Source organism: Sphingomonas sp. FARSPH (genome assembly GCF_003355005.1).
GTDB lineage: Bacteria > Pseudomonadota > Alphaproteobacteria > Sphingomonadales > Sphingomonadaceae > Sphingomonas.
The window spans coordinates 1379729-1490030 of the sequence record NZ_CP029985.1; the positions used below are offsets into that span (position 1 = coordinate 1379729).

General features: G+C 68.7%; 124 protein-coding genes and 3 tRNA genes (2 of these 127 cut by a window edge). 60 read left to right on the forward strand and 67 right to left on the reverse strand.

The features are described 5' to 3' along the window. Positions 1–158, reverse strand: partial view of a hypothetical protein gene (locus DM480_RS06715; protein WP_115378143.1) — the 5' portion only. It extends 148 nt beyond the left edge of the window; the window shows 158 of its 306 coding nt (coding positions 1–158); its start codon is at positions 156–158; its stop codon lies off the left edge, out of view. Between the two features lie 93 nt (positions 159–251). Here DM480_RS06715 and DM480_RS06720 point away from each other — a divergent pair, with 93 nt between their 5' ends. Then, positions 252–3008 (forward strand): ATP-dependent DNA helicase, encoded by a 2757-nt coding sequence (locus DM480_RS06720; RefSeq protein WP_198665915.1) that lies wholly within the window; start codon positions 252–254, stop codon positions 3006–3008. Beyond that, positions 3005–3544, forward strand: a complete 540-nt coding sequence (locus DM480_RS06725) for a SixA phosphatase family protein (protein ID WP_115378144.1) — start codon at positions 3005–3007, stop codon at positions 3542–3544. The genes DM480_RS06720 and DM480_RS06725 overlap by 4 nt, the downstream gene beginning before the upstream one ends. 10 nt (positions 3545–3554) lie before the next feature. Here the strand turns inward: DM480_RS06725 and DM480_RS06730 are convergent, their stop codons facing one another. Both DM480_RS06730 and DM480_RS06735 read right to left on the reverse strand, forming a co-directional pair. Continuing rightward, complete coding sequence (locus tag DM480_RS06730) at positions 3555–4073, reverse strand: YceD family protein (RefSeq protein ID WP_115378145.1); 519 nt, start codon at positions 4071–4073, stop codon at positions 3555–3557. After that, entirely contained in the window at positions 4070–4588 is a 519-nt protein-coding gene (locus tag DM480_RS06735) for a ubiquinol-cytochrome C chaperone family protein (RefSeq protein ID WP_405053256.1), read from the reverse strand. Before DM480_RS06735 ends, DM480_RS06730 begins: the two co-directional genes overlap by 4 nt. 134 nt (positions 4589–4722) lie before the next feature. On the opposite strand from DM480_RS06735, the gene DM480_RS06740 reads away from it, so the two are divergent. The 6 genes from DM480_RS06740 to DM480_RS06765 all read left to right on the forward strand — a co-directional run bounded on the left by DM480_RS06740 (position 4723) and on the right by DM480_RS06765 (position 7776). Further along, positions 4723–5238 (forward strand): outer membrane protein assembly factor BamE, encoded by a 516-nt coding sequence (locus DM480_RS06740; RefSeq protein ID WP_115380952.1) that lies wholly within the window; start codon positions 4723–4725, stop codon positions 5236–5238. Between the two features lie 277 nt (positions 5239–5515). Continuing rightward, positions 5516–6409, forward strand: a complete 894-nt coding sequence (locus DM480_RS06745) for a tetratricopeptide repeat protein (protein WP_115380954.1) — start codon at positions 5516–5518, stop codon at positions 6407–6409. 8 nt (positions 6410–6417) lie between these two features. Next, complete coding sequence (locus tag DM480_RS06750) at positions 6418–7032, forward strand: LON peptidase substrate-binding domain-containing protein (protein ID WP_115380956.1); 615 nt, start codon at positions 6418–6420, stop codon at positions 7030–7032. Further along, a complete protein-coding gene (locus DM480_RS06755) occupies positions 7029–7214 on the forward strand; it encodes a hypothetical protein (protein WP_115378146.1) in 186 nt (61 codons plus the stop codon). Before DM480_RS06750 ends, DM480_RS06755 begins: the two co-directional genes overlap by 4 nt. Beyond that, positions 7211–7381 carry a Trm112 family protein gene (locus tag DM480_RS06760; RefSeq protein WP_115378147.1) on the forward strand — a complete coding sequence of 57 codons (171 nt, stop codon included), beginning with the start codon at positions 7211–7213 and terminating at the stop codon, positions 7379–7381. The genes DM480_RS06755 and DM480_RS06760 overlap by 4 nt, the downstream gene beginning before the upstream one ends. After that, positions 7378–7776 (forward strand): hypothetical protein, encoded by a 399-nt coding sequence (locus tag DM480_RS06765; protein WP_115378148.1) that lies wholly within the window; start codon positions 7378–7380, stop codon positions 7774–7776. The genes DM480_RS06760 and DM480_RS06765 overlap by 4 nt, the downstream gene beginning before the upstream one ends. A gap of 322 nt (positions 7777–8098) precedes the next feature. On the opposite strand, the gene DM480_RS06770 is transcribed toward DM480_RS06765, so the two are convergent. After that, positions 8099–9370, reverse strand: coding sequence for a UbiH/UbiF/VisC/COQ6 family ubiquinone biosynthesis hydroxylase (locus DM480_RS06770; protein ID WP_115378149.1), 1272 nt, complete (start codon positions 9368–9370; stop codon positions 8099–8101). A 129-nt stretch (positions 9371–9499) separates the two neighbouring features. Between DM480_RS06770 and DM480_RS06775 the strand changes: the two genes are divergently transcribed. The 6 genes from DM480_RS06775 to ribA all read left to right on the forward strand — a co-directional run bounded on the left by DM480_RS06775 (position 9500) and on the right by ribA (position 15488). Beyond that, positions 9500–11830, forward strand: a complete 2331-nt coding sequence (locus tag DM480_RS06775; RefSeq protein WP_115378150.1) for a DNA translocase FtsK — start codon at positions 9500–9502, stop codon at positions 11828–11830. A 75-nt stretch (positions 11831–11905) separates the two neighbouring features. Beyond that, the gene (locus DM480_RS06780; protein ID WP_115378151.1) at positions 11906–12154 is read left to right on the forward strand and encodes a hypothetical protein; all 249 of its coding nucleotides are present in this window, start codon (positions 11906–11908) and stop codon (positions 12152–12154) included. Further along, the gene (locus DM480_RS17930; RefSeq protein ID WP_125471485.1) at positions 12135–12578 is read left to right on the forward strand and encodes an aspartyl protease family protein; all 444 of its coding nucleotides are present in this window, start codon (positions 12135–12137) and stop codon (positions 12576–12578) included. The genes DM480_RS06780 and DM480_RS17930 overlap by 20 nt, the downstream gene beginning before the upstream one ends. 68 nt (positions 12579–12646) lie before the next feature. After that, positions 12647–13258, forward strand: coding sequence for a LolA family protein (locus tag DM480_RS06790; RefSeq protein WP_115378153.1), 612 nt, complete (start codon positions 12647–12649; stop codon positions 13256–13258). A 371-nt stretch (positions 13259–13629) separates the two neighbouring features. After that, entirely contained in the window at positions 13630–14412 is a 783-nt protein-coding gene (locus DM480_RS18455) for an exodeoxyribonuclease III (protein ID WP_232834155.1), read from the forward strand. Further along, positions 14409–15488, forward strand: a complete 1080-nt coding sequence (gene ribA, locus DM480_RS06800; RefSeq protein ID WP_232834156.1) for a GTP cyclohydrolase II — start codon at positions 14409–14411, stop codon at positions 15486–15488. The genes DM480_RS18455 and ribA overlap by 4 nt, the downstream gene beginning before the upstream one ends. A 61-nt stretch (positions 15489–15549) precedes the next feature. On the opposite strand, the gene DM480_RS06805 is transcribed toward ribA, so the two are convergent. The 11 genes from DM480_RS06805 to DM480_RS06855 all read right to left on the reverse strand — a co-directional run bounded on the left by DM480_RS06805 (position 15550) and on the right by DM480_RS06855 (position 22515). Further along, complete coding sequence (locus tag DM480_RS06805) at positions 15550–16041, reverse strand: MmcB family DNA repair protein (protein ID WP_115378156.1); 492 nt, start codon at positions 16039–16041, stop codon at positions 15550–15552. A gap of 52 nt (positions 16042–16093) precedes the next feature. Continuing rightward, positions 16094–16798 carry a cell wall hydrolase gene (locus tag DM480_RS06810; protein WP_115378157.1) on the reverse strand — a complete coding sequence of 235 codons (705 nt, stop codon included), beginning with the start codon at positions 16796–16798 and terminating at the stop codon, positions 16094–16096. Positions 16799–16953: 155 nt separating this feature from the next. Then, positions 16954–17280 (reverse strand): DUF1491 family protein, encoded by a 327-nt coding sequence (locus DM480_RS06815; protein WP_115378158.1) that lies wholly within the window; start codon positions 17278–17280, stop codon positions 16954–16956. Between the two features lie 13 nt (positions 17281–17293). Further along, positions 17294–17770, reverse strand: a complete 477-nt coding sequence (locus tag DM480_RS06820; RefSeq protein ID WP_115378159.1) for a PaaI family thioesterase — start codon at positions 17768–17770, stop codon at positions 17294–17296. Next, the gene (locus tag DM480_RS06825) at positions 17757–18221 is read right to left on the reverse strand and encodes a PTS sugar transporter subunit IIA (RefSeq protein ID WP_115378160.1); all 465 of its coding nucleotides are present in this window, start codon (positions 18219–18221) and stop codon (positions 17757–17759) included. The genes DM480_RS06820 and DM480_RS06825 overlap by 14 nt, the downstream gene beginning before the upstream one ends. A 59-nt stretch (positions 18222–18280) precedes the next feature. Continuing rightward, positions 18281–18874: a ribosome hibernation-promoting factor, HPF/YfiA family gene (hpf, locus tag DM480_RS06830; protein WP_115378161.1), complete on the reverse strand. Its 594-nt coding sequence runs from the start codon at positions 18872–18874 to the stop codon at positions 18281–18283. 55 nt (positions 18875–18929) lie between these two features. Further along, positions 18930–19622: a DNA polymerase III subunit epsilon gene (gene dnaQ / locus DM480_RS06835; RefSeq protein ID WP_115380958.1), complete on the reverse strand. Its 693-nt coding sequence runs from the start codon at positions 19620–19622 to the stop codon at positions 18930–18932. Positions 19623–19629: 7 nt separating this feature from the next. Then, entirely contained in the window at positions 19630–20226 is a 597-nt protein-coding gene (gene coaE / locus DM480_RS06840; protein WP_115378162.1) for a dephospho-CoA kinase, read from the reverse strand. Then, positions 20223–21041, reverse strand: a complete 819-nt coding sequence (locus DM480_RS06845) for a shikimate dehydrogenase family protein (RefSeq protein ID WP_115378163.1) — start codon at positions 21039–21041, stop codon at positions 20223–20225. Before DM480_RS06845 ends, coaE begins: the two co-directional genes overlap by 4 nt. After that, complete coding sequence (locus tag DM480_RS06850; protein ID WP_115378164.1) at positions 21038–21628, reverse strand: Maf family protein; 591 nt, start codon at positions 21626–21628, stop codon at positions 21038–21040. Before DM480_RS06850 ends, DM480_RS06845 begins: the two co-directional genes overlap by 4 nt. 71 nt (positions 21629–21699) lie before the next feature. Next, positions 21700–22515: a pyruvate, water dikinase regulatory protein gene (locus DM480_RS06855; RefSeq protein WP_115378165.1), complete on the reverse strand. Its 816-nt coding sequence runs from the start codon at positions 22513–22515 to the stop codon at positions 21700–21702. Positions 22516–23054: 539 nt separating this feature from the next. On the opposite strand from DM480_RS06855, the gene hemE reads away from it, so the two are divergent. The 4 genes from hemE (at position 23055) to DM480_RS06875 (ending at position 27094) form a co-directional block, all read left to right on the forward strand. Then, complete coding sequence (gene hemE, locus DM480_RS06860; RefSeq protein ID WP_232834187.1) at positions 23055–24020, forward strand: uroporphyrinogen decarboxylase; 966 nt, start codon at positions 23055–23057, stop codon at positions 24018–24020. 128 nt (positions 24021–24148) lie between these two features. Continuing rightward, positions 24149–24595, forward strand: coding sequence for a CopD family protein (locus DM480_RS06865; protein ID WP_115378167.1), 447 nt, complete (start codon positions 24149–24151; stop codon positions 24593–24595). A gap of 321 nt (positions 24596–24916) precedes the next feature. Beyond that, on the forward strand, positions 24917–26173 hold the full coding sequence (rho, locus tag DM480_RS06870) for a transcription termination factor Rho (protein WP_115378168.1): 1257 nt from the start codon (positions 24917–24919) through the stop codon (positions 26171–26173). A gap of 231 nt (positions 26174–26404) precedes the next feature. Beyond that, positions 26405–27094: a TerC family protein gene (locus DM480_RS06875; protein ID WP_115380960.1), complete on the forward strand. Its 690-nt coding sequence runs from the start codon at positions 26405–26407 to the stop codon at positions 27092–27094. 35 nt (positions 27095–27129) lie between these two features. On the opposite strand, the gene DM480_RS06880 is transcribed toward DM480_RS06875, so the two are convergent. Next, positions 27130–27831: a dienelactone hydrolase family protein gene (locus tag DM480_RS06880; RefSeq protein ID WP_115378169.1), complete on the reverse strand. Its 702-nt coding sequence runs from the start codon at positions 27829–27831 to the stop codon at positions 27130–27132. 71 nt (positions 27832–27902) lie between these two features. Here DM480_RS06880 and DM480_RS06885 point away from each other — a divergent pair, with 71 nt between their 5' ends. From DM480_RS06885 to DM480_RS06910, 6 genes are read left to right on the forward strand one after another with little or no spacing between them, the layout of a single operon-like run. Then, a complete protein-coding gene (locus DM480_RS06885) occupies positions 27903–28145 on the forward strand; it encodes a DUF6489 family protein (RefSeq protein WP_198665916.1) in 243 nt (80 codons plus the stop codon). Between the two features lie 3 nt (positions 28146–28148). Next, entirely contained in the window at positions 28149–29423 is a 1275-nt protein-coding gene (gene mnmE / locus DM480_RS06890) for a tRNA uridine-5-carboxymethylaminomethyl(34) synthesis GTPase MnmE (RefSeq protein ID WP_115378171.1), read from the forward strand. Positions 29424–29478: 55 nt separating this feature from the next. Continuing rightward, entirely contained in the window at positions 29479–31314 is a 1836-nt protein-coding gene (mnmG, locus tag DM480_RS06895) for a tRNA uridine-5-carboxymethylaminomethyl(34) synthesis enzyme MnmG (protein ID WP_115378172.1), read from the forward strand. After that, complete coding sequence (gene rsmG / locus DM480_RS06900; protein ID WP_115378173.1) at positions 31311–31916, forward strand: 16S rRNA (guanine(527)-N(7))-methyltransferase RsmG; 606 nt, start codon at positions 31311–31313, stop codon at positions 31914–31916. The genes mnmG and rsmG overlap by 4 nt, the downstream gene beginning before the upstream one ends. Beyond that, on the forward strand, positions 31913–32692 hold the full coding sequence (locus DM480_RS06905; protein WP_115378174.1) for a ParA family protein: 780 nt from the start codon (positions 31913–31915) through the stop codon (positions 32690–32692). Before rsmG ends, DM480_RS06905 begins: the two co-directional genes overlap by 4 nt. Further along, the gene (locus tag DM480_RS06910) at positions 32689–33594 is read left to right on the forward strand and encodes a ParB/RepB/Spo0J family partition protein (protein ID WP_115378175.1); all 906 of its coding nucleotides are present in this window, start codon (positions 32689–32691) and stop codon (positions 33592–33594) included. The genes DM480_RS06905 and DM480_RS06910 overlap by 4 nt, the downstream gene beginning before the upstream one ends. A gap of 18 nt (positions 33595–33612) precedes the next feature. On the opposite strand, the gene holA is transcribed toward DM480_RS06910, so the two are convergent. The 4 genes from holA to DM480_RS06930 form a co-directional block, all read right to left on the reverse strand. After that, positions 33613–34632 (reverse strand): DNA polymerase III subunit delta, encoded by a 1020-nt coding sequence (gene holA / locus DM480_RS06915; protein WP_115378176.1) that lies wholly within the window; start codon positions 34630–34632, stop codon positions 33613–33615. A gap of 28 nt (positions 34633–34660) precedes the next feature. Further along, on the reverse strand, positions 34661–35158 hold the full coding sequence (lptE, locus tag DM480_RS06920) for an LPS assembly lipoprotein LptE (RefSeq protein ID WP_115380962.1): 498 nt from the start codon (positions 35156–35158) through the stop codon (positions 34661–34663). Beyond that, the gene (leuS, locus tag DM480_RS06925) at positions 35158–37668 is read right to left on the reverse strand and encodes a leucine--tRNA ligase (protein ID WP_115378177.1); all 2511 of its coding nucleotides are present in this window, start codon (positions 37666–37668) and stop codon (positions 35158–35160) included. Before leuS ends, lptE begins: the two co-directional genes overlap by 1 nt. Positions 37669–37746: 78 nt before the next feature. Then, entirely contained in the window at positions 37747–38184 is a 438-nt protein-coding gene (locus DM480_RS06930) for a DUF3576 domain-containing protein (protein WP_115378178.1), read from the reverse strand. A 204-nt stretch (positions 38185–38388) separates the two neighbouring features. Here DM480_RS06930 and DM480_RS06935 point away from each other — a divergent pair, with 204 nt between their 5' ends. Further along, a complete protein-coding gene (locus tag DM480_RS06935) occupies positions 38389–39114 on the forward strand; it encodes a hypothetical protein (RefSeq protein ID WP_310596141.1) in 726 nt (241 codons plus the stop codon). A gap of 148 nt (positions 39115–39262) precedes the next feature. Here DM480_RS06935 and DM480_RS06940 read toward each other — a convergent pair whose 3' ends face one another. From DM480_RS06940 to mgtE, 5 genes are all read right to left on the reverse strand, one after another. After that, a complete protein-coding gene (locus DM480_RS06940) occupies positions 39263–40783 on the reverse strand; it encodes a lipopolysaccharide biosynthesis protein (RefSeq protein ID WP_115378180.1) in 1521 nt (506 codons plus the stop codon). A gap of 133 nt (positions 40784–40916) precedes the next feature. Further along, positions 40917–43682: a DNA polymerase I gene (gene polA / locus DM480_RS06945; RefSeq protein ID WP_115378181.1), complete on the reverse strand. Its 2766-nt coding sequence runs from the start codon at positions 43680–43682 to the stop codon at positions 40917–40919. A gap of 225 nt (positions 43683–43907) precedes the next feature. Continuing rightward, on the reverse strand, positions 43908–45008 hold the full coding sequence (locus DM480_RS06950; protein WP_198665917.1) for a serine hydrolase: 1101 nt from the start codon (positions 45006–45008) through the stop codon (positions 43908–43910). A gap of 128 nt (positions 45009–45136) precedes the next feature. Then, positions 45137–45541, reverse strand: coding sequence for a DUF1489 family protein (locus DM480_RS06955; protein WP_115378183.1), 405 nt, complete (start codon positions 45539–45541; stop codon positions 45137–45139). Between the two features lie 19 nt (positions 45542–45560). Continuing rightward, on the reverse strand, positions 45561–46967 hold the full coding sequence (gene mgtE, locus DM480_RS06960) for a magnesium transporter (protein WP_115380964.1): 1407 nt from the start codon (positions 46965–46967) through the stop codon (positions 45561–45563). 109 nt (positions 46968–47076) lie between these two features. On the opposite strand from mgtE, the gene DM480_RS06965 reads away from it, so the two are divergent. After that, positions 47077–47538: a peptidylprolyl isomerase gene (locus DM480_RS06965; protein ID WP_115378184.1), complete on the forward strand. Its 462-nt coding sequence runs from the start codon at positions 47077–47079 to the stop codon at positions 47536–47538. Positions 47539–47582: 44 nt separating this feature from the next. On the opposite strand, the gene DM480_RS06970 is transcribed toward DM480_RS06965, so the two are convergent. Then, entirely contained in the window at positions 47583–47750 is a 168-nt protein-coding gene (locus DM480_RS06970; protein ID WP_115378185.1) for a Flp family type IVb pilin, read from the reverse strand. Positions 47751–47809: 59 nt separating this feature from the next. Continuing rightward, entirely contained in the window at positions 47810–48718 is a 909-nt protein-coding gene (locus DM480_RS06975) for a LysR substrate-binding domain-containing protein (protein ID WP_115378186.1), read from the reverse strand. Between the two features lie 295 nt (positions 48719–49013). Here DM480_RS06975 and DM480_RS06980 point away from each other — a divergent pair, with 295 nt between their 5' ends. Next, the gene (locus DM480_RS06980) at positions 49014–51287 is read left to right on the forward strand and encodes a CDC48 family AAA ATPase (RefSeq protein ID WP_115378187.1); all 2274 of its coding nucleotides are present in this window, start codon (positions 49014–49016) and stop codon (positions 51285–51287) included. Positions 51288–51289: 2 nt separating this feature from the next. Here the strand turns inward: DM480_RS06980 and DM480_RS06985 are convergent, their stop codons facing one another. Together DM480_RS06985 and DM480_RS06990 are read right to left on the reverse strand one after the other, a co-directional pair. Next, complete coding sequence (locus DM480_RS06985; RefSeq protein WP_232834188.1) at positions 51290–52519, reverse strand: MFS transporter; 1230 nt, start codon at positions 52517–52519, stop codon at positions 51290–51292. A gap of 50 nt (positions 52520–52569) precedes the next feature. Then, positions 52570–52893, reverse strand: a complete 324-nt coding sequence (locus DM480_RS06990; protein ID WP_115378189.1) for an antibiotic biosynthesis monooxygenase family protein — start codon at positions 52891–52893, stop codon at positions 52570–52572. Positions 52894–53096: 203 nt separating this feature from the next. On the opposite strand from DM480_RS06990, the gene DM480_RS06995 reads away from it, so the two are divergent. Together DM480_RS06995 and DM480_RS07000 are read left to right on the forward strand one after the other, a co-directional pair. Beyond that, positions 53097–53711: a class I SAM-dependent methyltransferase gene (locus tag DM480_RS06995; RefSeq protein ID WP_115378190.1), complete on the forward strand. Its 615-nt coding sequence runs from the start codon at positions 53097–53099 to the stop codon at positions 53709–53711. A 91-nt stretch (positions 53712–53802) separates the two neighbouring features. Further along, entirely contained in the window at positions 53803–54354 is a 552-nt protein-coding gene (locus tag DM480_RS07000; RefSeq protein WP_115378191.1) for a MarR family winged helix-turn-helix transcriptional regulator, read from the forward strand. On the opposite strand, the gene DM480_RS07005 is transcribed toward DM480_RS07000, so the two are convergent. Further along, positions 54285–55466: a phospholipase D-like domain-containing protein gene (locus DM480_RS07005; protein WP_115378192.1), complete on the reverse strand. Its 1182-nt coding sequence runs from the start codon at positions 55464–55466 to the stop codon at positions 54285–54287. The two genes, DM480_RS07000 and DM480_RS07005, sit on opposite strands and share 70 nt — an antisense overlap. Before the next feature lie 44 nt (positions 55467–55510). On the opposite strand from DM480_RS07005, the gene DM480_RS07010 reads away from it, so the two are divergent. Further along, positions 55511–55984 (forward strand): hypothetical protein, encoded by a 474-nt coding sequence (locus DM480_RS07010; protein ID WP_115378193.1) that lies wholly within the window; start codon positions 55511–55513, stop codon positions 55982–55984. 79 nt (positions 55985–56063) lie between these two features. Next, complete coding sequence (gene rpoZ, locus DM480_RS07015; protein ID WP_115378194.1) at positions 56064–56408, forward strand: DNA-directed RNA polymerase subunit omega; 345 nt, start codon at positions 56064–56066, stop codon at positions 56406–56408. 323 nt (positions 56409–56731) lie between these two features. Here the strand turns inward: rpoZ and DM480_RS07020 are convergent, their stop codons facing one another. Together DM480_RS07020 and DM480_RS07025 are read right to left on the reverse strand one after the other, a co-directional pair. Next, positions 56732–57403, reverse strand: coding sequence for an RlmE family RNA methyltransferase (locus DM480_RS07020; protein ID WP_115378195.1), 672 nt, complete (start codon positions 57401–57403; stop codon positions 56732–56734). Between the two features lie 31 nt (positions 57404–57434). Next, entirely contained in the window at positions 57435–58481 is a 1047-nt protein-coding gene (locus DM480_RS07025) for a Ppx/GppA phosphatase family protein (protein ID WP_115378196.1), read from the reverse strand. Between the two features lie 156 nt (positions 58482–58637). Here DM480_RS07025 and DM480_RS07030 point away from each other — a divergent pair. From DM480_RS07030 to DM480_RS07050, 5 genes are all read left to right on the forward strand, one after another. After that, positions 58638–58711, forward strand: a tRNA-Gln gene (locus DM480_RS07030). Between the two features lie 146 nt (positions 58712–58857). After that, positions 58858–59397, forward strand: a complete 540-nt coding sequence (locus tag DM480_RS07035; RefSeq protein WP_115378197.1) for a helix-turn-helix domain-containing protein — start codon at positions 58858–58860, stop codon at positions 59395–59397. A 31-nt stretch (positions 59398–59428) separates the two neighbouring features. Further along, complete coding sequence (locus tag DM480_RS07040) at positions 59429–59797, forward strand: hypothetical protein (protein WP_115378198.1); 369 nt, start codon at positions 59429–59431, stop codon at positions 59795–59797. Between the two features lie 12 nt (positions 59798–59809). Then, positions 59810–60247 carry a hypothetical protein gene (locus DM480_RS07045; RefSeq protein ID WP_115378199.1) on the forward strand — a complete coding sequence of 146 codons (438 nt, stop codon included), beginning with the start codon at positions 59810–59812 and terminating at the stop codon, positions 60245–60247. Positions 60248–60256: 9 nt separating this feature from the next. Then, positions 60257–60697, forward strand: a complete 441-nt coding sequence (locus DM480_RS07050; RefSeq protein ID WP_115378200.1) for a hypothetical protein — start codon at positions 60257–60259, stop codon at positions 60695–60697. A 7-nt stretch (positions 60698–60704) separates the two neighbouring features. Here DM480_RS07050 and DM480_RS07055 read toward each other — a convergent pair whose 3' ends face one another. Continuing rightward, positions 60705–61169, reverse strand: a complete 465-nt coding sequence (locus tag DM480_RS07055) for a hypothetical protein (RefSeq protein ID WP_115378201.1) — start codon at positions 61167–61169, stop codon at positions 60705–60707. A 31-nt stretch (positions 61170–61200) separates the two neighbouring features. Further along, a tRNA-Arg gene (locus tag DM480_RS07060) sits at positions 61201–61277 on the reverse strand. A gap of 71 nt (positions 61278–61348) precedes the next feature. On the opposite strand from DM480_RS07060, the gene DM480_RS07065 reads away from it, so the two are divergent. Continuing rightward, positions 61349–61906 carry an isochorismatase family protein gene (locus DM480_RS07065; RefSeq protein WP_115380966.1) on the forward strand — a complete coding sequence of 186 codons (558 nt, stop codon included), beginning with the start codon at positions 61349–61351 and terminating at the stop codon, positions 61904–61906. 2 nt (positions 61907–61908) lie between these two features. Here the strand turns inward: DM480_RS07065 and DM480_RS07070 are convergent, their stop codons facing one another. After that, entirely contained in the window at positions 61909–62532 is a 624-nt protein-coding gene (locus tag DM480_RS07070; RefSeq protein WP_115378202.1) for a TlpA family protein disulfide reductase, read from the reverse strand. 16 nt (positions 62533–62548) lie between these two features. On the opposite strand from DM480_RS07070, the gene argH reads away from it, so the two are divergent. The 5 genes from argH to DM480_RS07095 are packed head-to-tail and all read left to right on the forward strand — an operon-like array spanning position 62549 to position 67151. Continuing rightward, complete coding sequence (gene argH, locus DM480_RS07075; RefSeq protein WP_115380968.1) at positions 62549–63913, forward strand: argininosuccinate lyase; 1365 nt, start codon at positions 62549–62551, stop codon at positions 63911–63913. Beyond that, on the forward strand, positions 63913–64155 hold the full coding sequence (locus DM480_RS07080) for a hypothetical protein (RefSeq protein WP_115378203.1): 243 nt from the start codon (positions 63913–63915) through the stop codon (positions 64153–64155). Before argH ends, DM480_RS07080 begins: the two co-directional genes overlap by 1 nt. A 19-nt stretch (positions 64156–64174) precedes the next feature. Then, on the forward strand, positions 64175–65449 hold the full coding sequence (gene lysA, locus DM480_RS07085; protein WP_115378204.1) for a diaminopimelate decarboxylase: 1275 nt from the start codon (positions 64175–64177) through the stop codon (positions 65447–65449). After that, positions 65446–66201, forward strand: coding sequence for a precorrin-2 dehydrogenase/sirohydrochlorin ferrochelatase family protein (locus DM480_RS07090; protein ID WP_198665941.1), 756 nt, complete (start codon positions 65446–65448; stop codon positions 66199–66201). Before lysA ends, DM480_RS07090 begins: the two co-directional genes overlap by 4 nt. Further along, positions 66198–67151: a CorA family divalent cation transporter gene (locus DM480_RS07095; protein WP_115378205.1), complete on the forward strand. Its 954-nt coding sequence runs from the start codon at positions 66198–66200 to the stop codon at positions 67149–67151. Before DM480_RS07090 ends, DM480_RS07095 begins: the two co-directional genes overlap by 4 nt. Positions 67152–67158: 7 nt before the next feature. Here DM480_RS07095 and fliS read toward each other — a convergent pair whose 3' ends face one another. The 18 genes from fliS to DM480_RS07185 all read right to left on the reverse strand — a co-directional run bounded on the left by fliS (position 67159) and on the right by DM480_RS07185 (position 84534). Then, positions 67159–67557 carry a flagellar export chaperone FliS gene (fliS, locus tag DM480_RS07100; protein ID WP_115378206.1) on the reverse strand — a complete coding sequence of 133 codons (399 nt, stop codon included), beginning with the start codon at positions 67555–67557 and terminating at the stop codon, positions 67159–67161. After that, on the reverse strand, positions 67557–69062 hold the full coding sequence (gene fliD, locus DM480_RS07105) for a flagellar filament capping protein FliD (RefSeq protein ID WP_115378207.1): 1506 nt from the start codon (positions 69060–69062) through the stop codon (positions 67557–67559). Before fliD ends, fliS begins: the two co-directional genes overlap by 1 nt. Positions 69063–69109: 47 nt before the next feature. After that, the gene (gene flhB / locus DM480_RS07110; RefSeq protein ID WP_115378208.1) at positions 69110–70228 is read right to left on the reverse strand and encodes a flagellar type III secretion system protein FlhB; all 1119 of its coding nucleotides are present in this window, start codon (positions 70226–70228) and stop codon (positions 69110–69112) included. Then, positions 70228–70998 carry a flagellar biosynthetic protein FliR gene (fliR, locus tag DM480_RS07115; RefSeq protein WP_115380972.1) on the reverse strand — a complete coding sequence of 257 codons (771 nt, stop codon included), beginning with the start codon at positions 70996–70998 and terminating at the stop codon, positions 70228–70230. The genes flhB and fliR overlap by 1 nt, the downstream gene beginning before the upstream one ends. Positions 70999–71218: 220 nt before the next feature. Continuing rightward, positions 71219–71488 carry a flagellar biosynthesis protein FliQ gene (gene fliQ, locus DM480_RS07120; RefSeq protein ID WP_115378209.1) on the reverse strand — a complete coding sequence of 90 codons (270 nt, stop codon included), beginning with the start codon at positions 71486–71488 and terminating at the stop codon, positions 71219–71221. A 44-nt stretch (positions 71489–71532) separates the two neighbouring features. Then, on the reverse strand, positions 71533–72411 hold the full coding sequence (fliP, locus tag DM480_RS07125) for a flagellar type III secretion system pore protein FliP (RefSeq protein ID WP_115378210.1): 879 nt from the start codon (positions 72409–72411) through the stop codon (positions 71533–71535). Next, positions 72408–72671: a flagellar biosynthetic protein FliO gene (locus DM480_RS07130; RefSeq protein WP_115378211.1), complete on the reverse strand. Its 264-nt coding sequence runs from the start codon at positions 72669–72671 to the stop codon at positions 72408–72410. The genes fliP and DM480_RS07130 overlap by 4 nt, the downstream gene beginning before the upstream one ends. 11 nt (positions 72672–72682) lie before the next feature. Then, positions 72683–72982: a flagellar motor switch protein FliN gene (gene fliN / locus DM480_RS07135; RefSeq protein WP_115378212.1), complete on the reverse strand. Its 300-nt coding sequence runs from the start codon at positions 72980–72982 to the stop codon at positions 72683–72685. Next, positions 72979–73947: a flagellar motor switch protein FliM gene (locus DM480_RS07140; protein ID WP_115378213.1), complete on the reverse strand. Its 969-nt coding sequence runs from the start codon at positions 73945–73947 to the stop codon at positions 72979–72981. The genes fliN and DM480_RS07140 overlap by 4 nt, the downstream gene beginning before the upstream one ends. A 4-nt stretch (positions 73948–73951) precedes the next feature. Continuing rightward, positions 73952–74587: a flagellar basal body-associated FliL family protein gene (locus DM480_RS07145; protein WP_115378214.1), complete on the reverse strand. Its 636-nt coding sequence runs from the start codon at positions 74585–74587 to the stop codon at positions 73952–73954. Positions 74588–74616: 29 nt separating this feature from the next. Further along, positions 74617–77532, reverse strand: a complete 2916-nt coding sequence (locus tag DM480_RS07150) for a flagellar hook-length control protein FliK (protein ID WP_115378215.1) — start codon at positions 77530–77532, stop codon at positions 74617–74619. Positions 77533–77607: 75 nt separating this feature from the next. Then, the gene (locus DM480_RS07155) at positions 77608–78036 is read right to left on the reverse strand and encodes a hypothetical protein (RefSeq protein WP_115378216.1); all 429 of its coding nucleotides are present in this window, start codon (positions 78034–78036) and stop codon (positions 77608–77610) included. Continuing rightward, positions 78029–79357 carry a FliI/YscN family ATPase gene (locus DM480_RS07160; RefSeq protein ID WP_115378217.1) on the reverse strand — a complete coding sequence of 443 codons (1329 nt, stop codon included), beginning with the start codon at positions 79355–79357 and terminating at the stop codon, positions 78029–78031. Before DM480_RS07160 ends, DM480_RS07155 begins: the two co-directional genes overlap by 8 nt. A 15-nt stretch (positions 79358–79372) precedes the next feature. Then, entirely contained in the window at positions 79373–80131 is a 759-nt protein-coding gene (locus DM480_RS07165; protein WP_115378218.1) for a FliH/SctL family protein, read from the reverse strand. Further along, on the reverse strand, positions 80124–81137 hold the full coding sequence (gene fliG / locus DM480_RS07170) for a flagellar motor switch protein FliG (RefSeq protein WP_115378219.1): 1014 nt from the start codon (positions 81135–81137) through the stop codon (positions 80124–80126). The genes DM480_RS07165 and fliG overlap by 8 nt, the downstream gene beginning before the upstream one ends. Then, positions 81134–82837 (reverse strand): flagellar basal-body MS-ring/collar protein FliF, encoded by a 1704-nt coding sequence (fliF, locus tag DM480_RS07175; RefSeq protein WP_115378220.1) that lies wholly within the window; start codon positions 82835–82837, stop codon positions 81134–81136. Before fliF ends, fliG begins: the two co-directional genes overlap by 4 nt. Positions 82838–82843: 6 nt before the next feature. Then, positions 82844–83215 carry a flagellar hook-basal body complex protein FliE gene (fliE, locus tag DM480_RS07180; RefSeq protein WP_115378221.1) on the reverse strand — a complete coding sequence of 124 codons (372 nt, stop codon included), beginning with the start codon at positions 83213–83215 and terminating at the stop codon, positions 82844–82846. Then, a complete protein-coding gene (locus DM480_RS07185) occupies positions 83212–84534 on the reverse strand; it encodes a sigma-54 interaction domain-containing protein (protein WP_115378222.1) in 1323 nt (440 codons plus the stop codon). The genes fliE and DM480_RS07185 overlap by 4 nt, the downstream gene beginning before the upstream one ends. Before the next feature lie 275 nt (positions 84535–84809). Between DM480_RS07185 and DM480_RS07190 the strand changes: the two genes are divergently transcribed. Continuing rightward, the gene (locus DM480_RS07190; RefSeq protein WP_115378223.1) at positions 84810–85877 is read left to right on the forward strand and encodes a flagellin N-terminal helical domain-containing protein; all 1068 of its coding nucleotides are present in this window, start codon (positions 84810–84812) and stop codon (positions 85875–85877) included. A 117-nt stretch (positions 85878–85994) separates the two neighbouring features. Here DM480_RS07190 and DM480_RS07195 read toward each other — a convergent pair whose 3' ends face one another. Further along, positions 85995–86405, reverse strand: a complete 411-nt coding sequence (locus DM480_RS07195) for a winged helix-turn-helix transcriptional regulator (protein ID WP_115378224.1) — start codon at positions 86403–86405, stop codon at positions 85995–85997. Positions 86406–86512: 107 nt separating this feature from the next. Here DM480_RS07195 and DM480_RS07200 point away from each other — a divergent pair, with 107 nt between their 5' ends. Further along, positions 86513–87121: an NAD(P)-dependent oxidoreductase gene (locus tag DM480_RS07200; protein WP_115378225.1), complete on the forward strand. Its 609-nt coding sequence runs from the start codon at positions 86513–86515 to the stop codon at positions 87119–87121. 37 nt (positions 87122–87158) lie between these two features. Here the strand turns inward: DM480_RS07200 and DM480_RS07205 are convergent, their stop codons facing one another. The 8 genes from DM480_RS07205 to DM480_RS07240 all read right to left on the reverse strand — a co-directional run bounded on the left by DM480_RS07205 (position 87159) and on the right by DM480_RS07240 (position 93350). Continuing rightward, on the reverse strand, positions 87159–87932 hold the full coding sequence (locus tag DM480_RS07205) for a sigma-70 family RNA polymerase sigma factor (RefSeq protein ID WP_115378226.1): 774 nt from the start codon (positions 87930–87932) through the stop codon (positions 87159–87161). Further along, complete coding sequence (gene flhA / locus DM480_RS07210) at positions 87929–90001, reverse strand: flagellar biosynthesis protein FlhA (protein ID WP_115378227.1); 2073 nt, start codon at positions 89999–90001, stop codon at positions 87929–87931. Before flhA ends, DM480_RS07205 begins: the two co-directional genes overlap by 4 nt. A 4-nt stretch (positions 90002–90005) precedes the next feature. Continuing rightward, on the reverse strand, positions 90006–90860 hold the full coding sequence (locus tag DM480_RS07215) for a lytic transglycosylase domain-containing protein (protein ID WP_115378228.1): 855 nt from the start codon (positions 90858–90860) through the stop codon (positions 90006–90008). An 89-nt stretch (positions 90861–90949) separates the two neighbouring features. Next, the gene (locus tag DM480_RS07220; RefSeq protein WP_115378229.1) at positions 90950–91264 is read right to left on the reverse strand and encodes a flagellar protein FlgN; all 315 of its coding nucleotides are present in this window, start codon (positions 91262–91264) and stop codon (positions 90950–90952) included. After that, positions 91251–91571 (reverse strand): flagellar biosynthesis anti-sigma factor FlgM, encoded by a 321-nt coding sequence (gene flgM / locus DM480_RS07225; RefSeq protein WP_115378230.1) that lies wholly within the window; start codon positions 91569–91571, stop codon positions 91251–91253. Before flgM ends, DM480_RS07220 begins: the two co-directional genes overlap by 14 nt. A 104-nt stretch (positions 91572–91675) precedes the next feature. Then, complete coding sequence (locus DM480_RS07230; RefSeq protein ID WP_115378231.1) at positions 91676–92185, reverse strand: flagella basal body P-ring formation protein FlgA; 510 nt, start codon at positions 92183–92185, stop codon at positions 91676–91678. Beyond that, positions 92182–92706 carry a hypothetical protein gene (locus tag DM480_RS07235; RefSeq protein WP_232834157.1) on the reverse strand — a complete coding sequence of 175 codons (525 nt, stop codon included), beginning with the start codon at positions 92704–92706 and terminating at the stop codon, positions 92182–92184. The genes DM480_RS07230 and DM480_RS07235 overlap by 4 nt, the downstream gene beginning before the upstream one ends. After that, positions 92703–93350, reverse strand: a complete 648-nt coding sequence (locus tag DM480_RS07240) for a motility protein A (protein WP_115378232.1) — start codon at positions 93348–93350, stop codon at positions 92703–92705. The genes DM480_RS07235 and DM480_RS07240 overlap by 4 nt, the downstream gene beginning before the upstream one ends. Before the next feature lie 263 nt (positions 93351–93613). Between DM480_RS07240 and flgB the strand changes: the two genes are divergently transcribed. From flgB to DM480_RS07305, 13 genes are all read left to right on the forward strand, one after another. Further along, positions 93614–93961, forward strand: coding sequence for a flagellar basal body rod protein FlgB (gene flgB, locus DM480_RS07245; RefSeq protein ID WP_115378233.1), 348 nt, complete (start codon positions 93614–93616; stop codon positions 93959–93961). 3 nt (positions 93962–93964) lie between these two features. After that, positions 93965–94375: a flagellar basal body rod protein FlgC gene (gene flgC / locus DM480_RS07250; RefSeq protein WP_115378234.1), complete on the forward strand. Its 411-nt coding sequence runs from the start codon at positions 93965–93967 to the stop codon at positions 94373–94375. Positions 94376–94377: 2 nt separating this feature from the next. Next, positions 94378–95085, forward strand: a complete 708-nt coding sequence (locus tag DM480_RS07255; protein ID WP_115378235.1) for a flagellar hook assembly protein FlgD — start codon at positions 94378–94380, stop codon at positions 95083–95085. 60 nt (positions 95086–95145) lie between these two features. Beyond that, entirely contained in the window at positions 95146–96465 is a 1320-nt protein-coding gene (locus tag DM480_RS07260; protein WP_115378236.1) for a flagellar hook protein FlgE, read from the forward strand. A 29-nt stretch (positions 96466–96494) separates the two neighbouring features. After that, complete coding sequence (locus tag DM480_RS07265) at positions 96495–97247, forward strand: flagellar basal body rod protein FlgF (protein ID WP_115378237.1); 753 nt, start codon at positions 96495–96497, stop codon at positions 97245–97247. 12 nt (positions 97248–97259) lie between these two features. Then, entirely contained in the window at positions 97260–98048 is a 789-nt protein-coding gene (gene flgG / locus DM480_RS07270) for a flagellar basal-body rod protein FlgG (protein ID WP_115378238.1), read from the forward strand. A gap of 14 nt (positions 98049–98062) precedes the next feature. Beyond that, positions 98063–98794 carry a flagellar basal body L-ring protein FlgH gene (locus tag DM480_RS07275; protein WP_115378239.1) on the forward strand — a complete coding sequence of 244 codons (732 nt, stop codon included), beginning with the start codon at positions 98063–98065 and terminating at the stop codon, positions 98792–98794. A 58-nt stretch (positions 98795–98852) separates the two neighbouring features. After that, complete coding sequence (locus DM480_RS07280) at positions 98853–99953, forward strand: flagellar basal body P-ring protein FlgI (RefSeq protein WP_115378240.1); 1101 nt, start codon at positions 98853–98855, stop codon at positions 99951–99953. Beyond that, positions 99950–100324: a rod-binding protein gene (locus DM480_RS07285; protein ID WP_232834158.1), complete on the forward strand. Its 375-nt coding sequence runs from the start codon at positions 99950–99952 to the stop codon at positions 100322–100324. Before DM480_RS07280 ends, DM480_RS07285 begins: the two co-directional genes overlap by 4 nt. Then, the gene (flgK, locus tag DM480_RS07290; RefSeq protein WP_115378241.1) at positions 100321–101661 is read left to right on the forward strand and encodes a flagellar hook-associated protein FlgK; all 1341 of its coding nucleotides are present in this window, start codon (positions 100321–100323) and stop codon (positions 101659–101661) included. Before DM480_RS07285 ends, flgK begins: the two co-directional genes overlap by 4 nt. Positions 101662–101669: 8 nt before the next feature. Then, the gene (locus DM480_RS07295) at positions 101670–102566 is read left to right on the forward strand and encodes a flagellin N-terminal helical domain-containing protein (RefSeq protein WP_115378242.1); all 897 of its coding nucleotides are present in this window, start codon (positions 101670–101672) and stop codon (positions 102564–102566) included. Positions 102567–102764: 198 nt separating this feature from the next. Next, on the forward strand, positions 102765–103628 hold the full coding sequence (gene motA, locus DM480_RS07300; RefSeq protein WP_115378243.1) for a flagellar motor stator protein MotA: 864 nt from the start codon (positions 102765–102767) through the stop codon (positions 103626–103628). 74 nt (positions 103629–103702) lie between these two features. Next, on the forward strand, positions 103703–104608 hold the full coding sequence (locus DM480_RS07305) for a flagellar motor protein MotB (RefSeq protein WP_115378244.1): 906 nt from the start codon (positions 103703–103705) through the stop codon (positions 104606–104608). A 123-nt stretch (positions 104609–104731) separates the two neighbouring features. Here the strand turns inward: DM480_RS07305 and DM480_RS07310 are convergent, their stop codons facing one another. The 5 genes from DM480_RS07310 to DM480_RS07325 form a co-directional block, all read right to left on the reverse strand. Beyond that, positions 104732–105214 carry a MucR family transcriptional regulator gene (locus tag DM480_RS07310; protein WP_115378245.1) on the reverse strand — a complete coding sequence of 161 codons (483 nt, stop codon included), beginning with the start codon at positions 105212–105214 and terminating at the stop codon, positions 104732–104734. A 143-nt stretch (positions 105215–105357) separates the two neighbouring features. Then, positions 105358–105672 carry a hypothetical protein gene (locus DM480_RS07315; protein ID WP_232834159.1) on the reverse strand — a complete coding sequence of 105 codons (315 nt, stop codon included), beginning with the start codon at positions 105670–105672 and terminating at the stop codon, positions 105358–105360. Between the two features lie 77 nt (positions 105673–105749). Then, on the reverse strand, positions 105750–106184 hold the full coding sequence (locus DM480_RS18460) for a hypothetical protein (protein WP_232834160.1): 435 nt from the start codon (positions 106182–106184) through the stop codon (positions 105750–105752). A gap of 48 nt (positions 106185–106232) precedes the next feature. After that, positions 106233–106499, reverse strand: coding sequence for a hypothetical protein (locus tag DM480_RS18465; RefSeq protein WP_232834161.1), 267 nt, complete (start codon positions 106497–106499; stop codon positions 106233–106235). A gap of 523 nt (positions 106500–107022) precedes the next feature. Beyond that, positions 107023–107109, reverse strand: a tRNA-Leu gene (locus tag DM480_RS07325). Positions 107110–107216: 107 nt separating this feature from the next. On the opposite strand from DM480_RS07325, the gene DM480_RS07330 reads away from it, so the two are divergent. The 3 genes from DM480_RS07330 to DM480_RS07340 form a co-directional block, all read left to right on the forward strand. Further along, the gene (locus DM480_RS07330; RefSeq protein WP_115378247.1) at positions 107217–108152 is read left to right on the forward strand and encodes a complex I NDUFA9 subunit family protein; all 936 of its coding nucleotides are present in this window, start codon (positions 107217–107219) and stop codon (positions 108150–108152) included. Between the two features lie 28 nt (positions 108153–108180). Further along, positions 108181–108978 carry an undecaprenyl-diphosphate phosphatase gene (locus DM480_RS07335; RefSeq protein ID WP_115378248.1) on the forward strand — a complete coding sequence of 266 codons (798 nt, stop codon included), beginning with the start codon at positions 108181–108183 and terminating at the stop codon, positions 108976–108978. Between the two features lie 152 nt (positions 108979–109130). After that, positions 109131–110302, forward strand: the 5' portion of a protein-coding gene (locus DM480_RS07340; RefSeq protein ID WP_115378249.1) for an NAD(P)-dependent oxidoreductase. 259 nt of this gene lie beyond the right edge of the window; 1172 of the gene's 1431 nt are visible here — the first part of the coding sequence; its start codon is at positions 109131–109133; its stop codon lies beyond the right edge, outside the window.

Below are 110302 nucleotides of genomic sequence, written 5' to 3' on the forward strand. Positions count from 1 at the left end.
CCGGTCGTGCCGCCCGAATAGCTGCAGCGGCGGACGTGGTGATAGCCGCGCTCGTAATGGCGATAATGATGACGCGCCTGGGCGGCGCTGGTCGGCAGCGCGAAGCTGGCCGGCAGGGTGAGCGATACCGCGCTGAGCGCGAACAAGATCTTACGCATAAAGGTCCTCCTCCGACCGATGGTGCGTGCCGAACGAGCGACGAGCCGCACGGTTTCATGACGGCCCGGTTGCCATTCTGTTCCCGCTGTCTCATGGCCGGCGGCGTGATCCCCTACCCCGCCCTCCATGCCAGCCACGGCGGCATCTGGCTCGCGACCGCGGACGGCACGCGCGCGCTGTCGCGGGGCGAGGCGATCGGCATCGCCGCCGACACGCCGGTGATCCTGCTCAACGCGCCGCTGGTCGGGCAGCGGCTCGGCTATGCGGAGCTGTCGGGGCTCGACCTGCTCGAACTGTTCGCGTTCCTGCATCCTGCGCGCTTCGCGGTGCCGACGCCCAGGGGCCTGGCGCGCGCGGTCAACCTGTCGCCGCCCGATACGGACGAGGCGGTCGCCGCTTTCCTGCGCGAGGCGGCAGCGGCGCTGCTCGCGGTGCCCGCCGGCGACTGGCCCGAGCGCGAGGGCGCGTGGACCGCGGTGCAGGCGCTGACCCGGCTGCGCTGGCCATGGGCGCCCGCGATCGGACCGCTGATCGCCAGACCGCAGGAGCACGAACGCTGGCTGTTCGGCACATTGCCCGAATGGGACGATGGCCCGCCCCGCCCCGCACCGCGCACGATCACCGTGCCGACCGGCGATGCCGAGGCGCGGCTGGTCGCGCTGACCGGCGACGGCGCGGAGGAGCGGCCTGGCCAGCGCGCGTTCGCCGCCGCGGCCAGCGCCGCCTTCGCCCCGCGCGCGATGCGCGATGCGCCCAATCTGGTGCTGGCGGAGGCGGGAACGGGGATCGGCAAGACCTTTGGCTATCTCGCGCCGGCGTCGCTATGGGCGGAGCGGGCGGGCGGTGCGGTGTGGTTGTCGACCTATACCAAGGCGCTACAACGCCAGCTGGCGCAGGAGACGGTGCGGCTGTTTCCCGACGCCGCGACGCACAAGGCGAAGGTGGTGACGCGGAAAGGTCGCGAGAATTACCTGTGCCTGCTCAACCTGGAGGATGCGTTGCAGGGCGGCTTCGCGGGGCGTGCCGCGGTGCTCGCGCAGCTGGTGGCGCGCTGGGCGGCGTATAGCGCGGACGGCGACATGGTCGGCGGCGACCTGCCCGGCTGGCTGCCGACCCTGTTCCGCCGCAACGGGCCCGCGGCGCTGACCGACCGGCGCGGCGAGTGCGTCTATGCCGGCTGCCCGCATTACCGCAAATGCTTCATCGAACATGCCGCACGCGCCTCCGCCGACGCGGACCTCGTCATCGCCAACCATGCGCTGGTGATGGTCAATGCGGCGCGCGGGCGCGAAACCGCGACGCGGCCGACGCGCTACGTCTTCGACGAGGGGCATCACCTGTTCGACGCGGCCGATTCGATGTTCGCCGCCGCGCTGACCGGACAGGAGACGATCGAACTGCGCCGCTGGATCCTCGGCCCGGAAAGCGGCGGGCGCGGACGGCGGCGGGGCTTGCAGGCGCGCCTGTCCGACGTCGCGAGCTACGACGAGCAAGGCGGCCTCGCGATCCAGGACGCGGTCGATGCGGCGCGGCACCTCGCCAGCGACGGCTGGCTGGGACGGATCGCGGAGAGCGCGCCGTTCGGGCCGATCGAGCACCTGCTCGCCGCGGTGCGCGGGCTGACCTATGCGCGCGCCGAACAGCCGGGGGATGCGGGATACGGCCTGGAGACCGAGATCGCCGAGCCGACGCCCGAACTGATCGAGGCCGCCGCCCCCGCCGCCGCGGCGCTCGACGCGCTGGTGCGGCCGCTCGTCACGCTCGGCCGGCGGCTGGAGGCGGTGCTGGCGGAGGCGCCCGACTGGATGGATGCGCCGGCGCGCGCACGGATCGAGGGCGCGATCGCGTCGATCGGCTGGCGCGCGGAAACGGTGGCGGGCTGGCTGGCATTGCTCGCGCGGGTCGGCGGGCCGGTCGATCCCGATTTCGTCGACTGGCTGGCGGTCGACCGGATCGAGGGGCGCGAATATGACATGGGGCTGCACCGCCACTGGCTCGACCCGACGCGCCCGTTCGCGAAGGTGGTGCTGGAGCCCGCACACGGCGCGCTGGTCACCTCCGCGACGCTGAAGGGCGGCGGGGGGACGGGCGACGACGATTGGGCGACGGCGGAGGCGCGCGTCGGTGCGCCGCACCTTGCCCGCGCGCCCGCCCGGTTCGAGGCGGCAAGCCCGTTCGACTATCCCAACCAGGCGGAGGTGCTGATCGTCACCGACATCAAGCGTGGCGACCTGCCCGCACTCGCCAATGCCTATGCGCGGCTGATCGTCGCGGCGGGGGGTGGCACGCTCGGCCTGTTCACCGCGATCCGGCGGCTGCGCGGCGTACACGGGCGGATCGCCGACCGGCTGGCGCGCGAGGGGCTGCCGCTCCACGCGCAGCACGTCGATCCGATCGACACGGGGACGCTGGTCGACATCTTCCGCGACGATCCCGCCGCCTCGCTGCTCGGCACCGATGCCTTGCGAGACGGGGTGGACGTGCCGGGCCGCTCGCTGCGCCTTGTCGTGATGGAGGGCGTGCCCTGGCCTAAGCCCAGCGTGCTGCACGCGGCGCGGCGGCTGGCGGGCGGCGGCAGCGCGTATGACGACCGGATCGTGCGCGCGCGACTGGCGCAGGCGTTCGGGCGGCTGATCCGGCGCGCGGACGATCGCGGCGCGTTCGTGATGCTGTCGGCCGCCTGCCCGTCGCGCCTCCTCACCGCCTTTCCGCCCGGCGTCGCGATCGCGCGCGTGACGCTGGACGAGGCGGTGGCGCGCGTCGCTTCGCGGCTTTCCTTGACCTCGATCATGGGGCATGAGGCCGCGCACCAGGATGGACCGCTGGGGCTGACGGGAGACGCGCGATGAAGACGCTGACGCTGCTGCGCCACGCCAAGTCGGGCTGGGACGATCCCGTCGCGCGCGATTTCGACCGGCCGCTCAACGCCAAGGGGCGCCGCGCGGCAGAGGTCGTAGGCCGCCACATGCGCGACGACGGCTATGCGTTCGACCATGTCGTCGCCTCGCCCGCGGTGCGCGTCGGCGAGACGCTGGACGCGATCCAGGCGGGCTATGGCCGCCTGCTCGCGCCCGACTGGGACCGGCGCATCTACCTCGCCTCGGCGGCGACGCTGCTCGACGTCGTCCATGGGCTGGACGAGGCGGCGGAGCGCGTGCTGCTCGTCGGCCACAATCCGGGGCTGGAGGATCTGGTGCTGATGCTGGTGCCCGCAGGAACGGATGCGCTGCGCGGCGCGGTGGAGGCGAAATATCCGACCGCGACGATCGCCGAGATGACGTTCGCGGTCGATCGCTGGGCCGATGTCGCGGGAGGAAGCGCGACGCTGACCCGCTTCGTCCGCCCGCGCGATCTCGACCCGACGTTGGGCCCCGACGAGCGCTGACGCGCCCGCGTTACTCCTTCTCCAGCTGCGCCTTCAGCCCGGCGAGCGCCCCGAACGGGCCCGCTTCTTCCTCGCTGATCACGCCCGCCGCGCGCAGCGCGGCCTCCGCACCGGGACTGCGCGGGAAGGGATCGAGCGCGAGCGCCATCGTCTCCGCCGCCGCTTCGCCCAGGTCGACCGCGCCGCCGTCATATTCCAACGTGTCGAGATCGCCCGCGTCGAGTTCGACCTCCTCCCCCTCGCCGAGCGCGGTGACGAACAGCAGCGCGACGGGTTCGTCGATCCGCGCCAGGATCGGATCACCGGTGACCGAGCAGGCCTGCGTCACCGCGGCGCGGACGCGGCCGCGCGCGGCGATACCCGTCGCCTCGCGCCGGATCGTGAACTCGCCCTCCAGCGTATCGATCGCGATCAGCCCGAACCGCGCCGCCAGCGCCGCGCGCTCCGCCTCCGTCGCAGCAATCGCGACGTCGCGGTCGCGCTCGCCGATCGTGTCGATCCGTTCGGGGCGGCTGAATTCGGGGGTCACGGCAGGTCTCCGGCGGACAAGGATGCCAGCGGCGTCGCGGCGAGGCGCGCGCGCAGATCGGTGAGCGCGGCTGCCACATGCGCGAGCCGCACCTCACCCGGCGTCTCGCCGCGATAGAGGTTGCGCACCAGCGCGGGGGCAAGGTCGCCCGCCGCAAAGGCGTCGCGATACGCGCCCAGCCGTCCGCCGAGCAGGCTCATCATCTTGCCCATCTGCTTGCCGACGACAAGGTCGCCGATTCCGATCTGGCGCAATTGCGCGTCCATGTCGTCGACGAACCGTTCGGTCAGCTGCACCGACAGCCGCGTCGCGACGTCCGCCGCCTCGGTTTCATCCTCCAGCCGCAGCAGCACGACCGCGAGCACGCTGGCGATCATGTCGAATCGCCCGTCGAGCGTGTCGGGCACGCCGCCGTCCAGATACCAATGCGCGGCGCGGCCGCGCGTCACCACGGCGTTGTAGAGCGGCAGCGCCGCATCGCGATTTTCACCGAACAGCCGTCCCCACAACCCCACGCCACCATCCTCTTGCCCAGCGCGCCGATCGAAGCGCGCGCTTGATGCCTCTTCGTTCCTCGCATATCGAGGCGATCGGCGGGCGATGCAATCGGCCTTGCCGCTGCCGGCCGTTGCCGCCGCTGGAGAATGTGATGAGCGTATCCTTTGCCCGTTCGTGCCTGGTCGCGGGCCTCGGGCTGACCCTGATGGGTGGCCTGCTGACGGGCGCGTGCACGCCGCTGCGCTCGCACCAGGGCTATATCATCGACGTCGATCTGGTGAATGCGATCCAGCCGGGCGTCGACAATCGCCAGTCGGTCGCCGCGACGCTCGGCCAGCCGACGATCGCCAGCCAGTTCCCGCCGAAAGACTGGTATTATGTTGCGCGCGACAGCCGCAACCTCAATTTCCAGACGCCCAAGGCGCGCGACCAGATCGCGCTGAAGATCAGCTTCGATGCCGCCGGTACGGTCACGTCGATCACGCGCACCGGCGTCGACGAGGTCGCGAGCATCAGCCCCTATGGCAAGACGACGCCGACGCTGGGCAAGAAGCGCGGCTTCTTCGAGGATCTGTTCGGCAATATCGGCACCGTCGGCGCGGCGGGTGCGGGTGGTCCCGGCGGCCCCGGTGGCGGTGGCGGCGGCACGGGTCGCACCGGCCCCTGATCGCCACATCACGGCGAGGGCACGCGTTGGCCGCGCCGCGTGCTACGCATCGGCGCGGCCGTGCCGCGCTTGGAAACGGCACTGATCCCGAAAGGGGAGGGATCAGGTGCTGCAAACGCAGCATGGCCGAAATGGTTCTGACCGGCGTTGCGATGCTCTGGCGACCCGGCGATGCCGTACCGCGGCTCGCCGCGTGGCCGCGAGGTTTGACCTTCGCGCCTCCCCGCCCCACATGGGCGGCGACCACGAACAGGAGCGCACCTTGGCCACCCTAGGCATGTCCCCCGCCGAGAAGACCGCCGTGGAGGAATTCCGCCGCGACGCCGTCGAACCGTCGATGACCAAGCTCGTCATCCTCGATTTCTGGGCGGAATGGTGCGGGCCGTGCAAGGCGCTGGCACCCGTATTGGAAAAGGTCGCCGCTGCTTATGCCGACAAGGGCGTCGTGCTGGCCAAGATCGACACCGACAAGAACCAGTTCATCGCCAGCCAATTCCAGATCCGCTCGATCCCGACCGTCTATGCGATGTTCCAGGGCCAGTTGGTCGCCGACCTGACCAGCGCGCGCACCGAATCGCAGCTGCGCGTCATGCTCGACCAGCTGCTGAAGCAACTACCGATCCAGTCGGAGGCCGCCGATGCCGCCGCGGAGATCGAACCGCTGATCGCGATGGGCGAAGAGGTGCTGGCAGGCGGCGACGCGGAGCGCGCGCTGTCGATCTTCGATCAGCTGGCCGAGATGGCACCCGATCATCCCGCCGTCCTGTCGGGCCGCATCCGCGCACTCGTCGCGGCGGGGCAGATCGACGCGGCGCAGGCGGCGATCGACGCGCTGCCCGCCGATATCAAGGACGCCGGGGTCGACCGCGCCAAGGCGGCGCTCGCGCTCGCCCAGTCCGCGCCGGCATTCGACGATTACGCCGGGCTGCAGGCGGAGGTCGCCGCCAACCCCGACGACCACGAACGCCGTTTCGCTTTGGCCAATGCGCAGATGGCGGCGGGGGATCGCGACGGGGCCGCGGACAATCTGCTCCACATCGTCGCCGCGGATCGGGAGTGGAACGACGGCGCCGCGCGCCAGCAGTTGCTCAAGCTGTTCGAGGTGGTGGGCATGATGGACCCGTGGGTGTCGACGCAGCGCCGCCGCCTGTCGGCGATCCTGTTCGGCTGATCCGCGCCATGGCGACCCCCACCCGCCTGTCGATCTTTCCGCTGCCCGGCGCGTTGCTGTTCCCGGGCATGCATTTGCCGCTGCACATCTTCGAGCCGCGCTACCGCGCTTTGGTGTCGGACGCGATGGCGCGCGACCGGCGGATCGGGATGATCCAGCCCAACGGTGGCGGCGACGTGCCCGGCCTCTATGCGCTCGGCTGCGTCGGGCGGATCGCCGAGGTCGAGGCGCTGGACGACGGCCGCTACAATCTGGTGCTGGAAGGCGTCGCGCTGTTCCGCACGTTGCGCGAGCTCGACGTGACGACGCCGTTCCGGCAGGTCGAAGCGGAGCTGCTGCCGCGGGCGCATGACGATGCGCTGTCGTTCGCGCGCCGTGCGTCGCTGGAGAGCGAATCGCGCCGCTTCGCCGATCTGCAAGGATATGCCGTCGATTGGGACGGCGTCGCGCGGCTCGACGACGAAAGCCTCGTCAACGGCATCGCGCAGATTGCGCCGTTCGACGCGGCGGCGAAACAGGCGCTGCTCGAGGCGCCCGACCTGGAACAGCGCGCCGAGCTGATCATCCAGTTGATGCAATTCTTCGGCCGCCACGACGGCGAGGACGGGGTGACGCTGCAATGAGCGGTGCGCGAAAAGGCCGTCGGCATGGCGCGGCGATGATGGTGTGGATGTTCTTCGCCAATCTTTTCGATCCGAAAGCCGCCGTCGCGACAGAGGCGATCGATACGCAGCGTCGCAGCGGCGGCGTCGCGGATCGCACCGTTCGCGCCGCCGCCGCACCGCCCGTCGGAGACGACCGATGATCGACCCCTGGCTGCTCGAACGGCTCGTCTGTCCGGTGACGCGCCAACCCCTGCGCTATGACGAGACGCGGCAGGAACTGGTGTCGGAGGCCGCAGGCCTTGCCTATCCGATCCGCGATGGCGTGCCGGTGATGCTACCAGAGGAAGCCCGCCGGATCGCGCCGTGAGCGATCCGCTCGACGTCAGCGGCGCGTGGGACGGCATCTTCAGCTATCCGCGCGGCCTGCCGCCCAACGGCTTCGCCTGCGAATTGCGCGAGCATGGCGGGCGGATCGACGGCGAGACGCATGAGCGCGCCGAGGTCGGTGCGGATCGCGGCACGACGATCTTCGCGCTGATCGAGGGCATGCGACAGGGCCATGCGGTGCGCTTCACCAAGCGCTACGACGATCCGCGCCGGGCGGCGCATCCGGTGCTCTACGACGGAACGCTCTCCGCCGACGGCGATGAAATCGCCGGCCGGTGGGAGATCGCGGGGCAATGGAGCGGCGGGTTCATCATGGTCCGCCAGCAACGCCGCGGCGCGGCGGCGGAACGGAAGATCGCCGAGACGGTGCGGTAGGGCGAGAACCCCATCGACATGCACGGTGCTCCTGAACACGCAGGAGCCCAGGGTCGATTGCGATGTCCCCGATGGCTCTGGGTTCCTGCTTGCGCAGGAACCCCGCCGGATCGGGTTGGCCGGAAAGCCTGTCAGCCCAGGCTCGTATGACGCTGCCCCCCAATCCGTCATGCCGGACTCGTTCCGGCATCCACGCCGCCCCGCACCTAACCGCTGATCGCTTGCGGAACCTTGGATGCCGGAACACCAGCGAAGGCCGGGCAGGAAGAGGCAGGTTCGGGTCGGACGATGAAGCGGCCGCCCGCCCGCTTGCCATGGCGCGTCAGATCTTCAGCCCCTGCAACAGCTTCGGCAGATCGCCCGATTCGCCGCGCGCTTCCGCCATGAATCGCTCCTTGAGCGGCGGCAGGCGGTCGACCGCGCTGATGCCGAAGCGGCGGATCGCGCTCGCCGCCTTGCCGGGAATACCGAACAGGCGGGTCAGGCCATCGGTCGCGGCGGCGACCATGAATGTGTCGAGCCCGCGCCACCTTTGATAGCGATCGAGCAGCGCCGCATCGCCGAGGTCGAGGCCCAGGCGCTTGCCCTCGACCAGCACCTCCGCCAGCGTCGCGACGTCGCGCAAACCGAGGTTAAGCCCCTGCCCCGCGATCGGATGGATGCCGTGGCCGGCGTCGCCGACCAGCACCAGCCGTTCCGCGGTGATCCGCGCGGCATGGTGAAAGCCGAGCGGGTAACTGGCGCGCGGGCTGGCATCGGACAAGGTGCCGAGGAACCCGCCCATCGCCTTTTCCGCCTCGGCGAGGAAGGCGCGGTCGGACAGCTTGACCAGCCCCGCGCCGTCCCGCGCCTTCACCGACCAGACGATCGCCGACCGGTGGCCGATCGCGTCGTCGGGCAGCGGCAGCAGCGCGAACGGACCGGCGGGGTAGAAAATCTCGTAGGCGATATTCTCGTGATCGTGCTGATGGTGGAACGCGCCGACGATCGCGGCGTGATCATATTGCCAGCGCGCGACGGTGATGCCCGCCGCCGCCCGCGTCGGCGACTGGCGCCCCTCCGCCGCGACGAGCAGGGGCGCGGTGACGATGCTGCCGTCGGACAGCGTGGCGGTGACGCCCGCTGCGTCGCGCCGCACGTCGGTGGCGCGCGTCTGCATCCGAAGGTCGACGCCCGCCGCCCCTCGCGCCGCCTCGAACAGGGTACGGCGCAACAGCTTGTTTTCGTACATCGTGCCCAGCGCATCGTCGCCGGCATCGGGCACGAAATCGAGCTTGCCGGGGGCAAGGCCATCGCTGACGCGGATCTGGCGGATCGCGCACCCCTGCCCGGCCAGCGTCGCGCCGACGCCGATCGCATCGAGCATCCGCCCGCTCGCGCTGGCGATGGCGGAGGCGCGCCCGTCGAACCCCGGCGCCAGCATCACCGCCGGATCGGCGGGATCGACGACGATGCTGGTCAGCCCATGCGCATCGAGCGCCAGCGCCAGCGTCGCGCCGACCAGGCCGCCGCCCAGGATGATGACGTCCGCCCGCGCATCCGCGGGCCGGGCACCGGATGCGAGCGCATCGGGCGACTGTGTGGGCCTATCCATGCCGATCCTCCTACGCGCCCAAACGACGGGTGCCAACGTTCGGGTCCCCCTGCCGCTGCTTGACGGCGCGGGTCCATGGGCCGAAGGATCGGCGGGGCATTTTCGGGCATTTCGATAAGGATTTGGGCAATGGCGAGCCGTGCGCAGCCAGGCTTGTTGCGTGAGACGGTGAAGGCGGGCGCGGTACGCGGCGGCGCGTTGGTGTCGTCGCTGGCGCTGTTCCTGGTCACCGTGCTGATGGTGCTCGCGTTGGCGAGCTACCGGGCGAGCGATGCGGCGCTCAACACCGCGTCGGGGGGCGCCGTGCAGAATCTCGCCGGCCCGCCGGGGGCGTGGTTCGCCGACGTCGCGCTGACGCTGCTCGGTCCCGCCGTCGCGCTGCTGCTCCCCGTGCTGCCGATGATGGCGATGCGCCTGTGGCGCGGCCATCCGCTCGGCCGCTGGGTGCGGATGCTGCGCGGCGCGACGATCGGCGTCGCGCTGATGGCGAGCGCGCTCGCCTTCGTCTCCGATGCGGCGGTGCTCGCGCTGCCGGCGGGCTGGGGCGGGGTGATCGGCCTGTCGCTGTCGCACCTCGTCGAATGGGGGTTGTCGTTCATCGGCCAGCCGGGCGCGGAACGCTGGGCGGCGCGCGGCATCGGCCTGCTGATCGGGGTCGCGGGCATCATCGTCTGGGCGAAGAGCCTGGAGATCGAGCTGGGCGACCGCCGCTTCCGCCTGCGCCGCCGCGCGCGCGACGATGCCGATGCGGGCGACGACGACCTGCCGTTCGACGCCTATGGCGACGACGAGGACGAAGAGGAGGCGCCACTCGACCTCAAGCGCAAGGCGATCGAGCCGCGCGCGCTCGCCACGCCCGATCCGCGCCCCGCGCCGGTGATCGCCGACCGCAATCTCGCCCCCTCCGCCGCGATCGCCAAGCCGAAGCAGGCGCAGCTCGCGCTCGACCATCATTACACTTTGCCCGGCCTCGACCTGCTCACCCCCGCGCCGCCCGCGCCCAAGGCGGCGATCGACAAGGCGTCGCTGGAGCGCAACGCGCGATTGCTCGAGAACGTGCTCGACGATTTCAAGGTGCAGGGCGCGATCACCGAGGTGCGCCCCGGCCCCGTCGTGACGATGTACGAACTGGAGCCCGCGCCGGGCATCAAGGCGAGCCGCGTCATCGCGCTCGCCGACGATATCGCACGCAACATGTCGGCGATCTCCGCGCGCGTCGCGGTGATCCCGGGGCGCAACGTGATCGGCATCGAACTGCCCAACCAGAAGCGCGAGATGGTCTCGCTCCATGAGCTGGTCGGAAGCCAGACGTTCGAGGATCAGGCGGCGCAGCTGCCCATCATTCTCGGCAAGAACATCGCGGGCGATCCCGTCATCGCCGATCTCGCGCCGATGCCGCATCTGCTCGTCGCGGGCACCACCGGCTCGGGCAAGTCGGTCGGCCTCAACTGCATGATCATGTCGCTGCTCTACCGGCTTACGCCGGAGCAATGCCGGATGATCATGATCGATCCCAAGATGCTGGAACTCAGCGTCTACGACGACATCCCGCATCTGCTCTCCCCCGTCGTCACCGATCCCGCCAAGGCGGTGCGTGCGCTCAAATGGGCGGTCGAGACGATGGAGGACCGCTATCGCCAGATGTCGTCGGTCGGCGTGCGCAGCCTGGCGGGCTTCAACGACAAGGTGCGCGCCGCCAAGGCCAAGGGCCAGCGGCTCGGCCGCCGTGTGCAGACCGGCTACCACCCCGACACCGGCCAGCCCGTCTATGAAGAGGAGCAGCTCGATTACGAGCCGCTGCCGCAGATCGTCGTCATCGTCGACGAGCTCGCCGATCTGATGATGACTGCGGGCAAGGAGGTGGAATTCCTGATCCAGCGCCTCGCGCAAAAGGCGCGCGCGGCGGGCATCCACCTCATCATGGCGACGCAGCGGCCGAGCGTCGACGTCATCACCGGCGTCATCAAGGCGAACCTGCCGACGCGGATCAGCTTCCATGTCACCAGCAAGATCGATTCGCGCACCATCCTGGGCGAACAGGGTGCCGAACAGCTGCTGGGGCGCGGCGACATGCTCTACATGCCGGGCGGCAAGGGGATCGTGCGCGTCCACGGCCCCTTCGTCAGCGACGACGAGGTGCGCGGCGTCGCCGACCATTGGCGGGGGCAGGGCCAGCCCGATTACATCAGTTCGGTCACCGAGGAGCCCGAGGAGAGCTACACGCTGGAAGGCGCGCCGATCGGCGAGGATTCGGCGGAGGACCAGCAATATCGTCAGGCAATCCAGCTGGTGTGCGAATCGCAGAAGGCGTCGACCAGCTGGCTGCAGCGGCAACTCAGGATCGGCTACAATTCCGCCGCACGCCTGATCGAGCGAATGGAAAAGGACGGCATCGTCGGGCGCCCCGACCACGTCGGCCGCCGCGAAGTGCTGCGCGATGCCGAGGGGCATGCGATCTGATTCGACTCACCGTGCCAACGAGTCGGCTTGTCGCGTGATTCTTTCGCTTTATCGTGATTGCGATACGCTGCCGCCATGGTCGACCCGTTGAAGCACGAGATCGCGCGCAACTTCGACGTCTTTCAACGGCGTCTGGGCGAGTATCTCGACCAGCATTACGGCGAGTACGCGCTACTCCGCGATGGTCAGGTCGTTGCCTTCTTTCCGTCTGCGGGAGAAGCCGACGGTGCGGGTTGGGCGCAGTTCGCTGACGGCCTATATTCGATTCAGCAGATCACGCCCGAACCGATCGAACTCGGGCTTTATGCGAACGCACTCCGTTAAGTGGCGCCACAACCACCAGCGCCTGCTCCTCCCAGTCGCCATCTTTCCCGGCCTCAACAGTAATAACCCGTTCGAATCGCTACGGTATGAGGGCCTTATCGACACGGGCGCCACGGGGACGGGCATCAGGGCGGATGTCGCCGCACAGCTGGCTTTGCGCCAGAAAGGACAGCGGCGTGTCGCCACCGCCAACGGCCTGATCTATGCAGCGGAATATATCATCCGGATCGGGTTCATGCCTGGCGACCTTACCGATCCTGCAACGTCTGCCGACGCGCAGCATCCCTATGTTCTCGAAGGTCAATTGATCGCCTTCGAACTGCACGCGGGTTTTTCCTACCCGGTCTTGATCGGCATGGATGTCATTGCGGCGGGAGATCTGACCGTTTCGCGCGATGGTCGTGCCGAATTCGTCTTGCCGTAGCCGCTGGACCCTCCGCCCCCGTCGCCGGTTAAGCGGCTATTCAATCCCCCGCTGCCAACAGGACCCGCATGATCCGACACGCTTTCGCCTTGACCGCCGCGCTTGCTGCCCCCGTCGCCCTGTCTGCGCAATCGACGGGCGATCTCGCGACGGTGCAACGTCATCTCCAGACGCTGACGACGATGACCGCCGACTTCACGCAGACCGACCGCAACGGCAAGGTGCTGACCGGCACGTTCACGCTGAAGCGGCCGGGCAAGCTGCGCTTCCAATATGAAAAGGGCGTGCCGATCCTGATCGTCGCGGAGGGCGGCGCGCTGACCTTCATCGATTATTCGGTACGGCAGGTGCAGCGTTGGCCGATCAAGAATTCGCCGCTCGGCGTATTGCTTGACCCCAATCGCGACATCGGCAAGTTCGCCAAGGTCGTGCCGACGGGGAATCCGCAGGTCGTGTCGATCGAAGCGAGCGATGCGAATCACCCCGAATACGGCCGGATCACGCTGATCTTCCAACGCGACGGCGCCGCGCCCGCGGGGCTGATGCTGCAGGGGTGGGTCGCGCTCGACAGCCAGAACAACCGCACGACGATCCGCCTGTCGAACCAGAAGTTCGGCGTGCCGGTAAGCGACGGAACGTTCCGCTGGAACGACCCGCGGCGTACGTCGACGCGAAACTGAACGAAAATATCTGGCCCATTCATCCAAGCGACAGGTTTGCGGTCCTAAACACGACCTCGCGGATGTGGGGCGTCCGGGATTTTTCCCCCTGTTGCCCGGATCGATAGACCACTTCCCGCCTGCGTGACCAACACCAGGTCGGCCCTCGCTCCATGCCCCCGGAGCGGGGGCCTTTGCTGTTGGCGGCGTGCGCCGTGCCGGCGCAGGACTCGCCAAAAGCACGGCCGGCGGGCTCCGCCCGTCCGACGTCACGGGCTTTGCCCGTGACGTACGAGCGAAAGGCGCTACCCCGGCTTATTGTCCATGGTGACCATCGGAGCGATGGTCCCACCACCTTGCCCCCCCTCCCCCCGGCGCCTAGATGCGCAGGCGTGAAGATCGCCTCGTGGAACATCAATTCGGTCCGCTTTCGCGCGCCCATCGTCGAGCAATTCCTGACCGAGGCCGCGCCCGATGTGCTGTGCCTGCAGGAGACGAAGGTCGTCGACGACGACTTCCCGCACGATCTGTTCGACCAGCTGGGCTATGTCCACCGCGTCATCCACGGCCAGCGCATGCATCACGGCGTCGCGATCGTCAGCCGCCTGCCGATCACCGAGGACGACCGGCTCGACTGGCAGGCGAATCGCGAGGCGCGGCACGTCGGCATCCGCCTGCCGAACGGCGTCAGGCTGGAGAATGTCTACGTCCCCGCCGGCGGCGACGAGCCCGACCGCGACGTGAACCCGAAGTTCGGCCAGAAGCTCGATTTCGTCGCGCGGATGACCGAATGGTCGCGCAGCCTCGCCTGCCCGACGATCCTGACCGGCGATTTCAACATCGCGCCGCTGCCATCGGACGTGTGGAGCCACAAGGCGCTGCTCAAGGTCGTCAGCCACACGCCGATCGAGGTCGCGGCGCTGGATGGCCTGATGGCATCGAACGACTGGGTCGACCTCGGCCGGCATTTCCATCCGGCGCCGGCGCGGCTGCATACATGGTGGAGCTATCGCTCGCCCGACTGGACGAAGAACGATCGCGGCCGCCGGCTCGACCATATGTGGGCGACCGCCGACGTTGCGCGCGCGGCGACCGCGCACATCGTGTTCGAGGATTGCCGCAGCTGGCTGAAACCGTCGGATCATGTGCCGATCATGACCGAGTTCGCCTTTTGAGCGAGGCCGCCCCGCCCCCCGTCCGGCCCTCCGCGCGCCCACGTGCCGCCGCGCGCGCGATCGACGCGCTGCGCCGCGGCTGGCCGATCGCGATCGACGGGCTGACGTTGCTGGCGATCGAGACGGCGGACGCGGCGCGGCTGGCGGAGTTCGATCCGGCGGGGGCCGCGGGCGTGTTGATCTCGTCCGGCCGCGCCGAGACGTTGAAGCTCGCGAACCAGCTGGCGGCCGCCGATCCCGATCTGCCGGTGCTGGTCGAACGTGCGCCGTGGCTCGACTTCACCGCCGCCACCGCGCTTGCCGATCCCAGCCTCGATCTCGCGACGCCGCTCAAGGGGCCGTGGCGGACGCTGCCGGTCGCGGCGCCCGATGCCGCCGCCGCGGCGCTGCGCCTCGCCCGCATCGCCGGGCTGCTGCCGGCATTCTTCGTCGACGGCCGCGATCCGGAGGTGACGATCACCCCCTCCGACATCGACGCGCACGAAGATGCGCAGCGCCTGACGCTGGCGACGCGCGCGCGCCTGCCCGTCGCCGGGGCGGAGGATGCCGAAATCGTCGCCTTCCGCTCGCCGGAAAGTGCGGACGATCACGTCGCGCTGCTGATCGGCCAGCCCAATGGCCAGGCGCCGCTGATCCGGCTGCACAGCGAATGTCTGACGGGCGATGCGCTCGGCAGCCTGAAATGCGATTGCGGGCCACAGCTCGATGCCGCGATCCGCGCGATCAAGGCGAGCGGCTGGGGCATTCTGCTGTATCTGCGCCAGGAAGGGCGCGGCATCGGCCTCGTCAACAAATTGCGTGCCTATGCGTTGCAGGACCAGGGATTCGACACGGTCGATGCCAACACGCGGCTGGGCTTTGCGGTCGACGCGCGCGATTTCGGCGTCGCGGCGCAGATGCTGAAGCTGCTTGGCCAGGATCGCGTGCGGCTGTTGACCAACAATCCAGCCAAGGTCGCGGGACTGGCGGCGGCGGGGATCGCCGTCGCGGAGCGCGTGCCGCATGCGCTGCCCGCCAATCCGCATAACGCGCGGTATCTGGCGACGAAGCGCGACCGCACGGGGCACCAGTTATAGGCCGAGACGGGCGCAGGGTCGAACCGCGTTCGTACGCGCCCCATCTTCCGTCCGTATCGCGTCAGCCCGCCATCGCCTCCGGATCGACCAGCCCGGTCAGCCGGCGCGCGGCGCGCCGGGCGAAGGCGAGCGTGCAGCGCTTGCGCACATGCGCCGGCAGCGGCACGGTATGCGCCTCGCGCACGATCGCCGCATCGTAGCGATCGGCGACGATCACCCCGGTCCGTTCCGGCAGAAAGGCCACGCCGTCGAGCGGCGTCAGGTCGAATCCCGCCGGCACCGCCCAGAAATAGCGGTCGCAATGCGCCAGATAATCGGGCCATTTGCCGTCGCCGAGCAGATCGGCGCGCGACACCTTGATCTCGACGATCACCAACTGCCCGCGCGCGTCGAGCGCCATCAGGTCGGCACGGCGGCCCCCGTCCAGCGGAACTTCGGAAATCGTGGTGATGTCGTGGCGGAGCAGCATGCGCGTCACGCCGCGCGCGATGTCCGCCGCGCACAGAGCGGGATCGCCGCCGTCCAAACACGAAGCCGGGGCCATGTCGAACATGAGCCCGGCTTAGAACATTTGACGAACGGGGCAAGCCCCGTCGGCGTCATAATCAGCGATAGAAGACGTGGTTGCCGATCATCGCGATCTTGGTGAGGCGGCCACCGGGGCGACGATTCGGCGTGTTGAAGTACAGCGCCTGCGCGGCGGGGCTGTCCCAGGCCGCGTCCATCGCGACCTTGGCGACGGCGATCGCGGTGCGGTAGCTGGCGCGCGCCTCGTCGATCGAGGGGATCTGGCCGCCACGTACGAAGGCGAACTGGCCGCGCTGCTTGACGACGGCGCAGACGTCCGACGGGAAGCGGCCCGACTTGGTGCGGTTGATGATGACGTTGGCGACGGCGAGCTGGCCGGCGAGCGGTTCGCCCTTCGCCTCGAAATAGATCGCACCGGCGAGGCAGCGCTCGGCGTCGGTGACGTCGCCATTGTCCTGCGCGGCGACCGCATCGGCCAGCGTGTCGAACTCGTCGTCGGCGGAATCGTCGGTTGCCGCAGCGCCGTTCGCCGTGGTTTGGGTCGGCAGTTGCTGGACGAAGAAGGTGGCGGGCTTCGCCGGTTCGGCCTGCGACGCGGGAGCGGCGGCCTGAACGGGAACGATCGCGGGGACCAGGGTGTTGGTATCGGACGGAGTCGTCTGGGGCGCCGAGACGACCCTGCGATCAAGGTCGGTGGCGCGGCCGGGGGTGCTGTTGCTGAGCAGCCCGACCAGAGAGAAAGTCATCGCCGCGAAGGTGGCGGCGCGCTGAAGAACGGTCATCAACACTATCAATATGCGGTTGGTTCACGGACCCGACCCCCCGAAGGACGTCGCCCGGGCTTCCCCCCGACTGCGTAACCGGCCCGGATCGCACCCGGACGCAGCACAACGCGCTTAAAACGTTGCGCGCCCGTGCGTCACGGGACTGTCATTCGTCAATCGTTCAGGATCGTTTCAGCGGCGAACCGTTCCGCGTCCGCGATGTCCAGTTCGATCACCCACAGATCGGGGTCGGACGTGCGCCGCCGTCGCCAATAGTCGTCGACAGGGCCGGATGGGGTCGAATCGCGCAGCACCGCTGACCCATCCAGGTCGTAGCCATGCTCGATCACGCGCGTCGAACCATCGCGCGCCTCGATCACGATCAGCACGCCGCCGCCCTGCGCGTCGCCGCGCCCGCGCACCACCGCCATCCCGCCCGCATCGTTGACACGGCGCAGCAGCGCGCCGACCGCGAGGTGCGTCGGCAGCCGCCCGCTCATGCCGCTCTTTCCTTCATGACGGGCGATAGCCCGGCAGGCCCGACAGCGGGATCTGCGATCGCATGAACGTGCCCGTGCCGCGCGCCGCTTCCTCGCCATCGGCATCGATCAGCCGCGCGTCGGCGACATACACCCGGCGCTTGCCGCTGATCCAGCGCCCCTCCGCCACCACCGGCCCGGCGCGCAGCGGGCGTGTCAGCAGCAGGTTGAACGCGGTGGTGAGCAGGAAACGATCGGTGACGAGGCTGTTCGCCGCATAGAAAGCGGCATCGTCGAGCATCTTGAAATAGCTGGTACCGTGGACCGCGCCCGCCGCGTGGAAGTGCCGCTCGTCGAGCGTGAAGCGGATACGCGCGGCGCCGGGGGCGATGATCTCCAGCGTCGAATCGAACAGGCGGTTGATCGGCGCGGCGGCATAGAGCGATTCGAGGCTGCGGAAATGCGCCTCCTCCGCCCCACCCGTCGCGTCCGCACCGTCAGGCGGCGTCATGCGCCAGCTCGGCGGTGAACAGCGCGTAGAGCGCGTCGGGCGACCCCGCGCCGCGCAACTTGCTCAGAAACGTGCGGTCGCGCAGCCGCCGCGACACGCGCGCGAGCGCCTTCAGATGCTCCGCGCCTGCATCCTCGGGCGAGAGCAGCAGGAAGATCAGGTCGACTGGCAGATCGTCGACCGCGTCGAACTCGATCGGTTGCGCCAGGCGCATGAACACGCCGGTGACCGCGTCGAGCCCGGGCAATCGCGCGTGCGGGATGGCGACGCCGCCGCCGAAGCCGGTCGACCCCAGCTTCTCCCGCGCGGCGAGCCGCTCGGCGACCGACCGCGGATCGATCCCCAACGCCTCGGCCGCGGCGGCGAGCTGCGCGAACAGCGTTTTCTTGTTGGCGACCGCCACGTCCGTGTAGACGGCGTCGGGCCGCAGCAGATCACTGAAATCGCTCATGCGCACACTCGTCGAAGGCCCCGCCGGGCCCTTAACGAGTCCGGCGGGAGCGGGAAAGGTCAGCTGCCGGCCTGCACCCGCTGGGGCTCTACCCAGCCGATCGTGCCGTCGCCGCGACGATAGACCATGTTGTACGCGCCCGTGCCGGCGTTGCGGAACAGCAGGGCGGCGGTGTTGCGCAGGTCGAGCATCATCACCGCATCGGACACGCTGGCATCGGGGATGTCGACGCGCGTTTCCGCAACGATCAGCGGCGCATCACCCGCTTCGTCCTCCGCCGGCTCCTGGAACAGCGTATAGCCGGCGTTGTTGTCGTAACCGCTGTCTTCCTGCAGCTGGACCACCTCGCTCGCATTGCGATCCTTCAGGCGGCGCGAATAGCGGCGCAGCTGCTTGTCGATCTTCTCGGCCGCGCCGTCGAAGGCGAGGTGGGCGTCCTGCGCCTCGTGACGTCCTTTCAGCACCAGGCCGCGTGTCACGTGCATGACGATGTCGCACTTGAACCCGACATCGTGCGGCCCCTTGCCGAACGTCACTTCGGCCGACAGCGCGCGGGCGAAATATTTCGTGGCGATACCCTGAAGCCGGTCGCTCACATGATCCTTGAGCGCGTCGCCGGTGGCGACCTGGTGACCAGAAATCCGGATATCCATCGTGTTCTCCATGCTGTTGGGGCCGGCCTGTTGGCCTTCGCCCGGGGGTGATTCTTCAAGCGGGCGATCCGACCTCCCACAGCGGATTGTCCAGCGTAGCAACAAAGGCTGCGTGCACGGCAAGTTCCGCCGGCGGTGCGGCGAAGTGCCGCGGCGGCCGGACGATGCTGGGCCGGCGCGCGCCCGTCGTGGCGTCGTTATCGGCGATCACCTCGCTGACGAGGCCGAGCCCGATCTGCCGCCCGCCCATCAGCTCGACATAGACCTGCGCCAGCAATTGCGCGTCGAGCAGCGCGCCGTGCAGCACGCGATGCGACCGGTCGACGCCGAATCGCGAGCACAAAGCATCGAGCGTATGCTTCGCACCCGGATGCCGTTGCCGCGCGATCGCCAATGTGTCGATCATTCGGCTGGTGCACACCGGGTCACGGCCGCAGCGACTGAGCTCGCCGTTGATGAAGCTGAAATCGAAGCCGGCGTTGTGCGCGACGAGCGGCGCATCGCCGATGAAGTCGAGCAGTTCGTGCACCATCGCGCCGAACAGCGGCTTGTCGGCCAGGAAGGCGTCCGAAATGCCGTGCACCGCCTGCGCCTCCGCGGGCATGCTGCGTTCGGGATGGTAATAAGCGTGGAAGGTGCGGCCCGTCTCGACGCGGTTGACCAGCTCGACGCAGCCGATCTCGACGAGGCGGTCGCCCCCGGCGAAGCTGAGGCCGGTGGTTTCGGTGTCGAACACGATCTCGCGCATCGGGACGTTATCCGCCCGCGCGCGCCCGCATGCAAGCGAGGACATCGCGCACCGCGCCGCGCGTCGCATCCAGGCCACCGCCGGTCGGGATGACGAAGTCGGCCCGCGCGCGTTTTTGCGCATCGGGCATCTGCCGCGCGAGGATCGCGTCGAACTTCGCCGCGCTCATCCCCGCGCGCGCGAGCACGCGGGCGCGCTGGACGTCGGCGGGGGCGGAGACGACCGCGACCGCATCCACGCCCGCATCGCCGCCCGTCTCGAACAGCAGCGGCACGTCGAGCACGACGACGGGCGCGTCGGCATGGGCGGCGAGGAAATCGGTCCGCTCGGCCGCGACCGCGGGGTGCACGATCCCCTCCAGCCGTTTCATCGCGGCGTCATCGCCCAGCACCGCACGGCCCAGCGCGGCGCGATCGACGCCATCGGGGCCGGTCGTCCCGGGAAACGCCGCCTCGATCGCCGCGACCACGCCGCCGCCCGGTCCCTGCAGCCGGTGGACCGCCGCATCCGCGTCGAACACCGGCACGCCCTCGTCTGCGAACATCTCCGCGACGGTCGACTTGCCCATGCCGATCGACCCGGTCAGGCCGAGCAGCAGCGTCATGCCGTCAACAGCGCGCGCAGATCCTCGTCGCGGTCGCGCGGCGGCGCGGCGCCGAAGAACAATTCGAACGCCAGCGCTGCCTGGCCGATCAGCATCTCCAGCCCGTCGACCGTCTCCAGCCCGCGATCGTTCGCCTGCACGAGGAGGTCCGTCTCCAGCGGCGAGTAGATGATGTCGTAGACGATCGCATCCGCGCCAAGCGGCGTGAGGTCGATGGCGAGCGGGGGCTGTCCCGCCATGCCGAGCGTGCTGGCATTGACCAGAAGGCTGGTGTCGGGCGCGACCGGGTGGGTGAGGGGGCGCGCCTGCCCCTTCAGCCCGAAGCTCGCGAGCAGCGCCCCGGCCTTCAGCGTGTTGCGGTTCATCACCGTCACCGGCCCGACGCCCATCCGCGCGAGCGCGAACAGCACCGCGCGCGCCGCACCGCCCGCACCGATCACCGTCACCGGTTTCCCCGCCAGGTCGAACCCGGCGAGCGGCGCGTAGAAGCCGCCCGCATCGGTGTTGGTGCCGACCACGCCGCCATCCTCGACGCGGATCACCGTATTGATCGCACCGATCCCGCCGCGCACGTCCCCGCGATCCTCGACATGGTCGAGCGCGGCGATCTTGTGCGGCATCGTGACGTTGCACCCGCGCCACGCCGGATCGGCGCGGCGCTCCGTGAAGAAGGCGGGCAGTTCGTCCGCCGTCACCAAGGTCTTGCGATAGTCCGCCTCGAGGCCCAGCGCGTCGAGCCAGAAGCCGTGGATCACGGGCGATTTGGACTGGGCGATCGGATCGCCGATCACCTCGGCATAGGGCGTGGCGGTCATGACGGCATCACCTTGCGAACCCGCAGATAGTCGAGCACGGCGAGCAACGGCAGGCCGAGCACGGTGAACTGGCTGCCCTCGATCCGCGCGAACAATTGCGCGCCCGGCCCCTCGATCCGATAACAGCCGACGCAGCCGCTGATCGCGGGCCATTCCTGGCCCAGATACTGGTCGATGAACGCGGGCGAGAGCGGCCGGACGTGCATCTTCGCCGCCTCGACATGCCGCCACACCGGGCGACCGCCCTCGGCGATCACCGCCGCGCTCCACAGATGATGCACGCTGCCGCTCATCCGCGCGAGATGATCGGCGGCCTCGTCCCGGCTGGTGGGCTTGTCGAGCAGGCTGCCGTCGGCGAGCGCGACGACGCTGTCGCTGCCCAGCACCAGCCGCTCGGGCGCGCGCATGGACACTTTGATCGCCTTCAGCTCGGCGAGCGCATCGGCAAGGTCGCGCGCCTTGAGGCCAGCGAGGCTCGCCTTGGCGGCGTCTTCGTCGACGCCTGCGGCGGTCGCCTCGAACGGCACCCCCGCCGCGGTCAGCATCGCGCGCCGCGAGGCGCTCTGGGAAGCGAGGAGAAGGGTCATGGGACGGGTTTAGGCGGGACAGACCCGATTTCGAAGCCCCTTCCTTTCCCTCCCGAAAGCGAGAGGGGAGCCTATCCGCCCACCTTGCGCTCGTTCGCCAGCGCGATGATCGCCGCCGCCGTCTCCTCGATCGACCGGCGCGTTACGTCGATCACCGGCCAGCCATTGTCGGCGAACATCCGCCGCGCATAGGCGATCTCGCGCGTCACCGCCTGTTCCTCGACATAGGGCGTGTCGGGCTGCTGGTTGAGCGAGAGCAGGCGGTTGCGGCGGATCTGGATCAGCCGGTCGGCGCTGGTCGTCAGCCCGACGACGAGCGGCCGGGTGAGCGCGAACAGGCTCCTGGGCGGGGGGCTTTCGACGACGATCGGAATGTTCGCGGTCTTCCATCCGCGATTGGCGAGGTAGATCGACGTCGGCGTCTTCGACGATCGCGACACGCCCGCGAGCACGATATCGGCCTCTTCCCAATCCTCGTGCGCGATGCCGTCGTCGTGCGCTATCGTCCACTGGATCGCATCGACGCGCGCGAAATAGGCCGCATCGAGCGCATGCTGGCGGCCCGGCCGCGCCTTCGCCTGCTGGCCGAGCAGCCCGGACAGCGCATCGTTGACCGGGTCGAGCGGCGCGACCGCAGGCAGGCCGAGCGCGAGGCAGCGCTGTTCCAGGTTGCGCCGCGTCGCCGGATTGACGAGCGTGAAGATGACGAGGCCGGGATTTTGCGCGATTTCCTGCAGGATGCGCTCCAGATGCGCCTCGGTCCGCACCATCGGCCAGAAATGCCGCACCGTCTCGACGTCGTCATATTGCGCGAGCGCAGCCTTGGCGATGTTCTCCAGCGTCTCGCCCGTCGAATCCGACAGCAGGTGGAGGTGGAGGCGCATCATTGTGCGTGCTGCCGCGACGATCACATCCGAACACCTTCGTCCGTCATTCCCGCGAAGGCGGGAATCCAGACACGCTGACCATCGGGCAAGCGCCGCACCCGCCGCGTGTCTGGATCCCCGCCTTCGCGGGGATGACGTCGGATGACAAAATTGGCGCGCCGATCCGCCCCCCGGCACCGATCTGTGGACAACATGGGGACAATCGATAGGGCAACTCGCCGACCCGGCCAAGCGACCCCGCCGCGGTGGAAAAGCCGCATTTCATCCACATCCGCATCCACAGGGCGCAAAGTTATCCACAGCCTGTGGAAGCCGGGCATGCGTCTCACCGAATCGACGCGGAATCGGCGATCCTTGCCGGTCAAGCTGTGGGTGATTACGGGACAAAGCGCTTTATCCCGTTACCCACGTGCCAACCACTTCATCATCCTCTTTCAAGAATCTTCTTATTTAGGAAGAAGGCCCTGTCTGAACCTGTGAACAAGCCGCTACTCGCGACGCTGAAGGGCGTGCGGCAGCCCGTCCCCCCGATCTGGCTGATGCGGCAGGCGGGCCGGTATCTGCCCGAATATCGCGCGCTCAGGGCAGAGAAGGGCGGTTTCCTTGCGCTCGCCACCGATCCGGTCGCGGCGGCGGAGGTGACGGTGCAGCCGATCCGCCGCTTCGGCTTCGACGGCGCGATCCTGTTCTCGGACATCCTGATGGTCCCTTGGGCACTGGGCCAGGACCTTACCTTCGGGCCGGGCGAGGGACCGCGGCTCAGCCCGCCGCTGGTCGACGCCGCGCTCGGGGCGCTGGCGCGCGTGCCCGAACGGCTGGAGCCCGTCTATGCGACCGTTGCGCGCGTCGCGGCGATGCTGCCCGCCGAGACGACCTTCCTGGGCTTTGCCGGCTCTCCCTGGACCGTCGCGACCTACATGGTGGCGGGGCAGGGGTCGAAGGACCAGAGCGAGACGCGCGCCTTCGCCTATCGCGACCCCGCCGGCTTCGGCGCGATCATCGACGCGATCGTCGCCACCACGATCGACTATCTCGCGCGCCAGATCGAAAACGGCGTCGCGGCGGTGCAACTGTTCGACAGCTGGGCGGGGTCGCTGTCGCCCGACCAGTTCGAACGCTGGGTGATCGCACCCAATGCGGGAATCGTCGCGGGGCTGCGCGCGCGTTGCCCCGATGCGTGCATCATCGGCTTTCCCAAGGGAATCGGCGGCAAGCTGCCCGCCTATGCGCGGGAGACCGGGGTCGACGCGATCGGGCTGGACGAGACGGTCGATCCGGCCTGGGCGGACGCAATGCTGCCCCCTGGCATGCCGGTGCAGGGCAATCTCGATCCGCTCGCATTGCTGGCCGGGGGCGCGGCGCTCGACGCGGGGATCGACCGCGTGCTCGCCGCCTTTCCGGACCGGTCGCACGTCTTCAACCTCGGCCATGGCATCGGCCAGCACACGCCGATCGCGCATGTCGAGCGGCTGGTCGCGCGGGTGAGGGGCGGGGCGTCGGCCTGAATCGTCGCCTGGTTCGTCATGCCGGACTTGTTCCTGCATCCACCCGTCCGCATACACCGCGGCCACACGATGCACAGCAACGTGGATGCCGGAACCAGTCCGGCATGACGAGGTAAGGACACCGATCGATGGACTGGCTGCAGACGCACTACCTCTGGCTCGTCGCCGCGCACGTCATCCTCGTCATCTTTTGGATGGCCGGCCTGTTCATGCTGCCGCGCTACCTCGTCTATCACCAGGAGGCGATCGTCGCCGGCCGCGGCGACGAGGCGGCGTTATGGGTGGAGCGCGAGGGCAAGATCCGCCGCATCATCCTGACCCCGGCGATGATCGGCGTGTGGCTGCTCGGTCTGACGCTGGCGACGATCAGCCAGCAATGGGGCGCGGGGTGGCTGCACGCCAAGCTGCTGCTCGTGCTGCTGCTGTCGGGCTATCACGGCTGGGCAGTCGGCTATGCGAAGCGGCTGGCGCGGGGCGAGATGCGGCTGAGCGGCAGGACCCTGCGCCTGGTCAACGAAGTGCCCGCCTCGCTCGGCATTGCCATCGTCGTGCTCGCATTCGTCAAACCGTTTTGACCACGGTTGTGCTGTCCTACATCGCGGCAGGCTGCTATAAGAACAGGCGGATGATCTTTCGCATTGTGGGTATTTAAGTACAAGAACGTGTAACGAGATTACGCGTTCAGGTGTCAATTCTGTCAAGACTCGCGGTGTCGGGTGCCGAGGGCGCGACGTTCCCGGCTTGACGCGCTGCGCCTCCGCGCTTACCTCACACTCCAGCGCGGAGCGGCGTCCTGCCGGTCCTTCGCGCTTTCTCCCTCAAGCTTCGGCATGTTTTCGCGGTTCTTCGCCTCGCCAAGCTTTATCCCCCTGCCTACGCATCCGGAAAAACTTTCCATGCATCTCAAAGATTTGAAGAAAAAGACGCCCGCCGAACTGGTCAGCATGGCCGAGGAATTGGGGGTCGAGAGCGCCTCGACCTTGCGCAAGCAGGATCTGCTGTTCGCGATCCTGAAGGTGCAGGCGGAAAATGGCGACCAGATCATGGGCCTCGGCACGATCGAGGTCCTGCCCGACGGCTTCGGCTTCCTGCGCAGCCCGGAGGCGAACTACCTCGCCGGTCCCGACGACATCTATGTCTCGCCCAACCAGGTCCGCAAATGGGGCTTGCGCACCGGTGACACCGTCGAGGGCGAAATCCGCGCGCCCAAGGATGGCGAGCGTTATTTCGCGATCACGCGGCTGACGTCGGTCAATTTCGACGATCCCGATGCGGTCCGCCATCGCGTCAACTTCGACAATCTGACGCCGCTGTATCCGGAATCGAAGCTCACGCTCGATCCCGCCGATCCGACGCAGAAGGACAAGTCGGCGCGCGTCATCGACATCGTCAGCCCGCAGGGCAAGGGCCAGCGTACTTTGATCGTCGCGCCGCCCCGCGTCGGCAAGACGGTGATGCTGCAGAACATCGCCAAGGCGATCACCGACAACCATCCCGAGGTGTTCCTGCTCGTTCTGCTCATCGATGAGCGGCCCGAGGAAGTCACCGACATGCAGCGCAGCGTGAAGGGTGAGGTCGTCTCCTCGACCTTCGACGAGCCCGCGCAGCGCCACGTCGCGGTCGCCGAAATGGTGATCGAAAAGGCCAAGCGCCTCGTCGAGCACAAGAAGGACGTCGTGATCCTGCTCGATTCGATCACGCGTCTCGGCCGCGCCTACAACACCGTCGTGCCGTCGTCGGGCAAGGTGCTGACCGGCGGTGTCGACGCCAATGCGTTGCAGCGCCCCAAGCGCTTCTTCGGCGCGGCGCGCAACATCGAGGAGGGCGGTTCGCTGTCGATCATCGCCACCGCGCTGATCGACACCGGCAGCCGCATGGACGAGGTGATCTTCGAAGAGTTCAAGGGCACCGGTAACTCCGAAATCGTCCTCGACCGCAAGGTCGCCGACAAGCGCGTCTTCCCGGCGCTCGACGTCGGCAAGTCGGGCACCCGCAAGGAAGAGCTGCTGGTCGACAAGGACAAGCTCAGCAAGCAGTGGGTGCTGCGCCGCATCCTGATGCAGATGGGCACGATCGACGCGATGGAGTTCCTGCTCGACAAGATGAAGAATTCGAAGACCAACGAAGACTTTTTCGACAGCATGAATCAATAGCCGAAAGCGGCCTGCCGCATGCTGCGGCAGGATTCGCACCGGCTCGGCCGGCGGGCGTGCCAAGGCACGGCCCGTCCGACGACGCGGGCTTCGCCCGCGTCCGCGCGCGCCCTGGCGAGGTAGCAACAAAACGTCACACATCCCGCAACGCGCGTCAGCCATGGCTTTCGCGCGTTGCTGCGTTAAGCACATCGATATCAAACGGGGAGTAACGACGTGTCCGTCATCGCCATGCTGAGCGCCGCTACGGCCGGTCCGGGGTCCCCGGCCGAGATCTGGCAGCATATCGTCAACGACTTTTCGAACATCACCTCGCCGGCGGCGCTCTCCGCGTTTCTCCAGGTGCTGATGATCGACGTCGTGCTGGCGGGCGACAATGCGATCGTCGTCGGCGCGCTTGCCGCGGGGCTGCCCGCGGATCAGCGCAAGAAGGTCATCCTGATCGGCATTATCGCCGCGCTGGTGCTACGTATCGCCTTTGCGCTGGTGGTCAGCTGGCTGCTCGGGCTGATCGGCCTGATCTTCGCCGGCGGTATCCTGTTGTTGTGGGTGGCGTGGAAGATGTGGCGCGAAATCCGCCATGACAGCGGGGCGCAGGAGATCGACGGGGAAGGGGCCGCCGTACGTCCGGCCAAGACGTTCATCGGTGCGGCCTGGGCAGTCGCGATCGCCGATGTGTCGATGAGCCTCGACAACGTGCTCGCGGTGGCGGGCGCCGCGCGCGAACATCCCGGAATACTGATCATCGGTCTGTTGCTGTCGGTCGCGCTGATGGGCGTCGCTGCCAATTTGATCGCCCGCTACATCGAGCGCTATCGCTGGATCGCCTATGTCGGCCTGCTCGTCATCCTCTACGTCGCGGGCAAGATGATCTACGAGGGCGTCGTCGACCCGAACGTCGGGCTCGCTACGTTGTTTTGATCGGGGAGGGGGGCCGCGGAGCCCCCCTTTTTCGTTCAGCCGAGATGCTCCGCAAAGAAGGCTGCGGTACGTTCGTCCGCGATCTTTGCCGACGCATCCGAGCGGCGCTGACCGAATTCGGTCGCAAAGCCGTGGTCCTCGCCGGGGTAGTCGTACAGCGTCACCTTGGGATGATCGTCGAGCCCGTCGTGCATGCGCTTCTGCGCATCCTTGTCGACGAAATGATCCTCCTCCGGTACGTGCAGCAGCACGGGATTGGCGATGGCATGCGCCTCGCGCAGCAGGCCGTCGATGCCCACGCCGTAATAGCCGACCGACGCGTCGATATCGGTTCGTGCCGCGGTCATGAACGCCAGACGACCGCCCAGACAATATCCGACCGCGCCGACCTTGCCGCCTTCGGGCAGCATGGCGCGTGCAGCGCGGATCGTCGCCTCGATATCGCGGACGCCGGCATCCTGATCGAACTTGCCCATGAGGTCGAGCGCCTGCTGCATCTCGTTCGGAACGTCGGGGTCGAGTTCGACGCCAGGTGCGAACCGCCAGAACAGCTCCGGCGCGATCGCCAGATAGCCAGCCTCGGCCAGCGTATCGGCTTTGCGACGGATGCCGGCGTTGATACCGAAGATTTCCTGGATGACGATGATCGCGGCCTTCGGCGCGCCTTCGGGTTCGGCGACATAGGCGGTGAACTTGTCGTCGTTATCGAGCGTGTCGATCGTGATGGTCTTGGTCATGGAGGTCCTCTCGCAAGCCGGGTTCGGCTGGGCTATGTCAAACGCCACAGCGCGGCAACGGGATGCATATCATGAAGGTGACGGTGGACGTGGATCTGACTCCGGAAGAGGCGCGCCGCGCGATGGGACTCCCCGATCTGACCCCCGTTCACGATCGCTATATCGCCTCGTTGCTCGAAACGATGAACGGCCAGATGCGTCCCGAACTGCTCGAGAACATGATGAAGAGCTGGGCGCCGATGGGGGAGGCGGGCATGTCGATGTGGCGGCAGCTGTTCGACCAGATCGGGAGCGGCACGAAGAAGGGCGGTTGATCGATGACGATCTTCGCGCTGTCGAGCGGCGCGGCGCCGGCGGGCATCGGCGTTATCCGCATCAGCGGCCCGGCAGCGTTCACGGCGGTCATGCGGCTGGCGGGGTCGCTACCACCGCCACGCGAAGCCCGGGTGCGCGCACTGCGTGACGAGGACGGCGCGCTGATCGACCGCGCACTCGTGCTGCTCTTCCCCGGTCTTGCCAGCGCGACGGGGGAGGATCTTGCAGAATTGCATTGCCACGGCGGCCGCGCGGTGATCGCCGCCCTGTTGCAGGCGCTCGGCCGGCAACCCGGTCTGCGACCAGCAGAGGCCGGCGAGTTCACGCGCCGCGCATTGGGAAATGGGCGGATCGATCTGGCCGAGGCGCGGGGCCTTGCCGATCTGCTGTCGGCAGATACCGAGCGACAGCGTGTCGCGGCGCTCGCCGCGGCCGAGGGTGTCATCAGCCGGATGGTGCATGGCTGGGTCGATCGCTTGTCGATGCTCGCGGCGCAAGTCGAAGCGCAGCTCGATTTCGCCGACGAGGACGATGTCGCGGCCCATGGTGCGGCGCTTGCCGACGTTCGGAAAGCGATGGTCGCGCTTGCCGCGGAGTGGACTGCTATTCTTGCGGAACCGCCCGTCGAACGGGTGCGCGACGGGCTGAGCGTCGTGCTGGCGGGGCCGCCCAACAGCGGCAAGTCGACGCTCATCAATATGCTGAGCCAGCGCGATGTCGCGATCGTCAGCCCGATTGCGGGAACGACGCGCGACCGGATCGAAGCGGCGGTCGTGCGCGATGGCCTGTCGTACATCCTGACCGATACCGCCGGGCTTACCGATAGCGACGATGCGATCGAGCGTATCGGGGTCGGCCTGGCGGGGGAAGCGATCGCCCGCGCCGATATCCTGTTGTGGCTGGGCGAGGGGGAGCCACCGCGCGCCGATGCGATCCGCATTCACCCTCGCGCGGACGCGCCGGGTCGGCAACCGCCAGCCGCAGATCGGGAGATCGCGGTGGCACAATCCGATGCCGCGAGCGTCGCCGCTCTGTGGAGATTGATCGCCGCACGCGCCGAGACGCTGGTGCCGCGTAGCGATATGCTCGCGTTGCGGGCGGACGAACGGCGTGCCGTGCAGGTCGCACGCGATGCGATAGCCGATCCTGCGGAGGATGCCTTGCTGGTGGCGGAGGATTTACGCATCGCGACGCGTGCTTTGGGGACGATCCTGGGGATCGATGCGACCGAGGCGATGCTCGATACGTTGTTCGGACGCTTCTGCATCGGTAAGTGATGTTCCACGTGGAACAGTTTTGACGATCCGCGCCGACTGACCTAGGCCGACGATCATGTTCGATGTGATCGTGGTCGGCGGTGGGCATGCCGGGACCGAGGCCGCCGCTGCTGCCGCGCGCCGCGGCGCAACCACCGCCCTTGTCAGTTTCGATGCCGCGATGATCGGGACGATGTCGTGCAACCCCGCAATCGGGGGGCTGGGCAAGGGGCATATCGTCCGCGAGGTCGACGCCTTCGACGGGTTGATCGGCCGCGCGGCGGATGCCGCCGCGATCCATTATCGCATGCTCAATCGCAGCAAGGGTGCCGCGGTGCAGGGCCCGCGGGTCCAAGCGGACCGTCGTCTGTATGCGCAGGCGATCCAGACGATGCTGGCCGCTTTGCCGACGCTCACCATCATCGCGGGCGAAGTGGACGCGCTGTCGATCGATCACGGCCGCGCGACCGGCGTGATCCTGGCGGACGGCAACAGCGTCGCAGGGCGCACCGTCGTGCTCGCCACGGGTACGTTCCTCGGCGCGCGGATGTTTCGTGGTGATGAGCGTGAGGAGGGCGGCCGGATCGGTGAGCGGCCGGCGAAGCGGCTCGCGGCCCAGCTCCGCGCGCTGTCGCTGCCGTTGTCGCGGCTGAAGACGGGTACACCACCGCGGCTGGATGGCAGGACGATCGACTGGGCACGGCTGGAGGAGCAGACGTCGGACGCGGAGCCATGGACTATGTCGCCGATGACGCGCACGCGGCTTAACCCGCAAATCGCCTGCGCGGTGACGCGGACGCAGGGTGTGACACACGACGCGATCCGCGCCGGTCTTGATCGCTCACCGTTGTTCGGTGGCGCGATCGAGGGGCAGGGGCCACGATACTGTCCTTCGATCGAAGACAAGATTCATCGGTTCGGCGACCGGGACGGGCATCAGGTCTTTCTGGAGCCGGAAGGGCTGGCCGACCCGACCGTCTATCCCAACGGCCTGTCGACCTCGCTGCCCGTCGATGTCCAGCAGGCGATGATCGCGTCGATCCCGGGGTTGGAGCGCGCGCGGATCATGACGCCCGGCTATGCGGTGGAATACGACTATCTCGATCCCCGCAGCCTCGACACCCGGCTCGCGCTCACGGCGATCCCGGGCGTCTACTGCGCCGGGCAGATCAACGGCACGACCGGCTATGAGGAGGCGGCGGGGCAGGGGTTGGTCGCGGGTCTGAATGCGGCGGCGGAAGCCTGCGACCTGGCGCCCTGCATACTCGACCGGGCGAGCAGCTATATCGGCGTCATGGTCGACGATCTGGTGCTGCAGGGCGTGACTGAGCCGTACCGCATGCTGACGGCACGCGCCGAATACCGGCTGTCCCTCCGTGCCGACAATGCCGAGACACGGCTGGGCGCGCACGCGACGGCGCTCGGATGCCTGGGAGCGGCGCGCGCTCGCCATTATGCGGAACGTGACGCCGCACGCGACAGGGTGCGGCAGACGTTGTCGCCGATGATGACCGCCTCTGCATTGAGCGCGATCGGCGTACCCGTGGCGCAGGACGGCAGCCGTCGCAGCCGGTACGACTGGCTGCGATTGCCCGGCGTAACCTTGGATGCGATTGCGCCCGATGTCGTGGATCGGGCGCCACAGACCGTGATCGACGAGATCGTCGAGGATGCGCGCTACGCACCCTATCTGGAGCGGCAGGCGGAGGAAATCGCCCGCTTGCGGCGCGACGAGCATATCGTGCTGTCGCCATCGCTCGACTATGCGGGGATAGCCGGCTTGTCGAACGAGATGGTCGATCGGCTCACGATGGCGCGCCCGGCCACGCTGGGCGCGGCAGCGCGGGTGCGCGGCGTCACGCCGGCCGCACTCTCCGCCATCTATCTCCATGCGCAAAGGACGCCGGCGTGACCGAAGACGACGCCCGGAGTTGGATCGCGACGCGCTTCGGCGAGGCCAAGACGGCATGTGTCGCGGCGTTCCTCGATATGGTCCGCATCGAGAATGGCGAACAGAATCTCATAGCGCCGTCGACGGTCGAGTCGATCTGGGTTCGCCACGCCCTCGATTCGGCGCAGTTGATCGATATGGCCGGAAAAGACGATGGACGCTGGCTGGACATCGGCACCGGCGGCGGCTTTCCCGGGATCGTCGTCGCGATCCTGTTCGATGGCATGGTAACGATGGTCGAGCCACGCAAGCGGCGTGTCGCGTTCCTTCAGGACTGCATCGCACGGCTCGACCTCGCGAGGGCGCAGGTCATGCCGGCGAAGGTCGAGCAGTTCGAAGGCCAGTTCGACATCATCAGCGCGCGCGCCGTCGCGTCGGTCGAAAAGCTTTTGCAAGCGGCTGCGCGATGCGCCACAGCACGTACGTGCTGGGTCCTACCGCGCGGAAGGATCGAGCCGGAGCAGCTTGAGTCGCTGCGTCGCAATCGGCAGTGGATGTTTCACGTGAAACAAAGCCTGACCGATGCGGGGTCGTCCATCCTGGTCGGAGAGCCAAAGTCGTGACGGTCATCGCGGTTGCAAATCAAAAGGGCGGGGTGGGCAAGACCACCAGCGCGATCAACCTCGGCACCGCGCTCGCGGCGACGGGTAAACGCGTGTTGCTGATCGACCTCGACCCGCAAGGCAACGCCTCGACGGGCCTCGGCGTCGGCCAGTCACAACGCACGCGGTCCAGCTATCACATTTTGATCGGCGAGGCGGAGGTCGGCGAGGCCGTCGTGGCGACGCGCGTTCCGCGGCTCGACCTGGTGCCCGCGACCGTCGATCTGTCGGGTGCCGAGATCGAGCTGGTCGAGTTCGAGGCGCGGACGCACCGGCTCGACCATGCGTTGCGCCGGGCAGTGGGCGCGTGGGACATCGTGCTGATCGATTGCCCCCCGTCGCTTGGTCTGCTGACCATCAACGCGATGGTCGCGGCGGACAAATTGCTCGTGCCGCTGCAATGCGAATTCTTCGCGCTCGAAGGATTGTCGCAGCTCCTGACCACGGTCGAGCGTATCCGGGAGCGCTTCAATCCGGGCCTTGCGATCCTCGGCGTGGCGTTGACGATGTATGATCGTCGCAATCGCCTGACCGATCAGGTTGCGGCCGACGTGCGCGCAGTATTGGGTCGCGTCGTGTTCGAGACGGTGATTCCGCGCAACGTGCGCCTGTCCGAAGCGCCGAGCCACGGGCTGCCTGCGCTGATCTACGACCATCGCTGTTCGGGTTCGCAGGCCTATATCGATCTGGCGCGTGAGCTGATCGCGCGCCTGCCGCAACAGGCGGCTGCGGCATGAGCGATTCGGGAAAGCGCCAGCGGCCGGCCGGGCTGGGCAGGGGTCTCTCCGCGCTGCTCGGTGAGATGGCGAGCGAGGCACCAGTATCGCGCGACGGCAAGGCACCGGTGCCATCGGGCGTACGCATGCTGCCGGTCAGCGCGCTGTCGCCGCATCCCGATCAGCCGCGTCGGCATTTCGACGAAGCCGCGCTCGACGAACTCGCCGCCTCGATCTCCGCGCGTGGGCTGATCCAGCCGATCGTCGTCCGGCCGCATGGCCACGATTATCAGATCGTTGCGGGCGAGCGCCGGTGGCGCGCCGCGCAGCGCGCGCGTCTCCACGAAGTCCCCGTCGTCGTGCGCGAATTCGACGATGCGCAGACGCTCGAGATCGCGCTGATCGAGAATATCCAGCGCCAGGATCTCAACGCGATCGAGGAAGCGCAGGCGTATCAGCGGCTTGCCGGCGAATATGGCCATACGCAGGAAGCGCTGGCGAAAATCGTTCACAAGTCGCGCAGTCATGTCGCTAACCTGTTGCGATTGCTGGAACTTCCCGATCCGGTACAGGTCCGCGTCACGGACGGTTCGCTGTCGATGGGCCATGCGCGCGCGTTGCTTGGCGCGCGTGACGTCGAGGGACTGGCGGAGCAGGTCGTCGCGCGCGGCCTCTCGGTGCGCGAGACGGAAAAGCTCGCGAAGGGCGCGAAACCCGAACGCCCGGGTGGCCGCCCGTCGACCCGCGCACCCGCGCCCGAACCGGATGCCGATATCGCCGCGCTCGAGCGGCAATTGTCCGATCTGCTCGGCCTTTCCGTGCGCGTCACGCATGGCGACAAGGGCGGTACGCTGACGATCGGCTATTCGACGCTCGATCAGCTCGACATGGTCTGCCAGCGACTGACCGGCGATACGATCTGAACGCGTAGCGACCGGCCGTCAGCCGCGCCGCTCGACCCCGCGGGCGAGTTCGGTGACCGCATGGTCGGCCAATACGCTGCCCGCATTGCCGCTCGCCATCACCGCGCGTTCGGCCTCGCGCACGCGGGATAAGGCGACGGTCAGCATCGCGGGCGTCCACCGGCGTACGGCCTGCGCGGTCGCGGCCTCCTCGCGAAAGAAGACGCGATGGCGCTTGAATACGCTGTCCTGCGTCGCGCCGGCGTCGATCTCCGCCTTCATCTCCGCCAGCGTCATCAGCCGACGCGCGAGCAGGCGCAGCCACGGGATAGGGCTGGTCCCCGCCTCGCTGAGCCGCATCAATTCGGTGCCGAGGACGGCGGTACGCCCCGAAACGACCGCCTCGATCGCCGCACCCATCTCCGCCTCGCCCACATCTGCGCCGATCGCATCGAGCGCGCGTTCGTCCACATCATGCGGCCGGTCGGGTGCGGCGTCGAGGAACAGCGCGAGCTTGTCGATTTCCTTCGCTAGTACGGCTCGGTCGCCCGCGCAGGCGGCGGCAAGGCGGTGCGTCACCGCACCCTGCGGCCGCAACCCCGCCTCTCGTGCAAGCGTGCCCGCCAGCTTTTCGAGGTCGGCGGCGCTCGGCTCGTAACAGGCGAAGGCCATCGCACGCGGGCTGTCGATCGCCAGCTTGACGATCTTCGCCGTCGATTTGACGGTGGGTGCGAGCACGACGACGGGATTGCCGGCGTGATCGGCCGCCAGCAGGGTCGACAGCGCCTCCAGGCTTTCCTCGCCGGCAGGCGATACGCGGATATGGCGCCGCTCGCCGAACAGCGACAGCGACGCCGCCTCGTCGGCGAGGCGCGCAGGATCGTTCTTCAACGCCGCGCCATCCAGATCGATACGTTCCGCGCCCGGACCCATCGCCTGCGCGAGCCGCCCGGCGAGCTCGGCTGCGGCCGAGCCATCGGGGCCGTGCAGCAGGAACAGCCGCATGTCGGGGGAGGGGCGCTCCATCGCAGCGCGGATATCGCGCGCATTCGCCTTCATGGCTGCGATATCCGACGCGAACGCCGCATCAGCGTGTCGGCTGGCGGCGTCGGGCGTACAAAGCGAGCTTGGCGACGATCTGGTCGGCGACGATGCCGGAGAGGTTCTCGAGTGCGGTGTTTTCCGCCGCGATCGTCGCATATTCGGACGAGACGATGACGTCGATGCCCGCGTCCGACCCCGCGGTCGCATCGAGCAGGACGGCGCCGTCGGCAAGGTCGACGAGCTGATAGCGCGCGCGCAGCGTGCGGCGCTCGCGCGTCACGCTGTCGTCGCGCCGCACGCCGAGCCCGGCGATCTGGTCGTCCAGCTTGACGTCGAGCCGATAGCGGGGCGTCCCCGACGCCGCGAGCCGGTCGCGCAACGCATTGCCCATCAGCCAGCCCGCCTTGCCCTCGATCGGCGCGACCTCGACGCCGGACAGGGTGGTGGCGACACCGCCCCCGGCACCGCCGCCATAGAGCGGGTGCAGGCCACAACCGGCCAGCGGGGCGATCAGCAGGGCGGTAGCGATCAGGCGCTTCATCATGCGACGATATTCACCAGGCGGCCGGGGACGACGATCACCTTCTTGGGGGCCTTGCCCTCGAGGATGCGGACGATCTTGTCGGACGCGAGCGCGGCGGTCTCCACCGCTTCGCGCGGCATGTCCTTGGGCAGCGTCAGCGTGTCGCGCAGCTTGCCGTTGACCTGTACCGCGATCGTCATCTCGTCGTCGATCAGCAGCGCGGCATCGACCTCCGGCCAGGACGCATCGGCGATCAGGCCGTCGAAGCCCGCCTCCACGCCCTTTTTCGCCCAGGCTTCCTCGGCGATATGCGGCACCATCGGCGCGACGAGCAGCATCAGCTGATGAATCGCATTGCTGCGCGACGGGGAGGGGGGCGCCTTTTCGATCGCGCTCGTCAGTTCGTACAGCTTGGCCACCGCTTTGTTGAAGGCGAGCGCCTCGATATCGGCGCCGACGCCCTGGATCGTCTGGTGCAGCTTGCGGTCGAGCGCGGGATCGCCGCCCTCGCCGGGTTCGGCCGGATCGCCGTCGAACAGTCGCCACAGCCGCTGGACGAAGCGCCACGATCCCTCGATGCCCGCTTCCGACCACGGCAAGTCGCGTTCGGGCGGCGAATCGGACAGCATGAACCAGCGCGTCGCGTCGGCACCGTATCGATCGACGATCGGTTCGGGATCGACGGTATTCTTCTTCGATTTCGACATCTTCTCGACGCGGCCGACCTCGATCGGCTGGCCGGTCGCGATCTCGATGCCGCCGTCGACGTCGGCGGGTGACAGCCAGCGCCCGTCCGACGACCTGTAGGTCTCGTGCGTCACCATGCCCTGCGTGAACAGGCCGGTGAACGGCTCGGCGATGTCGAGCATGCCGATGTGGCGCAGCGCGCGCGTCCAGAAGCGCGCGTAGAGCAGGTGGAGGATCGCATGCTCCACCCCGCCGATATACTGGCCGACCGGCAGCCAGCTTTCCGCCACCGCGCGATCGAACGGCTTGTCATCGGGCTGGCTGGCGAAGCGGATGAAATACCAGCTCGAATCGGCGAACGTGTCGAGCGTGTCGGTTTCCCGACGCGCCGCGCGCCCGCACGACGGGCAGGCGACGTGCTTCCACGTCGGATGCCGGTCCAGCGGATTGCCCGGCACGTCGAACGTCACGTCTTCGGGCAGGAGCACGGGCAATTGGTCCTTGGGCACCGGCACCGCACCGCAGTCATCGCAATGGATGATCGGGATCGGCGTGCCCCAGTAACGCTGGCGGCTGACGCCCCAGTCGCGCAGGCGGTAGACGGTCGATCCGCGGCCCCAGCCGTCGCCCTCTGCACGGCGGATCACCTCGCGCTTGGCGTTCTCGACATCCATGCCGTCGAGGAAGCGCGAATTCACGAGGCTGCCCGGGCCGGTATAGGCTTCGTCGCCCGTGAAGACCGGATCGGTGGTATCGCCGTCGGAGACGACGCGGCGCACCGGCAGATCGTATTTGCGCGCGAAGTCGAGATCGCGCTGGTCGTGCGCGGGCACGCCGAATACCGCGCCCGTGCCATAGTCCATCAACACGAAGTTGGCGATGTAGACGGGCAGCTGCCAATCGGGATCGAGCGGATGCGCGGCGGTCAGGCCGGTGTCGAAGCCGAGCTTTTCCTGCGTCTCCAGCTCCGCGGCGGTCGTGCCGCCCTGCTTGCAGCGTTCGATGAAGGCTGCGACCTCGGGCCGGTCGGCCAGCCCTTGCGCGATCGGATGATCCGCCGCGACCGCGACGAAGCTCGCGCCGAAAATGGTGTCGGGGCGGGTGGAGAAGACCTCGACCGACTCGCCGTTCGACAGGGCGAACCGGAACTGCAGGCCCTGGCTCCTGCCGATCCAGTTTTCCTGCATCAGCCTGACCTTGTCGGGCCAGTCCTTGAGGTCGCCCAACCCTGCGATCAGCTCTTCGGCGAAGTCGGTGATCTTGAGAAACCACTGGCTGAGCTTGCGCTTCTCGACCAGAGCGCCGGACCGCCAGCCGCGCCCGTCGATCACCTGCTCGTTGGCGAGCACGGTCATGTCGACCGGGTCCCAATTGACCGCCGATTCCTTGCGATAGACGAGGCCATGCGCGAACATGTCCAGGAACAGCGCCTGTTCGTGCCCGTAATAATCGGGCTCGCAGGTCGCCAGTTCGCGCGTCCAGTCGAGCGCGAAGCCCAGCCGCTTCAGCTGCGCCTTCATCGTCGCGATATTGGCGCGCGTCCAGGTGCCGGGATGCACGCCCTTTTCCATCGCGGCGTTTTCGGCGGGCATGCCGAACGCGTCCCAGCCCATCGGGTGGAGCACCTCATAGCCGCGCATCCGCCGATAGCGCGCCAGCACGTCGCCCATCGTGTAGTTGCGCACATGTCCCATATGGATGCGCCCCGACGGATAGGGGAACATCTCCAGCACGTAGCTTTGCGGCTTGCCGCTATTGTCCTTCGCCGCGAACGTGCGGCGTTCGTCCCAGATCGCCTGCCAGGCGGCGTCCGCCTTCAGTGCATTGAAGCGTGATGCCACGTTGGGCTTAACTCCGTCCGTATGGTCTGCGCCCCGTCCCGCGCGGCGTTCGCCGCGGGACGGGGCGCATCCGTAAAATCAACCGGCGATCGACGCACGGCGCAGGTCGCGCGCCTTGGTCAGGATGATGTCCTCCAGCTTTTGCGTCGTCGCGGCGGTGACCGGCGCGGACACCCACTGGCCGCCGCGGTTCACCTCGCGCAGCGCGGCGACGCGGACCGCATCGGCACGCAGATCCTGGTCGAGAATCGTCACGGTCACCTTCATCCGTTCGGTCGGCACCTGCGGGTTGACGTACCAGTCGGTGACGATCACACCGCCGTTGGAATCGGTCTGCACCAGCGGCATGAACGACAAGGTGTCGAGCGCCGCGCGCCACAGATAGGAATTGACGCCGATCGTCGTCACCTTCGAGGCGGCGAGGTCGGCCGGCGCGGTGCCGTTGCGGCCGCCGCACGCGGCGAGCGGCAGCGCGACGACGGCGACCATGAGGGCGGTGCGCAACGGGCGGATCATGGGCGGTTGGTCCTTGGTCGAGAAATCGTCCTCATCCCTACAGGGACGCCCTTTTTCCCGCAAGGAGCCGCGCCGGGGCCGCCGACCTGTGTGCAGGATGCAACAGTCGGACAAAATCCGGCGCGGATGATGCACAGGAGCGTGTTGGCGTGCGGCCGAATCGTGGTAGGCGCGTTGCTGCGGGATTCTGATGGGGTTCGACTCGTGAACGCGAAGCGTGCGATGGCTGCAGTGATGGCGGGGGCGCTGGTCGCCACCGGTATCGCCGTCGCGCCGGCCTTCGGTGCCGCGGAACGCGCCCAGACCGTCCGCCGCATCCCGGCTTCGCCCTTGCGCTTTTCCGGTGCGTTCACGCCTGCCGCCGCCGACCCGCGGCTTGCCGCGATGATGGCACGCACCGGTCTCGACGACACCGCCTTCCGGTTCACCCCGGCCGAAGCGACGCAGGACAAGCGCGCGGTGACCGTCGCGGTGCGCGCGCGGACCAATCGTGCGGCGCTCGCGGCGAACGACATCGTCCGCACCGGCCCGGCAAAGCCCACTGCGCTGGGTATTCAGCCGATCGCCTACACGCTGGGCGCGTCGGTCGCGTGGAAGCGGTTCGCCTTGTCGGGCGACGTGTCGCACGTCGATCTCGGCCTCCAGCCGGGCAGCCGCGAGACTGCCGACGTCGCGCTCACCTACAAGGCCGGGCGCGCGAGCAGCCGTCTGACCGCCACGACGGATCGCCCGCTCGCCGACAGCAACAAGCTGGTCGAGGAAGCGCCGAGCTATTCGCTGGACCTGTCGAGTTCCTATTCGCTGACCCGCCACATCGATCTGACCGCGGGCATGCGCTATCGGTCCGATCGCGAACGGCTCGCGCGGCTGGGCGACGACGATCGTCGCGACAGCCAGTCGGTCTACGTCGGCACCGCCTTCCGCTTCTGATCGCCGGAACGCGGCGTCGACGCGGCGACCGATCAAGGATCGACGTGTCCTATCCGAGAAACTGCACCGGCTCCCCGCATCGATGTCGCGCCGTTGCGGCGCAACACGGATCCGATCACGGCCGCCCGGTCCGCAGTAGAAAGCCGGGTTAGGCGACCGGCGCGCCGACGTTGGGCAGCGTCGCACTCTCCGCCCGCGGCATCTTGCCGAACAGCGCGCGATCCGCAGGCGCAAAGGCGAAGCGCCACAATATGAACAGATAGGTCGCGGCGATCGCCGGTTCGCCGAACAGCAGTTCCGCCCATTCCAGTCGGTGTGGCAGCATCGTGAAGGCGACGCCGACGACGATCGCCGCGCCGGCCGCTGAGGCGAGCGGCCAGCGCCACGGCGACACGGGGGCGGACAATATCCGGCCGAGCAGCCGCGCCTTGATGATCGAGGTCATCCCGACGCTGAGCATCAGCGCCAGCGCGGGGCCCGCCGCCTGCCACGTCTGCGGCCAGCCGAGCGCGCGGGCCGCCAGGATCAGGCCGATGCTGAGTGCGATCTGCACGCCGAGCATCAGGACCGAGATCATCAGATTGCGGTGCCGCGCGGTGTAGACGAGCGCCGATTCGCACACCGCCCCCGTAGAGGCGAGCACCTCCGCGACGAGGAGGAAGCCGAGCGCGTAACTGCCCGTGACGAATTGCGGGCCGACGACGCCCATCACCGCCTCGCCAGGAATCGATCCCATCAGCGCAAGCCCCCCCTGCGCCGCCATGATCCAGAAGGCGACCTGGCGCACCTGGTTGGCGATGGCGGTGCGATCGCCGATCGCGAGGCTTTGCGTGATGACCGGACCCAGGATGGGGTCGAAACTGGTCTTCAGCTTCTGCGGCAGCGAGGCGACCTGCTGCGCCATATAATAGATGCCGACCACCTTGGGTTCGAACGTCATGCCCAGGATGAAACGGTCGACGTTGCGGCTGCCCCATTCCAGCGCGTCCGCGCCGGCGAGCGGCGCATTCGCGCGCGCAAGCGCGAACAGCGCCCCCGGATGCGGCGACCAGTCGCGCGGCAGGCCGTAACTACGCAGGAACGGCACCATGCTCGCGATCAGCGCGGCGGTCATCGACGCGACATAGGAGAGGACGAGCCCGTCCTTGATCGTGAAGAAGGAAAAGGCCCAGGCGGCGATCGAGATCGTCCACGGCTCCACCACCGCGCGCGCGGTCACCGCCGCCTTGACGTCGTGGCGATAGGCGAGCGCGGCAAGGCTGACGTCGGACCACGCGACGGCGACGATGATGCAGGGCAGGAACCGGTCGAGCCCCGTCACCTGCGTGTTCGCATACATCACTTCGGGAAAGGCGATCAGTATGCCGCTCGCGGTGATGGAGGCGATGAACGCGACCGCCAGCGCATCCCAGACGACGCAGACGTGCGGCCGGTCGTCCGCGGACGACAGCGCCTGCGCAAGACCGCGTTTCAGGCCCAGCGTCGCAACCAGCGCTGCCAGCTCCACCACCACCACCGCCAGCGCGAACCGCCCGACTAGGTCCGCGCCGTACAGGCGTCCGGCGATGAACAGGAACGGGATTCGCGCCGCCAGCCGCAGGACGAAGCCCGCGATATTGGTGCGCCCCCCTTTGGCGAGCGCGTCGATGTCTTGGGACTCGGCGGGCATCAACGGCTGGCCGTACGGCCACCCTCACCCTTCCGGCGCGGCGCGCCTCCCTCCCTCTCCCGATGGTAGAAGGAAGGGGCCCGCTCGCCGCAGGCGAGTGGGGAGGGTGAGGGTGGGTACGGAACGGCCCGGATCAATGCGCCGCTCCCCAGCTTGGCCCCACGCCGATCTCGATGCCCAGCGGCACGGTCAGCTGCACCGCCGGCGCCGCCGCGTTCGCCATCACCTGTTCGATCACCGGCCGCGCCGCCGCGACATCGCCCTCGGGCAGTTCGAAGACGAGTTCGTCGTGGACCTGCAGCAGCATGCGCACGTCGTGCAGCCCTGCGGCGGCGAGGGCGGGTTCCATCCGCACCATCGCGCGCTTGATGATGTCGGCGCTCGTTCCCTGGATCGGCGCGTTGATCGCGGCGCGTTCGGCGCCCTGGCGCTCGTGCTGCACCTTGCTGCGGATGCGCGGGAAATGCGTCTTGCGGCCGAACAAAGTCTCGGTGAAGCCGCGCTCGCGCACCTGCGTCAGCGTTTCGGCGATGTAGCGGTTGATGCCCGGGAACCGCTCGAAATAGCGGTCGATCATCGCCTGCGCTTCGTCGGCACCGATATCCAGCCGCCCTGCGAGGCCCCAGCGGCTGATGCCGTAGAGGATCGCGAAGTTGATCGTCTTGGCACTGGCGCGCGTGTCGCGCGTCACCTCGCCGAACAATTCCTGCGCGGTCAGGCTGTGGATGTCGTCGCCGCGCGCGAACGCCTCGCGCAGCTGCGGCACGTCCGCCATGTGCGCGGCAAGGCGCAGCTCGATCTGCGAATAGTCGGCGGCGAGGATGACGTTGCCCGGTTCCGCCACGAAGGCGTCGCGGATCTGGCGGCCGACCTCGGTGCGGATGGGGATGTTTTGCAGATTGGGATCGGTCGACGACAATCGCCCGGTCTGCGCGCCGGTCAGCGAGTAACTGGTATGGACGCGGCCCGTCGCAGGGTTGATCTGCTCCTGCAACGTATCGGTATAGGTGTTCTTGAGCTTGGTGAGCTGGCGCCATTCGAGCACCTTGGTCGCGATCTCCGCGCCCGGCGAATCCCGGTCGGCCGCCAGCCGTTCCAGTTCGTTGACGTCGGTCGAATAGACGCCGCTCTTGCCCTTGCGGCCGCCCTTCAGGCCCATGCGCTCGAACAGCACGTCACCCAGCTGCTTGGGACTGCCGATCGTGAACGGCCCGCCGGCAAGGTCGTGGACGACGCCTTCCAGGCTGGCGATCTGCGTGGCGAAGTCGCCCGACAGCTGCGCCAGCTTCTCGCGATCGACCTTGACGCCGCGTGCCTCCATCCGGGCGATCACCGCGACCAGCGGCCGGTCGACCATCTGGTAGACGCGCGTGCCGCTCTCCACCGGCAGGCGTGCGGCGAACCGTCGCCACAATCGCAGCGTCACGTCGGCATCCTCGGCGGCGTATTTCGTCGCCGCCTTCAGATCGACCTCGTGGAAGCCTAGCGCTTTCTTGCCGGTGCCGACGACGTCCTTGTACGCGATGCAGCTGTGCGACAGGTGCGTCGCGGCGAGTTCGTCCATGCCGTGCCCGTGCAGTCCGGCATCGAGATCGAAGCTCATCACGATCGTGTCGTCATAGGGCGCGACCCGGACGCCCAGCCGCCCGAGCACGATCATGTCGTACTTCAGGTTGTGGCCGATCTTGAGGACGCTCGGATCCTCCAGCAGCGGCTTCAGCTTCGCCAGCGCGGCCTCCATGCCAAGCTGCGGCGGCTTTTCGGCGAACATGTCGGTGCCGCCATGCGCCAGCGGCACGTAACAGGCGAGATTGGGCGCCAGCGCCATCGACACGCCGACCAGCTCGGCGAGCATCGGATCCTTCGCGGTCGTCTCGGTATCGATCGCGACCCAGCCCTGGTGCCGCGCGACGGTGATCCAGCGATCCAGCGCACCCTCGTCGACGACCGTCTCGTAGCCGTCGTGATCGCATGCTGGCTCGTCGTCGTCGAACGCGACGTCGGTCGGCGATTCGGCAACGGGCGCATCGGCCACCTCGCCCAGACGCGAGAGCAAAGAGCGGAAACCGTGATGGTCGAGGAAGGCACGCAAAGGCGCGTCGGGAATGCCGTCCGCCAGCGACAGTTCCTCCAGCGGCTGCGGCAGCGGCACGTCGCAGGCAAGCTCGACCAGCTTGCGGCTGAGCCTCGCCGCGCCCGCATGCTCGATCAGATTGTCGCGCAGCTTCCCCTTCTTCATGCCTTCCGCCGCGGCGAGCACGCCCTCGACATCGCCATGCTCCAGGATCAGCTTGGCCGCGGTTTTCGGCCCGACGCCCGGCACGCCCGGCACGTTGTCGACGCTGTCACCCATCAGCGCGAGCACGTCGCCCAGCTTCTCCGGCCCGACGCCGAACTTCTCGACGACCGCGTCCGGCCCCAGTCGGCGGTTGTTCATCGTGTCGAGCATGTCGACCGACGGATCGGTCATCAGCTGCATCAGGTCCTTGTCGGAACTGACGATCGTCACCTGCCATCCCTGCGCCAGCGCCGCCTTGGTGTAGCTGGCGATCAGGTCGTCCGCCTCCCACCCCTGTTCCTCGATGCACGGCAGCGAGAAGGCGCGCGTCGCGTCGCGGATCATCGGGAATTGCGGGACCAGGTCCTCGGGCGGCGGCGGGCGGTGCGCCTTGTACTGGCCGTAGAGTTCGTTGCGGAACGTCTGGCTCGACTTGTCGAGGATGACCGCCATGTGCGTCGGCCCGTCCGCCTTGTGGAGGTCGTCGGCGAGCTTCCACAGCATCGTCGTATAGCCATAGACCGCGCCCACCGGCTCGCCATGCTTGTTGGTGAGCGGCGGCAGCCGGTGGTAGGCGCGGAAGATATAGCCCGAGCCGTCGACGAGATAGAGATGGGGCATCGCCCCTGCCGCTTAGCCGACTAGCGGGGTCGGACCAACCCGTTCCGGCAGGCTGCGGCACGGATATGGCAGGAGTGTGGCCTTCCCGTCACCTATCCTCCCCGGCACGGGGAGGGGGACCAGCGAAGCTGGTGGAGGGGGCTCACCTCGGACGCTGCGCTGCGTGGCGATCCCCCTCCGTCAGCGCTGGCGCGCTGCCACCTCCCCGCGAGCGGGGAGGATACGTCACCCCCGCGATCCTTCGGCATAGTCGGCGACCGCCGCCGCGACGCCGGCGATCAGTTCCTGCCGCTCGCGGATCGGACGGCGGCTGTCGCCGATCATCACCGCGATCGCGTAGCGGCGGCCATCGGGCGCGGTCAGCAGGCCGACGTCGTTGAAGCCCGCGTTGCGGCTGCCCAAATCCTGCCCCGTCCCGGTCTTGTGCGCGATCTTCCATCCCGCAGGCAGCGCCGAACGCAGCCGGGCGCGACCGGTGATCGAGGCGCCCATCGTATCGAGCAGGATGCGCGTCGACGTCTCGGTGAACAATTCCCCGCGCGCCAGCCGGGCGAGCGCATCGGCGATCGCGAGCGGCGCGGCGCCATCGGGGGGATCGTTGACATAGGCGTCGAGCGCGGCGGCGCGTACGGCGGGCGACAGGCGCGAACGCGCCGCCTCGAACCCGCCGCCCGTCGCCATCGTCGCCTGGTTCCAGGTGAGCCCCGCGGTTTGCGCCTGCAACAGGCGCTCGCCCGGGCCGAAGCGGATGTCGCCCAGCTGCTTGCGCTCGATCATGGCGCGTACCGCGGCGGGCCCGCCGACATAGGTCAGCAGCCGATCGTTGGCGGTATTGTCGCTCATCGTCAGTGCGCGGCGCAGCAATTCGCCGACCGTGGTGTGATAGCCATCGCCCTTCACCAGCATCGCGATCGGCTGATGGAAGAGCGTCAGATCCTCGCGCCGCACGACGATCGGATCGTCGAGCCGCGCCTTGCCCTGGTCGCGCAGGTCGAGCAGCGTCATCGCCACCCACAATTTGCTGACCGATTGTTGCGGCATGCGCGTGCGGGCGCCGGGGGACGCGACCGTCCAGCCTTCGTCCACCGCGCGGATCGCGATGCCGAACTTGCCATCGAAGCCGGCCGCGAGGCGATCGATCCGCTCGACCAGCTGCGCGGGCGCGACGCGGCGCGCGGGCGGCGCGACCGCGGGGATCGGGATCGACACCTCGACCGGCGGCGAGACGACGGGCGCGCGCGCGCTGCCGGCGGGGCGCTGGGTCGAACCGCAGGCGGCGGCGAGCATGAGACAGAGAAGGGGGGCCGAGCGGCCGAACGCGGACATACGGATGGTGAAGGGCCTCGTCGCGAGTGCGGTTCCGACCCTTATCTGCGGATCGCCGCGGGGAAACCGGGGGCGGCGGTCGCTGCGACGAGCCGCCGCTCTGTCGCGCCGAATCGCGCGCCGGTGGTTCAGATCAGCGCGAGTTCCGCCAGCCGGCCGACCAGCGCGGGGGGCAAAGCGGCAAGGCCCGTCGCATCGCCACCGAGATCGGCGGGCGCATCGCCCGGCTCGAGATAGCGCCAGCCCTGATGCGCGCGCTTGGGCCGCGCCTGGACGAGGATGAGCGCGGGATCGATATGGATCGCGACGCGCCCGCCTTCCGCCTCGCCGAAATGCAGGATCGGCGACCGTGCGACGAGCTGATGCTTGACGATCCAGAACAGCGACCCTTGCCCCGCCACCTCCTCGTGCCGCTTGGGCAGGTAGCGCGTGGTCAGGAACACCGGGCCATCGGCGGCGCGCGCGGTCAGGCGGTCGGCGAGCTGGTCGACGCTGGTCGCGCCGAACGCCACTTTGGTGAGGTGAAGCGCCATGGTCGGCAGCCCATGTGGGTCAACTGCCCAACCCCCACAAGGTCGCAAGGCCGAGGAAGGAGAAGAAGCCCATGACGTCAGTCGCCGTGGTCACGAACACCGCGGAGGACACGGCGGGATCGACGTTCGCCTTGTCGAGCGCGACGGGAACGACGACGCCGACGATCCCGGCGACGAGGCTGTTGATCATCATCGCGAGCGCGAAGACGAGCGACAGTTGCGCGTTGCCGAGGATGACGTAGCTGCCGAGCGCACCGACCAGGCCGAGCGCGACGCCGTTGCACAAGGCGATGCGGAATTCGCGCACCAGCATGCGCAGCGTGTTGGAACTGGTCAGCTGGTTGGTGGCGAGCGCGCGCACCACCACCGCCAGCGTCTGCGTCCCGGCATTGCCGCCGAGCGCAGAGACGATCGGCATCAGCGCGGCGAGCAGCGCGAAGCGGCCGATCTCGCCCTGGAACAGCCCGACGACGGACGCGGAGAGGATCGTCGCGCCGAGATTGACGACCAGCCAGGCGACGCGGCTCCTCACGGTCAGCCGGATCGGCTCGTTGATGTCGCCTTCGCCCGCGCCCGACAGGCGCAGCGCGTCCTCGCCCGCCTCCTGCTGGATGATGTGGACGATGTCGTCGACGGTGATCATGCCGACCAGCCGCTCGTCGTCGTCCACCACCGCGGCCGAGATCAAAGCATATTTCTGGAAGCGGAGCGCGACCTCTTCCTGATCCATATCGACCGGGATCAGCGTCTGTTCGCGCTTCATCACGTCCGACATGGCGATGCCGCGCGGCGTGCGCAGGATCCACGACAATTGGCAGGTGCCGACGGGGTGATGGCCGGCATCGACGACGAAGATTTCCCAGAAATCGGTCGTCAGTTCCTCGTGGCTGCGCAGGAAATCGATGACGTCGCCGACGGTCCAATGCTCGGGCACCGCGATCAGCTCGCGCTGCATCAGGCGGCCGGCGGACTCCTCGGGGTAGGACAAAGCCTCCTCGATCGCGGCGCGATCGTCGGGGTCGAGCGCGCGCAGCACGGCGCGCTGCTCGTCCTCGTCCATATCCTCGATGATCGCGACCGCGTCGTCGGTGTCGAGCGCCGCGGCGATGTCCGCGACCTGATGCGGCTCGAGCGCATCGATCAGCGTCTCGCGGACGTAATCGTTCATCTCGGCGAAGACGTCGCCGTTCAGCTGGTCGGCGACCGCGCGCGCGAGGGGGCCGCGATCCTCCTCCGGCACGATCTCGAAAAGGTCGGCGAGGTCGGCGGGGTGGAGCGGCTCGACGAGCTCGCGCGCTTCCTCGTCGTTATGCTCGCGCACCGCCTCGAGCACCGCATCGACGAATTCGGGACGCAGCCGGTCGTCCTCGTCGAGTTCGGTCTCGCCGTCCTCGTCGATCACCTCGGGAAGTTCGTGCTCGCTCATCGCCGCCTCCCTTCCGGTTCGCGCGCGGCCGGCCTTACCCGCACGTTTCGCCATTTGCCAGCGGGACGAAGCGACACTACCTGCCCGCCAGCAACAAGAGGAGCCGATCATGGCCGACACCGATTATCAGACGCTGACGCTCACCCTCGAAGGGGGCGACGTCACGATCCGCCTACGTCCCGATCTCGCGCCGAACCACGTTGCGCGCATCGCCGAGCTCGCCAACGAGGGCTTCTACGACGGTGTGCCCTTCCACCGCGTCATCCCCGGCTTCATGGCGCAGGGCGGCGACGGCGGGAACCACAATGGCACGGGCGGGTCGACCAAGCCCAACCTGAAGCAGGAATTCAACAAGGAGCCGCACGTGCGCGGCGTCTGCTCGATGGCGCGGACGATGGACCCGAACTCGGCGAACAGCCAGTTCTTCATCTGCTTCGACGATGCGCGCTTCCTCGACGGCCAGTACACCGTCTGGGGCGAAGTGACCGACGGCATGGACCTCATCGACGCGCTGCCGAAGGGCGAGCCGCCCGCGAACCCCGGCAAGATCGTCACGGCGCGCGCCGCCTGACGGCCGGCGGCGGACCGGCATCGCATCCGGTCCGCCGCATCCGGTCAGCTGACCTTCATGTTCGACGACACGTTGCTGAACGTCATCTGCAACTTGCCGCCCAGGCCCTTCATCGCGGCGATCGCGGCGACCGCGATCAACGCCGCGATCAGCCCGTATTCGATCGCGGTCGCGCCGCGGCGATCGCGCCGCAGCCGGTGGAATGGCGTCATCGTTTTTCTCCCGTTTTTTTGACGCGCGCCATTGGCACGGGGACTGGTTGACGGGCGGTTTACGCCGCCGCGCGATCGCCTTTGCTGTCCTCGCCCAAAGTGCGGATCAGCCAGTCGTGGAACAGTTTCACCGGGCGCTGCTGCAACGCGCGCGGGCGGCACACGAACCAGTGGCTGTACGGGCTGTCGACCTCGATATCGAACAGCCTGACGAGACGCGGGTCTTTCGCATTTTCGAAATGGCTCGCGTGCATGAAGGCGACGCCCAGCCCCTGCGCCGCCGCCTCCAGCATCAGCACGCCCGAATCGAAATAATCGGTGGCGAGCGGTTCGACGTCACCAAGGCCGATGGCGTCGCGCCAGGCGGAAATCGTGTCGGGCATCTCGCGATGGATCAACGCGGTCAGCCGCGACAATTGCTCGGGCCGCGTGACCGGATCGGGGCCGTCCAGCAGCGTCCGCGCGCCGATGACATAGACGGAGTTGCGGTCGAGCCGCTTGGCATAGAGCGACGGGTCGACCTCGCGCGCCAGCGCGACGACCGCATCGAGCCCTTCGCCCAGCCGCACGACGCCGTGGCCCGCGGTGTCGATGTCGAGATGCAGTTCGGGATGCTCGTGGCGCAGCTTGCCGAGGTGCGGGAACAGCCGCTGCGATGCGAACAGCGGCAGCACGCCGAGACGCACGCGCAGCACCTCCACCGTCCCGGTCAGCGATTCGACCGCGTCCGACAGCGAATCGAGCAACGGCGCGAGTTGCGCGAGCAGCCGTTCGCCATCGACGTTGAGGATCATCGCCTGGTGCCGCCGCTCGAACAGCGGGCGGTCGACGAACCGTTCGAGCGACTGGACGCGGCGGCTGAGCGCCGGTGCCGAGAGCGCGAGTTCGGCGGCGGCGGCCTTCACCGATCCCAATCGTGCGACCTGCACGAACGCCTCGATCGCGCCAAGCGGCGGCAGCCTGCGCATGATCCCTTAACCCTCTTGCCAGGTCGGTGGAACGACCGATCGCACCATCAAGTCAACGACGGTTGCAACTTCTGCAATCATAACCTGCGCTCTTCGCACTTGCAACATGATCCACATCGAAGCAAACGGATCGGGCCTTTCAGGCATCCTCTCCTAAAAACTTTCACGGGCCGCTCCTTCATGGACGCGGCCCTTTTTTTGTCCTCACGCGGTCGGCGCCGGGCTCGCATCGCAGGAACCGGCTTCCTACCTCGCGCGCTTCGAATTGCATTTTGAACGGCAAGAAGGACAGATCATGGCCGATGGCGACGCCCCGCAGCGCAAGATCCAGGTCGCGAATGCGCGCCCGGAGGATTCGGGCCGGGGTCTCGCGCACCTGCCGCGCAGCCTGATGGCGGCACTGGGCGTCGGCGAGGGCGACGTCATCGAGATCGTCGGCAAGCAATCGACGCCCGCACGTGCGGTCGGCCCCTATCCCGAGGACGAGGGCATCGACGTTCTGCGCATCGATGGGCTGCAGCGCGCCAACGCCGGCGTCGGTGCGGGGGATTTCGTCGAGGTGCGCCGCGTCGAATCGAAGCCCGCGACGCGCGTCGTCTTCGCACCGGCACAGCAGAATCTGCGACTTCAGGGGTCGGTACAGGCGCTGAAGCGCACCTTCTTCGGCCGCCCGCTCGCGCAGGGCGACATCGTCGCCACCGCCGGCCAGCAACGCGTCACCAACATGCCGCCGGGCGTGCAGCAATTCATGAACGCGCCCGCCTATGCGCTGCAGGAAATCCGCCTCGCGGTCGTCTCGGCCAGCCCGAAGGGCGTCGTGCATATCGACGAGAATACCGAGGTGGAGTTGCGCCCCGAATATGAAGAGCCGCAGCAAGCGCGTCGTGCCGACGTCACCTATGACGACATCGGCGGCATGGCGACCACGATCGACCAGCTGCGCGAGATGGTCGAACTGCCGCTGCGCTACCCCGAACTGTTCGAAAGGCTCGGCGTCGAGCCGCCCAAGGGTCTGCTGCTTTACGGCCCGCCGGGCACCGGCAAGACCCGCCTCGCCCGCGCGGTCGCGAACGAAAGCGACGCGCAATTCTTCCTGATCAACGGGCCGGAGATCATGGGTTCCGCCTATGGCGAATCGGAAGGGCGGCTGCGCGAGATTTTCGAGGAAGCGGCGAAGAGCGCGCCGTCGATCGTCTTCATCGACGAGATCGACTCGATCGCGCCCAAGCGCGGCAACGTGCAGGGCGAGGCGGAAAAGCGCGTCGTCGCGCAGTTGCTGACGCTGATGGACGGGCTGGAGGCGCGAGCCAATCTGGTCGTGATCGCCGCGACCAATCGGCCGGAGGCGATCGACGAGGCGCTGCGCCGGCCCGGCCGGTTCGATCGCGAGATCGTCGTCGGCGTGCCCGACGAACGTGGCCGGCGCGAAATTCTGGGCATCCACACCCGCGGCATGCCGTTGGCGGAGGGCGTCGACCTCGCCGAACTGTCGCGCACGACCTACGGTTTCGTCGGTGCCGACCTCGCCGCGCTGACGCGCGAGGCGGCGATCGAAGCGGTGCGCCGAATCATGCCCAGGCTGAACCTCGAGGAGCGGACGATCCCCGCCGAGGTGCTCGACACGCTGTCGGTGACGCGCGACGACTTCCTCGAGGCGCTGAAGCGCGTCCAGCCGAGCGCGATGCGTGAAGTGATGGTCGAGGCGCCGCGCGTCCGCTGGGAGGATGTCGGCGGCCTCGACAAGGCGCAGGAGCGGCTGAAGGAGGGCGTCGAACTGCCGCTCAGAAACCCCGACGCGTTCCGGCGGCTCGGCATCCGTCCCGCCAAGGGCTTCCTGCTTTACGGCCCGCCGGGCACGGGCAAGACGTTGCTGGCGAAGGCGGTCGCGCGCGAGGCGGAGGCGAACTTCATCGCCACCAAGTCGAGCGATCTGCTGAGCAAATGGTATGGCGAGAGCGAACAGCAGATCAGCCGGCTGTTCGCGCGCGCGCGCCAGGTCGCGCCGACCGTGATCTTTATCGACGAGCTCGACAGCCTCGTCCCCGCGCGCGGCGGCGGGCTGGGCGAGCCGCAGGTGACCGAGCGCGTCGTCAACACGATCCTCGCCGAGATGGACGGGCTGGAGGAACTGCAGTCCGTCGTCGTGATCGGGGCCACCAATCGGCCCAATCTCGTCGATCCTGCGCTGCTGCGGCCCGGCCGCTTCGACGAGCTGATCTACGTCGGCGTGCCCGACATGGAAGGCCGGCGACGGATTCTTGCGATCCAGACCGGCAAGATGCCGCTCGCGGCTGACGTAGACCTCGACGTGATCGCGGCGCGGACGGATCGGTTCACCGGTGCGGACCTCGAGGATGTCGTGCGCCGCGCCGGCCTGATCGCGCTGCGCCGCTCGGTGAGTGCACAGGAAGTCTATATGAGCGACTTCGAGGACGCACTGGGCGAGGCGCGGGCCAGCGTCACGCCGGAGATGGAGAAGGATTACGAACAGATCGCCGCGCGGCTGAAGCAGGACGCGGCGGCGATCCAGCCGATCGGCTTCGCGATGCCTGCGCGCAAGGCGCCATAGCGTCAGCGTAGCGCGCGCATGCCGTAGGCGGCGAGCAGGACCAGCGCACCCGCGACGACCAGATACGGCGCCGGGTGCGCCAGTTCGTAGAGGCCGATGCCGATCGAGGGGCCCAGCACGAAACTGGCGCCGTTGACGCTCGTCACCTTGCCCGCGACCGCGCCTTGCGCGGCGGGGCCGACCGCGAGGCTCGCGCCGGCGGTGAAGCCCGGCCGGGTGAAGCCGAAGCCGAGATTGGCGAGCGCATAAGCGGTGGCGATGCCGTAGAGCGAGGTGGCGATGCCGGTCAGCGCGCATCCTGCCGCGGCGAGCATTGCGCCGATCAGCACCAGCCGCCGCGGGCTGAGCCCGAGCAGCGGGATGACGCCCCATTGCACCAGCAACGCCGCGCCCGCGCCCATCATCAGCACGATCCCCGTCGGCGCCAGCGCGGCGGCGGGCGCGAGGTGCAGGCGGTCGATGACGAGAAAGCCGATCACCTGGCTCGCCACCGCCTGCGCATGGCCGGCGACGAGGCCCGCGATCATCCAGCCGCGCACGCGCGGGTCTGCGAAGCGTACCGTCTCGGCATGCGGCTGCGTCGCCGCGGCGACGCTCGCGCCCGTCGGCGCACCGCCGATCGAGGGATAGGCGGACGATACGCCGTGCCCGGGATGCGCGCCGAGCCGGTCGTCGGGCAGGATCGCGCGGACCGCCAGCGCGACCGCGATGCCGAAGCCCGCAAAGACGAAGGCGGGGCCCGCCAGCCCGATCTCCACCCCGCCGACCCGGCCGAGCAGCAGATAGGGCGCGATCGCCGGTCCCAGGATCGTACCGAGCCCGAAGGCGGAGGCGAGCAGGGTCAGCGCCCGCGTCCGCTCCTCGCGCCCCGTCTCGCCCGCGACCAGCGCCTGCACCGCCGGCGGCGCGGCCGATCCGCAACTGCCGTAGATCAGCCGGCCGGCGATGAAGAGTCCGAACGCCGCCGTGCCGCCGATCCAGCCGTTGATGCCGGCCGCAAGGAAGCTGCCGCACAGCAACAGCGATATCGCGAAGCCGGCGAGCCCGGTAAGGATCATCGCGCGCCGTCCGTGCCGATCCGATCGCGCCGCCCAGAACGGCGCGGCGATCACCCATAGCAGCGCCGATACCGAAAAGGCCGCCGCCACCGCCTGGTCCGCGACGCCAAGCGCGCGCCCCAGCGCGGGCAGCACCGATTGCAAGGCGGTATTGCCCGCCGCGATCGTCAGCATCACGACGAACAGCAGCGCAAAACGGCGGTCGGCTGCGCTGACGGCGCGGCTCACGCGCGCCGCCAGCGGTAATCGCGCGTCACCGCGGCGACGGTGACGGTGTAATCCTCATACCAAAGCTCGCGCCCGAGCGCGCGGATCGCCGCATGATCGGGATGGTGGCGCCACGCGATCGCCGCCGCCTCGTCCGCCCAATAGCTGACGGTGATGCCATATCCATCGGGTCCGCGCACGCTGTCCACGCCGCGATAGCCGGGCTGTCGCGCGGCGAGCGCGTCCATCCGCGCCGCCGCCGCGTCATAGCCGTCCGCATCCGCGTCCGTCCGCCGCGACGTGAAGATCACCGCCACCTGCCCGCGCCGCTCGCCGTCCATCCATCCCCCGGCGTGTCCGCATCCGATCGCGCGACACGCGCCGGCACGTGTCGCGCAGCCCTTGCCGCCCCGCAACCCCGCATGCCACCGGGCGAAACACGCCCGGTCGAGCAACCGTTGGTCTTGCAAGCTGTTTCACATTCGTGGCACGGGGATTGCCGTTGCGCGTCCTTTTCGGGACAACCACGAGACCAAGGAAGACGATGCCCAGTTCGACCACCGCCGCCCGGCGTTCGCGTTCCCGCCCGGCTGGCGTTCCCAGCCCCGTGGCGATGTTCTTCCAGGGTTTCCTGAAACATCCGGTGATGGTCGGCTCGATCATCCCGTCGTCGGACAAACTGATCCGCAAGATGCTGAAGCCGGTCGACTGGTCGGCGTGCAAGGTGTTCGTCGAATATGGGCCCGGCGTCGGCACCTTCTGCCGCCCGATCCTGGAGCGGATGGCGCCCGATGCGATCCTGATCGCGATCGACACCAATCCGGATTTCATCAACTACCTGAACCACGTCATCACCGATTCCCGGTTCGTCGCGGTGCACGGTTCGGCGGCGGACGTCGAACAGATCGTCCGCGATCAGGGGCGCGAGCAGGCGGATTTCGTCCTGTCGGGCCTGCCTTTTTCCACGCTGCCCGCGGGCGTCGGCCCGGCGATCGCCGCCGCGACGCAGCGCGTCATCCGCCCGGGCGGCGCGTTCCTCGTCTATCAGTTCTCGCCGAAGGTGAAGGATTTCCTCACCCCGCACTTCCGCAACATCGACCACGACATGGAATGGTGGAACGTGCCCCCCGCGCAGCTGTACTGGGCGTGGAAGGATTGATCCTTCCGCGCAGACTAAACGAAATTTTAGGGCAGCGCGCCCGTCTCACCCGCTTCACCACTATCATGGGTTAAGTTAGGCTGGCGTCACGATGGATGGACGCCGCCTTTCTCCCGCCCTGTTCCTGCACGAAGCGGCGATCCGCCGCGGCATGGAACTGATGATGTTCGCCCAGTCCCGCTTCGTGCGGACCGCGGACGAGAAGCTCGCCGAGCTGGGGCTGGGCCGGGCGCACCACCGCGCGCTCTATTTCATCGGCCGCAAGCCCGACATCACCGTCGGCGACCTGCTCGACCTGCTCGGCATCACCAAACAGTCGCTGAGCCGCGTGATGCGCGACCTGCTCGATCGCGCGCTGGTCGCGGTTCGCCATGGCGAGAACGACCGACGCAACCGGCTGCTGCGCCTGACCGATGAGGGGCGGGCGCTGGAGGCGGCGCTGTACGAAGAGCAATGCGCGCGCATGGCCGATGCCTACGCCTATGCGGGGCAGGAGGCGGTGAGCGGCTATTGGTCGGTGCTGGAGGCGCTGATCCCCGACGATGCGCGCGGCGCCATTGTCGCGCTGACGTGTCAGGCGTCCTCCACCCCGAAGTTCAGTCCGCGCGACACGCCGGGGTCGACGACCGCGATCAGCAGGTAGGCGACGAACTGGCGCAGCCGCTGGATCCAGCCGGTTTGCGCCTCGTACCGCTCGGCGGTGACGCGGTCCGACCGTGCGATCTCGCCCTCGACATAGCCGCGGACATGGTCGGCAAACGCCGCATCCTCGATCCGCAACATCAGTTCGAGGTTGATGAACAGGCTGCGCATGTCGAAGTTCGCCGATCCGACGTAGACCGCGTCGTCGATGACGTAGAGCTTGGTATGCAGCTTCGTCGGCTGGTATTCGTAGATTTCGACATGTTTGCGCAGCAGGCCGGCGTAGGTGAAGCGCGCCGCCGCGATCGTTGCCCCATTGTCGGATTTGGCGGCGGTGACGACGCGCACCCGCGCGCGTCGTCGCCCCGCCTTGTCGAGCCGTCGCAGCATCGTCGGCGACGGCGTGAAATAGGCGGCGATCACGTCGATGCGCCGGCCATGCCGCATGTCGTGGCGCACCGCGCGCGCCCAGGGCGACAGCCGCCGCGTCGGGCCGCCGATCAGCCAGCGCATCGACCCCTCTGGCTCGCTCCAGCGCGCCAGCGCACGATTGAGGTGGCGCAGTTTGCCTTTCGGCTGACACACCCAGTCCAGCAGCGCGTCGAAATAGCCCGCCAGCCGCGCCGCCGCCGGTCCTTCGACCAGCAGGCCAAGGTCGCGCCACGCCGCATCGGCGGGTGTGCCGAAATAATCGTCCTCGACGTTGAAGCCGCCGATGATGATCGATGCCGCCGCTTCGGCATCCGCGAGCGCCAGCTTCTGGTGATTGCGCAGCAGATAGCGTCGGCCGAAGCGCGGCGAGAAACGGCACACGGTGACGCCCGCTTCGGTCAGCGGTGCGAAGAAGGCGGGATTGCCCTCGCTGCCGAAACCATCGACGATCAGCGCGACCTTCACGCCCCGCGCCGCGGCCGCGATCAGGGCGGCGTTGACGCGCCGCCCGGTCTGGTCGTCGGCATAGATATAATAGAGGATGCGCAGCGAACGGGTCGCCCCGTCGATCAACGCCAGCAACGCATCGAGCCGCCGCGGCCCGGTGTCGAGCAAGGTCAGCTGGTTGCCGGCGACCGTGAAGGCGGGCTGTCCGGCGGGAGCGTCGGGCGGATCGGCCATGGTGCGAACGACGGCTCCAGGATTGGACAGGGAAAGGATCAACGATGCTGATCGCCTTGATGTTGCAGGCGGCGCAACCCCCGGCCGCCGCGTTCGACCATCCGTGGCTGCGCATCGGGCGCAGCCCCGCGCTGACGGGGGTCAGCGAGGAGATCACCGTCGCACGAATGTGGGACGGCGAAGGACCCGCGCGGCGCAGCGTCGACTGGGCGCGGCTGATCCGCCACGATCGTCGGGGCGGACGCCGGACGACGACGACCTTCTATGCGCAGGCGCTCACCTGTCCCGCGTTGGGGGCGCTGCCGACCGCCGTCGCCGCATTTCCGATGCCACATGCGATATCGCCCGATACGCCGACCGACATCGTGCTCGACGGCGTCGGCTATACGGCGACCCTCGACGCGGGCTATGGCGAACGGCCATCGACGATGACGGTCGAATCGAACGTCGACACGCCGCTCGCGGACTGGGTCGAGGCGCGTTTCGCCTCGCTACAGCCATGCTGGACGCCGGCCTGACCTGCCGTCTTTGACTTTGCGGGCCCGGCTTGGTAGAGGGCGCGCTTTCCATCATCGGTATTTGCGAAGGAAAGCGTCCATGGCGCGCGTCACTGTCGAGGATTGCGTCGACAAGGTTCCCAACCGCTTCGATCTCGTGCTGTTCGCGGCGCAGCGCGCGCGCCAGATTTCGGGCGGCGCCGAACTGACGCTCGATCGCGACCGCGACAAGAATCCGGTCGTCGCGCTGCGCGAGATTGCCGAGGAGACGGTGCGTCCCGATCATCTCGAGGAATCGGTGGTCGGCAGCCTGCAGCGCGTCCAGATCGACGACGACGACGAGGTTGATGCGGTCGGCTCGCTCAGCGCCTCGGCCGAGGCACTACGCCTCACCGCCGCCGCCCCGCCGCGCAACCAGAATCTGGGCGCGGATTACGAGGGGTGAGCATGAGGCCGCGGATCAGCGCCAGCTGATCCGCGCTTAACCGAATGCCGGCCAGCGGGCTGCAAGCCGGACTGACGACGCGGCTTTGCCGCGTCGTTTGCGTTTTGGGGTGTCGGCGATCACCCGATCGTCATCCCGGGGCAGGCCGGGACCCATGGGCTGCGGCGCGGCGCCAATTGTGCCATGTCGCTCCCGGCCAGGCGCTGCAGCCGATCCCACCCGAAAAGGCCGAAGCGCTCCGTCCCGCCGCGGCAAAGCCGCGTCGTCGGTCGTCCGCTGCGCGACGCCGGCCGGGGCCGCCGTTTGGCGCGGAACAGCTTTTACTATTCCGCGCGGCGGCCCTTGAAGCCTTGGGCGACGACGAACCACTCCACCGATCCCTTGCGGCTCGACGGCGGCTTGGCGTGCTTCACGCTCGCGAACGATCGCTTCATCTCCGCGACCAGCGCCGAATCGGCGCCGCCGGCGAACACCTTGGCGACGAACGTGCCGCCCGGTGCCAGCACGTCCTGCGCAAAGGCGAAAGCGGTTTCGACCAGTCCCATCGTGCGCAGCGCATCGGTCTGCGGATGGCCGACGGTGTTCGCTGCCATGTCCGACAGGACGAGGTCGGGCGCGCCGCCCAGCGCCTCCATCAATTTGCCCGGCGCGGCGTCGTCCATGAAATCCATCTGGAAGATCGTGACCCCCTCGATCGGATCGACGGGCAGCAGGTCGATGCCGACCACCTCCGCCTTGGGCAGGCGGCGCTTGATGACCTGGCTCCACCCGCCCGGCGCGATGCCCAGATCGACGACGCGCTTCGAATGACGGATGATGCCGAACCGTTCGTCGAGCTCGATCAGCTTGTACGCCGCGCGGCTGCGATAGCCTTCCGCCTTGGCGCGGCGGACATAAGGATCGTTGAGCTGGCGTTCCAGCCAGCGCGTCGATTGCGCGGTGCGGCCGCGCGCGGTCTTGACGCGGGTGCGCAGGCCGCCGCCGTCACGGCTCATCGTGCGCTGTCCCTAGTCGGGCGGATATCGGTCATGGCCGTGGGCTCCCCATCAGGCGGCGCAGGATTCCCTCGCGGATACCGCGATCGGCGATGCCGAGCCGCTCGGCGGGCCAGAGGTCGAGAATGGTTTCGAGGATGGCGCAGCCCGCGACGACCAGATCGGCGCGTTCGGTGCCGATGCACGCAAGCTGCGCACGCTCGGCGATCGCCATGCGCGACAGATCGGCGCTGATCCGGCGCATCGCGTCGGCTGGCACGATCAGGCCGTCGACCTGCGCGCGGTCGTAATGGCTGAGGCCCAGATGCACGCTGCCCAGCGTCGTCACCGTGCCGCTGGTGCCGAGCAGCCGCGGCCGCCGCACCGTTTTGGGCAGCCGTGCCGCGAAACCGGCGAAACTCTCCGCCACCGTCGCGCGCATCCGCGCATAGGCGGCGAGCCGGTCCTCCTGGGCGGCGGCCGTACCGCCCGCGCTTTCGGTCAGCGATACGACGCCCCAGGGCGCGGAATGCCAGTCGAGCACGCGCGGCATCGCGCCGCGCGGCGTGTCGATCAGCACCAGCTCGGTCGATCCGCCGCCGATGTCGAAGACGAGCGCGGGGTCGTCGCCCGGCTCGATCAATGCGTGGCAGCCGAGCACGGCGAGCCGCGCCTCTTCCTCGGCAGAGATGATGTCGAGGTGGATACCCGTCTCTTGATACGCGCGCGCGATGAAATCGGGGCCGTTGGCGGCGCGGCGGCACGCCTCGGTCGCCACGGATCGCGCCAGCGTCACGTTGCGGCGCTTGAGCTTGTCCGAACACACGCGCAGCGCCGCGATCGTCCGTTCGATCGCCGCGTCCGACAGCCGGCCGGTGGCGGACAGCCCCTCGCCCAGCCGCACGATGCGCGAAAAGGCATCGATGACCGCAAAGCCGTCGCCCTGTGGCCGCGCGATCAGCAGGCGGCAGTTGTTGGTGCCGAGGTCGAGCGCGGCGAAGGCCTGCGCATCGGACCAGCGACCGCGTTGCGGCCGCATCGGCGCCGGACGGGCAGGTTTGACCTGCCGGTACGGCTCTCGGGCGGATGTATCCCCCATGGCCGTGGTTCTTCTTTCGTTTCTGTTCTGCCGTCGCGGGTCGTGACCCGTTCGGTGCTTGCTCCCTAGGTAGCGCGCACGGCGCCGTGCGACAAGCCGAGTAACCGAGATTGACGTTGACAGCCCTGCACCCCCGGCCTAGAGGCGCCCTCCTGTTGCCCCGTCGTCTAAAGGTAAGACTACGGACTCTGACTCCGTCAATTGAGGTTCGAATCCTCACGGGGCATCCAGCGTTCTTCCCGAAAAATCAGCATCTCGACGCGGTTGCGTGGACGCGTCCGCGGGTCGAATCGGGATCGCGGCCGATCTTTTTCACCTGCACCGCCGCGACACTGAAGACCTGGGGCGCAGGATCGCTTAAGGCCGTGTCCGGCCCATGATCGACCCGTCGCCCCTTCCCCGCGAATCGATGCTTGCCCGGCTGTCGCAGCGGCAGGTCGATTGTCTGCGGCGGGTCGCGGAGCTGAAGAAGACCGAGCAGATCGCCGACGAGCTCGGCATCTCGCCCAGCACCGTCAACACCCATATCGAACGCGCGATGACCATCCTCGGCGCGCGCAGTCGCCGCGAGGCGGCGCGGTTCGTCGTCGCCGTGGATTCCGGCCCGCCGGCCCCGCCGCCCCCGCTGCCTATGTCGGAAGCCCGTGCGGCCGCGGACATATCGGCTCCCGAGAAACACCCTACCGAATTTTCGCGACTGTCCGAACCGGCGGCGGACCTGCCACCAGCGTCATCGGCGGTACCGGAGCTGCCGAGGCGCAACCGCCTCGATCCGCTCCAACGGATGGGCGTGGCGCTCCTTTCGCTCATCCTCCTGTGCCTGGCGATCGCCGGGCTCGGGGCCGCCATCGAACAGCTGAGCGCGTGGCGATCAAGCCTCGCGTCGACAGGGACCAACCACCCGGGCCGCGTCTGAAAACGGTCGGCCCGCCACGAAAGGGCAGACCATGAGCCAGGACGTCGCCGTTGCCGCGCACAAGGTGCGTGACGAATTCATCCCCGCCGAACAGGCCGCCGATATCGCCGCCGCGCGTACCGCCCGGCTGCTCGCCACGGTGCTCGAACAGCGCGCCGCCGCCGGCGTCGCCATGGGCATGGGCGCCCCGATGATCCGCAAGATCGCCAAGTCGCTCGCCGCGCAGATCGAGGCGCGCGAGGAATTCGTGATGGCGCACAAGCTCGCCGCCGCCTTGCCGGGCGAAATGGGCCTCGACCCGATGATGTTCGGCGATGCGTCCGAATGCCCGCCCGACGAGCAGCGTCCGTCCGGCTTCGGCGGTGCGCACGAGAACGTCGTCGCGATCCGCGCGGCCTGAGGCATCGCGGGCATGAACGTCGTCGCCTTCACGCTGCTGCTGCTGGCCACGGCCGCACTGGCGGGATGGCGCGGCGGGCAGCCCGAGAAGATCGTCGCGGGAATCTTCGTCGCCGCCTATCTCGCGACCTTCGCGAGCTATACGGCGGCGCCCGCGCGGTTCGCCCGGATCGAGCCCTTCGTCGCCGCGATCGACATCGCCGTTCTCGCCGGCGTAACCCTGGTCCTGCTGCGCGCGGACCGGTTCTGGCCGATCGCGGCGTTCGCCGCACAGGGGGTCGCGGTGTTGACCCACCTCATCAAACTGATCGACCCGGGTATCGTGCGCAAGGCCTATGCCATCGCGCTCGCCGCCCCGGGATGGCTGGCGGTGCTGATCCTGCTCGCCGGCGTGGTGCGTCATGCGCGCCGCGCCGCGACGTTCGGCCGTCAGCGCGACTGGAGCTGGTAGATAATGGATATGGACCAACCGCGCCGCTGGGCGGTCGAGGTCGTGCCGGGGGCGGATCGCGACAGGCTGTGTCCGCTGCCGCGCCACGACGTCGTCCCGAGCCGGTCGATCCCGCCCACGGCGCTTGCGATCGCGCAGGCGATCCGCCGGGTGCGCACGAGCGCGCGGTGCGGCGCGGCGGAGCATCGCGATCTGTTCGCCGATCCCGCTTGGGACATGCTGCTCGATCTCTATGTCGCCGAAGCGACCGGCCGGCGGGTCAGCGTATCGGATGCCTGCATCGCCGCCGCGGTGCCGCAGGCGACCGCCTTGCGCTGGCTCAACATGCTCGATCAGCGCGGGCTGGTCATACGGACCGCGGATCAGACCGATCGTCGCCGCTGGTGGATGACGCTGAGCGATGCGGGCGTCGCGCTCGTCGAGCGGATGTTGCCGCCGACGATGACCTGATCGCCGTTCAGCCGTCGCTGTGCCCGGTCGCGTCGGCGAGGATCGCGGCGACCGCCGCCACGTCCAGGCCGAACGCCGCCGCGAGCCCGCCGATCGATGCGCCGCGGCGGGCGAGTTCGCGGATGCGGCCTTCGTCGACCAAGGTCGTGTAGCCGCGCGTGTCGCGCTGTTCGCGCACGATGTCCTTGCGGCCCGATCCGCGGCTTCGGCGCGCCGCGGCGGCGTGCGGATCGACCGCGGCGAGCTGCTCCGCCGCCGCATGCCGGTCGCCCCGCGCGGTTTCGCGGGCCTGCGCGCCTGCGGCCCGTTCCGCCGCCCGTGCCGCCAGCCGCCCGGCGAGCGCGGCATCGCGCGATGCGCTGCGTTCGTCGCGCAGCCGCGCGCGTTCCGCGGCGCGATCGGCCGGCGCGCGGTTGCTTCTGACGCGAAATCCCGGCGCCGCATCGCCGCCGCCCCAGCTCTTGTCGGCCACGAGACGATGATCCCGTTCGGTTTTTGGTGTTTGGCGCGCCCGGAACGATTCGAACGTCCGACCCTCAGATTCGTAGTCTGATGCTCTATCCAGCTGAGCTACGGGCGCTTGGGAGCGGCGCAGCTATGCGATCCTGACGGCGGACGCAACCCCTGCGCGCATCGGTGGTTGTGGCCGACATGCCGACGCTCGATCCCCGTACCACCGCGCTCATCCTCATCGACCTGCAGGCGGGGATCGTCCCCGGCGACAAGGGGCCGCGGTCGAGCGCGGACGTCGTGGCGACCGCCACCGCGCTCGCCGACCGCTTCCGCGGCGCGGGCGCGCCCGTCGTGCTGGTCCATGTCGATTTCGGGCCCGGCGACATGCCCAGCCTGAACGTCGACGCGCCGCGCCTGCCGAAGGACGGCACGCCGCCGGGCTTCGCCGATTTCGTCGATGGCGTGCGCCAGCCCGGCGACATCGTCGTGCTGAAGCACCATTGGGGTGCGTTCACCGGCACCGATCTAGACCTGCAGCTGCGCCGCCGCGGCGTGAAGACGCTGGTCGTCGCCGGCATTGCGACCAATTTCGGCGTCGAATCGACCGTGCGCAGCGCGTGGGAGCTGTCCTACGATGTCGTCGTCATCGAGGATGCCTGCACCTCGCGTTCCGCCGAGCTGCACGATTTCGCGATCCGCCACATCCTGCCGCAGATTGCGCGCGTCGTCGCCAGCGATTCGATCGCCTTGGCCTGAGGCTATTTCGCCTCGGCGATCAGCTTGGCCGCCGCCGCGCCCGTCCAGTCGTTGCCCCCGCGCCAGCGCCACACCTCCCTGCCCGTCGAATCGAACAGGATCGTCATCGGCAGGTTGGCGCCATAGCCGAGTGACAGCGCCATTTTGGCGTCGATATACGGCGTCAGCGCGCCGCCGCCGTGGTCCTTGAGGAAGGCGGGGACCTTCTCCGTCCCCTGCATATCCTGACTGATCGCCGCGACGCGCACCGCGCCCGATGCCGAAAGCCGGCCCAGCGTCGGCAGCTCCGCGACGCACGGCCCGCACCAGGTCGCCCACAAATTGACCAGCACCGGCTTGCCGCGGAAGGCGGCGAGGCTGGTCGGCTTGCCGTCCGGCCCGGTGAAGGCGGCGGTCGGCGCGGCCTCGCCCGCGTGGCTGCGATCGAGCCCGATCGCCGCGGCGGCCGGCTGGCCCGTGGCGGGCGCGGCTTCGTCGGGGGAGGGGGCCGCGACGTTCGCCGTGCCCGCCGCGTCCGCTTTGCCCGCCTCGCCTTGTGCGTTCCCCGCGCTTTGCCTATCGCAACCCGCGATGGCGAGCGCCAGGAGACCAACCATCGCGACGCGCGCAAAAGGTGACGGGGACATGAGCGGTTCCAATTCGATGTGGGGCGGACGGTTCGCCGAAGGCCCGGCCGCGGTGATGCGCGAGATTAACGCATCGATCCCGTTCGACAAGCGCATGTGGCGCCAGGATATCGCCGGATCGAAGGCGCATGTCGCGATGCTCGCCGCGCAGGGCATCGTCGCCGCCGAGGATGCCGCCGCGATCGACGCCGGGCTCGACCGCGTTGCTGCGGATTATGCCGCGAACGGCGTCACCGAGGATCTCGTCCTCGAGGATATCCACATGCAGACGGAGGCGCGGCTGGCCGAGGCGATCGGCCCGGTCGCCGGCCGCCTGCACACCGCGCGCAGCCGCAACGACCAGGTCGCGACCGATTTCCGCCTGTGGGTGCGCGATGCGATCGACCAGACGCTGGTGGCGCTCGACGGCTTCCGCACCGCGTTGCTGGCCCGCGCGGAACAGCATGCCGGCGACGTGATGCCCGGCTTCACGCACCTGCAATCGGCGCAGCCGGTGACGCTGGGCCATCACCTGATGGCCTATGTCGAGATGGCGAGGCGCGACGTATCGCGCTTCCGCGACGCACGCGTCCGGATGAACCTCTGCCCGCTCGGCAGCGCGGCGCTTGCCGGCACCGGCTTCCCGGTCGACCGCCACGCCACCGCCGCGGCGCTCGGTTTCGACGGGCCGACGCGCAACAGCCTGGATGCGGTCAGCGACCGCGACTTCGCGCTCGATTACCTGACCGCCGCCGTCCAATGCTCGCTCCACCTGTCGCGCCTCGCCGAGGAATTCGTGCTGTGGGCGTCGCAGCCGTTCGGCTTCGTCGCGCTTTCCGACCAATGGTCGACGGGCAGCTCGATCATGCCGCAGAAGCGCAACCCCGACGCCGCCGAACTGGTGCGCGGCCATGCCGGGCGCATCATGGGCTGCATGACCAGCCTGATGGTGACGATGAAGGGCCTGCCGCTCGCCTATTCCAAGGACATGCAGGACGACAAGCCGCCGGTGTTCGAGTGCCACGACCTGCTCGGCCTGTCGATCGCGGCGATGACGGGGATGGTCGAAAGCGCGACCTTCCGCACCGACCGGATGCGCGGCCTTGCCGAAAGCGGTTTTGCCACCGCAACCGATTTCGCCGACTGGCTGGTGCGCGCGGCGGGGCTGCCGTTCCGCGAGGCGCATCACGTCACCGGCCGCGCGGTGAAGCGCGCCGAGGAGCTGGGCGTCCGGCTCGACCAGCTGCCCTTTGCCGAATTCCAGGCGATCGACGCGCGCGTCGACGAAAGCTTATACGACGTGCTGTCGGTCGACGCCTCCGTCGCCAGCCGCACCAGCTTCGGCGGGACCGCGCCCGTCAATGTGCGCGCCGCGATCGCCGCTGCGCGGGAGACGATGTGATGCAGCGCCGCACGATCCTCGCCTGCGCCGCCGCGCTCGCGCTTGGCGGCTGCGGCGCGGTCGCCGATCTGGAGCCGCCCGAGGGCCGGCCGCTCCCCGTCGCGCCGCGCGGCGCGACCGCGACGCCGACCCCCAAACAATTGCTGACGCCGACGCCGCAGCAGCGCCCGCAGCGCAGCGACGAATTGCTGAAACAGTCGGATGAGCGCCGGTCGGACGAATTCGACCTGCCCCCGACCTGACCGATCTGCCGGGAGTATCATGGACCATTTCGCCTATCGTGACGGCATCCTGCATTGCGAGGACGTGCCGCTGACGCGGATCGCGGCAGAGGTGGGTACGCCCGTCTACGTCTATTCCACCGCGACCTTCCGCCGCCACGCCCGCGCGTTCCGCGACGGGCTGGCGGCGCTGCCGAACGTCCACCTCGCCTATGCGATCAAGGCCAACCCCAATCTCGCGGTGCTGCGCGTGCTGGCGGACGAGGGCTATGGCGCGGACGTCGTCTCGGGCGGCGAGATGGCGCGCGCGCTGGCGGCGGGCATCCCGGCCGCGGACATCGTCTTTTCCGGCGTCGGCAAGACGCGCGCCGAATTGCAGAAGGGGCTGGACGAGGGCATCGGCCAGTTCAACCTAGAGCTGGAGGAGGAGGGCGTCGTCCTCGCCCGCCTCGCCGCCGCGGCGGGCAAGCGCGCGCCCGCGACGTTGCGCGTCAATCCGGATGTCGACGCGGGCACGCATGCGAAGATTTCGACCGGCCGGCGCGAGAACAAGTTCGGCGTGTCGATCGATCAGGCGCCCGCGATGTTCGCGCGCCTCGCCGCGCTCGACGGCCTCGACCTGAAGGGCGTCGCCTGCCACATCGGCAGCCAGCTGTCCGACCTGTCGCGGCTCGAGGAAGCCTATGCGCGGATCGGTGCGCTCGTCGCGACGCTGCGCGCCGCCGGGCACACGATCAGCCGTGTCGATCTGGGCGGCGGGCTGGGCGTGCCGTACAAGGCCGATGACGTGCTGCCGAGCCCGGCGGACTATGGCGCGATGGTCGCGCGCGCGACCGCGGGCTGGGACGTCGAGCTGATGTTCGAACCCGGCCGCGTCATCGCGGGCAATGCCGGCGTGCTGCTCACCGAGGTGATCTGGGTCAAGCCCGGCGTCGAACACCCCTATGTCATCGTCGACGCCGCGATGAACGATCTGGCACGCGTCGCGCTTTACGACGCATGGCACGATTTCGCCGCGGTGCGGCCGACCGGCGCGCGGATGACCGCCAATATCGCCGGGCCGGTGTGCGAGACGGGCGACACGTTCGCGCTCGCGCGCGACATCGATGCGGTCGCGGGCGGCGACCTTGCCGTATTGCGCACCGCGGGCGCCTATGGCGCGACGATGGCGTCGACGTACAACAGCCGGCCTCTCGTGCCCGAGGTGCTGGTCGACGGCGATCGCTATGCCGTCGTCGCCGACCGCATTGCCGCGGAGACGATCCTGGCGGCGGAACGCGTGCCGGAATGGCTGCAACCCAGGGCCGCCGGATGAGCCTGCACAGCCTGCCGCTGTTCGTGCGGCTGGCGGGCCGTCCGGTGATGCTGATCGGCGAAGGCGACGCCGCCGACGCGAAGCGGCGACTGCTCGAACGCGCCGGCGCGACGATCGTCGGCGAGGACGCGTCGGCGGCGCTGGCGATCGTCGCGCATCCCGACCCCGACGCCATCGTCGCCCGGCTGAAGACGCGTGGGCTTCTGGTCAACGCGGTCGACCGGCCCGACCTGTGCGATTTCACGCTGCCCGCGATCGTCGATCGCGATCCGGTGATCGTCGCGATCGGCACGGGCGGCGTCTCCGCCGGGCTCGCCGCGGCGCTCCGCCAGCGGCTGGAGGCGTTGCTGCCCGCGCGTCTCGGGGCGCTGGCGCGTGAACTGTTCGCGTCGCGCGCGGAACTGCGTGAACGCTGGCCCGATGGCGGCGAGCGGCGACGGATGCTCGCCGCCGGGATGGCCGCGGGCGGCCTGCTCGATCCGCTCGGCAATGGCCGTGACGGCGATGTCTGGACCTATATCGTGACGGCGGGCGCGCCGGTGCAGGGCATCACGCAGACGATCCGGTTGCGCAGCGACGACCCCGACGACCTGACGCTGCGCGAGGCGCGCGCGCTGGCCGGGGCCGATCGCGTGATCCACGATGCGGACGTGCCCGCCGCGATTCTCGATCGCGCGCGCGCGGACGCCGAAAGGCTGCCCGCGCCGGCGGACGCGGGTGAAGGACTGACGGTGAGGATCATGCGCGCATGAGCGGTTTCGGCTATCGCATCCAGAACGGCCGGGCGGAGGAGATTTCGTTCAAGGACGCGCTGTGCACCGGCGCCGACCTCGTCTGGATGCACCTGTCGACGACCGCGGAGCATGCGCAATTGTGGCTGCGCGAGCGCGCGAAGCTGCCCGACTATGTCGTCGATGCGCTGACCGCGCAGGAAACGCGGCCGCGCTGCGAAGCGTTCGACGATGGCGCCTTCCTCAATCTGCGCGGCCGGTCGAGCGAGGAGCTCGACACCACGGACCTGCTCGCCTCTGTGCGCATCTGGGCGGTAAAGGGCCATGTCTATTCGGTGACGCGCAAGCCTCTCGTCGCCGTCGCATCGGTGCGAACACAGGTGGAATCGGGCAAGATCGCCGATCCGGGCGACCTGATCGCCGCCTTCGCCACCGCGATCACCGCCGATCTCGACCCCGAAGTCGCCGACCTCGGCGACCGGCTCGATTCGTGCGAGGCGGATCTCGATGCCGCGCGCGTCTTCGAACTGCGCCGCACCGTGACGCAGGTGCGCGTCGCCGCGATCGGCTATCGCCGCTTCCTCAGTCCGCAGCGGACCGCGCTGGACACGCTGGCGGCGCTACCCGGCGACTGGCTGCACCAGGACGATCGCCGCCACCTTGCCGCCGCCGCCGATCGCGCCGCGCGCATGGCCGAGGAGTTGGAGGCGATCCGCGAACGCGCCGCGCTGACGCACGAGGCGCTGACCGATCTGCGCAGCGAACAGATCGATCACCGATCGCTGATCATCTCGATCGTCGCGATGATCTTCCTGCCGCTGACCTTCATCACCGGATTGTACGGCATGAACGTCGACAACCTGCCCTATCAGCACGAACCCTGGGCATTCGATGCGATTACCGCGGTTTGTGCGCTGATCGCGGTGGGAGTTACGATTTACTTCGTCCACCGCCACTGGTTCCAACGATAGCGGCGGGTCAGGCGGCGCGCGCCACCCGCCATGCTTCGGCGATCTCGCTCAGGCTGTCCGCGGCGGCGCGGAACGGGGCGGGATCGGTGCCGATCGACGCATCGACCACCGTCTTGCGAACGCCCCCGTAGAACCGCGCCAGCGTGACGGACACCTCCCCGCCTTTTTCATAGTCCAGCCCCGCCTCGAGTGCGAACAGGATCGCGGTGGCGCGTGTCACGCGTTCGCTCTTGACCGTCAGGCGCCCGTTTTCCACCGCCCATGCGGCGGCGCGCAGCGCGGCGATAAGTTCTTCGTACAGCAACTGGACGAGCCCCGGGCCCTGCGCCTCCGCGGTGCGACCGACGACGTCGATCTGGCGATAGGTGGCATAGGGGTTGCCGGCGAGAGCGGTCGCGTAGGCCATCAGTTGCTCTTGTTCCACGCCTTGATCTGGTTATCCATGAACGTCTGCGTCGCCTTGTAGGCGGATACGCGCGCGTTCATGCTGGCGAACTGCTGGGTCAGCCGCTGCGTCATCGCGTCGGATTGGCGCGACAGATCGGCCTGCTGATCGGCCAGGTCCTTTTGCGCATTGGTGTAGGTGTTGGTCGACGCGCCGAGCCCCGTCGTCGTGCTCGCGGCCGCGAACGACATCTGCTGGATCGTCGAAGACAGGCCGATGGCATTGGCGGTGGTCGGCGCGAAGATGGCGGCGATGGCGTCGGGATAATTCGACATCGCCTGCTGCAAAACACTGGAATTGACCGTAAGCGTCCCGTCGCGGTTCGTTGCGAGGCCGATCTGCGCGAGTGTCGCGGGCACGCCGCTGCCCGCGTTCGGGACGAGCGAGCGGGTGGTGAGCTGCTGGAGCGCGGTCAGCATCGTCCGCGCGGCCGGATCGCCTTTCAGCTTGCCGTCGACGGGGTCGAGGTCGGTCTGCAGCTGGCCGTAGATTTCGTTGTAATAACTGACGAAGTTGTTGACCGCATCGGTCAGCGCCGCGGTCGGACGCTGGATGCCCAGCGTCGTCGTGCCCGTACCGGCGAGGTCGAGCTTCACGCCGCTGACGAGATCGCTGATCGAATTGGTGGAGCGCTGCACGGTGATGCCGTCGACGGTCAGCGAGGCGTTGGCGGCGGTGCCGGTCAGCGCCGTCGGCGCGCCGGTGCCGACGTTGAACTGCGCAAGCTTGCCCGAAGGATCGGACGAGGCAGCGAGCGTGAACGCCTGCGCCGCGCCGGTCGCGCCCTTCAACGACAGATAGGCCTTGCCGTCCGCATCGGTCACGACCGCAGCGCTGACACCCGCGTTCGCGCCGTTGATCGCCGCGGCGACGCCGTCCAGGCTGGCGTTGGTGACGGTGATCGATACCGCCGGGCTGCTGCCCGCGGTGAAGCCGGTCATCTGCGTCCCATCGGCCGAATAGGTGGCGGTGCCCAGCGTCAGCGTGAACGTGCCCGATCCGATCGTGGCGGTCCGGTCCGCGATCGCGGTCGTCGTACGCGCGCCCTGCGCCGTCGCCAGCGCGTTCACCGTGATCTTCGACGACAGCGCACCGACGCTCGCACCCGGCAGGGCGCTGGCGTTGAGCACGCCCGTCACCGAACTCGTCGGCTGCGTCTGCAGCGTACCGCCGGTGGCAAGCGAGGTCATCACCGACGACAATGTCGTCATCGTACTCTTGAGGTCGGAGACGGCGGAAATCTGCGCGGTCAGCGCGTCGTTCTTGGCGCTGAGCGCCGCGGTTTTCGTCGCGAACTGCGCCTGAACCAGCGCCGGCACCAGCGTCGCGGTATCGATCCCCGACCCCGCGTCGAGCGATGTCAGCAGCGACTGCGCCGCGTTCGCCACCACGCTCTGCGACGTTTGGGCCGGCGTCGGGGTGGGCGTCGGAGTCGCCGTGCTGGTGGTGCTGGTCGTGGTGGTCATCGCGAACTCCGGCTTCCCCCTGATAAACGGTCGAAGACGCCGCCTTTTTAACGGATTTTGACGCCGTTCTCGTCGAAGCGCGCGCTTTCGGGCACGTCGATCGGCGGCTGGCTGCCGCCGGCCGCGGCGTTGAGGTTGAAGACGAAGGCGAGCACCGTCGCGATCGCGGTGTAGAGGTCGTCGCGCACCTCCTGCCCCTCCTTGGCGGTGTAATAGACCGCGCGGGCGAGCATCGGATATTCGAGCACGGGGACCTGCGCCTCCGCCGCCACCTCGCGGATCGCGAGCGCGGTGACGCCGCGCCCCTTGGCGACGACGACGGGCACCTGGTCCTTGCCGCGGTCGTAACGCAGCGCGACCGCGAAATGCGTCGGGTTGGTCAGCACGACATGCGCCTCGCTCACCGCCTTGCGCACGCTGCGCGTCGCCATCTGGCGCTGCATCGCGCGCATATGGCCCTTCGCCTCCGGATTGCCCTCGCTCTCCTTGTGCTCGTCCTTGATCTCCTGCTTCGTCATGCGCAGCTTGCGCAGGAGCTGCAGGATCTGCAGCGGCACGTCGAACAGCGCGATGGCGACGAGGCCCATCGCCATCGCGATCATGATCCCGGTGAACGTGCCGCCCAGTTCATCGAGCGCGGTGCCCAGATCGGACGACGACAGGCCCAACGTCGCCCGGCTCGACTTCCACAGCATGTAGCCGCCGATCGTGCCGAGCAGGATCACCTTGAGCAGGGATTTGCCCAGCTCGATCCACCCGTTCATCCCGAAGATGCGCTTCAGGCCGGACGCCGGATTGATGCGATTGGCCTGCGGCGCCAGCTTCTTGCCGTGGAAGCTCAGCGAGCCGAGCCCGGCCGAACTCGCCACCGTCGCAAGGACGGAGACGACCGCGAGCGAGGCGAGTGAGGGCAGCAGCTTCCACCCGGCCTCCGCCAGCGGGCGCCAGGGCGAGAAATCCTCGACGTCGCCGCGGTCGAAGCGGAAGCTCGCCGCCATCACCGCCTTGCACGCATTGATGAGCTGCGGACCGAAGAACAGCAGCCAGCCGACGCCCGCCAGCACGACGAGCGCGGTGGCGAGATCCTTCGAATGAACGGCATCGCCATCCTCCGCCGCCTTCTGCTTGCGGCGCTGGGTTGGGGCTTCTGTCTTTTCCTCCGACATCAGCCCTCCACCAGCCCTTGCGTGGCGGCGAGCGCCTCGCGGATGATGACGAGCATATAGTCGCCCATCGCGGGGAAGGCGACGGCGAGCGCGATCACCCCGACCGCGAGGCTGGCGGGCAGGCCGACCGAGAAGAGGTTGAGCGCGGGCGCGGCGCGGCTGACCATGCCGACGATGATGTTGAGGCAGAGCAGCAGGAAGCCGACGGGCAGCGCGAGCAGCATGCCCGCGAGGAACGCGTAGCTGCCGAACAGCGCGACCTGTTTCAGCCGGTCGGGCGCGAGCCAGGTGCCCGGCGGCATCGTCTCGTAGCTTTTCACCAGCAGCTCGACGAGGACGAGATGGCCGTCGACCGACAGGAACAGCAAGGTCAGCATGATGCTGAAGAACTGGCCGAGCGCGGGCGTGCTGCGGCCGTTCTGGGGATCGATGGTATTGGCGAAGCCCAGGCCCATCGACCCGCCGATGATTTCGGCAGCGATCATCGGCGCGGAAAAGGCGATCTGGAGCACGAAGCCGATCGCGAGCCCGACCAGCGCCTCCGCCGCGACGGCAAGGACGGTCGCGACCGCGAAAATCTGTGCCGGGGGGGCGACCGGGTGGACCGCGAGCACGAAGATGCCGATCGCGCCGGACAGAGAGACGCGCACGGGCAGCGGGATCGACACCGCGCCGAACACGGGCGCGACGACGAACGCCGCGCCGATGCGGATCATGACGAAGACGAGCGCCCAGAGTTTGGGCTCGATGGAAAGACCGAAGCCTAGCATGTCGCAGCCTGCGAGAGCGCGCATGCTGCGCGCCACGCAGGCAAGCCCGGCCGACGGGTCGGCAGCGCCGAACCCGATCGACGCGGCTTTGCCGCGGCGCCGCCAACGTCAACGTGCATGTCCCGCCGCGGCAAAGCCGCGTCGTCGGTCGTCGGCGATGCCGACGCCGGCCGGGCTTGTCCGCGTGCCGCGCGAAGCGCGCGGTCTCGCGGCCTGCGCCTCACTTCACCAGATCCGGGATGCGTTCGAACATCGCCACGGTGAAATCGCTGAGCAGCCCCATGATGAGGCTGCCGAAGATCAGGATCGACACCGCGACGACGAGCAATTTGGGGACGAAGGTCAGCGTCTGTTCGTTGATCGACGTCGCCGCCTGCACCATGCCCAGGATCAGCCCGGCGAGCAGCGCGGGGATCAGGATCGGCGCGCTGGCGAGCGCCAGCACCCACATCGTCTGGTTGGCGAGGGTCAGGAAATAATCGGCGTCCATGGTGCGTCCTGGTGTTCCGTGCCGGCCCGCGGGCCGGCGCCCCCTCAAGTGGCGAAACTGTTGGCGAGGCTGCCCATCGTCAGCGCCCAGCCGTCGACGAGGACGAACAGGAGCAGCTTGAACGGCAGCGAGATGATCGTCGGCGACAGCATCGCCATGCCCAGCGCCATCAGCACGGTGGCGACGACGAGGTCGATGACGATGAAGGGCAGGAAGACGAGGAAGCCGATCTGGAACGCGGTCTTCAGCTCGCTGGTGACGAAGGCGGGCAGCAGCACCGAGAAGGGGATGTCCTTCGGGTTCGCATAGGGGCCGCTCTTCGCCATCTGCGCGAACAGCGTCACGTCCTTGATCCGCGTCTGCTTCACCATGAAATCGTGCAGCGGCGCGCCGGCGCGCTCGATCATCTGCGTGCCCGCGAGCTGGCCGGCGGCATAGGGCTGGATCGCCTGCGTGTTCATCTGGCTGATCGTCGGCGCCATCACGAACAGCGACAGGAAGAGGGCAAGGCCGATCAGCACCTGGTTCGGCGGTGTCTGCTGCAGCCCGAGCGCCTGGCGCAGCACCGCGAGCACGATGACGATCCGCGTGAAGCTCGTCATCATCAGGAGGATGCCCGGCAGGATCGTCAGCAGGCCCATGATGATGAGGACCTGAAGCGATAGCGACAGCGGCGCCGACTGGCTGTTGCCGCCGCCCGCACCGCTGCTGAGCTGACCGAGCGCGCGGTCGACCGCGTCGCCGACGCCGGGCGCGGGCGCCGCAGGCGTGGCTTGCGCGAAGGCGGGCGCGGCGATCAGGATCGCGAGGAGCAAGGCCAGCGCGACCCACAGCCACTTGGCGCCGGTGGCGGCACGGCGCGGCGCGACGCGCTGCTGGAAGAGGGCCGGCCCGGTGCCGCGGCGGGTGACGGTGACACTCACGCGACCGGGCCTTCGGCCTTGTCGACCAGCGCGACGCCGCCGCGGCCGACCGAGACGAGCAGGCGCTTGCCCTCGAAATCGAGCACTGCGAGCCGCAGGCCCGGCGAGATCATCATCGTCTCGCGCACCGCGATGAGGCGCGTCGACGGCTTGCCCGGCATCCGCGATTCGAGACGGCGCCAGAGGTAGAGGCAACCGATCATCAGGCCGCAGACCAGCGGCAGCAGGATGACGAGCTTCAGGATATAGGACCAGAGCATCGGCGGGGCCTTCAGCGCGCGGCGGCGGTTTTGTCGGGCGAGACGAGTTCGGTCATGCGCACGCCGAAGCGGTCGCCGACCGTCACCACCTCGCCGCGGCCGATCAGCGTGCCGTTGACGAAGACGTCGAGCAGCTCGTTCGCCTGGCGATCGAGTTCGATGACGCTCGATTCGCCGAGCGCGAGTAGCTCGCGCAGCGTCAGCTGCGTCGAGCCGATCTCGACCGTCAGCTTGACGTCGACATCCTGCAACAGGCGGAAATTGGCCGCCACCGACTGGTCGACGGGGAAACCGCCGGTCATGTCGTTCATCGTTCCTGTCCTTGATCGAGATCGGGTTCGCCGCCGGCGGGCATGCCGTCGAGGTGCGCGATATGGGTGAGGCGGACGGCGGCATGGCCGTTGGCGGTGCCGACGGTGCCGCGGCCGAGCAGATCGGCGCCGACCATCACCGGCACTTCGGGGCCGAAGCTGATCGGAATGACGTCGCCTTCCTTGAGGGTCATCAGCCGCGACAGCGGCACGACCGGTTCGGCGAGCACCGAGCGGATCGGGAAGCGCACGCCCATCGCCGCGCGCGTCAGCTGCGTGCGCCACGCGGGGTCGGCCTCTGCCTTGGCGAGCACCTTGCCGGTCAGCGTCGGCGCATGTGGCTTCAGCGCGGTGACGGGGTAGAGGATGTCGATGAACACCGGCTTCGCCTCGCCCACCGCCAGGCCGAAGCGCGTGACGATCATCGCGTCCTCGGCATCGACGGACAGCATCGCGGGCGACATTTCGACGCGGCCCGGCGTGAAGTCGATCCGCGCGAGCGGTTCCCAGGCGGCGCGCAACGGCGCGACGAGCAGGTCGCCGAGGCGGCCGACCATCGCTTCCGCGGCGGGCGAGAATTCGGCCGGCGTGACGAGCGGCGCGGCGCCCGTGCCGCCGAAGAACAGGTCGAGCAGTTCGAGCACGAACACGCCGTCGAGCACGCACAGGCCGATGCCGCCCGGCGGCACCATCGCGAGCGGCAGCCACGCGGTCAGCCCGTCGGGCCGCTCCGCGCGATAATCGGCGAACCGCTGCACGACGAGCGGTTCGGCCCAGGTGCGCGCCTCGCGACGCAGCATCGGTTCGAACAGGCCGCGCAGCGAGCGGGCAAAGCGCGCCGACAGATGCTGCAGCGTGTGCAGGTCGCCGAACGGATTGAGCTTCGCCATGCCGAGCACCGCCGCATGCGCGGCGGGAGCGCGGTCCCGCGTGCGTCGATCGGAGGTTGCGTCGGCGTTAACCATGCCGTCACTGAACAACGAAACTGGTAAAGTAAACGTTACTGACCCCGCCGAATCCCTCCTTTTGCTGCAGAACCGCATTGATCGCCTTGGCCAGGCGCCCCTGCAGCTGCTGCTTGCCGTCGCTGGTGAAGATCTGGTCCTCCGGCGTATCGCCGAGCGCGAGCAGCACCGCGGAGCGGACCGCGATGTCGTTGGTCTTCAGATTCTCGATGACCGTATCGTCATAGGGGGTTGAGATGGCGAGCCCGACCTGGACGATATGTACCGAATCCTTGAGGTTCGAGGTGAACGACGGGTCCATCGTGTAGTAATTGGACGCATAGCGGTCGCCCGCGCCGCCGCTCGGCACGTGCGCCCCGCCGCCGGCGCTGCTGCCGCCGCTCTCGCCGCCGCCATGACCACCTTCGCCGCCTTCACCGCCCGCCTTGGGGCGCTTCTGTTCGGACTTGGGGACCAGCTTGGGACCGTGATCCTCTTCCTTCGCAGCGCCGTGGCCGCCGATCAGGCCGCTGCTGCCGGCATAGACGCCCGCGCCGATGCCGCCGCCGAGGAGGACGAGCACGCCCAGCCCCATCACGATGATCTTCATCTTGCCGCCCTTCTTCTTCTGCGGCGCTGCGTCGTCGGGTTTGTCGCTCATCGTGGATCAATCCTTGAAGACAATGGGTGTCAGGCGAGGCGACCGGCCGCGGCGGCCTGTGCCTCATCGGGGGTGGGTGCGCGCGGCGCGGCGCGATTGGGCAGCGTGCCGCTCTGCGGCTGGCGCGGCGGCTGGCGCTGGTGCTGCCCCTCGCCGGCCTGGGCCGAGGCGTTGCGCGGCTGGTCCGACGCGGCGCGCGATTCGGCCTGGCGCGCGGGGTCGGACTGGTTGTGCGGCTGGTCGGACGGGTCGCGGGACGGATCGTTCGACGCGCCCGAACCGGCGGTCACCGCCGTGTCGCCCAGCCGGATGCCGCGATCCTCCGCTGCCTGCGCGAGACGCGGCTGCGCCTCCTGCAACAGGCTGCGCGTCGCGGCCTGGTCGGCGGTGAAGTGGACGTGGAGCGTATCGCCGTCGCGGCGCAGCGCGATATCGATCGTGCCGAGCGCGTCGGGGACGAGGCGGATGCGCGTGCTGTTCGCATCGGCGGCATCGCGCAGCGTCTCGATATGGTCGATCATCGCGCCGGGCCAGCGATCCTGCCGCATGTCGAGGATGGGCCGGCCGGCGTCCGTCGCGAGCGCGGGCGTCGCGGTCTGCACCAAGGTCGCGGCGGCCGGCATGGCGGCGTCGGGCGCGGGCGCCTCCTCGCGGATCTGCGCGGCATGGATCGCCGCACCGAACACCTGCGCGGCGGGTGCGGTCAGGCCGGCCGCGGGCAGCGGCGCGGGCTGCGCGACCGGCGCCAGTGCGACCGCCTGAACCCGGGTGCCGGCGATCTCGCGTACGAACGCGGCGCGGCGCGGTTCCGGTGCGGGGACTGCGCTCTGCGTCGGGCCGTCCACGGGCACTGCCGCAGTACCGGCGAGTGCCTGGGGCGCGGCGGTGGCCTGCGTCGTCGGGGCGGCCGGGGCGGTCGGCGTGACGGCGGCGGGCGTGAGGACGGGTATATCGGCGCTCTGCGTCGGTGCAGGGGTCGCGCGCGGGGGCGTGGGAATGGTAGCCGTGGGGATATCCGCGGCTGCTGCGGGGGCGATGTCGCGCGTCGCAATGGGGGCCCGTGACGGCATGGCGTCTTGTGGTATTGCAACTGCGCTATCGACGGCGTGCGTCGTCGGTGCCGCGGCGGGGATCGGGCTGGTGCCGCGGCGTATGGGTGCGGCGCGGCCGTCGCGCGAGCCGGCGACCGCCTGGGGCTGTGCGGCGTGGACGATCATCGGCATCGCGGCATCACGCGATGCCGACGCGATGGTCGCGGGCGCTGCGGCCGTTACGGGGATTGTAGCCGGATCGGTCCGTTGCACGGGTACGTTCCGCGGCGTCTCGGTATGAGGCGTGGCGGGAGTTGGGGGTGCGACGGGCGTCGTCACCGGTGCGTCGAGGGCGGCAGGCGGCATGGCCACGGCCATCGCGGGCGCCGCGATGCTATCGGCGCGCAACGATGCCATCGCCGGCACCGCATCGGTTTCCGGCGCGTCGGGGCGGCGGGCGGTGGGGGCGGCTGGAGCCGAAGCGGTCCGGGGAGCGGGGGTGCCGGTGGCCTCCATCGGGGCGATCGCCGCCGCCGGGGGCATCGCGCGATCCCGGATGCGGTTCGGAGCGGCAGGCGCCGCCGCGGATGCCGTCGTCGGCGGGGCAGCCGGGACGTCCGCTCCGGGCAGCGGCGTCGGGGGCACGATCTCCGCCATCTGCGACGGCGCGGCAGCGGCGGGCGCCTGCGCTGGCTCTTGCGGCTCTCCTTCGGCAACAGCTGCCTCGGCGGGATGGGAAACCGTGGCGGCAGCCGCACGCTGGCGAACGGCCGCGCCAGTCGCACGTGCGCCGGCGTCGTGATGGGGACGCGGCGACGCATCGGGCGCCTGTCGGTCGCTGGCCACGACCATGGTATTCGCACCCGGCGGGGCGGCATCGACCGGCGGGCGCGGCGCAGCCGTCGTCGGCGTCGGGACCGGCGTCAGGACTGACAGCGGCGCGGCATTGTCTTGCGCGGCGGGCTCGTCCTGCCGCGCGGGGTCGCCCTCCGGCGCTGCCGGCAGCCTGTCGTCGGGCGTGCGCGTCGCATCGCCGATGACCCCGGCACGGCGCGGGGCACCGGGCTGCGCAGACGTGCGACGGGGGACGTCCAGCGTCTTGCGCGCGGTCTTTGCGGGCGGCGTTTCGCCCCGGGGCGTTGCGACGGCGACGGGCGTATCGGGCTTCGCCGGATCGTCTGCGGCAACCGGCGCCGGCGCCGGCGTCGGCAGCGCAACGGCGATCGCGCTCGCGGATACGGAGGCACGGACGATTGTCGCCACCGGCGCGGGGCGGATGGGCCGTGGATCCGCGGTCACGACGACGGGCACCGGCGTGGTGGTCGGCAGGGGGGACGGATCGATCGCGACGGGCGTGGCGGTTTCGGCATCGGACGTGCCGGACGGCGCATCCCCGGCCGTCGTCGCCGGTGCCTGCACGATCGCGTCGGTGGGCGACGGCACTGCCGGCGCGGGCGCGGGCGGTCCTGCATCGGCCGCGCGGATCGGCACGGTTGCGATCGGGACGGCAGGGGCCGGCATCATCGCCGCGGGCGCGGCTCCCTTTGCCGGCGCGATGGCGAGCGGCGCCACGGCCGCAGGGCCCGGCACGACCGACACCGACGCCGCGGCGGGCATGACCGCCATCGGCGCGGGGACTGCGATATTCACGGCCGGCAACCAGGCGAGGGCGGGATCGACCGCGGCGGCAATTGCCGCCTGCCCCGGCAAGAGGTTGCCGGTCGTGCCGGCCGCGACGGGCGTCACGTTCGCGACGGGCGCGACCGGCGCGGCCGGATCGACCACCATCGCATCGACGCCGCCGCCGCCGATCGCGAGCATCGACAGGCCGAATGCCGCGCCGTCGCCCGCGCCTGCGCCCGCCGCGGCATGGCCGGGGGTCGTCGTTCGCAGGGCGGCGGTGGGCTGGATCATCGTCACACTCTTCATCGGGGCCGGCAGGCACCGGGCCCGCCTGTCGTTCCGACGCAAAGCAAGAGGCGTGCCGTTTTAGGCGGCGTCGTCCCCGGCGGGCGTGCGACGCCCCGTCGGCGGTGCCTCTTCCAGTGCGCGCATCGCCTTCGCCAAGCCGGCGATCCGCGCGCGTTCGAGCAGCTTTTCGACCGCGGTCTGGTCGCGCTTGGCGGATCGCGTCGCCTCCGCGGCGTGCAGGGTATGTTGCTCGGCCATCTCGACGCGCGCCTGCGCCGCGGTCGCCGACTGGTGCAGCCGTTCGCGGAAATGCGCCTGTGCCAGCATCGCGGCGCCGCCGGTCTGGCTGGTCACCGGCGCGACCGCATCGGCCAGCGCCTGGATGCGTCCCGCCAGATGCCGCTCGTTGGCGTGCTTTTCGTGCGCGCGCATCTCGTCGGCGCGCACCAGACCCAGTTGCAGCGTGCGCACCCGGTGGATGCGTTGCAGCTTCTTCGCGTCAGCCACCGAAGACGCCGGTCAGTTCGGCGATGGCGTCGTCCAGCGACACCGTCTCGTCCGCGGCCTGCTTGATATATTCCATCACCACCGGGTGGCAGGCGATGGCGGCGTCGATCGCCGGGTCCGCGCCCGCACGATACGCGCCCATCAGCACCAGGTCGCGATTCTCCTCGTAGGTCGCCAGGTGCCGGCGCAGGACGCGCGCGGCGCGCAGATGATCGGCGCCGGTGATGTCGGTCATCACGCGGCTGACGGAGGGGCCGATGTCGATCGCGGGATAGACGCCGCGCTCCGCGAGGTGGCGGTTGAGCACGATATGCCCGTCGAGGATCGAGCGGGCGGAGTCGACGACCGGGTCGTTGCCGTCGTCGCCGTCGGCGAGCACGGTGTAGATCGCGGTAATCGATCCGCCGGTGGTCACGTCGGTGCCCGCGCGCTCGATCAGATTGGGCAGCATCGCAATGGCGGAGGGCGGATAGCCGCGCGCGGAGGCGGGCTCGCCCAGCGCCAGCCCGATCTCGCGCCCGGCGTGCGCGACGCGGGTCAGGCTGTCCATGATGAGCAGCACCTTCTTGCCCTCGGCGCGAAAGGCTTCGGCAATGGCGGTGGCGCGCAAGGCGCCGCGGATGCGCAGCACGGGGGAATGGTTGGCTGGCACCGCGACCACGACGGAGCGCGCGCGGGCAGCGCCGGCGACCTTCGTCTCGAGGAAATCGGCGACCTCGCGGGAGCGTTCGCCGATCAGCCCGATGACGATGACGTCGGCCTTCGCCGCCTTCACCATCATGCCGAGCAGCACCGATTTGCCGACGCCCGAGCCCGCCATGATGCCGACGCGCTGACCCTGGCCGATCGTCAGCAGGCCGTTGATCGCGCGCACGCCGACGTCGAGCGGCTGGAGCACGCGGCCGCGGTCGAGCGGCGATTGCAGCTTGCCGGCGAGCGGCCATTTGGCGGCACCGCGGATCGGGCCGAGGCCGTCGATCGGGCGACCCGCGCCATCGACGACGCGGCCGAGCAGGGCCTCGCCCACCTCCGCCTCGCCCGGGGGGCCGATCGGGCGCACCGGCGCCTTGGGCAGCAGCGGCGCGGGGCCGCCGAGGTTCATCAGCAACGTGCGACTGCCGCGAAAGCCGATCACCTCGGCTTCGACCTTGCTGTCGCCATGGCCGCCGATCTCGCAGACGGTGCCGACCGGCAACGACAGGCCGACCGCCTCCATCAACAACCCGTCGTAGGAGGCGAGGCGGCCCGACACCTTGGGCGCGGGGCGGAAATCGGCGATGCCGAGCTGGTCGAGATAATCGGCCGTGAAGCGGTTGAGCATGGCGGCGGACGATTCTCAGAGGGCGGCAGGAGGAACGGGCACGCGGTCGATCGCCTGCGCCAGCTGTTCGAGCCACAATTCGGGGCCGTCCTCGACCAGGGTCGACGCGCTTTCGAGCACGAAGGCGCCGCGCGCGACCGCGGCGTCGCCGATCGCGAAGATCGATTTGGGCAGACTGCCCTCGACCAGCGGCAGGTCGGCGGGGTTGAGGCGCAGCATCGCCGATTCGCTGGCGTCGGCGAGCAGGTCGGCCGCCGCCTCGATCCGTCCCGCGAGCACGTCCGCGGCAATGCCCGTCTCGCCGACCAGGCGCGTCACCAGCAGCATCACCGTCTGGCGCAGCTGGCGCGCGATGCGCTCGCGGTCCAGCTGGTGCCCGTTGGCGAGCGCGGCGGCGAGTTCGACGAGCAACGCCTTGTCACGGTCGCCGCTCTCGCGCGTCGCGGCTGCTGCCGCCGCGAGCCCGTCGGCATAGCCGGCGGCATGCGCGGTCTCGATCGGGTCGATGAACGGCGTCGGCGCCGCCTCTGCGTCGAGCGGGTCCCAGCCTTCGGTGGGCCTGGTGCCGCCGTCGGCGGGGCTGAAATGCTTCGGCGTGACGGGGGCGTCGGCGCCCATCTCGCGCGCGATGCGATCCCACAGGTCGCGCGGCGTGAAGCCGGGGGCGGGAGACAGCGCGGCGGCGAGCAGATGCGGCTGCGCATCGTGTTTGGCGGCGAAGCCGGCGACGAAGCCCACGGGCGGCGTCGCGCGCGCGGCGAAGGCGTCAGACATAATCGTCGTCGCCCCCGCCCATCATGATCGTGCCGTCCTTCGCGAGGTTGCGCGCGACCGCGATCATCACCTTTTGCGCGTCGAGCACCTCGGCGAGCTTCATCGGCCCGCGCGCTTCCATCTCGTCGCGGATGCCGTCGGCGGCGCGCGCCGACATGCAGCCGAGGAAACGCTCGCGCGCGGCCTCGTCGACGCCCTTGAGCGCGCGCGACAGAATATCGCCGTCGACGTTGCGGATGAGCGTGCCGAGATTCTTGTCGTCCATGTCGAGCAGATTGTCGAAGACGAACATCGCCTCCTCGATCGCCTTGGCCACTTCCTTGTCGATCTTGAACAGCTTGGGCATGACGCGCTGCTCGGTCGCCTTGCGCGCGCCCTGCAGGATCTTCGCCGCCTCGCGCGTGCCACCCAGCGTCAGCCCGGCGGCGGTCGCGCCGCTGCGCCGGTTGGCGAGCAGCGTCTTCAGCGTCTCGATCGCATCGGGATTGATCGGGCCCAGCTTGGCGATGCGGTGCAGGATGTCGGGCTGCGACCCTTCGGGCAGCAGTTCGAGCACCTTGCCGCCGACCGTCGGGTCGAGATTGGCGATCACCACCGCGGCGATCTGCGGATGCTCCTTCTCGATCATCGAGGCGATCTCGGGCGCGTCAAGCCAGTTCAGGATTTCGAGGCCGCAGGCGGCGTCGGCGGGCGTGATGCGCGCCAGGATGCTGCCCGCCTTCTCGTCGCCGAGCGCGCGGGTCATCAGCGCCTCGACCTTCGAGCGCGGGTCGAACGATACGCCGGTACGCTCGCGCGCCTTGCCGGTGAAATCGTCGAGCACCGCCTCCATCTCCTCCTCGGAAACGTCGGCGACGTTGAGCATGGCGACGCCCAGCTCGCGCACCTCCTCGGGGTCGAGCTTCTGGAGCATCGCAGCGGCTTCTTCCTCGTCGACCAGCATCATCAGCACCGCGGCGCGTTCGACGCCGGAGAAACTGCGCGGGGCGGTGGCAAGCTCGCTCACTTGGCGTCACCCTTCATCATGTCGCGCAGCGCCAGCGCGGCGCGCGCGGGATTGTCGCGGGTGAAGCCGCGCACCGCGCCGATCCGGTCGTCGATGCTGACGCTGTCCTCGAGCTGTTCGAGGCCGACGGGATGGTGGACGGTGATGCCCTCCGCGGCGAGGGCCGCCGCGGTGCTGCCATCGGCGGCGCCGATCGGCAGCGCACCCGCCGTCTTCGCATCCTCGCGCTTCTTCATCAGACCCTTGGCGAGCGGACGCACGCCGAGCAGCAGGACGAGCAGCGCGATCAGGATCGCGGTCAGGTTGCGCGCCAGCACCGGCAGCCAGGCGTTGTCGTACCATTTGAGTGCGGCGACGTCGGTCGGATCGGCGAACTTGCGGCTGATGACGGTCACCTGGTCGGCGCGCGCCTGGTCATATCCGACCGCGCTCTTCACCAGGTCGGTGATCTGGCCGATCTCCATCGCGGTGCGCTTGCCCGTCGCGGGATCGCGCAGCAGCACGGCGACCGACAGGCGCTTGACCGTGCCGGGCGCGTTGCGCGTCACCGACACTTCCTTGCCCAGGTCATAGGCGCGCTGGAAGCTGTCGGTCTGCTTGTTGGGGTTGGGGGCGGGGCCACCCGCGACCGGCGCCGGATCGGGCGTCGCCGGCTGGCCGCTCGCGCCGTTCGCGGGCTGCGGCGTCGACAGCTGGCTGGCGGGCGGCGGCGTGTTGCTGAGCGCCCCCGGGATGCCGCCCGGCGTCGCCGGCGCGGCCGCCTGGTTGCCCGTCCAGTTGCCCGTCTCGGCGCGCAGCGCGCCGGTCTTGTCGTAGCTTTCGCGCGTCGCCTGCGTCTCGTCCAGGTTGATGTCGGCCTGTACCTCGGTGGTGAAATTGCCCGCGCCGACCAGCGGGGTCAGCAGCTGCGTCAGCTGCTGGCGCACCTTGTCCTCGGTCTGGCGCTGCACCGCGAGGCGCTTGTCGCTGTCGCTGCCCGCACCCGCGCCGCCGGGCTTGGAGAGGAGCGTGCCCATCTGGTCGACGACGGAGACGCTTTCGGGCTTCATGCCCGGCACCGACGAGGCGACGAGGTTGATGATCGACTGGACCTGCGCGTCGCTCAGCGAACGGCCGCCCTGCAGTTTCAGGATGACAGAGGCGGACGGGCTGGCATTGTCGCGCACGAACACCGATTGCTCGGGCGTCGCGAGATGGACACGCGCCTCGGCGACCGCGTCGATCTCCTCGATCGACCGCGCGATCTCCGTCTCGCGCGCCTGGCGCAGGCGTTCGCCCTCGACGGCGCGGCTGACGCCCATCGGCAACTGGTCGAGGATGGCGTAGCCACCGGGCGCCGCCTTGGGCAGGCCCTGACCCGCCAGCAGCATGCGCGCCTTGCTGTATTTGTCCTCGTCGACGGTCAGCGCGCCGGTGCCATCGTCGATATGGCTGGAGATGCCCGCCTGGGTCAGCGCGCTGGTCACGGCCTGCTTGTCGGCATCGGTGAGGTTGGTGAACAGCGTTTTCTGCGTCGGCGTGGAGAAGGTCATCCACGCGAGCGCGGCGGCGGCGATCAGGCCGACCAGCATCGCCATCGGCAGGCTGCGCCGCACCGCGGGCTGCGCGAGCACGCCCTTGATCTGGAGGAAGGGGTTGGCGAACTTTTCCGGCAGGTTGGCCGAAGGCGTCGCGGGCGTGGTGGTGAGGGCAGTGCTCATCGCGCGTTACACCGGCATGCTCATGATGTCCTTATAGGCGGACAACAGTTTATTGCGGACTTGCAGCGTGGCCTCGAAGCCGACGGACGCCTGCTGGCGGGCGAGCATCACCTTGGCGATGTCGACGGTCTCGCCGCGTTCGTAGCTTTCGGAGAGCGCGCTGGCCTTGTTCTGGCCGTCGTTGACGCTCTTCAATGCATCCTGCAGCGTGTCGGCGAAGCTCGTCGGCTTGGCCGCGCCGCCGGTCGCCTGCGCGCCGTCGACGGGGCCGCCCGAACCGGCGCGGGCCAGCGCCTGGTTGCGTTCGAGGATCTGCGCGCGCAGCGCCATGACGCGGTCGACGCCCATCGCGCCGCCGATGCCGGAGACGCCGCTCATGCCGACACCGCCATGCTAGCGGGGCGGGCGAGGTCTTCGCCCTGCTCGCGTGCCTTGGCGAGGCGGTAGCGCAGCGTGCGTTCGGAAATGCCCAGGCGGCGCGCGGTCTCGATCCGGCTGCCGCCGCACGCGGCCAGCGTCTCGCGGATCGCCTGGAATTCGCTCATCTGCACGACGTTGCCCAGGGTGGCGGGCTCGGTCGGGACGGCGGCGAGCGGCGCGGCCGGCATGCGCAGCGGCACGACCTGCGCCGCATGCGTCTGGTGGAAGGTGAAGCTGATCGGCCGGTCGAACACGATATGGCTCGCCTCGATCGTGTCGCCCGCCGCGAACAGCAACGCGCGCTGGATGACGTTTTCGAGCTCGCGGACGTTGCCCGGCCATTCGTGACGCATCAGCGTCTCGATCGCCTCCGCGGTCGGCCACGGCACGACCTGGCGGTTGCCGGCGTGGCGCAGGATCATCGTCGCGGCGAGCGCGGGAATGTCCTGCGGCCGCTCGGCGAGCGGCTTGGTCGCGAGCGGGAAGACCGACAGGCGGTAGTAGAGATCGGCGCGGAACCGGCCCGCGGCGACTTCGCCCTGCAGGTCGCGGTTGGCGCAGGCGATGACGCGCACGTCGACCGCCTGCGGCTGGCTCGCGCCGATCGGCACGACCTCGCGTTCCTGTAGCACGCGCAGCAATTTGGCCTGCAGCTGGATCGGCATCTCGGCGATCTCGTCGAGCAGGATGGTGCCGCCGTCGGCGGCGCGGAAGAAGCCCTCGCCGCCCGACGAGGCGCCGGTGAACGCGCCCTTCTGATGCCCGAACAGCAGCGCCTCGAGCATCGTCTCGGGCAATGCGGCGCAGTTGATCGCGACGAACGGGCCGTTCCTGCGGGGGGAATTGTTGTGGATCGCGCGCGCCAGCACTTCCTTGCCGGTGCCGGTCGGCCCGTTGATGAGGACGGTGATGTCCGCCTGCGCGACGCGTTCGGCGAGCGCGAGCAGCGCCAGGCTCTCGGGATCGGCGGCGGTCGGCGTCTCGGGCCCCGCCAGCAGCGCGCGGACGAAGCCGTTGCCGACCGCGGTGTCGTTGGGGCCGAAGGCGATGCGCGCCGGATTGCCGTCGACCGACGGCACGACATGGCGGCCGTCCTCGCCCAGCACGACGGTGCGCGCCGCGGCGGGCGGCACTTCGCCGTCCGCGATCAGGAACATGTCGGCCGCGCCCGGCCGGGCCGAATCGGCGGTGCCGATCGCGAAACCCTGTGCCCGCAGACTCGATACGAGTGCGTAACGGCGAGCGGAAACGGCGGCGGAAGGAAAAATCGAACGCATGCTTATCCCCCAAGGATGCAGCGTTCTTGCGGCAAGGTTGGTAAACACGCCGTTAAAGCGGCAGCCGGCCCGGCAAAATATTTCCGGGCGCGCGCGTGCCTTTGCGCGGGGTCTTATATCCACGCTCCGCACGGTTTTGCCGGATTGCCGGCGGCCGCCCCGATCGCGGCATTTTTTTCCGCTTAAGCCCGGATTTGCGCGGTCGTTATCCCCTGTGACGGCTCGGCCCTCCGCTCAGGGGGCGGCGGGAAGGCCGTAGCACAAGGAGACATCACATGACTGTCATCGGTACCAACATCGCGTCGCTGCGGGCGACCAATGCCAATGCGGCCGCGAACATGTCGCTGCAGACCTCGATGGAGCGTCTGTCGACCGGCAAGCGCATCAACTCGGCCAAGGACGATGCCGCCGGCCTCGCCATCTCGACCAACATGAATGCTCAGATCAAGGGCATGAACCAGGCGGTCCGCAACGCCAACGACGGCATCAGCATGGCGCAGACCGCTGAAGGCGCGCTGGGCGAAGTCAGCAACATGCTGCAGCGCGTCCGCGAGCTGGGCGTGCAGTCGGCTTCGGGCACCTACAGTGCCTCGGACCGCACCAACCTGCAGGCCGAAGTCACGCAGCTGACGCAGCAGATCAAGGACACGCTGACCAACACCAAGTTCAACGGTAACGCGGTGTTCGATACGTCGGCGGCCAGCACGACGCCGACGGCGACCGGCGGCCTCGCCGGCGGCACCACCACCAATATCCAGACCGGCGCCGACGCCAACCTGACGGTTGCGATCAAGATCAACAACACCAGCACGGCGAACCTCGTCACGTCGGCTACCGGTACGCTGGCGACCAACACCGCCGCCGGCACCAAGACCATGACGATGGACGACTACATTGCCGGCGCGACCGTCAACGGCACGGCGATCACCGCCGACCAGGTCGGCCAGACGCTGAACCAGACGGCGACGGACAAGCAGTTCAAGGCGGATGCCGTCCAGGGGACCAACGGTTTCCTCGCCAAGGCGACCGACCTGTCGGCCCAGCTCGACGTGACCAGCGCGACCAGCTCGACGGCGACGATCAACTTCGTCGACAAGTTCCAGTCGACGGTCAGCACGGTCCGCGCCAACCTGGGCGCCGCGCAGAACCGCCTGCAGTCGGTCGTCAACAACCTGACCACCAACGCGACCAACCTGACGGACGCAAAGAGCCGCATCGAAGACGCGGACTTCTCGACCGAGACGACCGCGCTCGCCAAGGCGCAGATCCTCAGCCAGGCGTCGACCGCGATGCTGGCGCAGGCCAACCAGTCGCAGCAGGGCGTGCTCAAGCTGCTCCAGTAATCCGGCGCGGCGCCGGCACCGCCCCCCAAGGGTTTCGGCGCCGACGGACCCGCTCTTCCCCCAAGGAGAGCCGGACACGAAACCCCGGTGGCATCCGCCACCGGGGTTTTCCCGCATTCAGGGCACTGCCGTCGCCGCGTCGCCGAACGCCGCGCGCGCTGCCAGGATCGCGCCCAGATTCGCCTCTGCCCAGCGGATCACCGGCATCATCTCGCCGACGAGGCCCCGGCCCAGCGGGGTCAGGGCATAATCGACCGCGACCGGTGACGTCGCATGCACGGTGCGCACCACCAGCCCGTCGCGTTCCAACCCCTTGAGCACCTGCGCCAGCACTTTTTGCGAGATGCCGCCGATCGCGCGGCGCAACGCGTTGAACCGGCATGCCCCGTCGGCGAGGTGGAGCAGGATCAGCATCGCCCATTTGTCGCCGATCCGGTCGAGCACCTGGCGCGTCGGGCAGGCGGGATCGCGCGCGTCGCCCGCGGGCGGCCGATCCGGTTGCGGGTCGCGTGGCGGCAAGGATGCCATGGCCGGTTTCCTTCGCGTCATCTGGTGGCGGCGCGGTGCCTTCTAGGCGGAGCGCGTCGCGGTCGCTACCTGGTATCGATCGGAAACCATCAGGGACAGGCACCATCATGCAGATCGCCGTCGTCGGCGCCACCGGGCGCGCCGGATCGTCCATCACCCGCGAACTCGCGCGTCGCGGTCATCGCGTCACCGCGCTCGCCCGCACGCCGGATGTGCTGGCCGGGATCGACGGCGTCACGCCCGTCGCGGCCGATGCGACCGACCCGCACGCGCTCGCCGCGCACCTTGCCGGGCACGATGCGGCGATCAGCGCGCTGATGTTCGTGACGATGCCGGCGGCCGTGTTGATCGACGCGGTGCGTGCCTCGGGCGTGCGGCGCTATCTCGTCGTCGGCGGGGCGGGCAGTCTGGAGGTCGCGCCGGGGGCGCGGCTGATCGACCAGCCGGGGTTTCCGGCCGAATATCGCGCGGAGGCGGAGGCCGGCGCGGCGTTCCTCGATACGCTGCGCGGTGTCGACGATCTCGACTGGACCTATCTGTCGCCCTCGGCGCTGTTCTTCGAAGGGCCGCGGACGGGCCACTTCCGTCTTGGTGGCGACCGGCTGTTGGTCGGCGACGCCGGCAGCAGCATCAGCTTTGCCGATTATGCGATCGCGATGGCCGACGAGGTCGAAACGCCCGCGCACGTCAGGCAGCGCTTTACCGTCGGCTATTGAAGGAAGCGGCGCGGCAGCGCGCAGCCGGGGCGGGCGCTCACACCTTACGGGCGAGCGCCTTCTTCAGCCTGGCGTGCGCCGCCGCCTTGATCTGGCAGACGCGCGCCGATCCGACGCCCAGCACCTGCCCGATCTCCTCGAGGTTCAGCTCCTCGACGTAATAGAGCTGGATGACCAGAGCCTCGCGTTCGGGCAGCGCGCCGATCGCGGCGATCAGCGTCTCGCGCAGGTCGCTTTCGGCCAGCTGCGCGAAGGCGTCGGGCGTGTCGTCCGCGAACCAGGGCATATCGTCCTGATAGACGTCGTCGATCGATTCGAAACGGAGCGTATCCGCGGTCGCATAGTCGGTGCGCAGCCGCTCGATAGTGACCCCCAGGTGCTGCGCGATCGCCGCCTCGCCCGGCGCATGGCCGCTGCCCTGCGCCAGCGCGGCCACCGCCTCCTGATATTGCCGCCGCCGCCGCATCGCGCCGCGCGTCGCGGTCGCCTGGCGCCGCAATTCGTCGATCATCGCGCCGCGCAGCCGCGTCTGCAGGTAGGCGCGGAACTGGCCGCCCTGTTCCGCGGCCTGGCCGACCGCCTCGACCAGCGCGACGAGGCCGATCTGCACCAGATCCTCGACATCGACGATCGTGCTCATCGACCCGTGCACGTGCCACGCGATGCGCCGCACGAGCGGCAGATACTGGCGGATCAGCGCTTCCTTCTCCGCCTCCGGCCGGCGCCGCGGCGAATAGGTCAGCGGCGGGATCAGCGCGGCGGGGGCCGGCTGTCCGTCGCGGAACGTCTGGTTCATCGGTTCCATGCTCATGCTGCCAGCGCCTGCTGCTGCGGGGCACCGATCACGGCGACGACTTCCACGGCCTTTTCCTCCGGAACTTCGAAGAACGACAGCACCGGCGTGTCGGGCAGCACGGTGCGCACCAGCTTGCGGATCGCGAGGCGGATCGCGGGCTGGACGACGAGGGCGAACGGCTTGGCCTCTGCGATCAGCGGCTGCGCCGCCTGTTGCAGCGCATCGACGATGCGGCGGCCGAGATCGGGTTCGATGACGTGGCGGCGCGAGCTGTCGGCGCGCGCGGCCTGGCCGAGCAGCCCTTCCAGCTGCCCCTCCAGCGTCATCACGCGCAAGGGTTCGCGCACGCCGCACAGTTTCTGGATGATCAGCGGGCCGAGTTCGGGCCGGATCAGCTCGATGATGTCCTCCGGGTCGGCGGCGCGCGTCGCCGCGACGCTGATCGCCTGCGCGATGCGGCGGAATTCACGAAGCGGGATGTTCTCCGCAAGCAGACCCTTCAGCACTTGCGTCAGCGTGGTCAGCGGCAGCGGGTTGGGCGTCAGCGACGCGACCAGCTGCGCCGCGCGGTCCTTCAGCCCGTCGAGCAGCGACTGCACCTCGTCGGGGCCGAGCAGGTCGGACGCATTCTGGCCGAGCAGGTGGTTGAGATGCGTCGCCATCACCGTGCCGGCATCGACGACCAGATAGCCCGCGCCCGTCGCCGCATCGGCATCGCCCGCCGGGATCCAGGTCGCGTCGAGGCCGAAGGTCGGGTCCTTCGCCTTCTTGCCGGCCAGCTCGCCATAGGCCTGGCCCGTATCGAGCGCGAGCATTTCGTCCGGCGACACTTGGTCCTCGCCGACGACGACGCCGTTGACGAGGATGCGATAGGTGAACGGCGCAAGGTTGATGTCGTCGCGTACGCGGCATTGCGGCACGACGAAGCCGAGGTCCTTCGACAGCTGGCGGCGCACCCCGGTGATGCGGCCCATCAGCGGCGCGCCGCGGCGCTCGTCGACCAGCGGCACCAGGCCGTAGCCGATGTCGAGATTGACCTGCATGCCGTCGGTGACCTCGTCCCAGCCGATCTTCGACGGATCGACGGGTTCGGCCGGCGCCTCGACCGGGATCGGCTTGGGGCGCCGTTCGATCTGGCGCAGCTTCCAGGCGGCGAAGCCCGCGATCACGGCGGCACCGAGGATGACTATATGCGGCATGCCGGGCAGGATGCCGAGCAGCGCGAGGATGGCTGCAACCGGGATCCAGGTGCGCGACGACCCGAACTGGCTGCCGATCTGGCCGGCGAGGTCGTGTTCGGAATTGACGCGCGTCACGATCGCGGCGGCGGCAATCGACAGCATCAGGCTGGGCAGCTGCGCGACGAGCGCGTCGCCGATCGCGAGCAGGATGTACGTCTTGGCGGCATCCGCCAGCCCCATGCCGTGGCTGACCGGACCCAGGATCAGGCCGCCGATGATGTTGGCGGCGAGGATCAGCATCGCGGCGACCGCGTCGCCCTTCACGAATTTCGACGAACCGTCCATCGAGCCGTAGAAATCGGCCTCGGTCGAAACCTCGACGCGGCGCGCCTTCGCCTGGTCGGGGGTAATGAGACCCGCGTTGAGATCGGCGTCGATCGCCATCTGCTTGCCGGGCAAGGCGTCGAGGGTGAAGCGTGCCGACACTTCCGACACGCGGCCCGCGCCCTTGGTCACGACGATCAGGTTGATGATCATCAGGATCGCGAAGACGAAGATGCCGACGACATAGTCGCCGCCGATCAGGAAGGTGCCAAACGCCTCGATGACATGGCCCGCCGCGCTCTCGCCCTCGTGGCCGTGAACCAGCACGATGCGCGTCGAGGCGACGTTGAGGCCGAGGCGGAAGAGCGTCGCGAACAGCAGCACGGTCGGAAACGCGCTGAAGTCGAGCGGCTTTTGCGCGTTGAGCGACACCATCAGCACCGCAAGGCTGATCGCGATGTTGGCGACGAAGAAGACGTCGAGCAGCTGCTTGGGGATGGGCACGACCATCACCAGCACGAGCAGTAGGATGGCGAGGGGCAGCGCGGCGCCGCGGCCGCCGGCGAGAAGCTTGTTCATGCCTTCAGTTCCCCAGGCTCGCGAGCATCATATAGGCGAGCCGCGCGGTGTTCGGCGTCGGGCGCAACAGGCTCTGGCCCGCGTCCGCGGTGTTGCCGGTGCCGAAGCGCGCCATCGCCTGCTTCGCCCAGTCGAGCGCGTCGGTCGCGCTTTCGTTGCCGCCGGTGACGACGGTGGCGTCGCCATCCATCTTCAGCGCCTGCGCAGCGAACGCGAGGTTGGCGGCGCGCGTCTCGTTGGCGCTGTCGCTCGCCGCGTTCAGCTTGTCGGTGAAACGCTGGTAGATCGCCGACAGCGAGCGCGGCTGGCCGTTCGATGCGTAGAAGATGCTGCGGTTGCTGCTCGCCGCGGCGGGGAACAGCGATGCGGCCGCCGCGCCGGGATTGGACGTCATCGCCGACAGGAACTTCTTGGCGCCGCCGATCCCCAGGAAATGCGCCATGTACAGATCGGTGCCGTTTGCGCTGCGGCCCAGCGTGCCTTCCAGCTCGCCCTTGTTGTCGGAGGCGTGTTCGGCGGCCATCAGGCTGGCGGCGGTGGGATCGTTGCGCAGCGCTAGGATCGCCTGGCGCGTCGCGCCGTCGCTGACGGTGTAGCGGCCGCCGGGTGTCTGGCCGATGCTGTCCGCGGCCCAGCCCATGCCGTGTTCCGCGCCATGTTTCTTGACGACCGCGAGCCAGCTCTGCTCGACGAACTGGTACAGGCCGCTCGCGGACGAGGTGCCCGCGCGCGCGCCGGCGTTCAGCCCGCTTTCGATCTTGGCCTGGCCGAGCAGATAGTCGAAATCGACGCCCGTCTTGCTGCTCGCAAGCGCGATCGCCGATTGGACTTTGCCGGCACTAATCGGATTGACGGTCATCGCGTCGAAACACACCCCTGTTGTCGGGAATGTGTTTCAGCAAGAGCCGTGCCAATTAACCTTGTTGCCGGCCACGCGGGCCGGTCAAGTCAGGCGTAGGCCTGGAAAACGCGGTTGCGGCCGCCGCTGCCGGCGTCGCCGGACAGGATTTGCAGGCGGCGGCGAACATTTGCCGCCATCAGGTTGACGTAGATGCGGCACGTCTCGTTCAGCCGGTTCGCCTCTTCGGCGAGCTCGCGGATCTCGGGGCCCGCGGGGCCGGTGCCCATCGCCGCGATCTCCTCGATCCCCGCCAGCTTGTCCGCGGTGGCGCGCTCCAGCGCGACGACGTTGTTCGTCTTCAGCGCCTCGATCTCGGCATGCAGCGCGTCGATGACGCGGATCAGGGCCTCACGCCTTTTCATTGCCGTCCCAGTTCAGCTTGAGCGCGATGAGCCGGTCGGCGATCGTCGCCGGCAGGATGGGGAAGGAACCGTTCTGGATCGCTCTGCGGATTTCCTGCACGCGGTCCGCATCCGTCGGCGCCTCGGCGGCGAGCGCCTTGGCGAGCCCGCTCAACTGCGCGCCCGGCGACGGATCGCTCTGCGCCGGCTTGGAAGCGGCATTGCCCTCCGCGGTGACGGGCTGGGGCGACGGCACGGCCGAAGGCGCGGCGACGCGCGAGACGCTTCCACTTCCATTCAGCGGCGAAGAGCCGATCAATTCCACCATGTCCGCACCTATCCGAGGTTCCTGACATGGGCATAAACGACCGATCCGAACGGGGGTTTAGGAAAAATTTATGCACGGCCCGCGCAGGCGGCGGAACGGCCGCGTCACTGTTCGTCCCACCCGGGCAGGGTGGCGCGCCCGCTGGCGATCGCGATCGCCTGCACTGGCGTGCGCGCATCGTCGACACGGACCATGAAGCGTGCACCCGGCGCGGCATCGCCGACCGCGACGCCTTCGCGGCTGATTGAAAAGCCGGGCGATCCCGCCTCGATCACCACCGGGTCGCCGCGGCGGATGACCGGATCGGCCTTCACGGCGGGGATTATCGCGGCGCGCGCGGTCGGCGGCGGCGCGTCGGCGGGGCGGATGACGGGGACGAAGATCCGCCAGTCGGGCCCGGCGCACGACACGACGACCGCGTCATGCGCCTCCGTCCGCCACGACAGCGACACCGTCGGGCAGGCGGCGAGGCGCAGCCGCGCGTCGATCGCCGTCCGCGCGCCCCCTTCCGCGCCGATCGGCCGACTGGTGAAGGCGGCGACCGCGCGGTCGAGGCCGCCGGTATCCTGGAACGCGCCGACGGCGGCGCCGGCAAGAAGGGCGAGGGCGATCATGGCTGGTCCTTGTGTTCGCCGGCGAAGGCGAGGGTGACGATCGCGGCCCGGCGACCCGGCCGGGCGGCGGTGGCGATGGTGATGCGCGGCGACAGCGGTGCCAGCGTCGCCGCGAGCGTCCGCGCGCGGTCGGCGGCAAGGATCGCCCCGCTGCCGGTCGCGGCATCGACGTCCGCCGCGCTGCCGTCGACCGACCCGGTGACGGTCAGCGCGACACGCGGATCGCGCACCGCGGTGCGCGCCCAGGCGGCGACGGCGGCGGGATCCTGCGGCAAGGCGGCCGACCCGGGGGCAAAATCGAGCATGCCCGCCGCCATCACCGGTGCCGGGGCGGCAGCGGTCGCGCCGGCGTTGCCGCCGAACTGCGCGCGCAGCGCGTCGGCGACGACATGCGGTCGATCGCTCGCCTGCAGCAACACGAAAAAGCCGACGAGCAGCAGCGCGAGATCGGCGAGCGTCACCAGCCACAGCGGCTTTCCCGCCGTGGCTTCGGGCCAGATCGGCAGCGCGGGCGCGCTCATGCGACGCTCTGCATCTGGTGGCGCGGCGTCTCGCGGCGGGCGAGCGCGACGAGCGGCGCTTCCAGCCGCGCGCGCTCGAACGCCTCGGCGCGACCCGCGGCGCGCAGCCGGTGGCAGATCGGCATCAGGATGAGATTGGCGAGCAGGGCGCCATACAGCGTCGCGAGCAGCGCGATGCCCATCGCGCTGCCGATCGCGCGCGGATCGGACAGATGCGCGAACATCGCGGCGAGCCCGACGAGCGTGCCGACCATACCCATCGCGGGTGCCGCCTCCGCCGCGCCGGACCAGACATCCGCGGCGGCGACATGGCGCTCGATCCGCACGGCGCGCGCGTGGCGCAGCTGCGCCTCGACGTCCGCGGCGGTGGCGCCGTCGACGATTGCGGCGACCGCGGCGGCGATATCAGGATCGGCGATCACCGACCGGTCGAGCGCCATCACGCCGTGGCGCCGGGCGATCCGGTCCTGCGCCGCGATCTGCGCGAGCAGCGGTTCGGCGTGGAACGCGCGGCGCGGCAGGGTGCTGAGCGCGGCGATCGCGCGCCATGCGTCGCGCGCCGGCGACCGCAGCAAGGTGGCAAGCGCGGTACCGCCGCCGACGATGGCGAGAGCGGTCGGATCGATGAACTGGGCGATCGTCATACGCGGGTTTACCATGCAAGGCGCGGGCCAATTCGATCGCTGCCGGCGCGCCAGATCGCCGCGCCGACCGGCACGACGCACCGCTTGCCGGCGCCCGGCAAGCCTTGCCGCCGACCGGCAACCGCTTGCCGCCCGGCTTGCCGCCTCGCCGTCCGGTGCGCGATTTTGCGAAAATCCGGGCGTCTCGCCCTCCTGAAATGCAAACTGGCACGGCGGTTGCTTGGGGTGTGGCAGCGCAATGGGGCGCAGGAGGCAAGGGGCCGATGGCCGCAGACAGCTTGTTCGGAATTCACGGAGCCGCGCTCGAAGTGCGCTCGCAGCGCATGGGCGTGCTCGCGTCGAACATCGCCAATGCCTCGACCCCCGGTTTCAAGGCGCGCGACATCGACTTCCAGTCGGCGCTCGCCTCGGTGGAGGGCGACACGGCGGCGCAGGGCATCGGCCAGGCGACCAAATATCGCGTGCCGCTGCAGACCTCGATGGACGGCAACACGGTCGACCTCAGCCAGGAACAGACCGCCTTCGCCGAAAATGCGATCCAGTATCAGACGACGCTGTCGTTCCTGAACGGCCGCATCAGCCAGATCACGCGCGCCTTGAAGGGAGAATGACGCATGGCGGACAATCCCATGTCGGTGTTCCAGGTGGCGGGCCGCGCGATGAGCGCGCAGCTGCTGCGCATGAACACCACCGCGTCGAACCTCGCCAATGTCGGCGGCATCGCCGGATCGGCGGACGCCGCGTACAAGACGATGAAGCCGGTGTTCCGCACCAGCTTCGATGCGGCGAACGGTCTTGCCACCGTCGACGTCGAGAAGATCGTGACCGCCGGCGATGCGCCGACCAAGCGGTACGACCCGGCCAATCCGATGGCCGACAAGGACGGCAATATCTACGAGGCCGCCGTCGATGAAACCCGCGAGCTGGTCGACATGATGGAGACCGCGCGCTCGTACCAGAACAATGTCGAGGTGATGAACACTGCAAAGCAGCTCACCATCGATACCCTCAAGCTGGGCCGCTGATCATGGCAGACACCACCACTTCCGTTACGGGCACGCAGCCGAACTACGCGGCGATGGGCATCGCCACCACCGCGTCGCAAAGCGCGCCCAAGGTTTCGACCGCGGGCACCAAGACGACGCTCGACCAGTCCGACTTCCTCGCGCTGATGACCGCGCAGCTGAAGAACCAGGATCCGCTCAGCCCCGTCGACAATACGCAGATGGTCGCCCAGATGGCGCAATTCTCGTCGGTCGCGGGCATCAGCCAGATGAACACGACGCTGAGCGGGATCGCCACCAAGCTCGGCGGGTCGAGCGCGGCGGACGCGATGAGCTACGTCGGCAAGACCGTGCTCGTCCCCGGCACCACCGCCTATCCGCGGTCCGACGGCACGCTCGACGGCGCGGTCGAGCTGGACAAGGATGCGACGCAGGTCACCGTGTCGATCGCCGACAAGAACGGCGGCACCGTCCGCCAGCTGCAGCTCGGCGCGACCAAGGCGGGCAGCGCCGACTGGAGCTGGGACGGCAACGACGAGGACGGCAACGCGGTCAAGAACGGCCCCTATACCGTCACCGTCGCCGCCGCGAACGCCAACACCGACATCACGACGCGCAGCCTCGTCTGGGCGCCGGTCGAATCCGTCTCGCTGCCGTCCAGCGGCACGCCGACGCTGAAGGTCGTGGGCGTCGGCGACATCAAGCCCACCGACGTCCGCTCGGCGACCTGATCCTCACTCCCGAAAACCCGTTCCCCACATCGTCTTCGCACTTCTCAGGAGTAACCTACCATGTCCTTCTTCACTTCGCTGTCCGGTCTTCAGGCTTCGCAGACCGACATGGCCACCATCTCGCACAACCTCGCCAACGTCTCGACCACCGGCTTCAAGAAGAGCCGCACCGAATTCGCGGACATCATCGCCTCCAGCGTGTCGACCGATCCGCGCAAGATGGTCGGCTCGGGCGTCGTCGTGAAGGGTTCGGCGCAGCAGTTCAAGGAGGGCAACCTCACCACCACGTCGAACGCGCTCGACCTTGCGCTCGTCGGCGAAGGCTTCTTCACGCTGCGTACCACGGGCGTCAGCGACGCGCTCGCCTACACCCGCAACGGCAGCTTCTCGGTCGATTCGAACAACAACGTCGTCGACGCGCAGGGTTCGTACCTGCTCGTCTATCCGGTCGACAGCGACGGCAACGTCACCTCGACCAGCCAGTCGGGCCTGACCCAGCTGCAAATCCAGCAGACCAGCGGCACGCCCAAGGGCACCGCCAACGTCTCGACCGCGGTGCAGCTGTCGGCGACCTCGACCGTCAAGACGCCCACCGCGGCCAAGCCGTTCGTGCGCACCGATCCGACGACCTATAACAACTCGGTCGCGACGCGCATCTATGATGCCAACGGCAATCCGCAGACGATGACCAGCTATTACATCCGCACCGCGGACGCCGATTCGGCAGCCACTCCGCCGACGCTCGGCACCTGGTCCGTGTACAGCTACGTCGGCGACCAGCAGCTGTCGGTGAACAACCAGATGGATGCCAACGGCAAGCCTTCGCCCGTCACGCTGACCTTCGACAGCAAGGGCGCGCTCGCCTCGGTCAACGGCAACACGAGTTCCAAGTCGATTTCCTACGACCAGTTCGTGCCGACCTCCGGCGCCGCGGCGCAGGGGGTGACGCTCAACCTCACCAATTCGACGCAGCTGCCCTCGGCCTTCTCGGTCAACGCCAAGACGCAGGACGGCGTGCCCGTCGGCCAGCTGTCGGGCGTCACCGTCACCGACGCAGGCCTGATCCAGGCGAGCTTCTCGAACGGCGACATCGTCCCGCTCGGCAAGGTCGCGCTGTCGAGCTTCTCGACGCCGACCGGCCTGCGCCAGATCGGCAACAGCTATTGGGCGGCGACCGGCGTGTCGGGTGCAGCGAAGCTGGGTTCGGCGAGCGCCGACGGCTTCGGTTCGCTGATGTCGGGCACGATCGAAGGGTCGAACGTCGACATCACCGAGGAACTGGTCAACCTGATCGCGGCGCAGCGCAACTTCCAGGCGAATGCCAAGGCGCTCGATACCGCCAGCCAGGTGTCGCAGACCATCTTCAACATCCGCAACTGATCGACGGCGGCGGCGCGGGACATACGTAAATGGACAAGTTGGTCTATACGGCGGCGACGGGGCTCAAGGCGCACATGGCGGCGCAGGCCGCGATCGCCAACAACATGGCGAACGCGTCCACCACGGGCTTTCGCGCCGACCGCGTCGTCTTCGACCGCATCCTGCTGAAGGGCGGCGGCTCGACGCTGGAGGCGCGCATGCCGACCAGCGAAGAGGTGACCGACGCGGATCGTACCCCCGGGGCGATCCAGTCGACCGGCCGCCCGCTCGACGTCGCCATCGCCGGCAACAGCGACTGGCTGGCCGTGCAGGCGGCGGACGGCAGCGAAGCCTACACCCGCCGCGGCGACATGGAGGTCGCGCCCTCGGGCGTGCTCCAGACCGGCGACGGCTTCATCGTCCAGGGGCAGGGCGGTCCGATCACGATCCCCCCGCACGACCGGCTGACGATCGCCGCCGACGGATCGATCTCGATCGTGCCGCAGGGCGGCGATCCCAAGAACCCGCAGGTGATCGACCGGCTGAAGCTGGTCAGCACCAAGGGCGCCGACACGGTGAAGGGGCTCGACAACCTGCTGCGCGTGCGCGGCGGCGGCACTTTGCCCGCCAATCTCGACGCGAAGGTCCAGGGCGGCGCGCTCGAAAGCTCCAACGTCAACATGACGCAGGCGCTGGTCGACATGATCGAGAACCAGCGCAGCTACGAGGTCCAGGCCAACCTCATGAAATCGGCCAAGGACATGGACGAGAGCAGCACCTCCGTCATGCGCCTGCCGAGCTAAGGGAAAAAGAGCATGTCATCTGCAGCCATGCATATCGCGCGTACCGGGCTCGACGCCCAGGACACGCGCATGCGCGTCATCTCGAACAACCTCGCCAACGTCTCGACGACGGGGTTCAAGAAGGATCGCGCCGCGTTCGAAACGCTCGCCTATCAGACGATCACCGCGCCGGGCGCCGCGTCGACCGCGGACACCAAATATGCGACCGGCCTCAACCTCGGCACCGGTGTGCGCGTCCAGGGGACGGCGCGCATCGACACGCAGGGGGCACTGCAGCAGACGGGCAACAGCCTCGACCTCGCGCTCGACGGCGATGGTTATTTCCAGGTCAAGCTGCCCGGCGGCCAGGAAGGCTATACCCGCGCGGGCAATTTCTCGCGCAGCCCCGAAGGCCTGCTGGTGACGTCGGAGGGTTATGAGGTCCAGCCCGGCATCACCATTCCGCCCAATGCCACCAGCATCACGATCGGCACCGACGGCACCGTCACCGCGCAGCTGCCCGGGCAGACGACGGGCACCAACATCGGCCAGATCCAGGTCGCAAGCTTTCCCAATCCCACCGGCTTGCAGTCGACGGGCGACAATTACCTGCGCGAAACCGCCTCGTCAGGCGCGCCCAACATGGGCATCCCGGGCCAGGACGGGCGCGGCAACGTCCGCCAGGGCAATCTGGAGTCATCCAACGTCAACGTCGTCGAGGAACTCGTCGACATGATCGAGACGCAGCGCGCCTACGAGGTCAATTCGAAGATGATCTCGGCGACCGACGAGATGCTCAAGACTGTCAACCAGAACCTTTGATCGGCACCAGACCCATGGCTTCCCGCGCACCCACTCCCTTTCGTTTCGGCGCCCACTGGGTCGAGATCGCGCTCGCCGCGGCATCGGGCCTGCTCGTCATCGCCGCCCTGTCCCCGGGAGAGGCGCATGCCGGCCTGTTCGGCAAGAAGGCGCCGCCGGAGGATTTCAGCGTCACGCGTGCGCCGGTCGCGGCGCCCGTCGCGGTCCCGGCGAACGGCGCGATCTTCCAGGCGGGCGACGGCTATGCCGCGCTGTATGAGGGGTGGCGCGCGCGCAAGGTCGGCGATCCGCTCACCATCGTCCTCGTCGAACGCACCGCGGCGTCGAAATCGGCGAGCTCGAAGCTCGATTCGCAGGGCGCGGGCGGCATCACGCCGCCGACCACGGGCCTGCTCAACCTGTTCAAGGGCACCGATGCCTCGATGAGCGGCAACCGCAGCTTCGACGGCAAGGGCGCGGCGGACCAGGCCAATTCGCTGTCGGGCGAGATTTCGGTGACGGTGGCGCAGGTCTATCCCAACGGCACGATGATGGTGCAGGGGCAAAAGCGCGTCACGCTCAACCGCGGCGACGAATTCGTCCGCATCAAGGGATTGGTCCGCACCGCCGACATCGACGCCGACAACCGCGTCCTGTCGACGCGCGTCGCCGACGCGCAGATCGCCTACACCGGCAAGGGCGACGTCGCGCGCGCCAGCCGGCAAGGCTGGCTCAGCCGCTTCTTCTCCGTCATCAGCCCGTTCTGATGCATTTTCGCCCGATGGTTAGCGGTTCGGTAACCATGTCGGCGGCAGGATCGCAATCATGACCATCCGAGCGCTCTTCCTCAGCCTGGCGATGCTGCTGTTCGCAGCGAGCCCCGCCCATGCCGACCGGATCAAGGATCTGGGCGGGTTCCAGGGCATCCGTGCCAACCAGCTGACGGGATACGGCGTCGTCGTCGGCCTGCCGGGCACGGGCGACGACAATCTGGAATATACCGTCCAGTCGCTCAAGGCCGTCGCCTCGCGCTTCGGGCTGCAGCTGCCGCCGGGCGTCAATCCGGGCATGAAGAACGCCGCGGTGGTGATGGTCACCGCCGAACTGCCGCCCTTCGCCAAGCCCGGCCAGCGGCTCGACATCACCGTCGCCTCGATGGGCAAGGCGAAGTCCTTGCGCGGCGGCAGCCTGGTGCTGACGCCGCTGCTCGGCGCGGACGGCCAGATCTATGCGATGGCGCAGGGCAATCTCGCGGTCGGCGGCCTCGGCGCGGAGGGCGCGGACGGGTCGAAGATCGTCGTCAACGTCCCCTCCGTCGGCCGCATTCCCGAAGGCGCGAGCGTCGAACGCACCGTCGCCACCGGCTTCGACACCGCGCCGCGGCTGACCTTCAACCTGCAGCGCGCCGATTTCACGACCGCGCAGAACGTCGCCGCCGCGATCAACAAGACGCTCGGTTTCGGCACCGCGGAGGCGATCGACGCCGTATCTGTCGCGGTGCGCGCGCCGCCGGGGGCGGACGTGCGCGCCGCACTGATGTCGACGATCGAGAACCTCGACGTCGTCGCCGCAGAGCCGCCCGCAAAAGTAATCGTAAATGCGCGCACCGGAACGGTCGTTATATCCTCTGCGGTCAGGGTGGGTCCTGCCGCGGTGACGCACGGCAAGCTGACCGTGCGCATCGACGAGAACCAGAAGATCAGCCAGCCCGCGCCGTTCAGCCAGGGCCAGACCGCGGTGCAGCAACGCTCCAACATCGCGGTCGAGGAGGAGAAGAAGCCGATGTTCCTGCTCGCGCCCGGACCCAAACTCGCCGATGTGGTGAAGGCGGTCAACGCGATCGGTGCGTCGCCGGCGGACCTCGTCGCGATCCTCGAGGCGCTGAAGGAAGCCGGCAGCCTCAAGGCGGAGCTGATCGTCCTGTGAGCGACGCGATCCCCTCGACGAGCGCGATCCAGCCGACCGGCATCCAGTCGACCGCAGGCGGCCTGTCGACCGACACGTCGCGCCTGAAGAGCGCCGACAATCTCAAGAAGGCGGGCGAGAAGTTCGAGGCGGTGTTCACCGGCATGATGCTGAAGAGCATGCGGCAGACGCACCTGGCCGAACCCCTGTTCGATTCGAAGGCGATCGACACCTTCCGGGACATGCAGGACCAGCGGCTCGCGCAGACGATGGCCGAACATGCGCCGATGGGGATCGGCAAGGCGATGACCGCCTTTCTCGCCAAGGGGCAGGCCAATCTGGCGTCGCAAGCGGATGTTAACACATCCGTGGCAGACCCGCCGGCATCATGAGCGACCTGCTCAGCATCGGCGCCTCCGGCGTCCGCGCCTATCAGACGGCGCTATCCACCGTCGGCGAGAATATCGCCAACGTGGGATCGGCCGGCTATACCCGCCGCGCCGTCCAGATGAACGAGGTGCCGGGCGGCAGCGGCTCGGTGAACCAATATGGCGCCGGCAACGGCGTCGTGCTGACCGGGATCGTGCGCGCGGGCGACAATTACGCCGCCGCCTCGCTGCGCGCGTCCACCTCCGATCTCAACCGCACGACCAACGGCGCCAGCTGGCTCGACCAGATCGACGGCGCGCTGACCGGCAATTCGCTGACGTCGCGCGTCACCAGCTTCTTCGCCGCCTCGCAGTCGCTCGCCGCCGAGCCCGGCTCGACCGCGCTGCGCACCACCATGCTGAGCGCCGCGGGTTCGGCGGCGATCGCCTTCACCGCGACGGGGCAGGCGCTCGACCAGGTCGGCACGAACCTCGATATCGCGGGCAACCAGGCGGCGACCGGGCTCACCTCGCTCGGCGTGTCGCTCGCCAGCATCAACGAAGGTCTCGGCCGGGCCGCGCCGGGCAGCACCGCCGCCGCCCAGCTGATGGACCAGCGCGACCAGATCCTGACCCAGATGAGCGGGATCGTCGATCTCAACGCCACGTTCGATTCGATCGGGCGCACGACGGTGACGCTCGCCGGCTCGACCGGCACGCCGTTCGTCAAGGGCAACCAGACCGGCACCGTCGCCTACAGCCGCGATGCCAACGGCCAGGCAAGCTTTTCCTACACCGTCAACGGCGCCGAAACCGCCTTGTCGCCGAGCGGCGGCACGATGGGCGGCATCGTCGACGGCGCGCAGCGCGTCGCCGCCAATCGCGCGCAGCTGAACGGCATCGCGACAGATTTCGCCAATACGGTGAACGCCAACCAGCTTGCCGGCCAGGACCTCGCCGGCGCGACCGGCACCGCGATGTTCACGGTCGGCACGGCGCCCACCGACCTTTCCGTCGCGTTGACCAGCGGCAGCCAGATCGCCGCCGCCGCGCCCGGTGGCGGCGCGCGCGACGCAACCAACCTCGCCAATCTCGAAACCGCGCGCCAGTCCAAGGGCTTCGAGGCGTCGCTCGCCGGCCAGATCACCGACAATGCCACCGCGCTCAAGCAGAAGAACACGATCGCCGCTGCGCAGACGTCGATCCTCAGCGGCGCCCAGACCGCGCTGTCGAGCGCGAGCGGCGTCAACCTCGATTCCGAGGCTGTCGACCTGATGCGGTTCCAGCAGGCCTATTCGGCCTCCAGCCGGATCATCCAGGTCGCGCGCGAAACCATGCAATCCATCCTCGATATCCGGTAGGGCGCGCGATGCAGATCTCCACCAGCCTGTTCTACGATACGGCCGCGTCGCGGATGAACCAGATGAGTCAGCGCGCCTCGGTGCTGCAGACGCAGATCGCGACCGGCAAGAAGATGCAGCAGGCGTCGGACGACCCCGATGCCGCCGCGCAGCTCGCCGAGCTGGACCGCAAGGATGCCGACGCCGCGGTCTACGGCAAAAACCTGACGCTCGCCGGCTCATTGCTCGACCAGGCGAGCGGCGTCATCGGCCAGATCAACACGCAGCTGACGCAGGCGCTGCAGCTAACCACGCAGGCGGGTAACGGCACGCAGACCGATGCGACGCGCAAGTCGATCGGCGTCGAATTGCAGTCGATCGTCGGCGCGATCGTCGGCCTCGCCAACACCACCAACGTGCGCGGCCAGCCGCTGTTCGGCACGCCCGGCGGCACGCAGGCGGTCACCGCCAATGCCGACGGCAGCTACGCCTATGCGACGACCAACGTGTCGGAGGTACCGATCGCGGACGGGCAGACGGTGCAGGCGACCGAGAGCGCGTCGCGACTGTTCAATCTGGGCGGCGGCAAGGATACGCTGTCGATGCTGAGCAACCTCGCCGCCGCGCTCCAGGCCGGCGGCGATGTCAGCGGGGCGGTGAACGGCGCGCTCACCGATCTCAAGGCCGGGATCGACCAGGTCGCCAACGTCCAGGCCTCGGTCGGCGCGCGCGGCGCGCGCATCGACCTCCAGCAGCAATTGCTCAGCACCGCGAATACCGACCGTGCCGACCTGCGCCAGAAGCTCGATTCGGTCGACACCACTTCGGCGATCGTCGAGCTGCAACAGATGATGACCGCGCTTTCGGCGACGCAGGCGAGCTTCAGCAAGCTCTCCAACCTCTCGCTGTTCGACTATCTCAAGTAACGTGCGTCCCTGCGGGCGCGCGGTGACCATCCTCGCACGGGTTTCCCGCGGGGGCGGCGTTTATATGTCCGCATCATGGGCATGGCGCAGCGAGGCGTCCGCCGAAGCGCGATGGCTTGGTAACCGTTTGTCTAGGAAATGCGGTTAACCCGATGTGATGCATACCGGCACGGGCCGGTCATTCGGGGGTAGCCCACAGTGTTTCCAGCGATCGGTCTCGTCGTCCTTCTCGGCATGGTGTTCGGCGGCTTCGCCATCACCGGCGGCGCTCTTGGCCCGGTGTTCGAGGCGATCCCGCACGAAATGCTCATCATCGGCGGCGCCGCCGCGGGCGCGCTCATCATCGGCAATTCCGGCGCCGAGCTGAAGGCGATGGGCAGCGGCCTCGCCAAGGTGTTCAAGGGTCCCAAGTACAAGAAGCAGGATTATCTCGACGTCATCTTCCTCGTCAGCAAGCTGATGAAGATGTTGCGCATGGACGGGCCGATCGCGCTCGAACCGCATGTCGAGGATCCGAAATCCTCGTCGGTGTTCGCCGAATATCCCCGCCTGCTGGCCGATCATACGCTCGTCAACCTGATCGCCGACACGTTGCGCCTCGTCGTCGTGTCGAGCGGGACGCTCGACGTCCACGCGGTCGAGGAGGTGATGGATCACGCGATCAAGACGCACCACCACGAGGTCGAGGGGCCGGAGCATACGCTGACCAGCCTCGCCGATTCGCTGCCCGCGCTCGGCATCGTCGCGGCGGTGCTCGGCATCGTGAAGACGATGGGCTCGATCGACAAGCCGCCCGCGATCCTGGGCGGCATGATCGGCTCGGCGCTCGTCGGCACGTTCATGGGCGTGCTGCTCGCCTACGGCATCGTCAATCCGCTCGCCACCCGGCTGAAACAGGTGATCCATGCGGACGCCGCCATCTATCACGTGGTGAAGCAGATCATCATCGCCTCGCTCCACGGCCATCCGCAGCCGCTCGTCATCGAGGCGGCGCGCAGCGGCATCGCGCACAAGAACCAGCCCGGCTTCGCCGAGGTGTTCGACGGTCTGCGCGGCAAGTGATGCGCATGGTTTGTCAGAGTTCGGCTGGCGCCGAGCGGGCCGGTGCTGCACCGCGACCAGAGGGAGCCGCATAAATGGCCCGCGCAGCCCCGCACGGCAACAACCAGCCGCCCAAGGTCATCATCGTCAAGAAGATCGTCGGCGAGGGTGGCGGCGGCCATCACGGCGGCGCGTGGAAGGTTGCCTATGCCGATTTCGTGACCGCGATGATGGCGTTCTTCCTGCTGCTCTGGCTGCTCGGTGCGACGACGGAGAAGCAGCGTAAGGGCATCGCCGACTATTTCGCGCCGACGATCATCGACAAGAAGGTGCTCGGCCTCGGCGGCAGCGGCGTGCTGGGCGGCGAATCGATCCTCAGCAACAACAAGCTGGGGCCGAAGGCGGCGGCGGCGCCGATCGCGTCGATCGGCGTGCCGATCGCCAATGCGGGTGGCGAGCGCAGCGGCACCGGCGACAAGGGCTCGCTGCGCAACCCCAACGCCCGGGCAGAGGACCAGAAGGCGTTCGAGGCGATCAAGCGCCAGATCGAGGCGGCGCTGAAAGGCTCGCAGAGCCTGGCGCAGCTTGCCAGCCACATCCGCTTCGTGCCGACGCAGGACGGGTTGCGCATCGATCTCGTCGACGATGCCGATTATTCGATGTTCGCGATGGGCACGACGATGCTCGACGCCAAGGCATCGGACCTGATCGGCATGATCGCCAGGTCGATCGCGGGAACGCCCAATACGATCATGATCCGCGGCCATACCGACAGCGTGCCGTATGGCGACCCGCGCGCGATGAACAACTGGATGCTCTCGTCAGGGCGGGCGGAGGCGACGCGCCGCCGGCTGGCGCTGGGCGGTATTCCCGAACAACGGTTCGAACGGATCGAAGGCGTCGCGGACCGCGAACCGATCATCGCCAACGATCCCTATGACGCGCGCAACCGCCGCGTCGCGATCACGCTGCTGTATCGTAAGGGCGCGTTCGGCCAGTGACGCGCGCGGCGCGGCGCGTCGCGGATGCGACGCTGCGGGCTACGAAAAAGGGGGCCTCTTCCTGGTGGAAGGGGCCCCCTATTTCGTCTCCTCGACGACGTCGCCTTAGCCTTCGACGTCGCGTTACGCTTCGGCGTCGGCCGCCTTGCGGCCGCGGCGCGCGGCGCCTTCGCCGGGACGCTCGCCGGGCTTGCGGCCCAGGCCGATCTTCTTCGCCATCGCGCGGCGGCTTTCCGAATAGTTTTCGGACACCATCGGATAATCCGACTTCAGGCCATAACGCTCGCGATACTCTTCGGGCGACAGGCCGTGCGTCGCGAGGTGGCGGCGCAAGGTCTTGTACGGCTTACCGTCGATCATCGAGATGATGTAATCCTTGGACGCCAAGGATTTGCGCACCGACACCGCGGGCGTATATTCGGTCGCGACAGGTGTGTCGGCGGTGGGCTCGGTCGCGCCAAGCAGACCGCGCACGGTATCGTGCATCTTGCCGAGGAACGCGGGGACCTCGTCGGCGCTGGTGCGAGTGTTGGGATTGCCGAGCCAAGCAATCGTCAGCTCGGTTGCTAGCTCTACGGCGTTCAGGCCGGTGGTTTCGTCAGTCATCGTTTGCTCCTTTGACCAAAGAGCAGCCGTACGCGGCCAAGTGGTCGCGTCAAGCGATAACTATGGCTCGACTGATCGATTTCATGGAAAATGGTGCCCAGAAGAAGGCAAAGCCGGGCACTCAGATCAGTCGGAAATCGCAATCAGTCGCCGGTAACCTCGCCCTCATGGTCCGGCAGCTTCTGTCGGACGCGTTGGTTGCGGACGTCCTTCAGCACGTCCTCCATCTCGAACAGCAACGCACGACCCTGGTCCGTCTTCCCGTTCGCGTCGTCCTGGTCGGCCGCGAATAACTCCTGGGCGCGTACGGCTAGGTCCATAAGCGACGCATAGCGCTCCTCGCCCAGCTTCTTGCGCACGACCTCGAACCCACTGGTGAGCGTGTGGAACTCGCTGTCGATCTTGCGATCGGGGAAGTCGCCAAGGGAGTCCACGAACGTCGGAGCGAATAGGATCATCGATCCTAGCAGATCGTAGATCTCACTTAGCGAGCAAGGGATGTAAGGCTTTGGATTGAAGTAGGGGTTCGGTCTGCTCATCGTTTCGTCTCCGGACGAGGAATGGCGTAGGTGTGATCGGTTCCGAGCTGGCGCGGGCGAATAATGACCACTCGGCTTGGACGGAAATCGGCGTCGAAGAATCCTCGAACTTGCGGTGTGCTCAGCGTCTTGCGGGTCAGGGTTACGTCGGTCGCCACATCTTTGACTCGCGCATCGGGACGGCGGTAAGTGAGATCGCCGCCCGAACTGTTGTTCTCCCTCCGATTGACCCGCCCCGGCCCCGCGCCGGCTGAGTCAATGCCCGACTGGTTATAGCGCTCACGAAGACTGCGGCGAACCTGCCGATCAACGTAATTTCCCAAGGCTTCCTGATCGGAGAGCCTCGGCGTCAGCCTACCCGCCTTAAGCAATACCAGCCCTTGATCATAGGCTAAGTCGACGTTCCGCTGAGCAAAGCGGATCGTCTCCACCTGAAGCGGCCCGTAATCGCCTCTCATGCGAGCAGTGACCACAGCGCGCTAGAAGCGCAGATCATTCACCTTCGTTGCCAGGCCCTGTATCGTTTCGGTCCGATTACCAAGCGCGTCCGTCGGCACGATCTCGTCGTACCGCCAGGCAGGATCGATCGTCTTGATCTGAGCTGAAAGATGCCGCATCTGCTTCTCCAGCACCTCCGCGGTCATTGCATCTGCGGGGCCGTGGAAATCGAAAAGAGTGTCAGCTACTGCGACCACCGCGCCGCCAGGCGAGTTGCCAAGTCCTGGGAACGACTGTTCCAGGGTCATGGGATCCTCGAATGCTCGGGCATTCCCGCCTCGCCCAACGACCGATCTCTGCGAAGGCGCCGCAAGTTGCGCTTCGATAGATTGTCCGATTGCCGACGGTTTTGGAGGGGTAGAGGCCCGACGGATTGCCGTCTGCCCACCAATCCTCACTGCGGCATCCAGCGCATCCGAGTTCTGCGGGCGGACATTCACATATCCTGTCGAAGTACGGCTAGTACGCGACGCTCCGCCGGGGGCGAAGGTGAACCGACCCTTGCGGGCATCGTGGTAGGGATTGAACTTGAGTTCGGTTCCGTCAGCCAGCCGAACCGTCGGAAGACGCCCTGTCCTCAGCCAGCGCCCGAACGCCAGCCGTTGTTCCTCTAAGTCAATGTTCGTAATGCTGCCCCGCTCCGCTGCAGCCAGAACATAAGAGCAACATTCTCCAACAAGTCAAGCCGAAATCGACACACGCGCGCGCGCGCTTTCGGGTTGCCATAAGGTGACCCCGCCCTGCGCTCTGCGGTCTCGAATTTTTTGAAAATGGTGCCCAGAAGAGGACTCGAACCTCCACGACCTTGCGATCGCCAGCACCTGAAGCTGGTGCGTCTACCAATTCCGCCATCTGGGCACGGGGTAGGCGGCGGCCTTTAGGGGGGGCGTGTGCGCCTTGTCAACACGCCTTTCGCACGGCAAGGGCGGCGCAGCGATTTTCCTGTCCGGCGAAAAGGCCCGATCATGAACGACAAACTGGTTACGGTGTTCGGTGGCGGCGGGTTCGTCGGCCGCTATGTGGTGCGCGCGCTGCTGCGCGCCGGCGCGCGCGTCCGTGTCGCGGAGCGCGATCCGCGCCGCGCCTGGTTCCTGAAGACGCAAGGCGGCCTCGGCCAGATCCAGTTCGTCGCCGCGGACGTGACGCGCGCCGACACGGTGCACCGCGCGGTCGCGGGGTCGGATGCGGTCATCAACCTCGTCGGGGTGCTCGAGGGGGCGTTCGAGGCGATCCACGTCACCGGTGCGCGCACCGTCGCGGAGGCCGCGGCCGGCGCGGGCGCGCAGGCGCTCATCCACATGTCCGCGATCGGCGCCGATCCGGCGGCGGCTTCCGCTTACGGCAGCACCAAGGGCCGCGGCGAGCAGGCGGTGCGCGCCGCCTTCCCGGATGCGGTCGTCATCCGTCCGTCGATCGTCTTCGGGCGCGAGGACCAGTTCCTCAACCGCTTCGCCGACATGGTCGCCAAACTCCCCGTCGTGCCCGTGCTGCGCGCACCGGTGAAGTTCCAGCCGGTCTTCGCTGGCGACGTCGGCGACGCCTTCGCCGCGGCGCTCGCGCCCGAGTACGCGGGGCGCACCTTCGAACTCGGCGGCCCGGACGTGATGAGCATGGGCGAGATCGTGCGCTGGCTCGCCAAGACGCTGGGCCGCAATCCGTCGATCGTCGAACTGCCCGATATGGCCGGCGCGCTGCTCGCCCGCCTGCCGCTCGCGCCGATCACCACCGACCAGTGGCAGATGCTGCAACGCGACAATGTCGCCGCCGCCGGTGCCGACGGTCTTGCGGCGCTGGGGATCGAGGCGACGCCGGTCGCCGCGGTCGCCCCCGACTGGCTCGTCCGCTTCCGCCGCCAGGGCCGCTTCGGCCGCCGCGCCGAAACGCTCTACCACCCCGCCTGACGCGCACGCTTCCAGCTAGGACCCCATCATGGACCTCATCACCGCCATCCTCCTCGGCATCGTCGAGGGGGTCACGGAGTTCCTGCCCGTCTCCTCGACCGGCCACCTCATCCTCGCGGGCACGCTGCTCGGCGTGCAGGACCAGGGCACCGCGACGTTCGACATCGTCATCCAGCTCGGCGCGATCCTCGCGGTCATCGTCCTCTACTGGCGCCGCTTCTGGGGCGTCGCGGTCGGGCTGTTCGGCGGCGAGCGCCGCTCGATCGCCTTCGTGCGCAACATCGTGCTCGGCTTCCTGCCCGCGATGGCGATCGGCTTCGTCGTCTACAAGGCGGTGAAGGCGCTGCTCGAAAAGCCGACCGTCGTCGCGATCGCGCTGATCGTCGGCGGCATCGCGATCCTCGCGATCGAGCGGATGGCGAAGCGCGCGCGTGTCGAATCGGTCGAGACCATGCCCGCGACCACCGCGCTCGGCATCGGCTTTATGCAATGCCTTGCGATGATCCCCGGCGTCAGCCGCTCGGGCGCGACGATCATGGGCGCGCTGACGCTCGGCGTCGATCGCCAGGCGGCGGCCGAATTCTCCTTCTTCCTCGCCATCCCGACGATGCTCGCCGCGAGCGGCTACGACCTGCTCAAGTCGGGCGCGACGCTGGCACAGGGCGAATGGCTGGCGATCGCCGTCGGCTTCGTCGTGTCGTTCATCGTCGCGATGCTGGTGATCCGCTGGTTCATGGCGGTCATCACCAAACATGGCTTCGCACCCTTCGCCTGGTATCGCATCGTCGTCGGCGCGGTCGCGCTGATCGCCTTGCAGCTGCGATAGGCCCGATAAATACCTTTATTTACACCGGCGGCGTTGTTCAGCACGAACTCTCCACTTATCGACCTGAAACAAGGTCACTATTAGTGTCGTATCGGGCATTTTGTGCGTGACAAGCCTCCTGATCGTGCGTAGCGCGACGATCAGGAGGCTTTATGGCGCACGAATCGATGCTGAAATTCGTCGGGCGGGAACAATCCTATCCCGCCAAGCGCGATGCCGATGCGCGCGCGGACGATTTCCGCGAAATCGCGGCCCGTTACGCCCCGCCCGCCGCCGAGGAACAGGCGGGCCGTTGCTCGCAATGCGGCGTGCCTTATTGTTCGGTGCACTGCCCGCTGCACAATCATATCCCCGACTGGCTGCGCCTGACTGCGGAGGGGCGGCTCCGCGAGGCGTATGAGCTGTCGAACGCCACCTCGACGATGCCGGAGATCTGCGGCCGCATCTGTCCGCAGGACCGGTTGTGCGAGGGCAATTGCGTCATCGAATTCTCCGGCCACGGCGCGGTGACGATCGGCTCGGTGGAAAAGTTCATCACCGACACCGCCTGGGAAGAAGGCTGGGTCGAACCGCTCGTCCCCGGTCCCGCGCGTGGGGCATCGGTGGCGGTGATCGGCGCGGGGCCGGCGGGCCTCACCGCCGCCGAATATCTGCGCGGCCACGGCTATGAGGTGCACGTTTACGACCGGCACGATCGCGCGGGCGGGCTGCTGACCTATGGCATTCCCGGCTTCAAGCTGGAAAAGCCCGTCGTCATGCGCCGCGTCGACCGGCTGAAGGCGGGCGGCATCGTCTTTCACGACGGCTTCTCGGTCGGCGAGCAGGCGAGCCTCGACGACCTGCGCACCCGCCACGATGCGGTGCTGATCGCGACCGGCGTCTATCGCGCGCGCAATGTCGATCTCGGCGAAGCGGACGACCGCGTCGTCGCCGCGCTCGACTATCTGATCGCGTCCAATCGCAAGGGGTTCGGCGATGCCGTCCCCGCCTTCGACACCGGCGCGCTCGACGCCGCGGGCAAGCATGTCGTCGTCATCGGCGGCGGCGATACCGCGATGGATTGCGTACGCACCGCGATCCGCCAGGGCGCAGCGTCGGTGAAGTGCCTCTACCGCCGCGACCGCGCCAACATGCCCGGCAGCCAGCGCGAGGTCGCCAATGCGGAGGAAGAGGGCGCGGAATTCGTCTGGCTCTCCGCCCCCGCCGCGTTCGACGCGGACGGCACGGTGCGCGCACGCCGCATGCGGCTCGGCGCCCCCGACGCCAGCGGCCGCCGCGCGCCGGAGGCGGACCCGGCGGGCGATTTCACGCTCCACGCCGATCT

Coding starts and splice junctions, on each gene's coding strand:
- DM480_RS07185 (WP_115378222.1), bottom strand. CDS start 84,534: ATGCGTTCGATTTTTCCTTCCGCCGCCGTTTCCGCTCGCCGTTACGCA.
- DM480_RS07165 (WP_115378218.1), bottom strand. CDS start 80,131: ATGTCTGACGCCTTCGCCGCGCGCGCGACGCCGCCCGTGGGCTTCGTC.
- DM480_RS07255 (WP_115378235.1), top strand. CDS start 94,378: ATGGCAGACACCACCACTTCCGTTACGGGCACGCAGCCGAACTACGCG.
- DM480_RS07260 (WP_115378236.1), top strand. CDS start 95,146: ATGTCCTTCTTCACTTCGCTGTCCGGTCTTCAGGCTTCGCAGACCGAC.
- DM480_RS06970 (WP_115378185.1), bottom strand. CDS start 47,750: ATGACGCCATTCCACCGGCTGCGGCGCGATCGCCGCGGCGCGACCGCG.
- DM480_RS06780 (WP_115378151.1), top strand. CDS start 11,906: ATGGTCGACCCGTTGAAGCACGAGATCGCGCGCAACTTCGACGTCTTT.
- DM480_RS07140 (WP_115378213.1), bottom strand. CDS start 73,947: ATGGTTAACGCCGACGCAACCTCCGATCGACGCACGCGGGACCGCGCT.
- DM480_RS07145 (WP_115378214.1), bottom strand. CDS start 74,587: ATGAGCGACAAACCCGACGACGCAGCGCCGCAGAAGAAGAAGGGCGGC.
- DM480_RS07150 (WP_115378215.1), bottom strand. CDS start 77,532: ATGATCCAGCCCACCGCCGCCCTGCGAACGACGACCCCCGGCCATGCC.
- DM480_RS07310 (WP_115378245.1), bottom strand. CDS start 105,214: ATGACTGACGAAACCACCGGCCTGAACGCCGTAGAGCTAGCAACCGAG.
- DM480_RS07010 (WP_115378193.1), top strand. CDS start 55,511: ATGCTGATCGCCTTGATGTTGCAGGCGGCGCAACCCCCGGCCGCCGCG.
- DM480_RS07265 (WP_115378237.1), top strand. CDS start 96,495: ATGGACAAGTTGGTCTATACGGCGGCGACGGGGCTCAAGGCGCACATG.
- DM480_RS06985 (WP_232834188.1), bottom strand. CDS start 52,519: ATGCTGACGATCGCGGCGGGCAATACCGCCTTGCAATCGGTGCTGCCC.
- DM480_RS06725 (WP_115378144.1), top strand. CDS start 3,005: ATGAAGACGCTGACGCTGCTGCGCCACGCCAAGTCGGGCTGGGACGAT.
- DM480_RS06820 (WP_115378159.1), bottom strand. CDS start 17,770: ATGACGCCGCCTGACGGTGCGGACGCGACGGGTGGGGCGGAGGAGGCG.
- mnmG (WP_115378172.1), top strand. CDS start 29,479: ATGTTCGATGTGATCGTGGTCGGCGGTGGGCATGCCGGGACCGAGGCC.
- flhA (WP_115378227.1), bottom strand. CDS start 90,001: ATGAACAAGCTTCTCGCCGGCGGCCGCGGCGCCGCGCTGCCCCTCGCC.
- DM480_RS07065 (WP_115380966.1), top strand. CDS start 61,349: ATGCCGACGCTCGATCCCCGTACCACCGCGCTCATCCTCATCGACCTG.
- hpf (WP_115378161.1), bottom strand. CDS start 18,874: ATGGATATCCGGATTTCTGGTCACCAGGTCGCCACCGGCGACGCGCTC.
- DM480_RS07080 (WP_115378203.1), top strand. CDS start 63,913: ATGCAGCGCCGCACGATCCTCGCCTGCGCCGCCGCGCTCGCGCTTGGC.
- DM480_RS07275 (WP_115378239.1), top strand. CDS start 98,063: ATGGCTTCCCGCGCACCCACTCCCTTTCGTTTCGGCGCCCACTGGGTC.
- DM480_RS07230 (WP_115378231.1), bottom strand. CDS start 92,185: ATGATCGCCCTCGCCCTTCTTGCCGGCGCCGCCGTCGGCGCGTTCCAG.
- DM480_RS07305 (WP_115378244.1), top strand. CDS start 103,703: ATGGCCCGCGCAGCCCCGCACGGCAACAACCAGCCGCCCAAGGTCATC.
- DM480_RS07050 (WP_115378200.1), top strand. CDS start 60,257: ATGGACCAACCGCGCCGCTGGGCGGTCGAGGTCGTGCCGGGGGCGGAT.
- DM480_RS06865 (WP_115378167.1), top strand. CDS start 24,149: ATGGACTGGCTGCAGACGCACTACCTCTGGCTCGTCGCCGCGCACGTC.
- fliE (WP_115378221.1), bottom strand. CDS start 83,215: ATGAGCGGCGTCTCCGGCATCGGCGGCGCGATGGGCGTCGACCGCGTC.
- DM480_RS06745 (WP_115380954.1), top strand. CDS start 5,516: ATGTCCCCCGCCGAGAAGACCGCCGTGGAGGAATTCCGCCGCGACGCC.
- rpoZ (WP_115378194.1), top strand. CDS start 56,064: ATGGCGCGCGTCACTGTCGAGGATTGCGTCGACAAGGTTCCCAACCGC.
- DM480_RS06955 (WP_115378183.1), bottom strand. CDS start 45,541: ATGGCGCTTCACCTCACCAAAGTGGCGTTCGGCGCGACCAGCGTCGAC.
- DM480_RS06805 (WP_115378156.1), bottom strand. CDS start 16,041: ATGTTCGACATGGCCCCGGCTTCGTGTTTGGACGGCGGCGATCCCGCT.
- DM480_RS06950 (WP_198665917.1), bottom strand. CDS start 45,008: ATGTCCGCGTTCGGCCGCTCGGCCCCCCTTCTCTGTCTCATGCTCGCC.
- DM480_RS07200 (WP_115378225.1), top strand. CDS start 86,513: ATGCAGATCGCCGTCGTCGGCGCCACCGGGCGCGCCGGATCGTCCATC.
- DM480_RS06975 (WP_115378186.1), bottom strand. CDS start 48,718: ATGCGCAGGCTGCCGCCGCTTGGCGCGATCGAGGCGTTCGTGCAGGTC.
- fliS (WP_115378206.1), bottom strand. CDS start 67,557: ATGGCCTACGCGACCGCTCTCGCCGGCAACCCCTATGCCACCTATCGC.
- DM480_RS07240 (WP_115378232.1), bottom strand. CDS start 93,350: ATGACGATCGCCCAGTTCATCGATCCGACCGCTCTCGCCATCGTCGGC.
- dnaQ (WP_115380958.1), bottom strand. CDS start 19,622: ATGCGCGAGATCGTGTTCGACACCGAAACCACCGGCCTCAGCTTCGCC.
- DM480_RS06940 (WP_115378180.1), bottom strand. CDS start 40,783: ATGCCCGCCGAGTCCCAAGACATCGACGCGCTCGCCAAAGGGGGGCGC.
- flgK (WP_115378241.1), top strand. CDS start 100,321: ATGAGCGACCTGCTCAGCATCGGCGCCTCCGGCGTCCGCGCCTATCAG.
- DM480_RS06990 (WP_115378189.1), bottom strand. CDS start 52,893: ATGGACGGCGAGCGGCGCGGGCAGGTGGCGGTGATCTTCACGTCGCGG.
- coaE (WP_115378162.1), bottom strand. CDS start 20,226: ATGACGCTGCTGCTCGGCCTGACCGGGTCGATCGGCATGGGCAAGTCG.
- argH (WP_115380968.1), top strand. CDS start 62,549: ATGTGGGGCGGACGGTTCGCCGAAGGCCCGGCCGCGGTGATGCGCGAG.
- DM480_RS07205 (WP_115378226.1), bottom strand. CDS start 87,932: ATGAGCATGGAACCGATGAACCAGACGTTCCGCGACGGACAGCCGGCC.
- DM480_RS06980 (WP_115378187.1), top strand. CDS start 49,014: ATGGCCGATGGCGACGCCCCGCAGCGCAAGATCCAGGTCGCGAATGCG.
- DM480_RS07025 (WP_115378196.1), bottom strand. CDS start 58,481: ATGGGGGATACATCCGCCCGAGAGCCGTACCGGCAGGTCAAACCTGCC.
- DM480_RS06825 (WP_115378160.1), bottom strand. CDS start 18,221: ATGAGCGATTTCAGTGATCTGCTGCGGCCCGACGCCGTCTACACGGAC.
- DM480_RS06755 (WP_115378146.1), top strand. CDS start 7,029: ATGAGCGGTGCGCGAAAAGGCCGTCGGCATGGCGCGGCGATGATGGTG.
- rho (WP_115378168.1), top strand. CDS start 24,917: ATGCATCTCAAAGATTTGAAGAAAAAGACGCCCGCCGAACTGGTCAGC.
- DM480_RS18465 (WP_232834161.1), bottom strand. CDS start 106,499: ATGACCCTGGAACAGTCGTTCCCAGGACTTGGCAACTCGCCTGGCGGC.
- DM480_RS06885 (WP_198665916.1), top strand. CDS start 27,903: ATGAAGGTGACGGTGGACGTGGATCTGACTCCGGAAGAGGCGCGCCGC.
- DM480_RS07195 (WP_115378224.1), bottom strand. CDS start 86,405: ATGGCATCCTTGCCGCCACGCGACCCGCAACCGGATCGGCCGCCCGCG.
- DM480_RS07160 (WP_115378217.1), bottom strand. CDS start 79,357: ATGCTCAACCGCTTCACGGCCGATTATCTCGACCAGCTCGGCATCGCC.
- flgB (WP_115378233.1), top strand. CDS start 93,614: ATGGCCGCAGACAGCTTGTTCGGAATTCACGGAGCCGCGCTCGAAGTG.
- lptE (WP_115380962.1), bottom strand. CDS start 35,158: ATGAAGCGCCTGATCGCTACCGCCCTGCTGATCGCCCCGCTGGCCGGT.
- DM480_RS06880 (WP_115378169.1), bottom strand. CDS start 27,831: ATGACCAAGACCATCACGATCGACACGCTCGATAACGACGACAAGTTC.
- DM480_RS06760 (WP_115378147.1), top strand. CDS start 7,211: ATGATCGACCCCTGGCTGCTCGAACGGCTCGTCTGTCCGGTGACGCGC.
- DM480_RS07190 (WP_115378223.1), top strand. CDS start 84,810: ATGACTGTCATCGGTACCAACATCGCGTCGCTGCGGGCGACCAATGCC.
- flhB (WP_115378208.1), bottom strand. CDS start 70,228: ATGTCGGAGGAAAAGACAGAAGCCCCAACCCAGCGCCGCAAGCAGAAG.
- DM480_RS06845 (WP_115378163.1), bottom strand. CDS start 21,041: ATGACCGCCACGCCCTATGCCGAGGTGATCGGCGATCCGATCGCCCAG.
- DM480_RS07235 (WP_232834157.1), bottom strand. CDS start 92,706: ATGAGCGCGCCCGCGCTGCCGATCTGGCCCGAAGCCACGGCGGGAAAG.
- DM480_RS06810 (WP_115378157.1), bottom strand. CDS start 16,798: ATGACCGTTCTTCAGCGCGCCGCCACCTTCGCGGCGATGACTTTCTCT.
- flgC (WP_115378234.1), top strand. CDS start 93,965: ATGGCGGACAATCCCATGTCGGTGTTCCAGGTGGCGGGCCGCGCGATG.
- fliD (WP_115378207.1), bottom strand. CDS start 69,062: ATGACCACCACGACCAGCACCACCAGCACGGCGACTCCGACGCCCACC.
- DM480_RS07130 (WP_115378211.1), bottom strand. CDS start 72,671: ATGCTCTGGTCCTATATCCTGAAGCTCGTCATCCTGCTGCCGCTGGTC.
- DM480_RS06790 (WP_115378153.1), top strand. CDS start 12,647: ATGATCCGACACGCTTTCGCCTTGACCGCCGCGCTTGCTGCCCCCGTC.
- fliN (WP_115378212.1), bottom strand. CDS start 72,982: ATGAACGACATGACCGGCGGTTTCCCCGTCGACCAGTCGGTGGCGGCC.
- DM480_RS07335 (WP_115378248.1), top strand. CDS start 108,181: ATGGACCTCATCACCGCCATCCTCCTCGGCATCGTCGAGGGGGTCACG.
- DM480_RS06770 (WP_115378149.1), bottom strand. CDS start 9,370: ATGGATAGGCCCACACAGTCGCCCGATGCGCTCGCATCCGGTGCCCGG.
- DM480_RS06775 (WP_115378150.1), top strand. CDS start 9,500: ATGGCGAGCCGTGCGCAGCCAGGCTTGTTGCGTGAGACGGTGAAGGCG.
- mgtE (WP_115380964.1), bottom strand. CDS start 46,967: ATGAGCGAGCACGAACTTCCCGAGGTGATCGACGAGGACGGCGAGACC.
- DM480_RS06815 (WP_115378158.1), bottom strand. CDS start 17,280: ATGAGCGGGCGGCTGCCGACGCACCTCGCGGTCGGCGCGCTGCTGCGC.
- DM480_RS07315 (WP_232834159.1), bottom strand. CDS start 105,672: ATGATCCTATTCGCTCCGACGTTCGTGGACTCCCTTGGCGACTTCCCC.
- DM480_RS07280 (WP_115378240.1), top strand. CDS start 98,853: ATGACCATCCGAGCGCTCTTCCTCAGCCTGGCGATGCTGCTGTTCGCA.
- DM480_RS07090 (WP_198665941.1), top strand. CDS start 65,446: ATGAGCCTGCACAGCCTGCCGCTGTTCGTGCGGCTGGCGGGCCGTCCG.
- lysA (WP_115378204.1), top strand. CDS start 64,175: ATGGACCATTTCGCCTATCGTGACGGCATCCTGCATTGCGAGGACGTG.
- DM480_RS17930 (WP_125471485.1), top strand. CDS start 12,135: ATGCGAACGCACTCCGTTAAGTGGCGCCACAACCACCAGCGCCTGCTC.
- DM480_RS06850 (WP_115378164.1), bottom strand. CDS start 21,628: ATGACCCTTCTCCTCGCTTCCCAGAGCGCCTCGCGGCGCGCGATGCTG.
- DM480_RS06965 (WP_115378184.1), top strand. CDS start 47,077: ATGGCCGACACCGATTATCAGACGCTGACGCTCACCCTCGAAGGGGGC.
- DM480_RS07095 (WP_115378205.1), top strand. CDS start 66,198: ATGAGCGGTTTCGGCTATCGCATCCAGAACGGCCGGGCGGAGGAGATT.
- DM480_RS07045 (WP_115378199.1), top strand. CDS start 59,810: ATGAACGTCGTCGCCTTCACGCTGCTGCTGCTGGCCACGGCCGCACTG.
- DM480_RS06875 (WP_115380960.1), top strand. CDS start 26,405: ATGCTGAGCGCCGCTACGGCCGGTCCGGGGTCCCCGGCCGAGATCTGG.
- DM480_RS06740 (WP_115380952.1), top strand. CDS start 4,723: ATGAGCGTATCCTTTGCCCGTTCGTGCCTGGTCGCGGGCCTCGGGCTG.
- DM480_RS07295 (WP_115378242.1), top strand. CDS start 101,670: ATGCAGATCTCCACCAGCCTGTTCTACGATACGGCCGCGTCGCGGATG.
- fliR (WP_115380972.1), bottom strand. CDS start 70,998: ATGCTAGGCTTCGGTCTTTCCATCGAGCCCAAACTCTGGGCGCTCGTC.
- DM480_RS07035 (WP_115378197.1), top strand. CDS start 58,858: ATGATCGACCCGTCGCCCCTTCCCCGCGAATCGATGCTTGCCCGGCTG.
- mnmE (WP_115378171.1), top strand. CDS start 28,149: ATGACGATCTTCGCGCTGTCGAGCGGCGCGGCGCCGGCGGGCATCGGC.
- DM480_RS07020 (WP_115378195.1), bottom strand. CDS start 57,403: ATGAGCCGTGACGGCGGCGGCCTGCGCACCCGCGTCAAGACCGCGCGC.
- DM480_RS06855 (WP_115378165.1), bottom strand. CDS start 22,515: ATGATGCGCCTCCACCTCCACCTGCTGTCGGATTCGACGGGCGAGACG.
- DM480_RS06910 (WP_115378175.1), top strand. CDS start 32,689: ATGAGCGATTCGGGAAAGCGCCAGCGGCCGGCCGGGCTGGGCAGGGGT.
- holA (WP_115378176.1), bottom strand. CDS start 34,632: ATGAAGGCGAATGCGCGCGATATCCGCGCTGCGATGGAGCGCCCCTCC.
- DM480_RS06995 (WP_115378190.1), top strand. CDS start 53,097: ATGCCCAGTTCGACCACCGCCGCCCGGCGTTCGCGTTCCCGCCCGGCT.
- DM480_RS06750 (WP_115380956.1), top strand. CDS start 6,418: ATGGCGACCCCCACCCGCCTGTCGATCTTTCCGCTGCCCGGCGCGTTG.
- DM480_RS06930 (WP_115378178.1), bottom strand. CDS start 38,184: ATGATCCGCCCGTTGCGCACCGCCCTCATGGTCGCCGTCGTCGCGCTG.
- DM480_RS06720 (WP_198665915.1), top strand. CDS start 252: ATGGCCGGCGGCGTGATCCCCTACCCCGCCCTCCATGCCAGCCACGGC.
- DM480_RS07000 (WP_115378191.1), top strand. CDS start 53,803: ATGGATGGACGCCGCCTTTCTCCCGCCCTGTTCCTGCACGAAGCGGCG.
- hemE (WP_232834187.1), top strand. CDS start 23,055: ATGCGGCAGGCGGGCCGGTATCTGCCCGAATATCGCGCGCTCAGGGCA.
- fliF (WP_115378220.1), bottom strand. CDS start 82,837: ATGAGCACTGCCCTCACCACCACGCCCGCGACGCCTTCGGCCAACCTG.
- DM480_RS07215 (WP_115378228.1), bottom strand. CDS start 90,860: ATGACCGTCAATCCGATTAGTGCCGGCAAAGTCCAATCGGCGATCGCG.
- flgM (WP_115378230.1), bottom strand. CDS start 91,571: ATGGTGGAATTGATCGGCTCTTCGCCGCTGAATGGAAGTGGAAGCGTC.
- DM480_RS07220 (WP_115378229.1), bottom strand. CDS start 91,264: ATGAAAAGGCGTGAGGCCCTGATCCGCGTCATCGACGCGCTGCATGCC.
- flgG (WP_115378238.1), top strand. CDS start 97,260: ATGTCATCTGCAGCCATGCATATCGCGCGTACCGGGCTCGACGCCCAG.
- DM480_RS07330 (WP_115378247.1), top strand. CDS start 107,217: ATGAACGACAAACTGGTTACGGTGTTCGGTGGCGGCGGGTTCGTCGGC.
- DM480_RS07040 (WP_115378198.1), top strand. CDS start 59,429: ATGAGCCAGGACGTCGCCGTTGCCGCGCACAAGGTGCGTGACGAATTC.
- DM480_RS07070 (WP_115378202.1), bottom strand. CDS start 62,532: ATGTCCCCGTCACCTTTTGCGCGCGTCGCGATGGTTGGTCTCCTGGCG.
- DM480_RS07005 (WP_115378192.1), bottom strand. CDS start 55,466: ATGGCCGATCCGCCCGACGCTCCCGCCGGACAGCCCGCCTTCACGGTC.
- fliQ (WP_115378209.1), bottom strand. CDS start 71,488: ATGGACGCCGATTATTTCCTGACCCTCGCCAACCAGACGATGTGGGTG.
- polA (WP_115378181.1), bottom strand. CDS start 43,682: ATGCCCCATCTCTATCTCGTCGACGGCTCGGGCTATATCTTCCGCGCC.